The sequence below is a fragment of the Microbacterium meiriae genome (assembly GCF_040702565.1).
Lineage (GTDB): Bacteria > Actinomycetota > Actinomycetes > Actinomycetales > Microbacteriaceae > Microbacterium > Microbacterium meiriae.
This window is the reverse complement of the sequence record NZ_JBFBLJ010000001.1, coordinates 1,346,916-1,459,638: the sequence shown is the minus strand read 5'-3', so window position 1 is coordinate 1,459,638 and position 112,723 is coordinate 1,346,916. Positions and strand designations below refer to the sequence as shown.

Here is a 112,723-nt window from a genome sequence, read left to right as displayed (position 1 = left end):
CCCAGCGCCATCCCTGGGCCCGCGTCGAGGGGATCGACCTCGATGGACAGCCGGTGGTGCTCGAGGGGGACGGGCTGCTCGCGCAGGCGCTCCAGCACGAGACCGACCACCTCGACGGCAAGCTCTTCCTCTCCCGGCTCGACCCCGAGACCCGGAAGGTCGCGATGCGCGAGGTTCGCGAGAGCTCCTGGTTCTAGCCGCCGACCCACCCCTTCACGTACGAACCGGCCCCTTGCGCACGAGCGCAAGGGGCCGGTTCGGTCAGAAGGGGGTGGGTCGACGCGCGGGTCAGCCGCCGATGGCGACGTTGGTCGTGGCGACCGGCTCGTCGTAGATCGCGGAGATCTCGTCGGCGAAGTCGTTCATGATGATGTTCCGCTTGATCGACAGCTTCGGGGTGAGGTGGCCGGAGGCCTCCGTCCACTCCGAGTCCAGGATCGTGAACTTGCGGATGGACTCGGCGCGCGACACCCGCTCGTTCGCCGCGTCCACCGCACGCTGCACCTCGGCACGGACCTGCGCGTTCGTCGAAGCCTCCGCGAGGGTCATCTTCTCGTCGAGGCCGTTGTTCGCGAGCCAGGTCGGCAGCATCTCGGGGTCGAGGGTGACGAGGGCCGAGATGAACGGGCGCTGGTCCCCGACGACGACGACCTGCCCGACGATGGGGTTCGCGCGGATCGGGTCCTCGAGTGCGGCCGGAGCGACGTTCTTGCCACCCGCCGTGACGATGATCTCCTTCTTGCGCCCCGTGATCGTGAGGAAGCCGTCGGCGTCGAAGCTGCCGATGTCGCCGGTGTGGAACCAGCCGCCGTCGCTGAACGCCTCGGCGGTGGCCTCCGGGTTGTTCCAGTACTCCTTGAAGACGTTGATGCCGCGCACCTCGATCTCGCCGTCGTCGGCCAGACGCACCCCGACGCCGGGAAGGGCGGGACCGACCGTGCCGATCTTCGACTTCGAGGCGAGGTTCACCGTCGCGGGCGCCGTGGTCTCGGTCAGGCCGTACCCCTCGAGGATCACCACGCCGAGGCTGTGGAAGAAGTGACCGAGGCGCGCGCCGAGGGGAGCGGAGCCCGACACCGCGTAGACGACGTTGCCGCCCATGGCCTCGCGGAGCTTGGAGTAGACGAGCTTGTTGAAGAGCGCGAACTTGAGCTTCGTCCCGAACGGGATCTTCTTGCCCTCCTCGAGCAGCCGGGAGTGCTCGATCGCCACGTCGGCGGCGGCGCGGAAGATCTTGCCCTTGCCGCCCGCCTCGGCCTTCTGCTCGGCGGAGTTGTAGACCTTCTCGAACACGCGGGGGACCGCGAGGAGGAAGGTGGGCTTGAACGAGCCGAGGGCAGGGAGCAGCTGACGCGTGTCGGGCTGGTGGCCGGTGCGCACCCCCGCGTGCACGTTGAGGATGGAGATGAAGCGGGCGAACACGTGCGCGGTCGTGATGAACAGCAGCGTGGACGAGCCGGGCGTCTGCACGACCTCGTCGAGCGCCTTGGCGGAGTTGCGGGACAGCTCGACGAAGTTGCTGTGGGTGAGCACGCAGCCCTTCGGTCGTCCGGTGGAGCCCGAGGTGTAGATGAGGGTCGCGATGTCGGAGCCGACGGCGAGGCCGCGGCGACGCTGGATCTCCTCATCCGAGACGGATGCCCCCTGCGCGGTGAGCGTGTCGATCGCGCCCAGGTGCAGCTGCCAGACCTCTCGGAGGAGCGGAAGGTCGCCGCGCACCTCGTCGACGCGGGCGAAGTGCTCCGGTGACTCGACGAGGAGGGCGATCGCGCCCGAGTCCTCGAGGATCCACTGGATCTGCGACGGCGAGCTCGTCTCGTAGATCGGCACCATCACGGCACCGGCATAGAAGAGCGCGAAGTCGACGAGGCTCCACTCGTACGTGGTGCGGGCGAGGAAGCCCACCTTCTCGCCGGGCTGGATGCCGGCAGCGGCGAACCCCTTTGCCAGCGCGATGACCGCGGTCTCGAAGTCGGCGGCGGTGATGTCGCGCCATCCGTCGCCCTGCGGGACGGAGAACAGCGCCCGGTCGGGAGTCGCCTCCACACGCTTCGCAAGCAGGTCGGCGACGTTCGCGTCGGGATCGGCGGGGACGATCGCGGGGACTTCAAACTGGACCACGGCAGCTCCTTCGGTACCGGTCGGGCACGGGCGTTGGTCCGAGTCTAGGGCATGGCACCCGGTCGCGGTCAGGGTGGAACTCAGTCGCTTTGCGGGTCGCCCGACGAGGAACATGAGGGCGATCCGCGTCGCGGCGCTAGACTTCACCTCGATGTTCTACTGGCTGATGAAGTACGTCGTGATCGGCCCTGTGGTCAAGGCCGTGTTCCGTCCCTGGATCGTGGGGCGGAAGAACGTGCCCGCGACCGGGGCGGCGATCCTCGCCAGCAACCACCTCTCCTTCGCGGACTCGATCTTCCTTCCGCTCGTGATCGATCGGTCGATGTCGTTCCTCGCGAAGAGCGACTACTTCACCGGACGAGGCCTCAAGGGCTGGTCCACCCGCTTCTTCATGAAGGCGACGGGTCAGATCCCCATCGACCGCTCCGGGGGCAAGGCGTCCGAGGCCTCCCTCAACACCGGCCTCCAGGTGCTCGGGGGCGGCGACCTGCTGGGCATCTACCCCGAGGGCACGCGCAGCCCCGACGGCAAGCTCTACCGCGGCCGCACCGGCATCGCCCGGATGGCGCTCGAAGCCAAGGTCCCGGTCATCCCGGTCATCATGGTCGACACCGACACCGCCATGCCCATCGGCCGCCGTATCCCGCGGGTCATGCGGGTCGGGATCGTCATCGGCGAGCCGCTGGACTTCTCCCGCTATGCGGGCATGGAGAACGACCGCTACATCCTCCGGTCCGTCACGGACGAGATCATGGTGGCCCTCCAGCGCCTCGGTCAGCAGGAGTACGAGGACGTCTACGCGTCCACGGTCAAGGACCGTCTTCCGACGCGCGTCACATAGGCCCCCGGCGCGTCTCGGCGGTGGTGCCGCCCACTAGGCTGGACGCATGCTTCCGCACCACATCGACGCCCTTGATGCCTGGCGCTCGCTTCCCATCAAGCAGCAGCCGCAGTGGCCAGACGCCGACCGCGTCGCCGACGTCTCCCGGCAGATCTCGAGCCTTCCGCCGCTGGTCTTCGCCGGTGAGGTCGACAACCTCCGCGACCGTCTCGCCAGGGCGGCCTCCGGGGAGGCCTTCCTGCTGCAGGGCGGCGACTGCGCCGAGACCTTCGCCGGGGCCACGGCCGAGCAGATCCGCAACCGCATCAAGACGGTGCTGCAGATGGCCGTCGTGCTCACCTACGGCGCGTCCATGCCGGTCGTCAAGATGGGGCGCATGGCCGGGCAGTTCGCCAAGCCGCGCTCCAGCGACACCGAGACGCGCGGCGAGGTCACCCTGCCGGCGTACCGCGGCGACATCGTGAACGGCTACGACTTCACCGAGGGCTCCCGTCAGGCCGACCCCGGTCGACTGCTGCAGGGCTACCACACCGCCGCTTCCACGCTGAACCTCATCCGGGCGTTCACGCAGGGTGGCTTCGCGGACCTCCGCGAGGTGCACTCCTGGAACAAGGGCTTCGCGCAGAACCCGGCGAACCAGCGGTACGAGCGCATGGCCGCCGAGATCGATCGTGCGATCAAGTTCATGGAGGCCGCCGGCGCCGACTTCGACGAGCTCAAGCGCGTCGAGTTCTTCACCGGTCACGAGGGTCTGCTCATGGACTACGAGCGCCCGATGACGCGGATCGACTCGCGGACGGACACCCCGTACAACACCTCCGCCCACTTCCTGTGGATCGGGGAGCGCACGCGCGAGCTCGACGGCGCGCACGTCGACTACTTCTCGAAGATCCGGAACCCGATCGGCGTGAAGCTGGGCCCCACCACCACGCCGGAGACGGCACTGGCACTCATCGACAAGCTCGACCCGGAGCGCGAGCCCGGCCGGCTGACCTTCATCACGCGTATGGGCGCCGGCCGCATCCGCGATGCGCTGCCCCCGCTGCTGGAGGCGGTCCGCGAGTCGGGTGCCCAGCCGCTCTGGGTCACCGACCCCATGCACGGCAACGGCATCACGACGCCGACCGGGTACAAGACGCGTCGCTTCGACGACGTCGTCGACGAGGTCCGCGGCTTCTTCGAGGCGCACCGGGCGGTCGGCACGTTCCCCGGCGGCATCCACGTCGAACTGACCGGCGACGACGTCACCGAGTGCCTGGGCGGATCGGAGCAGATCGACGAGGCGGCCCTGGGGACCCGCTACGAGAGCCTGTGCGACCCGCGCCTGAACCACATGCAGTCCCTGGAGCTGGCGTTCCTGGTGGCCGAGGAGCTCGAGAAGCGCTGAGCCACGGGCGGACGCACGAAGGGGCCGGAACGATGTTCCGGCCCCTTCGTCGTGTCGGCGTCAGCCGGCGAAGCTCATGGTGAGCGTGATGCTCGCGCCCTTCCGCTGCGGTTCGGATGGGCTGTACGACTCCACGCGCGTGTTCTCGTTCGCGAGGAGGTCCCACACGGAGTCCGGCAGACCCGTGCTGCTCGTGTAGCTCCAGGTGAATCCGGCGTCTCGCAACGCGCCGGTGGCCTCGTCGCGCGTCATCCCGGAGACATCCGGCACATCGAACAGCGGCGGGCCCTGCGAGACGATCAGCTGGATCGTCTCGCCAGGACGCCAGGATCCTTCCTCGGTGCGGTCCGCGTACCCGATGACCCGGTCCTTGCCGATGGAATCGCTCGGGCGGTAGATGTTCTCCTCCGCCACCTTGAGGCCTTTGCCGGTGAGCGTCTCGGTCGCCTGCTTGACGGTCATGTCCGTGACGTCGGGCACCGGCCCGCGCGACACCTGGATCGTGGCGGTGTCCTTCTCGTGGACGGTGCAGCCCTCATCGCAGCCGAAGGCATCGCCGCCGTCACGGGGAGTGATGCGGACGTTGATGACCGATCCGGCCGCGGCGTCGGTGAAGTACTCCTCGTCGTCCGTGATCTCGAGGTTCGCCGCCTGCAACGCGGCCCGGACGTCCTCGGCAGGCTGTCCGGCCACAGGGGCGAGGTCGTGGGAGGCGGGGCCGGCGGACACGACGACGGCGACGGTGGTGCCCTTGTCGATCCTGGTGCCCTCGCCGGGGTCCGTCTCGATGACGATGCCCTTCTCGACGTCGACGGAGAACTCGTCGCGTTGGGCGGGTTCGAAGCCGGCTTCCGTGAGGTCTGCCGCCGCCTCGTCGTACGTCTGGCCCGCCACGGCGGGCACCGCGATCAGCGAGCCGGGACCGGAGCCGAACCACCAGCCCACGCCGCCGGCGAGGACGGCGAGCAGGAGGACGAGGGAGAGGAGGAACGTGCCACGGGCGCGGCGCTTGGCGGCCCGCCGCCGGAGGATGGTGGCGTTGTCGATCCCGGGGGAGGTGGCCGTCGCCGGTTCCGGCAGGAGCATGGTGCCCGGCATGACCTTGGTGAGGTCGCCGGAGTCGGCCTGATCCCTGGAGGCGCCGGTGGTCCGGGTCACGGCGGGGGCGACACCGATCTCGCGCTCGATCTCCCGCAGGCGCTCCAGCATCTGCTGAGCGTCGTCCGGACGCTCGTCCGGGGACTTCTCGGTGGCCCACAGCACGAGCTCGTCGAGCTGCTCGGGCACCGACGGATTGCGGACGCTGGGTCGGGGGACCGACTCGGTGGCGTGCTGGAACGCGATCTGCATCGGCTGCTCGCCCTTGTAGGGCTGCTCGCCGACGAGCATCTCGTAGAGCATGATGCCGAGCGCGTAGATGTCGCTGCGGGCGTCGGCGGTACCGCGGGTGACGAGCTCCGGCGCGAGGTACGCGATCGTCCCGAGGAGCTGCTGCCCGGTGGCGGTGTTCGCGGTGGTGGCTCTCGCGAGTCCGAAGTCGCCGATCTTGATACGGCCGTCCTCCGCGAGCAGGACGTTCTCCGGCTTGACGTCGCGGTGGACGATGCCCGCGCGATGCGCGGCGGACAGCCCGGCGAGAACGGCATCCATGATCGTGATCGTCTGAGCGACCGTGAGGCGCTTCTGCTCTCGGAGGAGCTCACGCAGAGTGATCCCTGGCAGATACTCCATGACGAGGTAGGCGAGTTCGCCGTCCTGGCCCTGATCGAAGACGTTGACGACGTGCGGGTCGGCGAGGCGGGCCGCGGCGCGGGCCTCCTGGATGAACCGGCTCTGGAACGCGGAGTCGTCACTGAGGTGCGCGTGCATGACCTTCAAGGCGATGCGGCGCTCCAGGCGGAGGTCGGTGGCGACGTAGACCGTGGCCATGCCGCCGCGGGCGATCCGCGCACGCACGCGGTACCGACCGTCGACAAGCCGCCCGATGAGGGGGTCGGCCTGATGATTGGTCGTCACGACAGAAGTCTATGGACGAATGGCTGAAAGCCCGGGGAACGCCTCACCCCTCGGGTCATCCGGATTTCCGGCGGCCTCACCCGTGCTGGGCGAGCCATGCGTACGCCTGGGCCTCCCACTGCCCGTAGCGATCGGGGTAGGCGGAGATCTGCACGGCCTGCGCCGCGTCGGTGAAGGGCAGCGACTCCCAGCCCGCGATGTCGAGCAGTCCGCGGGTGGTGTGCCCGTTCGGGTCGCCCGTGCCGCCGTAGAAGACCCGCGTGCTCCGCTCCGCGTCCATGATCTGTGCCGGGGTGCCCCAGCCGGTGCTCGGGCGCTGCTGGAAGATCCCGAGCGAGTCGCGATCCCCCCAGTCCAGGTTGCGGAGATCCGACTCCACCATGCCGGTGGCGAGGGCGATGGCGATCCCGCGGTCGGAGACTCCGAGTTCGCGGCCCACGCGGATGATGAGCGCGGCGTTGGCAGCCTGCTCGGCCGTCAGGGTGGCATTGCGCTGTCCGGTCGGCGCGGCGGCGGGCTTCGGGGCAGGCGCCTGCACGGCGAGGCGCTGACCCGGGTAGATGATCGACGACGGGCCGAGGCCGTTCCAGGCGAAGAGGGACTGCGTGGTCGTCCCGTACCGCTGAGCGATCGAGAACAGCGTCTCGCCCGCGGCGACGGTGTGGGCGCTGCCGCCGCTCTGCGGGGGCGTCGCGGGTGCCGCCGCGGGTGCGGCCGCGGGTGCCGGAGGGGAAGCGGAAGCCGCGCCTCCGGATACGACGATCTTCTGTCCCGGGTAGATGATGGCGCCGTCGGGAAGGCCGTTGGCGGCGAGGATCGCGCCGACCGAGGTGGCGTACTTCCGGGCGATGCCGAAGACGGTGTCGCCCGCCACGACCGTGTGGGTCTTCGTCGCCGCAGGCACCGACGTGGGCGCCGGCGCGGGTGCCGAGGCCGGGGCGCGCAGATGCAGGGTCTGCCCCGGATAGATGACCGAGCGCCAGGAGAGGCCGTTCCAGCCGAGGACGTCGGCGGTGCGCAGTCCGTGACGACCGGCGATGCCGGCGACCGTGTCCCCCGGCTGCACGACGTGCGAGGGCGGGATGTTCTGCGTCGGTGCGACGCGCACCGGAGCGATCCGATGCCGTTCGTGCGGCGCGACCGGCGGTGCGGGCGCGGCGGCGGGTGTCGCCGTCAGAGTGGCGGCGAGGGCGCCGGCCACGGCTGTCTGGAAGATCACGTCAGCCCCCTTTTCGAGCACTTCACGCTGACACGGATGTATAGAGATGTCAACAGAAGTGACAGGTGTGACGAATGTGACGGAAGTGATGGATATGCGCGTCGGGGGTCGAGGTGAGATAGTGGCAACGTGTCTGAGAACGTCGCTGCAACCCCTGACGCCGCCCTCGAGTGGCTGACCATGCCCGACCTCGTCGAGGTGCTCGGCGAGCCCCTCGGCCGCGTGCGTCGTCTGATCGACGAGCACTACCTCGTCGGCTCGCGGCGCAGCGGCGTCTTCGCCGTTCCTGCGGTGTTCATCGTGGACGGCGAGCCGCTGAGCTCCCTGCGCGGGACGATCATCGTCCTGCAGGATGCCGGCTTCTCCGATGACGAACTGATCGACTGGCTGCTCGCCGAGGACGAGACCCTCGGGCGTTCCCCGATCGCCTCTCTGCTCGCCGGGCACAAGAGCGAGGTCCGTCGGCTCGCGCGCACCCTCGCCTGAGCGACCTGTTCAGGAGGAGCGCACGGTCGCCGCTCGGCCGAGATCGCGGAGCTCGCCGACCGCGGCGTCCTCGAGCCGGGCTCCGGAGAGCGCGCGATCGGCCTCTCCGGCGTAGTCGGCGATCATCGTCTCGACCCGTTCGAGGGCTCCGGTCCCGGCGATCGTCTCCTGCAGGAACGAGACCTGCGACGCCGTCAGGTCGGGGTCTCCGAGCATCTCGTCGAGCACCCGCCGGGCGGGTGTGTCCAGCTTCTCCCTGGTGAGCGCGATGAGGACGGTCCGCTTGCCCTCTCGGAGGTCGTCGCCCGCGGGCTTGCCGGTGACGGCGGCATCGCCGAACACACCGAGCACGTCGTCACGCAACTGGAAGGCGAGGCCGAGAGGGTGACCGAAGCGGCGCAGCGCCTCGGTCTGCCCGACGTCGGCGCCGGCGAGGCTCGCTCCCAGGATGAGCGGCTGCTCGATGCTGTAGCGCGCCGACTTCAGCGAGGCCACGCGCAGCGCGCGCTCCGCATGCTCGCGGTCATCGCTGACGCTCCACGCCGACTCCTCGGCGATGTCGAGGAACTGTCCGGTCGTGACATCGCGACGCATGCGCGCGTACTCGGCGCGCACGGTCCGCGCCGCGCCGTGACCGTCGAGCGCCGACTCCAGGAGGTCGTCGCTCCACGCCACGAGGAGATCGCCGAGCAGCACGGAACCGGCGCGCCCGAAGGCAGCGGCGTCGCCCCACCATCCGGCGGAGCGGTGGGAGGCCTCGAGCGCCCGGTGCGCCGCGGGACGGCCCCGGCGGGTGTCGGAGTTGTCGATCAGGTCGTCGTGCACGAGAGCGGCGGACTGGAAGATCTCCAGCGCCGCGCAGAGGTCCCACAGGGCGTCGTCCTCGACGGCGAGACGGTCACGGAACCGGGAGACGGCGCGCCACCCTGCGTGGCAGAAGCGGGCGCGCAGCCTCTTCCCTCCGGAGAGGGTGTCGGACGCCGCATCGAGGAAGGCAGCGGCGTCGTCGCCGTACCCCGCCGACTCCGCTCGCATGCGGTCGAGGAACAGGTCCAGTCGCGCGGCCACGGCGTCGGCGACGGAGGGGGAGGGGGACGGCACGACTCCCAGCATACGTAAAGGATGAGACGCCCGAACCGCTAGCCCCGGGCGCCGCTCGCGCGTAGACTGGAGGGCACCATACCCGAGGGGGACGAGATGCCACTCTCCGAACAGGAGCAACGTCTGCTCGACGAGATGGAACGCCATCTCCTGCACAATGACGCCGACGTCGTGAGCGCGCCGTCGGGCGATCGCACGCTCAGCTATCGCAATCTCGTCTACGGTGCTCTGCTCCTGCTGGCCGGCGTCGGCGGACTGGTCGTCGGTGTCATCCTCGGAGACATCTGGGGCATTGTCGTCGGGGTCATCGGCTTCGCGGCCATGCTCGGCGGCGTCATGCTGGCCGTCACCCCTGTCCGACGATCCGGACCGGCAGAGCCCCGGACCCGCACCGCTCCGAAGCGGCAGGACTCCTCCTCCTTCATGGACCGCATGAACGATCGATGGGATCGGCGCCAGGACGGCCACTGACCTCCTCCCTTCCTCTCCACCACGAAGCCCGGATGCTGAGCATCCGGGCTTTTTCGTGCCTGCTGGGCATCCGGTCCCCACCGGCCCTCCACCGGCCCTCCACTGGCGTTCCACCTCGCTCCACCGCGGAATGTCGCGGAAGTAGGGCGAGGCCCGCGGAAGCACAGGGACGATACCCTGGATTCGTCGTAGGAATGTGGAGGAAAGTGGAGTAAAGTGGGGCGCACCTCGAGTTGGCCGGACGGAGAGGGGGTGATGGCCGATGCTGCTGGGCACGCACTCACCGAAGCTGGACGACAAGGGACGGGTCATCCTTCCCGCGAAGTTCCGCGAGGACCTGGGCGGCGGCATCGTCGTCACCCGGGGCCAGGAGCGCTGCCTCTACGTCTTCAGCACGGCCGAGTTCGAGGCGATGCACGAGCGGATCCGCCAGGCCCCGCTCGCCAACAAGCAGGCGCGTGACTTCATGCGCATGTTCCTCTCCGGTGCCAGTGCGGAGATGCCCGACAGCCAGAACCGCATCACCATCCCCGCCCACCTGCGTCAGTACGCGGGTCTTCAGAAGGAGCTCATCGTGACCGGAGTCGGCGCCCACGCCGAGATCTGGGACGCGGAGAGCTGGAACGCGTACCTCGCCGCCGGCGAGGAGTCCTACGCCGAGCTGGAGCAGGAGGTGATTCCGGGACTGTTCTGACCACGGCTGTGATGCCCCGCCGCTCCCGCCCCGACACACTTCCCCGGTGCCGGGTCGAGATGCGGAGGGGGATCAGAGCCGAAGGTCGGACCCGAGAGAGATCATGAACCTCCGCGACATCCACACCCCCGTCCTGCTCGACCGCTGCGTCGAGCTCCTCGCACCTGCCCTCCAGGAGGACGGCGCCGTGCTCGTCGATGCCACCCTCGGCATGGGCGGCCATTCCGAAGCGCTACTTGAGCGATTCCCCGGAATCCGCCTCATCGGGCTGGACCGGGACACCGACGCGTTGAAGATCGCGGGGGAGCGGCTCGCTCGGTTCCGCGATCGCGTGACCCTCGTCCACACCGTCTACGACGAGATCGGCCTACACGCCCAGGGCGCCGCCGGGATCCTCTTCGACCTGGGCGTCTCGTCGCTGCAGCTCGATGAGGCCGAACGTGGCTTCGCATACTCCAAGGACGCTCCGCTCGACATGCGGATGGACCAGACGAAGGGCATCACCGCCGCCGAGGTCATCGCCACCTACAGCGAGGGCAACCTGCGGCGCATCTTCGAGCGGTACGGAGAGGAGAAGCTCGCCGGACGGTATGCGCGCTTCATCATCGACGCCCGTCAGAAGCAGCCGATCACGCGATCGGGCGAACTCGTCGACATCCTCGTGGCCGCCACCCCCGCGGCCGCGCAGCGATCCGGGCACCCGGCGAAGCGCGTGTTCCAGGCCCTCCGGATCGAGGTCAACGCCGAGCTGAACGTCCTCGCGGACGCGATCCCCGCCGCGATGGACGCACTCGCGGTCGGAGGCCGCATCGTCGTGATGTCGTACCAGTCCCTCGAGGACCGGCTGGTCAAGCAGGCCTTCGCGGCCGCCTCCTCCTCGACGGCGCCCGCCGGGCTGCCGGTCGAGCTGCCGGAGCACGCCCCCCGATTCCGCATCCTCACCAAGGGCGCGGAACTCGCCGATGACGAAGAGCGCGCACGCAACCCGCGTGCGATACCGGTGCGCCTGCGCGCCGCCGAGAAGGTGCGGGAGAGCGCATGAGCATGAACGCAGTCCGCAAGCCGACCCTGCCGCTGCAGCCGGTCGCTCCGGAGACGACGCCCGAGCGGCGCCTGCGACCGGTGACGGCGCCCGCACGGCGCCGCAAGCCGAAGCTCGCCTACGCGCTCGTCGCGCTGGGCGGCGCCCTGGCCATCGGTGCGGGGCAGGTCGGGCTCTCGCTGGCCATCACACAGGACTCGTTCACCCTCGCCGGGCTCACGTCCCAGCAGCGCGAACTCGACCTCCGGACCGACGCGCTGCAGGAGGAGCTGACGGGGCTGAGTTCCCCGCAGGTGCTCGCGAGCAGCGCCGCCGACCTCGGCATGGTCGTGGCGGGCGCCCCGTCCTACCTCCGTCTCAGCGACGGCGCCGTCTTCGGGACGGGCGCCGGGGCGGAAGGGGTCTCCACGATCGATCCCAACGGGAAGGCGGCCGTCGGCAACGTCCTCGTCACGGAGGAGACCCCGCCGGCGGAGAACGCCGGGGACGACGCGACCGGCGGTACACCGCCCGCGCAGGACCTGCCGCCCGCCATCACCGACGGCCTGCCCAGCCCCACGACGCACTGACCATCCCCGATCGACGGAGAGATCCCATGACGACACGAGCCACGCGCGGACCGCGGCGACGCACCGTCGTCGCACTGGCGGTCATCCTTTCGATCCTGGTGGCGTTCGTCGTCCGCCTGATCGACATCCAGGTGGTGAGCGCCGACGAGCACGTCAACCAATCCCTCGAGCACATCGGCGACGGCTCGACGATCCCCGGACAGCGGGGATCCATCGTCGACGCCGAGGGCACAGTCCTCGCGTCGAGCGTCATGGTCTACGACGCGCAGCTCAGTCCTCAGGTCATCAGGCTCACGGAGGAGAAGGATCCTGCGCTGCCCTGGGCCGAGGCCTCCGAGAAGATCGCCGCGATCACGGGGGTACCGGGAGACGAGATCCGCAAACGCGTCTCCGATGCCCTCGCCGAGAACCCGAACAGCCAGTACGCACCCCTGAAGACGGGGCTCAACACCGAGCAGTTCATCGCGCTCCGCGACCTCGGCCTGGGGTCGTACCTCGCCCTGACGCCGCGCGAGACCCGGGTCTATCCCAACGGCGCGGTCGCCGGGAACGTGCTGGGCTTCCTCGACAACACCGGGGAGGCCAAGGCCGGCGTCGAGCAGCTCGAGGAATCGTGCCTCGCGCCGATCGATGGGGAGAAGACGTATCGCAAGGGCAAGGACGGCGTCGTGATCCCGGGGAGCGAGTCGGTCACCGACGCCGTCGACGGCGGCACCGTGCAGCTCACGATCAACAGCGACCTGCAGTGGTACCTCCAGCAGATGATCGGCGAGGAGGCCCAGAAGCAGGGCGCCAAGGGCGGAACCGTCACGGTCGTCGAGGTGGGCACCGGCAAGATCCGCGCCGCGGCCGAATGGCCGGCCATGGACCCGAACGACCTGGACTCCTCGACTCCGGAGACGCGATACAGCCAGATCTTCCACCGCGACTTCGAGCCCGGTTCGACGTTCAAGGCGATCACCGCGGCGGCGGCGATGGAGGGTGCGGGCCTCACCCCGCTCAGCACCGTGACGGCCTCCTCGCGCGAGACCTTCCCGAACGGCGCCGTGGTCAACGACGCGTTCAGCCACCCGGCCTACAACTACACGCTCGCGGGCGGACTGATCGACTCCTCCAACACCGCGCTGTCGAAGTTCGGCACGATGGTCGCCCCCGAGGTCCGCTACGACTACCTGCAGCGTTTCGGGGTCGGGCAGAAGACCCTGGACTTCCCCTCCGAAGTGGGAGGCATCCTGCACCCGGTGAGCGACTGGGACAGCCAGTCCCTCTACACGACGACGTTCGGCCAGTACTTCACGGTGACGGCCCCGCAGCTCGCCGGCGCGTACCAGGCCATCGCCAACGGCGGGGAGAAGATCGACCTGTCGATGGTGGAGTCCTGCACGGCGCCCGACGGGACGGTCACGGAGACGCCGAAGCCGAAGCACGAGCAGATCGTCAAGGAGCAGACCGCCGCCGATCTGACCCGCATGCTCGAGAACGTCGCCGTGCAGGGCGGGAACGCCGATCGCATCCAGGTTCCCGGATACCGCGTGACCAGCAAGACCGGTACCGCGCAGGTCTCGGACGGCAAGGGCGGCTACAAGGCAGGCGTGTACTACACGAGCATGGTGGGCTTCGCGCCCGTCGACGACCCGCAGTACGTCGTCGTGGTCACCCTCGACGAGCCGACTAAGGTTGTATCGTCCGCGGCCACCGCTTCCGCCTTCCAGAAGGCGATGACGCAGGTGATGAAGACCTATCGCGTGATGCCGTCCTCTGTCCCGATGGACGCGCTCCTCCCCAAGTTCGGATAGCCGGCGAGAGCCGCGCATGGAGATGACATGATCGCCCTGACGCTCGCTGAGATCGCCGCCGCCATCGGTGGTGAACTGCGCGTGGCCGGAGAGCACACGCCGGAGACGGTGGTCGACGGGATCGTCGACACCGATTCGCGCACCATGGAGGCCGGGTCGATCTTCGTCGCCAAGCCCGGCGCCGAGACCGACGGGCACCGCTTCGTCGGTGCCGCCGCCGAAGCCGGTGCGGTCCTGGCGATCGTCGAGCACCCCGTCGACGTCGATGTCTCGCAGATCGTCGTGTCCGATGCCGTGGTCGCCCTCGGCGAGCTGGCGCGCGAGGTCGTGGCGCGCGTGCGCGCCGGGGGGAACCTGCGCATCGTCGGCATCACCGGCTCGAACGGCAAGACGACCACCAAGAACTTCCTCGCCCGCATCCTCGAGGACGAGGGCGAGACCGTCGCCCCGGTGAAGTCCTTCAACAACGAGGTCGGCGCCCCGGTGACGATGCTCCGCGTCACGCACGACACCCGATTCCTGGTGAGCGAGTTCGGGGCCGCCGCGCCGGGCAGCATCGCGCGGCTCGCCGGTCTCGTCGAGCCGGACCTGGTGGTCGTGCTGATGGTCGGCATGGCGCACGCGGGCGGCTTCGGCGGCATCGAGGCCACGGCGAAGGCCAAGTCCGAGCTCGTCGCCGCGGCCCGCGTGCCCGGCATCGCCGTGCTCAACGCGGACGACGCCCGGGTGTGGGCGATGCGCGAGCTCGCGGAGAGCCGCGGCCTCCGGGTCGTCGGCTTCGGCCAGTCGGCTGCGGCTGTCGTGCACGCGCGGGAGATCGAGGTCTCGGCCTCCGGCACGCAGTGCGTGATCGAGGTCGCAGGGGAGCGGCTGCCACTGCGCCTGCGCGTCCTCGGCGCCCACCACGTCAGCAACGCCCTCGCCGCGATCACCGCCGCCGTCGAGCTCGGCGTGGCCCCGGCCGATGCCGTCTCCCGGTTGGAGACCGTCGAGATCGCCGAGCGGTGGCGCATGCAGCCGCTGGGCAACGACCGCGTCCGCATCATCAACGACGCGTACAACGCCAGTCCCGACTCGATGGCGGCCGCCCTGCGGACCCTCGCCCAGATCACCGGCCCCGACGAGCGCACGGTCGCCGTCCTCGGCGCGATGAGCGAGCTCGGCGAGAGCGCAGGGGAGGAGCACGATCGCATCGGCCTCCTCGCCGTGCGTCTCAACATCCGACGCATCGTCGTCGTCGGCCCGGAGGCACGGCGGCTCTACCTCGCCGCCGTCGGCGAGGGGTCATGGGACAGCGAAGCCGTGCATCTGCCGGACCAGGACGCTGCGTTCGAGTACCTCCGTACCGAGCTGCGTGACGGAGACCGGGTCCTGGTGAAGTCGTCCAACTCCGTGGGCCTCCGGCATCTCGGCGATCGTCTGGGAGAATTGTTCTCGTGAGGTCCCTCATCATGGCGGCGGCCATCTCGCTCGCCTTCACTCTCTTCCTGACTCCCGTCTTCCTCCGGCTCTTCCGCAAGTGGGGCTGGGGGCAGGTCATCCGTACCCCGGAGGCTGCGGGCAACCCGAGCCACGAGGCGAAGCGCGGCACCCCGACCATGGGTGGTGTCATCTTCATCCTCGGCTCGATCGTGGGCTACTTCACCGGGGTCCTCGTCAGCGGCGAGACGCCGGCGCTGTCCGCCATCCTGGTGATCTGGCTCATGGTCGGCTTCGGTGTGGTCGGATTCATCGACGACTACATGAAGGTGCGCAGCCAGCGCAGCCTCGGGCTGTCAGGGTGGCGGAAGGTGATCGGTCAGCTCATCGTCGTGATCCCCTTCGGCATCGTGGCACTGAACTTCCCGAACAAGTGGGGGCAGACGCCGGCCAGTGCGTCGATCTCCCTCTTCCGGGACATCACCTGGCTGAACCTCTTCGCGTTCGGCGTCATCCTGGGCTGGATCCTCTACCTCGCCTGGATCTCGATCATCGGGGTCGCGACCTCCAACAGCGTCAACCTCACCGACGGCCTCGACGGCCTCGCCGCCGGCGCGGGCGTGATCGTCGTCGGCGCCTACAGCCTCATCGCGTTCTGGCAGTTCAAGCAGCCCTGCATCGGCGGTGATCCGGGCTCGCTCGGCGGCTGTTACGAGGTGCGCGACCCGTTCAACCTCGCCATCATCTCGGCCTCTTTCGCCGCCAGCCTCATCGGGTTCCTGTGGTGGAACGCGCCCAAGGCGAAGGTGTTCATGGGAGACGTGGGCTCGATGGCCATCGGTGGCGTCATCACCGCGATGGCGGTCATGACCCGCACCGAACTGCTGCTCCTCATCATCGCCGGCGTCTTCGTGCTTGCCTCCGGATCCGTGATCCTGCAGCGCGCCTACTTCAAGATCACCCGCGGCAAGCGGCTGTTCCTGATGAGCCCGTTCCACCACCACCTCGAGATGCGGGGCTGGTCGGAGGTCACCATCGTGGTGCGCATGTGGATCATCGCGGGTCTTCTCGCGGTGTCGGCCGTCGGGCTCTTCTACGTCGAATGGCTGACCCGTGTCGGCTGAGCGTCTGGCCGGGCTGACGAGCTGGCACGCCGACTGGAGCGGCCTGCGCGTCGCCGTCCTCGGCCTCTCCATGACCGGCTTCTCCGTGGCCGACACCCTCGCCGAGCTCGGTGCCGACGTCCTCGTGCTCAGCGAGTCCGCGGAGGAGGAGTACGCCCGCCTGCTCCCCGTCATCGGTGCCCGGTTGGAGCTCGGTCGGCTGGACGCCGTGCCCGAGGCGCTGAGGGCGTTCGGGCCCGAGGTCGTCATCGCGTCCCCTGGCTTCGCCCCGGCGCACCCGGTCATCCGTTGGGTTCAGGACGAGGGCATCGCGCTCTGGGGTGACGTCGAGCTCGCCTGGCGGGTGCGCGACAAGGTCCTCCGCGCGGACGGCACGCCGGCGGACTGGGTGCTCATCACCGGGACCAACGGCAAGACGACGACGACCCAGCTCACGGCGACGCTGCTCGTCGCCGGTGGCCTGCGCGCCGCACCGTGCGGCAACATCGGCGTCCCCGTGCTCGACGCGGTCCGCGACCCCGCCGGCTTCGACGTGCTCGTCGTCGAGCTCTCCAGCCACCAGCTCTGGTACCTCGGACTGTCGCGTTCGGAGGGGGAGCTGTTCCCGCACGCCGCAGTCTGCCTGAACCTCGCCGACGATCATCTCGTCTGGCACGGCAGCGCTCAGGCTTACCGGGACGCGAAGGCGCTGGTGTACCGCAACACGCGGGTCGCCTGCGTCTACAACAAGGCCGACGAGGCGACGCGCCGGATGGTCGAGGAGGCCGACGTCGTCGAGGGCGCCCGCGCCATCGGCTTCGATCTCGGCATCCCCGGCCCGAGCGATCTCGGCGTCGTGGAGGGGCTGCTCGTCGACCGGGCGTTCCTCGACGATCGAGCCCGCAGCGCCCTGGAACTGACCACGGTCGCCGACCTGGAGGCCGCAGGGCTGTCGGCACCGCACATCGTTCAGAACATCCTGGCCGCCAGTGCCCTCGCCCGTTCTCTCGGGGTCGAGCCCGAGGCCATCCACGGGGCGCTGCAGACCTTCCGCCTGGACGCGCACCGCATCGAGGTGGTCGCGCGCCACGCCGGCATCACCTGGGTCGACGACTCCAAGGCGACGAACCCGCACGCGGCCGCGTCGTCACTGCGCGCGTACCCCGGTGCGGTGTGGGTCGTCGGCGGTGATCTCAAGGGCGTCGACATCGCCGATCTCGTTGCGGACGCGGGCTCCACCGCGCGCGCGGCGGTCGTCATCGGAGCGGACCGCACAGCCGTCGTCGCGGCATTCGAGCGACACGCGCCGACGGTGCCGGTCTTCGAGGTCGAAGCTGGCGACACTGGACAGGTCATGAACCGCGTCGTGGAGATCGCGGCGGGGATCGTCGACGGGGAGGGCACTGTGCTCCTCGCTCCCGCCGCCGCGTCCTTCGACCAGTTCTCCAGCTATGCGGATCGCGGCCACCGCTTCGCCGAAGCGGTGCGGGAGTGGATCGATCGGGGGAGCGCCGATGACGCAGGTGGCTCGCCCTCCGCGGTCTGAGTCGGGTGGCCTCGCCGCGCGGGTCTCGCTCGGACGCCGGTTCACCCCGGTGTCGACCGAGTTCCTGCTGATCGCGTCGACCGCCCTGCTCCTGACGATCTTCGGTCTCGTGATGGTGCTGTCCGCGACGAGCGCGACGGCGGTGGCCAAGGCGCAGAACCCGTTGGACGGCGCTCTCCGGCAAGGTGTGTTCGCCCTGCTCGGTATCCCGATGATGTTCCTCATCAGCCGCTTCCCTGTGGCGTTCCTCAAGCGAATGGCCTGGCCGGCGCTGTTCGGAGCCATCGCCCTCCAGCTCCTCGTGTTCACACCGCTCGGCATCGCCGACGGCGGAAACCGGAACTGGATCCAGGTGGCGGGTTTCCAGATGCAGCCGTCCGAGTTCCTCAAGCTGGCCCTCGCCCTGTGGATCGCCGCGGTCCTGCTGCGCAAGCAGACCATGCTCGGGACCTGGCATCACGTCTTCATCCCCGTGATCCCGGTCGGGGCGCTGGCCATCGGCACCGTCCTCGCCGGCAAGGACCTCGGGACCGCGATGGTGATGGTCCTCATCCTGCTCGGCTGTCTCTTCTTCTCGGGCGTGAAGCTGCGCCTCTTCATCATCCCGATGATCCTGGGCGTGGTCGCGGTGCTCGCCTACGCGCTCTCCAGCGAGGACCGCATGCGTCGCATCACCGCGACGTGCGATGACATGGCGCTGTACTACACCGACTGCTACCAGTCGATCCATGGCATCTGGGGCATGGCCTCCGGCGGGATCTTCGGACTCGGCCTCGGCAACTCCCAGGAGAAGTACGGCTGGCTCCCCGCCGCGGGCAACGACTTCATCTTCGCGATCGTCGGCGAGGAGCTCGGGCTGATCGGCTGCATCGTCGTCCTCGCCCTGTTCACGTTCTTCACGGTCGGTGCGTTCCATGTGATCCGTAAGACGTCGGATCCCTTCATCCGCGTCGCCGCGGGGGGGATCACGGTCTGGATCGTCGGTCAGGCCGTCCTGAACGTCGGCGTCGTCATCGGCGTGTTCCCAGTGATGGGTGTGCCCCTGCCGTTCATGTCCCAGGGGGGAACGGCACTCTTCGCCGTGCTCGTCGCCTGCGGCGTCCTGCTGGCCTTCGCGCGGACCATCCCGGTCGCCGAGAAGCAGTCAGCCGAGCGGGGTAGGGTCGCGAGGTGACTTCGTACCTCCTCGCCGGCGGTGGCACCGCCGGCCATGTCAATCCGTTGCTCGCGGTCGCCGATGCGCTGCGTGAGCGTGACCCGTCGGCGACGATCCTCGTGCTCGGCACGGCGGAGGGCCTGGAGTCCCGTCTCGTCCCCGAGCGTGGTTACGAGCTGCTCATCGTCGACAAGGTGCCGTTCCCGCGGCGCCCGAACGCGCAGGCCGCCGCGTTCCCCGCGCGGTTCCGCCGGGCGATCGCCCAGGTGCGTGCGCACATCCGGCAGCACGGGATCGACATCGTGGTGGGCTTCGGCGGCTACGCCTCCGCACCCGCCTACGTCGCCGCGCGTCGCGAGCGCGTGCCCTTCGTCGTCCACGAGGCCAATGCGAAGCCCGGGCTGGCGAACGTGCTCGGTGCCCGTGCGGCCGCGGGTGTGGGAGTCGCGTTCGCCGGGACGCCGCTCCGCGGGAGCGAGGTGGTCGGCATGCCGCTGCGGCGCGAGGTCATCACGCTCGACCGGGCGGCTCGACGCGCCGAGGCCGCCGAGTACTTCGGGCTCGACGCCGATCGTCCTGTCCTTCTCGTCTTCGGCGGCTCGCTCGGAGCGCAGCGGTTGAACGACGCCCTGGCGGACTCCTGGCGCGACATCCTCGCCGCCGGTTGGCAGCTGCTGCATGTCACCGGGGAGCGCAGCGACCTGCCGGATCCCGGAGTGCCCGGGTACGCCCTCCGCCGGTACATCGACCGCATGGACCTCGCGTTCGCGCTGGCCGATCTCATCGTGTCGCGTTCGGGGTCGGCCACCGTGAGCGAGATCAGCGCGCTCGGGATTCCCGCGCTGTACGTGCCGTACTCGGTGGGCAACGGAGAGCAGCGGTTGAACGCAGGATCCGCCGTGGCCGCCGGTGCCGCTCAGCTCCTCGATGACGCGACCTTCGACGGCGATGCGGTCCGACGTATCGTGGTGCCGCTGCTCGGCGACCGTGACCGCATCCGGCGGATGGCGGAGGCGGCGGAGACCGCGGGCACCCGCACCGGCACCGAGAACGTCGTCGCGATGATCGACCGTGCCCTCGGTGCGGCATGACGCCGCCGTCCGGACGAGAACGAAAAGTAGACTGAAGCGGACATGATCAGACCCGACCTCTCCCTCCCCATCCCCGACACGATCACCTCCGCGCACTTCATCGGCATCGGTGGATCCGGGATGAGCGGACTCGCGAAGATGTTCCTCGACGCGGGCATCCGCGTCTCCGGCAGCGACCGCGCCGACAGCGACAACCTACGGGCGCTGGCCGCCGCGGGGGCGACCGTCCACGTCGGTCATGACGCCGCCCACCTCGGCGACGCCGACACGGTCGTGCACACCGGTGCCATCTGGCCGGAGAACCCCGAGTTCGTCACCGCCAAGGAGCGCGGCCTCCACGTCATCCACCGCTCTCAGGCCCTGCACTGGCTGATCGGCACCCGACGCCTCGTCTCGGTGGCCGGCGCCCACGGCAAGACCACCTCGACGGGCATGATCGTCACGGCTCTGCGCGCGCTCGGCGCCGATCCGCACTTCGTCAACGGCGGCGTGATCGAGCAGCTCGGCACCTCCAGCGCGACCGGGAACGGCGACCTCTTCGTCATCGAGGCCGACGAGTCGGACGGGACCTTCCTCCTCTACGACACCGCGGTCGCGCTCATCACGAACGTCGACCCCGATCATCTCGATCACTACGGCTCCGATGAGGCCTTCCACGACGCCTTCGTGCGTTTCGCGGACGCGGCATCCGAGGCGGTCGTCATCTCCAGCGACGACCCCGGCGCGCTCCGCGTGCTGGCCGGGTTGTCGCACCCGCGCATCCTCACGTTCGGGCAGGGCGAGGACGCCGACGTCCGCGTCAGCGAGATCGTCACTTCGGGCCCCGTCGCCGCCGCCGTCTCGCACGGCGGCGAGACCGAGCGCATGCAGCTCGCGGTCCCCGGCGTGCACAACGCGATCAACGCGACCGGCGCCGTCGCCGTCCTCCTCGCGCTCGGCTATTCGCTCCGCGACGCCGTACGTGCCGTCGAGGGCTTCGCGGGGACGATCCGTCGTCTCGAGCGCCACGGCGAGGAGCGCGGGGTCACCGTCTACGACGACTACTCGCACCACCCGACCGAGGTGCGTGCGGCGCTCGAGGCCATGCGCAGCATCGCCGGGTCCGGCCGGCTGATCGCCATCCAGCAGCCGCACACGTATTCGCGGACGCAGCACATGTACCAGGAGTTCGCAGACGTCCTGGAGGAGCTCGCCGACCACACCGTGATGCTGGACGTCTACGGTGCCAGGGAGGACCCGGTGCCCGGCGTGACCGGCGAGCTGGTGAGCGGGGCGTTCGACGACCCGTCCCGAGTGCACTTCGTCGCCGACTGGCAGGAAGCGGCCGACTACACGGCGTCTGTCGCGAAGGACGGCGACTTCGTCGTGACTCTCGGCTGCGGCAACGTCTACCAGATCATCCCGCAGGTGCTGGAGTCGCTGCGCCGGACCCACGGGGCGTAGCCCATGCGCCGGCCGCCCCCGCTCCCGAGCGCTCCGGACACTCCGGGGGAGACGGACGTCGCCTCCGAGCGGATCCTCCGCCGGCGTCCCGCGCCTCAGGCGGCTCCGGACGAGGGTGCCGTCGCCGCGCCCGTCGAGCCCGACGACGCGGAGACGGAGGAGGAAGCGGGCCCCCGTTCCTCGATGGACGTCTGGCGCGCGGCACGCGCCCGCCGCAAGGCGCTCAGGGCGGAGATCCGTCGGTTCACCCACCGATCGCGGCGGCGCCGCATCGTCTGGCTGAGCGCTGTGGGGGCCGTCGTGCTGCTGATCGGGGGGAGTGTCGCTGCCGCTTACAGCCCGCTCTTCGCCGTGCAGCGCATCACGGTCACCGGCACCACGACGATCGATCCCGCGGTGATCGAGGGGGCCCTGGCGGATCAGCTCGGGACGCCCCTCGCCCTGGTCGACACGAGCGAGGTCAAGGCGGCGCTGCTGACGTTCCCGCTCATCGAGACCTATGCCCTGGAGGCTCGACCGCCGCACGATCTGACCGTGCGCATCGTGGAGCGCACGCCGATCGGGGTCGTCGAGTCGGGTGCCGGCTTCACTCTCGTGGATGCCGCAGGTGTCGCCCTATCGACGACGGCGGAACGCCCGGCAGGGCAGCCGCTGGTGGAGGTCGAGGGGGGAATGGACTCGCCGGCGTTCCGCAGCGCGGGACTCGTGGTCCGCGCTCTCCCTGCCGACATCCGCAGTGCGCTCACCGGCGTCCGCGCCTCGACGGCGGACGACGTGACCTTGACGCTCGACTCGGGCCTCACGGTCGTGTGGGGGAGCCAGGAGGACTCCGGGTTGAAGGCGCTCGCGCTCTCCGCCGCGCTCGTGAAGAACCCCGATGCCTCGTCGATCGACGTCACCTCACCCGACGTCGCGGTGGTCGGCTGATCTGTTTCGACGGGAATGGCGCGACACGCCCATGTCGCTGCGCGCGCAGGGGCAGGCGGCGCTTACCTTCGATCTGAGAGAACGCAATACCGGGAAATACTTTACACCTCTAGTTGAGGTTTAAGGTTCACCCCTTCCAGGCTCTACTAATCGGAGGCCGGCCATGAGCCAGAACCAGAACTACCTCGCCGTGATCAAGGTCGTCGGCGTCGGCGGTGGCGGCGTCAACGCCGTCAACCGCATGATCGAGCTCGGTCTCCGCGGAGTCGAGTTCATCGCCGTCAACACCGACGCCCAGGCGCTGCTCATGAGCGACGCCGACGTCAAGCTCGACGTGGGCCGTGAGCTCACCCGCGGGCTCGGCGCCGGAGCGGACCCGGAGGTGGGCCGCCGCGCGGCCGAGGACCACGCGGAGGAGATCGAGCAGGCGCTGACCGGCGCCGACATGGTCTTCGTCACCGCGGGTGAGGGCGGCGGCACGGGAACCGGCGGTGCCCCGGTGGTCGCCCGTATCGCGAAGTCGATCGGTGCCCTGACCATCGGTGTCGTCACGAAGCCGTTCTCCTTCGAAGGTCGCCGCCGCCAGAGCCAGGCCGAGGCAGGCGTCGCGAAGCTGAAGGAAGAGGTCGACACCCTCATCGTCGTCCCGAACGACCGTCTGCTCGAGATCAGCGACCGCGGCATCTCGATGATCGAGGCGTTCGCGACCGCCGACCAGGTGCTCCTCGCCGGTGTGCAGGGCATCACGGACCTCATCACGACCCCTGGCCTCATCAACCTCGACTTCGCCGACGTGAAGTCGGTCATGCAGGGAGCAGGGTCCGCGCTGATGGGCATCGGGTCGGCGCGCGGCGCCGACCGCGCGATCAAGGCCGCCGAGCTCGCCGTCGAGTCACCACTGCTCGAGGCCTCGATCGAGGGTGCGCACGGTGTGCTGCTGTCGATCCAGGGTGGCTCGAACCTCGGCATCTTCGAGATCCACGATGCAGCTGACCTCGTCAAGGAGGCTGCGCACCCGGAGGCCAACATCATCTTCGGTACCGTGATCGACGACACGCTGGGCGACGAGGTCCGAGTGACGGTCATCGCCGCCGGCTTCGATGGCGGCGAGCCCTCGCTGCGGCTGGACCCGATGGTCGTCTCGCGTCCTTCGACCGCGTCGCTTCCCGAGGTGGCGCTGTCGGAGACCACCGAGCCCGCGACGGAGAAGAGCGCGCCGGAGCCCTCCGCGGCGCCGTCGGCGCCTCGCACCCCCGCGACGAGCATCGAGCCGGCCTTCGCCGACGACGACATCGACATCCCCGAATTCCTGAAGTGACGATGCCGGTCGGCGCTTCGGCGCCATCGGACCTGGCCGCGCGGCTGTCGGCGATCGACGAGAGGATCGCCGACGCCGCGCGTGCCGCCGGTCGTTCGCCGGCGGAGATCACCCGGGTCGTCGTCACGAAGTTCCACCCCGCCTCCCTGGTGCGCGATCTGCACGCCCTCGGAGTGCACGCGGTGGGGGAGAACCGACAGCAGGAGCTCACCGCCAAGGAGACCGAGCTCGCCGGTCTCGACCTCGAGTGGCACTTCATCGGACAGGGCCAGACGAACAAGGCCTCCGCGATCAGGCGGAGTGCCGACGTGGTCCACTCCGTCGACCGTGACCGCTTCGCCGACGCCCTCCACCGAGCCGCCGTGGACGACGACGTGCTCGACGTGCTCGTGCAGGTGAATCTGACGGAGGACGAAGGGCGCGGAGGCGTCGCCCCGTCCTCCACGGTGGCGTTGGCCGAGCACGTGCTCACCCTGCCCTCACTGCGCCTCCGCGGCGTCATGGCGGTGGCTCCTCTCGATGAGGAGCCCACGGCCGCCTTCGACCGCCTGCGGCGGATCGCCGACGACGTGCGATCGGTCGCCCCCGAGGCGACCTGGATCTCCGCCGGGATGACCGGCGATTTCGCCGAGGCGATCGCCGCCGGCGCGACACACCTGCGGATCGGTTCCGCAATCACGGGCCCGCGCCCCGCCCGGGGCTAACCTGTGACAAGACCAGCCCGAAACGTTCGAACCGGAGGACACGATGGGTAACCCGCTGAAGAAGACCATGGTGTATCTCGGCCTCGCCGATGAGGAAGAGGTCTACGAGGAGGAGACGCCGGCGCCCGCCCGTGCCCAGCGCGAGCGTGAGCGTGACCGCGAAGAGCCGGCTCCGGCTCCCGTCACGCCGCTCCGTCGTCCCGTCGCCGTCCGCCAGCCCGCAGCAGGAGCCGTGAACGAGATCCTCACCGTCCACCCGAAGCAGTACCGCGACGCCCAGCTGATCGCGGAGAGCTTCCGCGAGGGCGTCCCGGTCATCATCAACCTCTCCCAGATGAGCGACGCCGATGCGCGCCGCCTCATCGACTTCGCGAGCGGTCTCTCCCTCGGCCTCTACGGTCGCATCGAGCGGGTGACCTCGAAGGTCTTCCTGCTGTCGCCGGAGAACATCGCGGTGTCGGGTCACGGGGGCATCGCGCACGCAGACGCCGAGTCTGCGGGCTTCGACCACTCCTAGACCGTGCAGCTGGTCTCGGTCCTCGCCAGCATCGTCCATCTGATGCTGTTGGTGTACATCCTCGTGCTCTTCGCGCGGCTCATCCTCGACTACATCCCGATGTTCAATCGGGAGTGGCGTCCGAAGGGTTTCGGCCTCGTGGCCGCTGAAGCGGTCTACACCGTCACGGATCCGCCCATCCGGTTCTTCCGGCGGATCATCCCTCCGCTGCGCATCGGCCAGCTGTCGCTGGATTTCGGCTTCGCGCTGACCCTGCTGGTCGTGCTGATCCTGATGAACATCGTCCGGTTGTTCATCCGCTGACCACCCCGCGTGTCGCGCCCGGGAACCGCCGCGAGTTGTCCGAGCCTGGGTGTCGTGGCATCGCGACGCCAAGGCTCGGGGGCTATGCTGGCACCCAGGTGCGCGCCCCGGGTTCGCGCCACATCACGAACACGCCATACATCGGTACTGGCAATCGAACTCATCGAAAGAGGAGCCACCCATGGCACTTACCCCGGATGACGTCGTCACCAAGCAGTTCCAGCACGTCCGCTTCAAGGACGGCTTCGACCCGGACGAGGTCGACGACTTCCTCGACGAGATCGTCATCGAGTGGCGCAAGGCCCTCGAGGAGAACGCCGAGCTGAAGGCGAAGCTCGCCGCGTACGAGTCGGGTTCCACCCCTGCTCCCGCCGCTGCCGAGCCGGCTGCCGCCACTCCCGCTCCGGCCCCCGCGGTCGAGGCACCCGCCGCCGACGCCGCACCGACCGGCTCCGCGACCGCCACCGCCGGCATCATCGAGCTCGCGCAGCGTCTGCACGACGAGCACGTCGCCGAGGGTGAGGCGAAGCGCAACCAGCTCATCTCCGAGGCCGAGGCCGAGGTCGCCCGCATCCGCACGGAGGCCGAGGCGAAGCAGCGCGAGGAGACCGCACGTCTCGAGCGCGAGCGCAACACGCTGGAGGCCCGCATCACCGAGCTGCGCAACTTCGAGCGCGACTACCGCTCGCAGCTCCGCGGCTACATCGAGGGCCAGCTCCGCGAGCTCGACGAGAAGTCGGCGTCCACGGACTCCACCCCGGTCTCCGCGATCGGCCTGTAGGGCGTCCTCTTGTCAGGACGTCGTCCCCTTCGTCGGTCGGCGGCCGGTGCGATCGTTGCGATTCTCGCAGCGGTCGTGCTGGCCGCCGATCAGTTTGTGAAGTACCTCACGATCGAGAACCTGCCGCTGCACGAGGCGGTCCCGGTTCTCGGAGAGTTCCTGCAGCTCTACTACGTGCGCAATCCCGGCGCGGCGTTCTCCCTCGGCTCCGGCGTGACCTGGATCTTCACTATCGCTCTCGCGGTGGTGGCGGGTGTCATCGTCTGGAAGGCGTTCGGGCTGCGTTCGCGCCTCTGGGCGGTCGTCCTCGGCTGCCTGCTCGGCGGCGTGCTGGGCAATCTGTCGGACCGACTGTTCCGCGAGCCCGGTTTCCCCGTCGGCCACGTGGTCGACATGATCTCGATGCCGTGGATGATGCCGGCCATCTTCAACGTCGCCGACATCTTCATCGTCACCGGGATGATCTCGGTCGCCTTGCTCGTCGTGTTCGGACTGCGCTTCGACGGCACGCGGGAGAAGGACCACGCCCCGGTCGAGACCGACGAGGACGCCGAGGCGGCCGCCGCGTCCGAGGGGCGCTGAGCGTGGAGTCCCGGTCGCTGCCCGTCCCGGACGGGCTCGACGGCACGCGCGTCGACGCCGCCCTCGCCAAGCTCCTCGGGTTCTCGCGGACCTTCGCGGCCGAGGTGGCCGGGTCGGGCGGCGTCCGCCTGGACGGCGTCACCCTCGACAAGTCGGACCGCCTGCGTGGCGGTGCCTGGCTCGACGTCGAGTGGGAGCCGAAGGAAGGGCCGAAGATCGTCCCGATCGCGGTGCCCGAGCTCGGCATCGTGTACGACGACGACGACATCGTCGTCGTCGACAAGCCGACCGGCGTCGCCGCCCATCCCTCGCTCGGGTGGGAGGGCCCCACGGTCGTCGGTGCTCTCGCCGCCGCCGGGTTCCGCGTCGCCACGAGCGGCGCGCCGGAGCGTCAAGGCGTCGTGCACCGGCTGGACGTGGGGACGAGCGGGCTCATGGTCGTCGCCAAGAGCGAGGCCGCCTACACCGCGCTGAAGAGGGCGTTCAAGGAGCGCACGGTCGAGAAGATCTATCACGCGGTGGTGCAGGGGCATCCGGACCCGCTCGTGGGTACGATCGACGCCCCGATCGGTCGGCACCCGAATCACTCCTGGAAGTTCGCGGTCGTCCCGGACGGCAAGCCCTCCGTGACGCACTACGAGACCCTCGAGGCGTTCCCCGGTGCCTCCCTGCTCGAGATCCACCTGGAGACGGGCCGCACCCACCAGATCCGCGTGCACATGGCCGCGCACCGCCACCCGTGTGTCGGCGATCCGCTGTACGGTGCCGACCCGACGCTGTCCGCCCGGCTCGGTCTCACCCGGCAGTGGCTGCACGCGCATCAGCTCGCCTTCGCGCATCCGACGACGGGGGACTGGGTGCAGTTCACCTCGCCCTATCCGGACGACTTCCAGCACGCACTGGACGTGCTCCGCGGAGAATAGGTCCCGCGGAGCGTCGCTTCCGCGGTGTCGGTGGTCTCCGCCACACTGACCGCATGAGCATCGTGGTGCGTCCGGCGACGGTCTTCGATGACGTCGCGGCGGTGGTGGGACCGAAGAAGCCGACGTCGAACGTCTGCTTCTGTCTGAGCTACCGGATCGGCAACAAGGAGAACGTCTCCCTGCGCGGTCCCGCGCGTGCCGACCGGGTGCGCGAGCTCTGCCACCAGGATCCCCCTCCCGGTGTGCTCGCCTACCTCGACGACGAGCCGGTCGGCTGGGCGGCGCTGCACCCTCGACGCGACACGAGCTTCGCGCGCAACCGCCTCATCCCGCACCTCGACGACCTCGACGTGTGGTCGCTGTGGTGCTTCCGAGTCCGGCCGGGGCACCGCAAGCAGGGCGTGTCGCATGCGCTCATCGAGGGAGCCGTCGCCTACGCCAGAGAGCGCGGCGCCCCCGCCGTCGAGGGGTATCCGGTCGACAACGCCGGGGCGAAGGTGAACCTGACGATGGCGTACGTGGGCACGCGGCGTCTCTTCGAGAGCGCGGGATTCCGCAAGGTCGCGGACACGGGCTCGGTGCTCGACGGGTTCCCCCGCGTGCTCATGCGGCTGGACCTCCGCGAGGACGCGTGAACCGGGTTCCGCGGCGCGCTCGCTGGGGGAGCGCGACGCATGCCGGTGTCCGGGGCCGAACGTAGACTCGAAGCATGGCATCCGACTCCTTCGTCCACCTGCACGTGCACAGCGAGTACTCGATGCTCGACGGGGCCGCGAAGATCAACGCGATGACCCAGGCGGCCGCCGATTACGGCATGCCGGCGATCGCGGTGACGGACCACGGGAACACCTTCGCGGCGTTCGAGTTCTACAACGCCGCACGCAACGCCGGCATCAAACCCATCGTCGGTCTCGAGGCCTACGTCACCCCGGGCACGCACCGCAGCGACAAGACCCGGGTGCAGTGGGGCTCGGCGGACCAGCGCAGCGACGACGTCTCGGGTTCGGGCGCCTACACCCACATGACCATGTGGAGCCAGAGCACCGAGGGCATGCACAACCTCTTCCGGCTGAGCTCGCTGTCGAGCATGGAGGGCTACTACTTCAAGCCCCGCATGGACCGCGAGCTGCTCCAGACGTACGGCAAGGGTCTCATCGCCACGACGGGGTGCCCGTCGGGGGAGGTGCAGACCCGGCTCCGGCTCGGCCAGTACGACGCCGCCAGGGCCGCGGCGGCGGAGTTCCAGGACATCTTCGGCAAGGAGAACTACTTCGCCGAGATCATGGACCACGGTCTCTCCATCGAGCGCCGTGTCATGACCGACCTGCTGCGGCTCGCGAAAGACCTCGGCATCCCGCTCGTGGCCACCAACGACTCGCACTACACCCACCAGCACGAGGCCGACGCCCACGCCGCCCTGCTGTGCGTGCAGTCCGGCTCCACGCTCGACGACCCGAACCGCTTCAAGTTCGACGGCGACGGCTACTACATCAAGACCGCCGCCGAGATGCGGCAGCTCTTCCGGGACCACCCGGAGGCCTGCGACAACACGCTCCTGATCGCCGAGCGCTGCGAGGTCGAGTTCAACACCTCGGCGAACTACATGCCGCGGTTCCCGGTCCCGGACGGCGAGACCGAGGACAGCTGGCTGATCAAGGAGGTCGAGAAGGGCCTCCACTACCGGTACCCCAGCGGCATCCCGGACAAGGTGCGCAAGCAGGCCGAGTACGAGACCGGGATCATCCTGCAGATGGGCTTCCCCGGCTACTTCCTCGTCGTCGCCGACTTCATCAACTGGGCGAAGGACAACGGCATCCGCGTCGGCCCGGGTCGTGGCTCCGGTGCCGGCTCGATGGTCGCCTACGCGATGAAGATCACGGATCTCGATCCCCTCGAGCACGGTCTGATCTTCGAGCGCTTCCTCAACCCCGACCGCGTCTCGATGCCCGACTTCGACGTCGACTTCGACGATCGTCGCCGCGGCGAGGTCATCGAGTACGTGACCCGGAAGTACGGCTCCGAGCGCGTCGCGCAGATCGTCACCTACGGCACGATCAAGTCGAAGCAGGCCCTCAAGGACGCCGGTCGCGTGCTCGGGTTCCCGTTCAGCATGGGGGAGCGGCTCACCAAGGCGATGCCCCCGGCGGTGATGGGCAAGGACATGCCGCTGGACGGCATGTTCGATTCCGCGCACCCCCGCTACAAGGAGGCCAGCGAGTTCCGCGCCCTCATCGAGACCGATCCGGAGGCGAAGACCGTCTTCGACCGGGCTCTCGGGCTCGAGGGGTTGAAGCGGCAGTGGGGCGTGCATGCCGCCGGCGTCATCATGTCGTCCGAGCCCCTGCTCGACATCATCCCGATCATGCGCCGGGAGCAGGACGGCCAGATCGTCACGCAGTTCGACTACCCGTCGTGCGAGTCCCTCGGCCTCATCAAGATGGACTTCCTGGGCCTCCGGAACCTGACGATCATCTCGGACGCGCTGGACAACATCCGGATGAACCGCGGCGAGGAGCTCGATCTGGAGCACCTCGGGCTCGATGACCCCGCCGTCTACGAACTGCTGGCCCGTGGCGACACCCTCGGCGTGTTCCAGCTCGACAGCCCGCCGCTGCGCTCGCTCATGCGACTCATGAAGCCGGACAACTTCGGCGACATCTCGGCCCTCATCGCGCTGTACCGTCCTGGACCGATGGGAGCGAACTCCCACACCAACTACGCGCTGCGCAAGAACGGTCAGCAGGAGATCTCCCCGATCCATCCCGAACTGGCGGAACCGCTCGCGGAGATCCTGGAGGAGTCCTACGGACTCATCATCTACCAGGAGCAGGTCATGGCGATCGCGCAGAAGGTCGCCGGATTCAGCCTCGGTCAAGCCGACATCCTGCGCCGCGCGATGGGCAAGAAGAAGAAGTCCGAGCTGGACAAGCAGTACGCGGGGTTCGCGGCCGGAATGACCGAACGCGGCTTCGGCGAGGGGGCGGTCAAGGCGCTCTGGGACATCCTCCTGCCGTTCTCCGACTACGCCTTCAACAAAGCGCACTCCGCTGCGTACGGTCTCGTGTCGTACTGGACCGCGTACCTCAAGGCGCACTACCCGGCCGAGTACATGGCCGCGCTCCTGACGAGCGTCGGCGACTCGAAGGACAAGATGGCGCTCTACCTGAACGAGTGCCGCCGGATGGGCATCAAGGTGCTGCCGCCGGACGTCTCCGAGTCGATCAACTTCTTCGCGGCCGTCGGCGACGACATCCGCTTCGGTCTCGGCGCGGTCCGCAACGTCGGCACGAACGTCGTCGACGGCATCGTGCAGTCCCGCAAGGACGAGCGGTTCACGTCCTTCCATCACTTCCTCGACAAGGTTCCCCTGCACGTCGCCAACAAGCGCACGGTCGAATCGCTCATCAAGGCCGGTGCCTTCGACTCGATGGGGGACACCCGCCGGGCGCTCCTCGAGATCCATGAAGACGCCGTGGAGGCGGCGGTCGACAGGAAGCGGAACGAGGCGCAGGGCGCCATCGGCTTCGATTTCGACAGTCTCTACGACGGGATGGAGGAGGCGGCGCCCGCGAAGGTGCCCCCACGTCCGGAATGGATCAAGAAGGACAAGCTCGCGTTCGAGCGCGAGATGCTCGGCCTCTACGTCTCGGATCATCCGCTCGCCGGTCTCGAGGTGCCGCTCGCGAAGCACGCCTCGATCTCCATCCACGACCTCAACAACTCCGAGGATCTGCAGGACGGCGATCAGGTCACCGTGGCGGGCCTCGTCACCAGCGTGCAGCATCGTGTGGCGAAGGCGAGTGGGAACCCGTACGGCATGATCACCGTGGAGGACTTCAACGGTGAGGTCACCGTGATGTTCATGGGCAAGACCTACCTCGAGTTCCAGCACACCCTGCAGCAGGACGCCATCCTCGCGGTGCGTGGACGGGTCTCACGCCGTGACGACGGGCTGAACCTGCATGCGCAGTCCGCGTTCGCACCCGACGTCGGCTCCTTCGACGCTGCAGGCCCGCTGTCGCTCGTCCTCGCCGAGCAGCGCGCCACCGAGCGGGTCATGACGGAGCTGGCCGAGGTCCTCCGGCGGCACAGCGGGGACACCGAGGTGCTGCTCCGCGTGCACCGCGCGGGCACGGCGAAGGTGTTCGAGGTGCCCATGCCGGTGAAGGTCTCGGCCGACCTCTTCGGTGACCTCAAGTCTCTGCTCGGACCAACCTGTCTGGGGTGAGCGGGTAGGATCGGGAGCCGTCGAGAGCACCGGAAAGTCGTGGTGCGCCGATGAGGAAAGGACGACTATGAGCACGGATCTTCCCGAGCCGGACGCCGAAGCGGTGTTCAGCGATGAGGACGGCGTCCTCTACGACGACGAGGTCACGCCGGAGTACGGCATCCTCGGCTTCACGCTGCGCGAGCTGCTGATCGTGGGCGTCTGGCTGGTCTCCTTCCTCGTCTCCTTCTTCCCGCTCAGCGGCGGCATCTCCCTGTGGGGCATCGGCATCCAGTGGATCCTGCCGATCGGCGTGCCCACGGTGGCCGTCTTCCTCCTCGTCCTCCGGCGCTTCTCGCCGGACGGCATCCGTCGCGTCGGTTCGCTGGGCATCGACCAGTTCGCCTCCGTGGCGTTCTCGGTCGCGGCCTGCGTGTGGGCCGGCAACCTGTGGCTCGCCCTCTCGGCGGTCATCTCCACGGGGAGCTGGGGGCTGCCCTGGAACGCGGTCGTGCAGGTCATCACCTCCACCGCCCTCGTCGTCCTCACCGTCTTCGCGCCTCTCATCCCGGGGCTCAAGGAGGATTTCCAGGGGCGGCTCGTCACGCTCGCCCACCGCAACGCGAACCCCGTGCGCCCGGTGATCGCACGCCCGCGTCCCGAGGCGACGCCGAGTGGATCGGCGGCCGAGGCGTCTGCGGACGCCGTCCTCCCGAGCTATCCTGCCGCGGATGAGACGGCCGTGATCGCCGATGCCGACCTCGAGCCGACCCCCGAGGACCAGGACGACGCCGTCGACGTCCGTGAGACGGCCACCGCCGACCGCGGCGCCTCCGTGGACGACGCGGATCGCGTTCCGCTCACCGCACACGCCTCGGGTGGGGGGACCGGAACCGTCCCTGTCACCTCGGAACCCGAGTACACCCCGGTCTACTCGCGGCGTTCCCGCGGGGAGCAGCCCGAGATCGTGTCCGACACCGGCAGCATCGAGTCGCTGCTCGGCGCCAAGGCACTCTCCGAGGAGGAGCTCGCCGCCGCCCAGGAGCCGACACCGGACGACGCGACCGCTGTGCACCCGGTGATCAGCGACCACGCCGATCCGCAGGCTGCCGCTCCGCGACAGAGTGCTGTTGAGGCGCAGCCCTTCTGGATCCTCGCCCCGACGGAGCGCGACGTGCACGACGAACGCGGAGAGCCGATCTTCCGCATCGGCCCGACCGCCTGGGCACTCGTGATCGAGGACCGGGGCGGCGCCTTCGTCGTGCGTCACGACGACGGCCGTATCGGCTACCTCCACGACATCGCCGGCATCACGAAGGGCTGACATGCGCACGATCGATCTGCGGGGGCGCGAGCTCTCGCCCGCTGACATGCTCGCCGCCGTCCCGCGCGCGACCCAGGCTCGGGCCGAGGCGCTCGACACCGCGGCGCGCCTCGTGGACGACGTGCGGGAACGCGGCGAGGACGCGCTGCGGGAGCAGGCGGAGCGCTTCGACCGCGTCGTCGGTCACGCGGTTCGTGTTCCGGAGGCCCACCTCGCGGAAGCCCTGTCGGATCTCACTCCCACGGTCCGCGCAGCGCTCGAGGAGGCCATCCGCCGTGTGCGTCTCGCCTCGGCCGCGCAGGTCCCCGCCCCGCAGGTGACGCGGATCGGCGAGGGAGCGACCATCACGCAGAGGTGGCAGCCGGTGTCTCGCGTCGGGGTGTACATCCCCGGGGGCAAAGCCGTCTACCCGTCCAGCGTGGTCATGAACGTCGTCCCCGCGCAGGTCGCCGGGGTGCAGCAGATCGCCCTCGCCTCGCCGCCGCAGGCGGATCAGGACGGCCGTGTGCACCCGACGATCCTCGCCGCGGCGGCGCTGCTCGGCGTCTCCGAGGTCTATGCGATGGGCGGGGCCGGAGCCATCGGAGCACTCGCCCACGGCGTCGCGAGCCTGGGACTCGATCCGGTCGACGTGGTATCCGGACCGGGCAACAACTACGTCGCGTCGGCGAAGCGTGCCGTGGCCGGGGTCGTCGGCACGGACTCCGAGGCCGGCGCGACCGAGATCCTCGTCGTCGCGGACGCCGCGTCCGACCCCCGTCTCATCGCCGCCGACCTCGTCAGCCAGGCCGAGCACGACGAGCAGGCCTCGGCCGTCCTCGTGACCGACGCGGTGGAGATCGCCGAGCAGGTCAGGGCCGAGGTCGAACGGCAGGCTGCGCGCACCCGGCACAGCGAGCGCGTCGCGGCGGCGTTGTCCGGGCCGCAGTCGGCGATCGTGCTCGTGGACGACAGGGCGGCGGCGATCGCGTTCAGCAATGCCTACGCCCCGGAGCACCTGGAACTGCACCTCGCCGACGCGGAGGAGGCGGCCGCCGTCTTCACGAGCGCGGGTGCCGTGTTCGTCGGCGATCAGACGCCGGTCAGTCTCGGCGACTACATGGCCGGCAGCAACCACGTTCTGCCGACGGGCGGTCAGGCGCGCTACGCCCCGGGCCTCGGTGCGTACACGTTCCTCCGCCCGCAGCAGGTCGTGTCGTACGACCGCGACGCCCTCGCCGCCGTCCGGGACGGCGTCGTCGCGCTGGCCGACACCGAGGTGCTCCCCGCCCACGGCGAGGCGATCGAGGCCCGTTTCACCGCGTAGGATCTGTCAGATGCACTGCCCCTTCTGCCGTCACCCCGATTCCCGGGTCATCGACTCGCGCACCAGCGACGACGGGCTCTCCATCCGTCGTCGTCGCCAGTGTCCGGAATGCGGGGGACGCTTCTCGACGACGGAGACCGCGAGCCTGAACGTCATCAAGCGCTCGGGCGTCATGGAGCCGTTCAGCAGGGAGAAGGTCATCTCCGGAGTGCGGAAGGCCTGTCAGGGGCGCCCAGTGACCGAGGCAGACCTCGCGATCCTCGCGCAGCGCGTGGAGGAGGCGGTCCGGCAGACCGGTGTCTCCCAGCTCGACACGAACGAGATCGGCCTCGCGATCCTCGGACCGCTCCGGGAGCTCGACGAGGTCGCGTTCCTCCGCTTCGCGAGCGTCTATCAGGCGTTCGACTCGCTCGAGGACTTCGAGTCCGCCATCGGCGACCTCCGGGCCGACCACGCCAAGGCGGAGGCGGCGGACCGGTAATCTGGCAGGGATGTATCCGCTGCTCTTCCGCGCCGTCCTCTCGCGCTTCGATCCCGAGTTCGCCCACCACGCCGGTATGGCGGTGATCCGCGTGCTCGGTGTGCCGCCGTTCTCGTGGGCCACGCGCGCGATGACCCGGCCCGACCCCTCCCTGCGGGTCGAGGCGCTGGGGCTGACGTTCCCTTCGCCGTTCGGCGTTGCGGCCGGGTTCGACAAGAACGCCGTCGGCGTCCGTGGCCTGGCAGCCCTCGGCTTCGGGCACGTCGAGGTCGGAACGGTCACGGCCGTCCCGCAGGAGGGCAATCCGAAGCCCCGGCTGTTCCGACTGGTCGAGGACCGCGCGGTGATCAACCGCATGGGCTTCAACAACCGTGGTGCGGATGCCGCAGCCCGTCGTCTCGCACGGCTTCGTCGTGGCGCGCCCGACACGGTGATCGGCGTCAACATCGGCAAGAGCCGTGTGGTGGACGTCGAGGACGCCGTGGCGGACTATGTCGCGTCGGCCACCCGACTGGCCCCGCTCGCCGACTACCTCGCCGTCAACGTCTCGTCGCCGAACACCCCTGGACTTCGCGGTCTGCAGGCCGTCGAGACGCTGGCGCCGTTGCTGCGGGCCGTCCGCGAGGCAGCCGGGGCGACCCCGCTGCTCGTGAAGATCGCCCCCGATCTGCCGGATGACGAGATCGCCGCGATCGCGCGCCTCGCCGTCGAGGAGGGGCTCGCGGGCATCATCGCGCACAACACGACGATCAGCCGGGACGGGCTCCGCACCGATGCGGCCGCTGTCGAGGCGGCCGGCGCGGGCGGTCTCTCCGGTGCTCCGCTCAAGAAGCGGTCGCTCGAGGTCCTCCGGGTCGTCCGCACCGCGGTCCCCGAGGACTTCTGCGTGATCGCGGTGGGCGGTGTCGAGACGGCGGCGGATGTGCAGGAGCGTCTGGATGCCGGGGCCACCCTGGTCCAGGGCTACACGGCGTTCCTCTACCGCGGACCGTTCTGGGGCCGCGAGATCAACCGGGGACTGGTCAGTCCGGGTACTGCCCGCGCTTGACCTGCGGCTTCGGCAGGCGCATGAAGCGCATCTGCAGGGCGCGCATACCCGCGTACCAGCCTAGGCCCTTCTCGACGCGGTCGTTGCCGAACTTCGCGGCCGCCTTGCGCTTGACCCGCATGCCGAGGAGGATCATGCCGCCGATCGCGATGACGAGGTACGCCATCATGAACAGGTACGCGTAGAACGAGATCATCATGTTCGTCGGCAGCAGCGAGGCCAGGATGACGAGCACCATGACCCCCATGACGAACTCGGCGGGGTGCCAGCCGGCGTCCACGTAGTCGCGCACCCACCGACGCTGCGGGCCCTTGTCGCGCGCGGGGAGGTACTTCTCCTCGCCTGCGGCCATGCCCGCCTGCGCCTTCGCGCGGCGCTCGTTGAGCTCGGCGCGGGCCGCGGCCTTGGCCTCCTTGGTGTTCGCCACGAGGGGGCGGCGACGGGCGGCCTCCTGCTCGGCGCGGGTCGGCGTCGCGCGTCCCTTGCCGACGGCAGGCGTCTGGGGGGCGTCGTCGTTCGTCGAAGGGGAGGCGGGGGTAGTGGCCACGAGGTTCCTCGGTTCGCTGGGGTGGGTCGCCTTAAGATTACTCGCATGACCTCACCTGCTCTTCCCAGCGAGTCCGACGCCGCCGTCCTCGAAGCCGTCGCCACCGGTATCCCCTCCGCGCTGTCGGACCTCGGGAACCTCGTGCGCATCCCCGGCATGGCCTGGCCTGCCTTCGATCAGACGCAGCTGGAGCGCAGCGCCGACGCCGTCGCCACCCTCGCGCGTGGCACCGGCGTCTTCGACGAGGTGACCGTGCTCCGTGCCGACATCCCCGGCACCGACGAGCAGGGTCAGCCCGCGGTGCTCGCGACGCGCGCGGCCCGGAATGGCAAGCCGACGATCCTCCTCTACGCCCACCACGACGTGCAGCCTCCGGGGGACGACGCCCTGTGGGAGACGCCGCCGTTCGAGCCCACCGTGCGGGACGGCCGCCTGTACGGCCGCGGCGCCGCAGACGACAAGGCGGGGATCATGGCGCACATCGGGGCGATCCGCGCGGTCGCGGAGGTGCTCGGCGACGACCTCGACCTCGGCATCGCGATGTTCGTCGAGGGGGAGGAGGAGTACGGTTCGCGGTCCTTCGCCCAGTTCCTCTCCGACAACAAGGACGCCCTCCGCGCCGACGCGATCGTGGTCGCGGACTCCGGCAACTGGGACTCGGTCACGCCCGGCCTGACCGTCTCGCTCCGTGGCAACGCGCGCTTCACCATGAAGGTGCGCACGCTCGACCACGCCTCGCACTCCGGGATGTTCGGCGGAGCGGTGCCCGATGCCATGATGGCGACCGTGCGGCTCCTCGCCACACTGTGGCACGAGGACGGCTCCGTCGCCGTCGAGGGGATGACGGCGCGGGACGCCGAGACCCCCGAGTACACCGAGGAGACGCTGCGCGACGAGGCCGGGCTCCTGCCGGAGACCACGCCCATCGGTGACGGCACGATCCTCAGCCGCATCTGGAACAAGCCCTCCGTCACGGTCATCGGCATCGATGCGACGAGCGTCGCCGCGGCTTCGAACACCCTGCTCCCTGAGGTGACCGTGGTCATCAGCGCGCGTGTGGCCCCCGGACAGTCCGGCCAGGACGCGTACGAGGCTCTCGAGCGTCACCTCCGCGCACACGCGCCCTTCGGTGCCGAGCTGACCTTCTCCGACGTGGACCTCGGCAACCCTTTCCTCGTGGACACGAGCGGGTGGGCCGTCGCGCTCACCAGGGATGCCATGCGGGACGGGTACGGTGTGCCCCCGGTGGATCTCGGTGTCGGCGGGTCGATCCCGTTCATCGCGGATCTCGTGCGGGAGTTCCCCGAGGCGCAGATCCTCGTCACCGGCGTGGAGGATCCGCACTCCCGCGCGCACAGCCCCAACGAGTCGCTGCATCTGGACACCTTCCGGCACGCCGTGGCGACCGAGGCGCTGCTGCTCGCCCGTATGAACGCGCGTGAGATCTGAGCCTTCCGTCCCCACCGGCGGTAGAATCGTCGAAGAGCCCGTACCCGGCCCGTCATGAGGAGCGACATGAGCGACACCATCCTGTCCGCAGAGACCACCAGCGCACACGGCGTCAAGCTGACGGACGCCGCCGCTACGAAGGTGAAGAACCTCCTGGAGCAGGAGGGCCGCGACGACCTGCGTCTGCGCGTCGCCGTGCAGCCCGGCGGCTGCTCGGGCCTGATCTACCAGCTCTACTTCGACGAGCGTTTCCTCGAGGGGGACGAGACGGTCGACTTCGACGGCGTCGAGGTCATCGTCGACAACATGAGCGTTCCCTACCTCGACGGCGCCTCGATCGACTTCAAGGACACCATCTCGGAGCAGGGCTTCACGATCGACAACCCGAACGCGGCGGGCAGCTGCGCCTGCGGCGACAGCTTCCACTGACAGGTTCTTCCCGCGAACGGCCGTCGTCACCTCGCGTGACGGCGGCCGTTCCGCTTCTCAACCTGCATGGTTGGCATGAATCAGGTGTGAGGTTGCTCTAGACTTGAACATGCCTTGTCCGCGATCTGAAAGGTGCATCGTGCCCTCGAAACGCCGCCTTCGTTGGGCCGCACTCCCTGTGGGAGTTGTGGCAGCTGTGGCTCTGGCGGGATGTACTCCCACCGAGCTGAACGGCTTTCTTCCGGGCTTCGTGGACGGTGGTCCGGCAGCAACCAACCAGACGGAGCGCGTCTCGTCCCTCTGGGTGAACTCCTGGATCGTTCTCCTCGCGGTCGGCGTCGTCACCTGGAGCCTCATGGCCTGGGCTGCGATCGCGTACCGCCGGCGCAAGGGCCAGACCGGCCTCCCGGTGCAGATGCGCTACAACATGCCGATCGAGATCTTCTACACGATCGTGCCGCTCATCCTCGTGCTCGGCATGTTCTTCTTCACGGCTCGCGATCAGACCGAGATCGAGACGAAGTGGGATGACCCCGACGTCGAGATCACCGCGATCGCCAAGCAGTGGGCGTGGGACTTCCAGTACAACGGTGAGACCGAAGAGGACACCGTCTGGACGATGGGCATCCAGGCCCAGCCGGACGCCGCAGGCAACATCGACCAGTCCGAGCTGCCGACGCTGGTGCTCCCGGTCGACCAGAAGGTCACGATCAACCTCCAGTCGCGCGATGTCATCCACTCCTTCTGGATCATCGACTTCCTCTACAAGAAGGACATGTTCATCGGGAAGGACAACTCCTGGTCCTTCATCCCCACCCGCGAGGGCGAGTACGCCGGCAAGTGCGCCGAGCTCTGCGGCGAGTACCACTCGATGATGCTCTTCAACGTGAAGGTCGTCTCGCAGGACGAGTACGACGCCTACCTCGAGTCCCTCGAGGAAGAGGGCAACACCGGGGACATCACCGACGCGTACGACCGTCTCTCGAACCTCCCCGGCACCTCCGGGAAGACCGAAACCGAGGAAGGAGAGGAGTAAGCCATGTCGACCACTGAAGCTCCTCGCACCGACGAGGCACCCCGCTCCCGTCCCACCACCTTGCCCGCGCGTCAGGCCGCTCTGATGAGCTCCTCGCGCGTGGAGCAGAAGGGCAACATCGTCGTCAAGTGGATCACCTCCACTGACCACAAGACGATCGGGTACATGTACCTCATCGCCTCGGTGATGTTCTTCCTCCTCGGTGGCGTGATGGCGCTTGTCATCCGTGCTGAGCTGTTCGCTCCGGGGATGCAGATCGTCCCGACGAAGGAGCAGTACAACCAGCTGTTCACGATGCACGGCACGATCATGCTGCTGATGTTCGCGACGCCGCTGTTCGCCGGCTTCGCCAACGCGATCCTGCCGCTGCAGATCGGTGCTCCGGACGTCGCCTTCCCGCGTCTGAACGCCTTCGCGTTCTGGCTGTTCCTGTTCGGCTCGACCATCGCGGTCGCCGGCTTCCTCACCCCGCAGGGTGCGGCCTCGTTCGGGTGGTTCGCCTATCAGCCGTTGGCCAACGCGTCGTTCTCGCCAGGAGCGGGCGGAAACCTGTGGATGCTCGGTCTCGGCATCTCGGGCTTCGGCACGATCCTCGGTGCAGTGAACTTCATCACGACGATCATCACGATGCGCGCGCCCGGCATGACGATGTGGCGCATGCCGATCTTCAGCTGGAACACGCTCATCACCAGCCTGCTGATCCTGATGGCCTTCCCGGTCCTGGCCGCGGCGATCTTCGCCGCCGCCGCCGACCGTGTGCTCGGTGCCCACATCTACGATCCGCAGAACGGCGGAGTCCTGCTCTGGCAGCACCTGTTCTGGTTCTTCGGCCACCCCGAGGTCTACATCATCGCGCTGCCGTTCTTCGGCATCGTCTCGGAGATCTTCCCGGTGTTCAGCCGGAAGCCGATCTTCGGATACAAGACCCTCGTCTACGCGACGATCGCCATCGCCGCGCTGTCCGTGGCCGTGTGGGCGCACCACATGTACGTCACCGGCTCGGTGCTCCTGCCGTTCTTCGCCCTGATGACGATGCTCATCGCGGTGCCGACGGGTGTGAAGATCTTCAACTGGATCGGCACGCTCTGGCGAGGTTCGGTGACTTTCGAGACGCCGATGGTGTTCGCACTGGGCTTCCTCGTCTCGTTCGTCTTCGGTGGTCTCACCGGTGTGATCCTCGCGGCCCCGCCGCTGGACTTCCACCTCAGCGACTCGTACTTCGTCGTGGCGCACTTCCACTACGTGGTGTTCGGCACGGTGGTGTTCGCCATGTTCGCCGGCTTCTACTTCTGGTGGCCGAAGTGGACGGGCCGCATGCTCAACGAGCGCCTCGGCTACGTGCACTTCTGGATGCTGTTCGTGGGCTTCCACATGACCTTCCTCATCCAGCACTGGCTCGGTGTCGACGGCATGGTCCGGCGCTACGCGGATTACTCCGCGGCGGACGGTTGGACCTGGCAGAACCAGGTCTCCACGATCGGCGCGATCATCCTCGGTGCCTCGATGCTGCCGTTCTTCCTGAACGTCTGGATCACGGCACGCAAGGCGCCCAAGGTCACGGTGAACGACCCGTGGGGTTACGGCGCCTCGCTCGAGTGGGCCACCTCGTGCCCGCCGCCGCGGCACAACTTCACGTCGATCCCGCGCATCCGTAGCGAGCGTCCGGCCTTCGACCTGAACCACCCGGAGGCCGCGGAGTTCGCGACCACCGCACCCGGCGAGCGAGAGGGCCACTGAGTCATGCGCGACAACGTCATCATCTGGTGGGTCCTGACCGCGTTCTTCGCCCTCGTCGGCGTCGTCTACACCGGCTGGAACATCCTGGCTCACCCCGGCCTTCCGCTCGTGAACCAGATCGAGTGGGTCGGCACGGTCGCCCTGTTCTTCTCGGCCTTCATGGGCGCCATGGTCGCGTTCTACCTGGACCGGACGCACAAGGCGCAGAACGGCGAGCTGCCTGAGGACATCCTCACGTCGGACATCGACGACGGCGACCCCGAGCTCGGCGAGTTCAGCCCGTGGTCCTGGTGGCCGCTGGTCCTCGCGGCATCGGCCGGCGTGTTCGTCGTGGGCCTCGCGGTCGGGCACTTCCTCCTCCCGATCGGTCTGGCCATCTTCGTGGTCGCCATCGTCGGCTGGGTCTACGAGTACTACCGCGGTAACTTCGCCCGCTGAGTCCCCGCACACGAGGAAGGCCCCCGGATCACTCCGGGGGCCTTCCTCGTTTGGGCGCCGTGGTCAAGCCCGGGTACGGATCCGGGGGATGCCGGTGAGCGGGTCGATCGGGCGATGGTGCACGCCGTCGGCGTCTTCGACGGGGTACCCCTCGCGGACCCAGTACTCGAAGCCGCCGATCATCTCGCGCACGCGATAGCCGAGGCGCGCGAACTCGAGCGCACCGCGCACACCACCGTTGCACCCCGGGCTCCAGCAGTACACGACCACGTCGGCGTCGCGGGGGATCTCTCGCGGCGCCCTGTCCGCGATCTCGCTGTGGTGCATGTGGACGGCTCCGGCGACGCGCCCTTGAGCCCATGCTTCGGTCGAGCGCACGTCGACCACGACGAGGGGGCGGCCAGCGGCGCGATCAGCATGGACGTCGCTCGGGTCGGTCTCATAGGCGAGGCGGGCAGCGAAGTAGTCGGCACGGTCGATCATGAGTTCAGATTACGGAACGTGGGCGCCGCACGGATGAGTGTTCCCGTCGCGCATCGCACGAATCCTGCCGATCCTCCTCAGAGCGGTGCGGTCATCTGGATCCGTCGGCCGTGGACGGAGAGGTTCAGCCGTTCTTCGACGCCGACGAGCGCGCGCAGGAAGTCGGTGTCCGGCGCGGACTCCTCGAAGCCGCACCGGGCGTAGAAGGGGGCGTTCCACGGCACGTCCGCGTAGGTGCGCAAGGTGAGGCGCCGATGGCCTCGACGTCGCGCCTCCTCCTGCGCGGCCACCACCAGCGCGCGTCCGACGCCGCGGCGGGCGTGCTCCGGGCGCACGGAGAGCTGCTCCAGGTGCGCCTCCCCGTCCACCTCGAGGACGTGCGCGAAGCCGACGGGCGTCGCGGGATCGCCGGCATGCTCGTCGGCGGGGGAGGGGAGAGCCGCCACCAGGACGAACCCCGGGGCATCCTGGCGTTCCTCGTTCGAGGTGGGGGGTGGCCACGACCGCGCCCCGAAACGCTCGATCAGGATGAGGTCGGCGGCGCGCTCGAGCTCTTCGAGAACGACGTGGTCGGCGGCGGTCGCGAACCGGATGAGTGGCCTCATCGGGCGGTGACGAGCTCGCGCTGCGCGGAAGAGGCCACCAGGACCCGCGTACTGATGACATCCATCAGGGTGGCGCCGGCGGCCTGGAGAGCCTGCTCCACGGTCTCCACGCACCCCGCGGCCCGCGCTGCGTCGTCGCCCGGAGCCGTGGCCGTGCCGTCATCCTCGAGGGGGCAGGCTCCGGCGAGGAAGACGAGACGGGCGTCCGCGGGTGCGGTGGCTGCATAGGCGTCGGGGGCATCGGCGAGCTGGGGTGCGTGGAGGAGACGGACGACGGATGACATGATTCGATCCTCTCATCGGGGCGAAGACGACGAAGGCCCCGTCCGAGCGGACGGGGCCTTCACGAGGGGGGGTGACGATTACTCGTCGTCCTCCGACTTCTTCTTCCGAGGCTTCTTGACCGGCTCGGTGGAGATCACCGTGCTGGGCGTGTTCGGAGTCTCATCGACGTGCGTCTCGTCGACAGTGAGCGGGGCGTCGGGGAAGCCGGCACGCTCATGAGCGCCCTGGATCTCTGCGACCTCCGCCGCCTCGTTGCCCTCGGTGACGTGGTGCTGGTGAGCGTCCGCGGCATCGATCTCGGCCTGCGTGAGCGGGGCGAGGCGATCCTCGAAGAACCAACGCGACATCGCCGAGCGGAGGTTCTCCGTCCACGGGATGCGGCCCTTCGCGTTCGGACGGACGACGAGCGGCTCGTAACCGTCGATGTCGATGAGCTTCCAGCGGTCGTACTTGTCGACCGGCTGGTGCACCTCGATGAACTCGCCGCCGGGGAGACGCACGATGCGGCCCGACTCGAAGCCGTGCAGGACGATCTCGCGGTCCTTCTTCTGGAGCGCGATGCAGATGCGCTTCGTGACGAAGTAGCCGATGATCGGGCCGAGGAACAGCAGCGCCTGCAGCGTGTGGATCACACCCTCCATGGTGAGCATGAAGTGCGTCGCGATGAGGTCGGACGAGGCCGCCGCCCACAGGACCGCGTAGAAGATGACGCCGGCGACGCCGATCGCGGTGCGGGTGGCCGCGTTGCGCGGGCGCTGGGCGATGTGGTGCTCACGCTTGTCACCGGTGACCCACGCCTCGATGAAGGGGTAGATCGCGACGATGACGATGAACAGGCCGAGCACGGCGACCGGGGCCAGGATGCCGAACGACCAGGTGTGGTCGAGGAACACGATGTCCCAGTTCGACGGCGCCAGACGGAGCGCGCCGTCCGCGAAGCCGATGTACCAGTCGGGCTGCGTACCCGCCGAGACGGGGGAGGGGTCGTACGGTCCGTAGTTCCAGATCGGGTTGATCTGGAAGAACGTCGCGATCAGCACGATGGTGCCGAAGACGATGAACAGGTAGCCGCCCATCTTGGACATGTAGACCGGCATCATCGGGTAGCCCACGACGTTGTCGTTCGTCCGGCCGGGGCCGGCGAACTGCGTGTGCTTGTTGATGATCATGAGCATCAGGTGCACGGCGATGAAGGCGATGACCAGCATCGGCAGCAGCAGGATGTGCAGGGTGTACAGGCGTCCGACGATGTCGGTACCGGGGAACTCGCCGCCGAAGAGGAGGAACGAGGTCCAGGTGCCGATCAGCGGGAGACCCTTGATCATGCCGTCGATGATCCGGAGGCCGTTACCCGAGAGCAGGTCGTCGGGGAGCGAGTAGCCGGTGAAGCCCTCCGCCATCGCGAGGATGAACAGCACGAAGCCGATCACCCAGTTGAGCTCGCGCGGCTTGCGGAACGCACCCGTGAAGAACACGCGGAGCATGTGCACACCGATTCCGGCGATGAACACCAGCGCGGCCCAGTGGTGGATCTGGCGGACCAGCAGACCGCCGCGGAGGTCGAACGAGATGTGCAGCGTCGACTCGAGGGCCGACGACATCGCGATGCCGCGCATGGGGGCGTATGCGCCGGTGTAGTGGGTCTCCACCATGGAGGCCTGGAAGAAGAACGTCAGGAAGGTTCCGGAGAGGAACACGACGACGAAGCTCCAGAGCGCGATCTCACCGAGCATGAACGACCAGTGGTCGGGGAAGATCTTGCGACCGAGCTCCTTGACGAAGCCCGAGAGGCTGGTGCGCTCATCGATGTAGTTCGACGCGGCGCCGACGAAACGGCCGCCGAGAGGCGCCTTGGTGTCCTTCTCGTCCTTGGACAGCGTTGCGGTGCTCAATGGCGCTCCCAGAAGCTCGGGCCGACGGGTTCGGTGAAGTCGCTGCGTGCGATGAGGTAGCCCTCGTCGTCCACGGTGATGGGCAGCTGGGGCAGCGGCCGGGCGGCCGGGCCGAAGATGACCTTCGCGTGGTCCGTGACGTCGAACTGCGACTGGTGGCACGGGCACAGCAGGTGGTGGGTCTGCTGCTCGTACAGCGCGACGGGGCAGCCGACGTGCGTGCAGACCTTGGAGTAGGCGACGATGCCGTCGTAGGACCAGTCCTTGCGGTCCTCGGCCTCAGTGAGCTGCTCGGGGCGGAGGCGCATCATCAGCACGATGGCCTTGGCCTTCTCCTCGAGGTAGCCCTCGTCGTGCCCGAGCTCCGCGAGGTCCTCGGGGATGACGTGGAAGGCGGAGCCGAGCGTCACGTCCGCTGCGCGGATGGGGGTGCCGTCCGGGTCGCGCACCAGGCGCATGCCCTCGTCCCACATCGTGTGCTTCAGCAGCGCGACCGGGTCGCCCGCGGTGGGGTCGTCCGGCGTCGAGTGCGGAGCGAGGCCGCGGAACAGCGTCACGCCGGGGATGATCGACGCCACGATCGCGGCGAACAGCGAGTTGCGGATCATCGTGCGGCGTCCGAACCCGGACTCCTCGTTCGCGTCGGAGAACGCCTTGATGGCGGCCTCACGCGTGGAGTCCTTGCCCCGGGTGGGGTGGCGGTGCTCGATGAACTCCTTGTCGGACATCAGCGCCTTGGACCAGTGGATGGCACCGATTCCGAGGGCCAGCAGCGCGAGCGCGATGCCGAGACCGATGAAGAGGTTGTTCTGACGGATGTCGATGAGCGCGCCGCTCTCGATCGGGAACAGCATGTAGGCGGCGACCGCCCAGATGCTCCCGGCGAGGGACAGGTAGAACAGCGTGTAGACGGTGCGGACCGCGGTCTTCTCGGCGCGCGGGTCCTTGTCGGTCATCCGCTCGCGGTGCGGCGGAAGACCGGGGTTCTGCACGGGATCGCTGACTGCGACACCCAGCCCCGGAGAGGGCTGGTAGGCCCTGTCAAGAGCCTGCGAGTCGTCGTCGTGTGCCATGGTGCTCCTCGTACGTTCCTCTTCGATGAATAAGCGTCAGTTGGACTTCGCCGTGATCCACACGGTGATGGCGACCAGAGCGCCGATACCGAAGATCCACACGAACAGGCCCTCGGAGACCGGTCCGAGCGAGCCGAGGGAGAAGCCGCCGATCTGGACGGACTGCTGCTGGAAGAGCAGAGCCGAGATGATGTCGCGCTTGTCCTCGTCGGACAGGTTCATGTCGCCGAAGACCGGCATGTTCTGCGGGCCGGTGACCATGGCGGCGTAGATGTGCAGCGCGCTGGTCTCGGTGATCGCCGGAGCGTACTTGCCCTCGGTCAGTGCGCCACCGGCGGCGGCCACGTTGTGGCACATCGCGCAGTTGACGCGGAAGAGCTCGGCGCCGTGCGCCACGTCGCCCTCGCCGTCGAGGATCTTCTCGGAGGGGAACTCCGGTCCGGGGGCCTCGGACTGCACGTAGGCCGCCATCGCGAGGATCTGCTCCTCGGTGAACTGCGGCTCCTTCTGCGGGGCCTGCGGTCCCTGCATCTGCAGCGGCATGCGGCCGGTCGACACCTGGAACTCCACCGCGAGCTCGCCGACGCCGTAGAGGCTCGGGCCGTTGGGGGTGCCCTCCAGGTCGAGGCCGTGGCAGGTAGCGCAGTTGGCCGTGAACAGCTTCTCGCCGTCCTCGACCGTCAGCTGCGTCGATGCCGTGGGCGCGTCGTTGGCGGCGAATGCCGCGGTCGCACCCGCGTACACAGCGCCGGTGATCATGAGGCCTGCTCCGATGAGCGCGGCCGCCGCCAGTGGGCTGCGACGACCGCTCGAACGGCGCTTCTTCTCTCGTACCATCTCGGGGATCAGCTCCGCTCTTATTTCAGGAAGTAGATAACGAAGAACAGCACGATCCAGACGACGTCGACGAAGTGCCAGTAGTAGGACACCACGATCGAGGAGGTCGCCTCCTTGTGCCGGAAGTTCTTGACGGCGTACGCGCGGCCGATCACCAGGAGGAACGCGACGAGTCCGCCGGTGACGTGGAGGGCGTGGAAGCCGGTGGTCAGGTAGAAGGCCGAGGCGTAGGCGTCAGCCTGGATGGGCATGCCCTCCGCGACCAGCTGTGCGTACTCCCAGACCTGGCCGGAGACGAAGATCGCGCCCAGGGCGAAGGTGAGGAAGAACCACTCGACCATGCCCCAGCCGAACAGGCGACGGCGGCCGGCGCCGTTCTTCTGTCCCTTGCCGATCTTGTACGGCTGCAGGTCCTCCGCCGCGAACACACCCATCTGGCAGGTGAACGAGGAGAGCACGAGGATCGCCGTGTTCACTGCCGCGAAGGGGACGTTCAGGAGCTCGGTACGGTCGGCCCACAGCTCGGGTGAGGTGCTGCGGAGGGTGAAGTAGATCGCGAAGAGTCCCGCGAAGAACATCACCTCGCTGCCGAGCCACACAATGGTGCCGACAGCTACCGGGTTGGGCCGCTTGATGGTTCTCGCCGCCGGGGCATACGTCGCTGAGGTCGTCACCCTTCCATTATGGCCGATCCGCGAGCGTGATTCTTGCACCCCCGGCCCTCGATTCGCCCGTCGGTGACTTAGGGGACCCTAAGAAAACACTGCGAATACCCGGTGAATACGCGGGAAACGCCGCACGTTCGGTGTCTGCGCGCCCGCTCGGATCGCACTGCACGTTTTCTCCGCGCCGATAGGATCGCACACATGGCTGATTCCCTGACCTGGTCCGACGTGCTCACCTCTCTCCTGGAGCGTCGCGACCTCAGCGTCTGGGAGTCCACCTGGGCCATGCGGCAGATCATGCAGGGTGGGGTCTCCGAGGCGCAGCTCGCGGGGTTCCTCGTGGCGCTGCGCGCGAAGGGCGAGACGATCGATGAGATCGTCGGCTTCCGTGACGCCATCCTCGAAGCGGCCGTGCCGCTTCCGGTCTCCCCGAATGTGCTGGACATCGTCGGCACGGGTGGGGACCGCGTGGGTACGGTGAACGTCTCGACGACGGCGGCCGTGATCATCGGCGCGACAGGCATCCCGGTGGTCAAGCACGGGAATCGGGCGGCGAGTTCCGCGTCCGGCTCCTCCGACGTCCTCGGTGCGCTCGGCCTCGAGCTCTCGCTCGACCCGGCGGCCGTCGCCTCGATCCTCGACCGGACAGGCATCACCTTCGCCTGGGCCGGGGCCTTCCATCCCGGGTTCAAGCACGCGGGTGCCGTCCGGTCGCAGCTCGGCGTGCCGACCGTGTTCAACATGCTCGGTCCGCTGTGCAACCCGGCGCGCGCGGAGGCGAACGCGGTCGGCGTGGCACAGATGGAGCGGGTGCCGCTGATCACCGGCGTTTTCCGCACGCGGGGGGCCACGGCGCTGGTGTTCCGCGGCGACGACGGCCTGGACGAGCTGACGACCACAGGGCACAGCAGGATCTGGGAGGTCACCCGCGGGGACATCCATGAACACGATCTCGACCCGCGCGACCTGGGCATCCCCCTCGCCGACCTGTCCGACCTCATCGGCGGGTCTCCCGCCCACAACGCGGACGTGCTCCGGCGGACGCTCGCGGGGGAGCAGGGGCCCGTCCGGGACATCGTGCTCCTGAACGCCGCCGCCGGGATCGTCGCCTTCGAGCTCTCCCAGGACGCGACCCAGGTGCAGCGGCCGATCCTCGAGCGCCTCCGCGACGGGCTCGCCCGTGCATCCGCTGCCGTGGACGACGGGAGTGCACTGGCCAAGCTCGACCAGTGGATCGGCGTGAGCCGCGAGCTGGCGGCCCCTCAGGAGTGACCATGGATCCGGTCGACGCGCTGCTCGAGATCGCCTCGCTGCTGGAGCGGGAGCGGGCGTCGCGCTACCGGGCCAAGGCCTTCCGTCAGGCGGCCGCGACATTCCAGGACCTCCCTGCCGATGTGCAGGACGACCCGACGCGTCTTCGGGCGGCCAAGGGCATCGGCGAGTCGACCTTCGCCGTCATCCGGCAGGCTCAGGCCGGCGACGTGCCGGAGTATCTGATCGAACTGCGCGGGGACGTCGAGCCTGAGCGGGTGTCTGCGCTCCGTGGAAAGCTGCGCGGGGACCTGCACGCTCACACCGAGTGGTCGGACGGGACGACCTCCATCGAGGTGATGGCCGCCGCAGCCCGCGCGCAGGGGCACGAGTACCAGGCCATCACGGATCATTCGCCGCGCCTCCGCGTGGCCCGAGGTCTCTCGGTGGAACGGCTGCGTGAGCAGATCCCGCAGGTGCGGGCGCAGTCGGGGGACGAATTCACGTTGCTCGCCGGCATCGAGGTGGACATCCTCGAAGACGGCGCCCTCGATCAGGACGACGCCGTGCTCGCTGAGCTGGATGTGGTCGTCGCCTCCGTGCACTCGAAGCTGCGCATGGACGGCCGGGCGATGACGAAGCGGATGATCGCCGCGGTGTCGCATCCGCGGGTGAACGTCCTCGGGCATTGCACGGGTCGTCTCGTGCAGGGGGACCGTGGCACGCGCCCGCCTTCGGCCTTCGACGCCGCCGCCGTCTTCGCGGCCTGTGCGGAGAACGGGGTCGCCGTGGAGATCAACTCCCGTCCCGAGCGTCAGGATCCGCCGGACGAGCTCATCGCGATCGCGCTCGACGCCGGTTGCCTGTTCTCCATCGATTCCGACGCACACGCCCCCGGCCAGTTGTCGCTCCTGGACCACGGAGCCGAGCGGGCGGAGCGTGCCGGGGTGCCGGCATCACGCATCGTCACCACGTGGGGCCTGTCGCGTCTGCTCGCCTGGGCGGAGTGACGGGCGCCCTCGTCAGGCGTCCGCGATCGCCTTCGCCGCCTCGGTGACCGCGGTGACGGCGCGGGCCATGGAGCTGCCGAGGTTCCAGCGCTCGGCGAGGGCCGTGGCCGCCTCGGCCTCGTCCGGCGTGAGGGCATGCAGGGCGACACCCGGGGCGGTGATCGGGAGCGACGTGGCGACGGCGACGACGGTCGGAGCGACGTCCAGGTAGGCCTGCGCGTCGAGGATCTTCGCGCGGATGCCCGCGCTCATGCCCTCACCCGCGTCCGCGGCCTCGCGGATACCGAGCAGATCGCCGTGCTTCTGCAGGAGCGTGGCGGCCGTCTTCTCGCCGATGCCGGCGACACCGGGGAGCCCATCCGACGCGTCCCCGCGCATCGTCGCGAAGTCCGCGTACTGCGTCGGCAGGACACCGTACTTCGTGACGACCGTCGCGTCCGTGACGAGTTCGAGATTGCTCATGCCGCGGGCCGTGTAGATCACCCGGACGTCCCGGGCGTCGTCGACGAGCTGGAAGAGGTCGCGATCGCCGGTCACGATGTCGACAGGCATCGTCGCGTTCGTCGCGAGGGTGCCGATCACATCGTCCGCCTCATGCTCGGCGACGCCGACGATGGGGATGCCGATGGCGGCGAGCGTCTCCCGGATCAAGGGGATCTGCGCCTCCAGCGGGTCGGGGACCTCCTCGACGTCCGGCGCGCCGGCCACGACCTCGACCACGCGGTGCGTCTTGTAGCTGGGGATGAGGTCGACCCTCCACTGCGGACGCCAGTCGTCATCCCAGCACGCCACGACGTGGGTCGGCTGGTAGGTCGTCACCAGCTTGGCGATCATGTCCAGCAGGCCGCGTGCGGCGTTGATCGGGGACCCGTCCGGGGCTGTGACCTTGTCGGGCACCCCGTAGAACGCGCGGAAGTAGAGGCTGGCGGTGTCGAGCAGCATGAGGCGTTCGGCGCGGGTCATGGATTCAGGGTAGAGCGTGTCCCATCGGGCGCTCAGCAGCCGACCGCCGCGGGTCGTTCCTCACACGTCCGCGCCACGAGCGCGGTGGTCGCCTCGTAGATGCGGATGTCCCGGGACGCTCCGTCTATCGACAGCTCACCGGGAACCGCGAACCAGCCGCCGCCGACGTCGACCTGCGCCGTGTACGCGACCGTGGTCCTCGTCGAATAGGTGCCCCGTCGCGTATAGGTATGGCTCGTCTCGGTGGGCGTGAACGGCGCCTGCCCGAGCGTCGACCAGGTGCGACCGCCGTCGGGCGTCACCGCCGTCGTGCCGTCGCCGTGGTCGAAGACGACGCGAACGGGCGTGAAACGCACCGTCACGGGCCGGTCGAGGAGTGTGCCGGTCGCCGTGTGTGCGGCGACGGTCGCCACGAAGTTGGTCGGCATCCCCACGACGCCCACGTTGCCCGGCTCGGCCGTCGTGGTCACGGGGGCGGGTGCGAACTGCGCGACATCCTCGATCGTGAGCGGCGTCCCGGACTCCTCCGTCACCCGCACCGCGTACATCCCGCACGACCGGCTCAGCACCGTGTCGGTCCGGCACGCCTCGTGCTCCTGCTCCGGTGCGGGCAAGGTCTGACGGTCCGTCGGGACTGAACTGGAGGGGCCGGGCTGTTCCTGCTGAGCCCGGATAGCAAGAGCGCCATTGCGGGATGCCGTCCAAGTACTGTCAAAGCCGGCCTGCGGGGGCGGGTCGTTGGAGAGTCCGCGAAACATCGGTATCACTATCAGAAGAGCTGAGATGACTGCAGCGCTCATCAGTCGCATTGGAACGTCTCCGATCCGACTACCGAAGAGATTGCTAGCCCTGTGTCTGTCGCAGCGGCGACGAAAACGACGTTCACGGGCTGGCGCGGTGGCCGGTCAGCTGGGACGGCTGATGTGCCGTCAGGTCGGACCAAGGCCACCTTGGAGACGTCCAGGCATAGATGAGCCATCACCTGGCCAGCTTTGTACTCCTGCAGTGTCATTCGGTCGAAAGCGGAGTCGCCTGAGCGGGTGATGCCTTCTGCCTGAAGCCGGCTGTAGTTCTCCCTGGCTGAGGTCGCCGCATCACCGGTTAGCCAGATGTAGACGTCTTCGAAAGTGGCCGGTTCTTGCAGGTCGGTCCTGTTGGTGGCGGCGGTGTATTCGGAGAAGGTGGCCTCGGCGGCGGCGAAGGCCTCTTCTTCGGACGAGAACGCGGGGGAGGGAGTCGGCGTGGGCTCCGGAGTGGGGGTACACCCGGAGAGCATCGAGACGCCGACTGCCAGCGTGGCGAGCAGGCGGAAAGCGGTGGGCGAGATCACCGGGCCACCGTATGCGGAATGCCGAGCTCGCTGCCGACGTTATCCACAGAGCGGCTGCGAGGAATCGGCTCCTTCATAGGGCGGCAACTTCTGGTAGCCTGAACTGTCACTCGTGGCGTGTACACGCATGCCCAGGTGACGAACACACCACAATCCACCTGCTGCGAAGCACATCCCGACCGTGCGCGGTCATGCTCCGCAGCCCGAGTATCCATTCACAAGGACAACCCACTACATGACTACCGCAACGACCGCCCCGGCCACCAAGCAGGTCGCCATCAACGACATCGGATCTGCTGAGGACTTCCTGGCCGCGGTCGAGAAGACCCTGAAGTTCTTCAACGACGGCGACATCATCGAAGGCACGATCGTCAAGATCGACCGCGATGAGGTCCTGCTCGATGTCGGCTACAAGACCGAGGGTGTCATCCCCTCGCGCGAGCTCTCGATCAAGCACGACGTCGACCCCAACGAGGTCGTCAAGGTCGGCGACGAGGTCGAGGCCCTCGTCCTCCAGAAGGAGGACAAGGAAGGCCGCCTGATCCTCTCCAAGAAGCGTGCGCAGTACGAGCGCGCCTGGGGAGACGTCGAGAAGATCAAGGAGAACGACGGCGTCGTCACCGGTACGGTCATCGAGGTCGTCAAGGGTGGACTCATCGTCGACATCGGCCTCCGTGGCTTCCTCCCGGCCTCGCTCATCGAGCTGCGCCGCGTCCGCGACCTCACGCCGTACCTCGGCCAGGAGATCGAGGCGAAGATCCTCGAGCTCGACAAGAACCGCAACAACGTCGTCCTCAGCCGCCGTGCGCTCCTCGAGCAGACGCAGTCGGAGTCGCGCACCACGTTCCTGAACAACCTGCACAAGGGTCAGGTCCGCAAGGGTGTCGTGTCGTCGATCGTCAACTTCGGTGCGTTCGTCGACCTGGGCGGCGTGGACGGCCTCGTGCACGTCTCCGAGCTGTCCTGGAAGCACATCGAGCACGCCTCCGAGGTCGTCGAGGTGGGCCAGGAGGTCACCGTCGAGATCCTCGAGGTCGACCTCGACCGCGAGCGCGTCTCCCTGTCGCTGAAGGCGACGCAGGAGGACCCGTGGCAGGTCTTCGCCCGCACCCACGCGATCGGTCAGGTCACGCCGGGTAAGGTCACCAAGCTTGTTCCGTTCGGTGCGTTCGTCCGCGTCGCAGACGGCATCGAGGGCCTCGTCCACATCTCCGAGCTCTCCAGCAAGCACGTCGAGCTGGCCGAGCAGGTCGTTTCCGTCGGCGAAGAGGTCTTCGTCAAGGTCATCGACATCGACCTCGAGCGTCGTCGCATCTCGCTGTCGCTGAAGCAGGCCAACGAGTCGGTCGACCCCAACGGCACCGAGTTCGACCCGGCCCTGTACGGCATGCTCGCCGAGTACGACGAGAACGGCGAGTACAAGTACCCGGAGGGCTTCGACGCCGAGACCGGTGCGTGGAAGGAAGGCTTCGACGCCCAGCGCGAGGCATGGGAGCAGGAGTACGCTGCGGCCCAGGCTCGCTGGGAGGCGCACAAGGCTCAGGTCGCGAAGGCGGCCGAGGCCGAGGCTGCGGCCGGCGACGACTTCGGCGGCCAGTCCTTCTCGAGCGAGACGGCCGGCGCCGGCACGCTCGCCGACGACGAGGCTCTCGCGGCTCTGCGCGAGAAGCTCTCGGGCGGCAACTCCTAAGTAACACTCCGAAAAGGGTCGTCACCCCGCTTCACGGCGGGTGTGACGGCCCTTTTCGCATGCCCGGAACCCCCGGAAATCGCTGCGTGACGCAACGTTACGGCCGCATTCGTAACAATCCAGCGCCTCCGACACGATGGGGACATGACCGTCCTCCTGCCCGCTGCGTCGCGCACTGCCGAGGCCCCGAAGGTGTCGGGTTCCGCGCAGCCCGTCCGCCTCGACGGCATCGCGCGCTCGTTCCCGCTCGCGCAGGGCCGGCGAGAGGTGCTCCGCGGCATCGACCTCGACATCGCCGCCGGGGAGATCGTCGCCGTCGTCGGCCCGTCAGGGTGTGGGAAGTCCACGTTGCTGCGCCTCATCGGCGGCCTCGACGCTCCCACCACGGGCACGATCCGGCTCGACGGTTCGGGCGTCGCCGACGTGGACGAGCGCACCGCTGTCGCGTTCCAGGAGCCGCGGCTGCTTCCATGGCGCACGCTCGCCCAGAATGTCGAACTGGGACTGCCGCGCGGCACCGGCCGGGTCGCCGGACGGACACGTGTGCGTGAGCTGCTGCAACTCGTCGGACTGGAGCATGCCGCCGACCAGCGCCCTCGTGAGGTCTCCGGCGGCATGGCCCAGCGCGCCTCGCTCGCCCGCGCTCTCGCCCGCAACCCCGGGGTTCTGCTGCTGGACGAGCCGTTCGGCGCGCTCGACGCCCTCACCCGTCTGCGCATGCACGACCTGCTGCTCAAGATCCACGCCGCCGAGCCCACCACGGTGCTGCTCGTGACCCACGACGTGGAGGAGGCCCTCTACCTCGCCGACCGCGTGCTGCTGCTGCGCACCGTCGGCGCGGGAGACGACGAGTCGTCCGTCGCGCGGACGGTCGACGTCCCCGGCATCCGCCCCCGAGACCGCGCCGACCGCGGCCTCGCCGACCTGCGCGCCGAGCTCCTCGAAGGGCTCGGCGTCGACACGCACCACCACACCCCCGAGGAGAACCGATGAGCACCATCACCCGCCGCATCATCCCTGCGATCGCCGTCGCCGGGACGATGATGCTCGTCGCCACCGGCTGCGTCGCCGGCGAGAACGCGACGGCCGACGCCGAGTCCACGCCCGCCGGGAGCGGCGAGTGGTCCGCCGACACGCTGTCCATCGACTTCGCTACCTACAACCCGCTCAGTCTCGTGATCCGCGACCAGGGCATCCTCGAGGACATCCTCGGCGACGACGTGACCGTCGAATGGGTGCAGTCCGCCGGGTCCAACAAGGCCAACGAGCTGCTGCGTTCCGGCTCGGTCGACGTGGGTTCGACGGCGGGCTCGGCCGCGCTGCTCGCTCGCGCCAACGGTTCCCCCATCCAGGTCATCGACATCTACTCCCAGCCCGAGTGGTCGGCCATCGTCGTCGGTCCCGACAGCGACATCACGTCGGTGGAGGATCTCAAGGGCGCGTCCGTCGCGGCCACCAAGGGCACCGACCCGTACTTCTTCCTCCTCCAGGCGCTGGAGGAGGGTGGGCTGTCGCTCGCGGACGTCGAGGTGCAGAACCTCCAGCACGCGGACGGGCGGGCCGCGCTCGACGGCGGGTCCGTCGACGCGTGGGCGGGTCTCGACCCCATCATGGCCGCTGCGGAGCAGGAGTCGGGCGACACGCTCATCTACCGCAACGTCGACTTCAACACCTACGGTTTCCTCAACGCGACCGAGGACTTCATCGACAACCACCCGGATCTCGCACAGGCCGTCGTCGACGCCTACGAGGAGGCGCGCGTCTGGGCGATCGAGCACCCGGAGGAGACGGCCGCCCTGCTCGCCGACGTCGCGGGCATCGACCTCGAGGTCGCGACAACGGTGATCCAGGAGCGGTCGAACCTCGACGTGAGCGGCGTCCCCGGTGACGACCAGCTCGCCGTTCTCGAGAAGATCGCGCCGGTGCTCGTCGAGTCCGGCGATGTGCAGGGCGGTCAGGCATCGGTCGACAAGGCGCTCTCCAGCATCATCAACGACACCTTCGCGACGAAGGCGGGCGCAAGCGAGTGACCGGTTTCGAGGAGCGGGTGGTCGTCCCGGCGGAATCGCGGGACGCGCTCGAGTTCGCGAAGGGTGCTCCCCGCGGGAGGCCCGGGGGAGTACGGCGTGGCCTGCCGCCTGTCGTGCGGATCCTCGGGGGCTTCCTGCTCCCCGCCGTGATCCTCATCGCCTGGCAGGTGGTCACGACGGCGGGGCTCATCGAGCCGTACCGACTCCCGACGCCCGGATCGGTCTTCCAGGCCGGAGCGGAACTCGCCGAGACCGGACAGCTCTGGACCCACATCGCCATCTCGGTCCAGCGGGTGCTGCTCGGATTCGCGATCGGCTCGGTCATCGGGCTCGCCGCGGCCGGCATCGTCGGACTCTCGCGGTGGGGTGACGTTCTGCTCAGTCCCACCCTCGCCGCCGTTCGCGCCGTCCCGTCGCTCGCCTGGGTGCCGCTGCTGATCCTGTGGATGCAGATCGGCGAGGAGTCCAAGGTGACCCTCATCGCGATCGGCGCGTTCTTCCCGGTCTACACGACGGTCGCCTCGGCACTGCGTCACGTGGACCCGCAGCTCGTCGAGGCGGGACGCTCGTTCAGCCTGCACGGCTGGTCGCTGTTCCGCACGGTCCAGCTCCCGGCCGTCGTGCCCTCCGTCGTCGCGGGGCTGCGTCTCGCGCTCGCGCAGGCATGGCTGTTCCTCGTGGCCGCCGAGCTCATCGCGTCGTCCATGGGGCTCGGGTTCCTGTTGACGGACTCGCAGAGCACCGGGCGTGTCGACCGCATCCTGCTCTCCATCGTGCTGCTGGCGCTGCTCGGCACGATCACCAACGGCGTGCTCGCACTGCTGGAGAAGTACCTGTTGCGGCGATGGACGTGACGATGACCGAGGCCCGGCTGCAGGAGGAACGGGTCTATCCTCCGTCGCCCGCGTTCCTCGATGCCAACGTGACCGCAGAAGCCTATGCCCGCGCGGCCGCTGATCCTCTGGCCTTCTGGGAAGATGCGGCCCGCCGGCTGGACTGGGTCGAGCCGTGGGGCCGCGTGCACGAGTGGGAGCCGCCTCTCGACGGTGCGGTCCCCGCGGCGCGATGGTTTCTCGGCGGGCGGCTCAACGTCGCGGTGAACTGCGTCGATCGGCATGTCGATGCCGGACGCGGAGACAAGGTCGCCCTCCACTTCGAGGGGGAGCCGGGCGACCGGATCTCGGTGACCTACGCCGACCTGCAGCGTCGTGTGGCCCAGGCGGCGCACGCGCTGGAAGACCTCGGGATCCGACCGGGCGATCGCGTGGTGATCTACCTCCCCGTGCTCGTGGAGACCGTGGTCGTCACGCTCGCGTGCGCGCGGATCGGAGCCGTCCACTCGCTCGTCTTCGGAGGGTTCTCCGCGGAGGCCGTGCGGTTCCGGCTCGAGGACACCGGGGCGAAGCTGCTCGTGACCAGCGACGGCCAGTTCCGGCGGGGGACGGCGACCGAGGTCAAGTCCGCCGCCGACGCCGCCGCTGCGGGACTGCCGGACCTCGAACACGTCCTCGTGCTCCGTCGTACCGGACAGGTCGTCCCGTGGACCGACGGCCGTGACGTGTGGTGGCACGACGTCGTCGACACGGCACCGAGCGAGCACCAGGCTGAGGCCTTCGATGCCGAGCACCCGCTGTTCATCATCTACACCTCCGGCACGACAGGGAAGCCGAAGGGCCTCGTGCACACCTCCGGTGGCTACCTGACGCACGCGAGCTGGGCGCATTGGGCGCACTTCGACGCCAAACCGGATGACGTTCACTGGTGCACGGCCGACCTCGCCTGGGTCACCGCGCACACGTACGAGATCTACGGACCGCTGTCGAACGGGCTCACCCAGGTCATCTACGAGGGCACGCCGGACACTCCGCGTCGCGAGCGGCACCTGGAGATCATCGAGCGCTACGGCGTGACGGTCTACTACACGGCGCCGACGCTCATCCGGACGTTCATGACCTGGTTCGGCGACGAACTGCCGGGCGGACACGACCTGTCGAGCTTGCGGCTGCTCGGCACGGTGGGTGAGGCGATCAACCCGGAGGCCTGGGTGTGGTTCCGCCGGAACTTCGGGCGGAATGAGCTCCCCGTCATCGACACATGGTGGCAGTCGGAGACCGGTGCCGCGATGATCGCCCCCTTGCCCGGCATCACGCCCCTGAAGCCCGGCTCCGCGTCGGTCCCGCTTCCGGGCATCGACGTCGCCGTGGTCGACGAGAACGGTGACGAGGTGGCGCCGGGCCGATCCGGGACCCTGGTCGTCCGGCGCCCGTGGCCGGGGATGGCGCGGACCGTCTGGGGGAACCCGGAGCGCTACCGCGACGCGTACTGGTCCGCGTACGCCGGAGTGGGGGCGCACGGCGGCTACTACGTTGCGGGAGACGGGGCGACCCGCGACGCCGATGGCTTCATCTGGATCCTGGGGCGGCTCGACGACGTCGTGAACGTCTCCGGTCATCGCCTCTCGACGATCGAGATCGAGTCGGCGCTCGTGGCGCACGAGACGGTCGGCGAAGCCGGGTCCGCCGGTGTGGCGGACCCGGTCACCGGGCAGGCGGTCGTGGCGTTCGTCACCCCGTCCGGCCGGGCGGAGATCGACGCGCACGCGCTGCGCGCTGAGGTCGCCCGCTCGATCGGTCCGGTCGCGAAGCCGAAGCACGTCGTCGTCGTGCCCGATCTGCCCAAGACGCGCTCGGGGAAGATCATGCGCCGCCTCCTCGCGCAGCTCTGGGACGCGGAACAGGATCGGCGGGCGGGACGGACCCCGCAGGCGCTCGGCGACACGACGTCACTGCAGAACCCCTGGGCCGTCGACGACATCGCCGGCGCTCTCGCCGCAGAATCGAGGACATCATGACCGACGACCATCGTTTCGGGTTCCGCACCCGCGCCCTTCACGCCGGGGGCACCCCGGACGCCGCCACCGGGGCGAGGGCGGTGCCGATCTATCAGACGACGTCGTTCGTCTTCGACGATGCGGCCGACGCCGGAAACCTCTTCGCGCTGCAGAAGTACGGCAACATCTACTCGCGTATCGGCAACCCCACGGTCGCCGCCCTGGAGGAGCGCCTGGCTTCGCTGGAGGGCGGAATCGGTGCGGTCGCGACCGCCTCCGGCATGAGCGCGGAGTTCATCACGTTCGCCGCCCTCGTGGGCGCGGGTGATCACGTCGTCGCCGCGGCGCAGCTCTACGGGGGCACGGTCACGCAGCTCGACGTGACACTGCGTCGCTTCGGCGTGGAGACGACCTTCGTCAGCTCCTCCGACCCGGCTGACTTCGCCGCGGCCGTCCGTCCCGAGACCAAGGTCGTCTACGTCGAGATGATCGGAAACCCCTCGGGCGAGATCGCCGACATCGAGGGTCTCGCCGCTGTCGCCCACGAGGCAGGCGTGCCGCTCGTCGTGGACGCCACCCTGGCCACCCCGTACCTCGCGCGTCCGCTGGAGCACGGGGCGGACATCGTCATCCACTCGGTCACGAAGTTCCTCGGCGGTCACGGGACGACCCTCGGCGGCGTGGTCATCGAGAAGGGCACCTTCGACTGGGGCAACGGCAAGTTCCCCCAGATGACCGAACCGGTGGCCTCCTACGGCGGCATCTCCTGGTGGGGCAACTTCGGGGAGTACGGGTTCCTCACCAAGCTGCGCTCCGAGCAGCTGCGCGACATCGGCCCGGCGCTGAGCCCGCAGTCGGCGTTCACGCTCCTGCAGGGCGTGGAGACGCTGCCCCAGCGCATCGACGCTCACCTCGCCAACGCCCGGGTCGTCGCCGAGTGGCTGGCGGCAGACCCCCGCGTGTCCTACGTCACCTGGGCAGGGCTCGAAGGCCATCCGCATCATGAGCGTGCCGCCCGGTACCTGCCGCTGGGACCGGGATCCGTGTTCGCGTTCGGGGTCGCCGCCGAGGACGGCCGCGCTGCGGGGGAGGCGTTCATCGAGAACCTGCAGCTCGCGTCCCATCTCGCCAACATCGGCGATGCCCGCACCCTGGTCATCCACCCGGCCTCCACGACGCATCGCCAGCTCACCGAGGAACAGCTCGTCGCCGCCGGCGTGCGCCCCGACCTGATCCGCATCTCCGTCGGCCTGGAGGACGCGGAGGACATCATCTGGGACCTCGATCAGGCCCTCACCCTCGCGACGGGAGCCCACCGATGAGCACGACCTCCGCCGGCGACGCCTGCACCCTTCCTGCGACCACGGACGCGACCAGCTGCGCGCTTCCCGTCACCGTCGAACCGGGCCGCACGTGGACCGGACCCTCGCAGCCGCAGCGGTTCGGGCTGCTGCGCCGGGCACGATCCATCGCGATCGTCGGTGCCTCCGGGAATCCGTCACGGGCCTCGTACTTCGTCGCGACCTACCTGCTGTCCAGCACGGACTACGACGTCTATCTCGTGAACCCGAGGGAGACCGAGATCCTCGGACAGCCGGTCTACCCGTCGTTGAGCGCCCTGCCCGTGCAGCCTGACATCGTGGACGTGTTCCGTCGTCACGACGACCTCCCGGGGGTCGCGCAGGAGGCCATCGACAGCGGGGCGAAGACCCTGTGGCTCCAGCTCGGCTCCTGGAACGAGGAGGCCGCTGCGCTCGCCGAGGCGGCGGGCCTCTCGGTCGTCATGGACCGCTGCATCAAGATCGAGCACGCCCGCTTCCACGGCGGACTGCATCTCGCCGGCTTCGACACCGGCGTGATCAGCTCCCGACGGCAGCTGCTCGCGCGCTGAGGGGGCTGCGCCGCGCCCAGGAGGCTCAGGTGCAGATCGTGTCCGCCGTGGTGCGGTGCAGCGTCACGGGAACCTGAAGGTCGGTGAGGTGCCAGTCGAGGCTGCGTCCGGTGAGCCGGGGCAACGAGGAGCACGTCCACGCGGGGTCCGGCGTGACGTGACTGCCCGGGAGCACCCCCGCAGCGTTCCACGAGGTCCACGTCCGGGGAAGGCCCGTCGCCTTCTTCAGATCCACGTCGACGTCGACGTGGTGCGACCCGCCCGGGGCGTTCGTGCTGATGTAGAAGTGGCCGGAGGTGTCGCTGATCTCCTCGTAGCGGATCGCCGTGATCGCGCAGGTGGTGGGGGCGGCCGTGGGGCTGCTGTACGCCTTGCACGTGTTCCCCGTGAACGGGGACAACCAGGCGGATGCCGCCGTCACCGTTCCCTTGACGACCGCGCGGTCCGTCCACGCCGCGCTGGTGGTGGGAACGCTCGCCTGTGCGAGCGACACGAAGACGACCACCACCGCGAAGGCGAAGCCGGCCAGCGGGACCACCAGTCGTCGCGCCGGGGTCACGTCGTCAGGGGCTTCCGCGCCGGGTGCTCCACGGGGCTCATCATGCTGAGACCGAGCAGCCCCAGGAGCCCGAGGAGCAACGGGAGGGCGACAGCGGGCGTCGTCATCCGCATGATCGCGGTTCCCCACCCGGGAAGCTGCACCGCCGGCTTCCACACGTCGCCGCTCACCGGATAGTCGAGAGCGTCGGAGAACTCGTTGGCGTCGCCCTTCATGGTGATGGTGCGCGCGCCATCGGCGGCTTCGATGGCGGTGATGCGATGGGTGACCAGGGAGTCGGTCAGCGCGCTCGGCAGGCTGACGACGTCACCCACCTCCAGAGAGTCGGCGGGGACCTTCGTGGCGATGAGGAGATCGCCCGTCATGATCTCGGGCTCCATCGAGCCCGAGATCACGACGAGCGGCTGGAGGACTCCGATGGCCGTGGCGCCCCAGACGACGCCGCAGCCCACCCCCATGACGGCCAGCGTCCAGAGAACGGGCAGGGCGAGCCGGCGGAGGAGCTGCACCACGATTCGTCCTTCGTCTCGGCTGCGGCGGTGGGTGGTCAGTTGGTCGCGGTCGCGGAGACCGTGACGAGGATCGTGCCGGTCTTGCCCTGGTTGCTGGTCGCCCAGTCCGCCGGAGTGGTGACGACGAGCTCGAACTCATCGGCGGCGGTGGACCCCGAGGAGGTCAGCGACGCCGCGAGTCCGGTGATCGTGGCGGTCGGCTTGACCGTGAAGTCGGTCGCCGTGGTGCCGGGGGCGTACTCGACGGTGGAGGTGAGCGCGGCGTTGACGGAACTGACGTTCTTCACCCAGAGCTTGATGGTGCGGGTCTCGCCGGGAAGCAGGTTCGCCAGCTTCTCGGCGGGGACGACGAGCTCGATGCTGTTCTTGGCCGCCGACTCCTTCCAGGTGGTTCCGTCGACGGAACCCTGGAGGTTGAAGGTGGCTCCCGCGGCGGGGGCGCTGAAGAAGGTGTTGTCCGTCCACGCGGCGCTGGTGAGCGCCGCGCCGATGCCGCCGGTCGCGAGCACGGCCAGCGCGAACGCCATGATCGGGCGTCGCCGGGAGCGTCGCTCGGTGCGGTGAGGGCGTGTGGAGGCATCCGTGTTCGTCATGGTTTCGACGTTACGCAGCACACCTCAGGGGACTGTCAAGTCTTCCTCAAGAGGGGCCGAAGCTTTCCCGATTGTTCCGTTTCCGCGTCGTGCGGCCCCGGGCCCGGAGCGTGGCAGGATGGTCGGATGCCGCTCATCGCTCTCACCGGAGGCATCGCGTCGGGGAAGTCCACCATCGCGAACCGGCTCACCGAGCTCGGCGCGGTCGTCGTCGACGCGGATCAGATCGTGCGCGAGGTCCAAGCTCCGGGATCCGAGGTGCTCCGCACGATCGCGCGGACGTTCGGAGACACCGTCATCGCCGAGGACGGATCCCTCGACCGGGCTGCCCTCGGGTCGACCGTGTTCGCCGACCCGGACCGGCTCGCTCAGTTGAACGCCATCGTGCACCCTGCGGTGCGGGCAGAGTCCCAGCGCCGTTTCGACGCGGCGTTCGCCGCCGACCCGGAGGCTGTCGTCGTGTACGACGTTCCGCTCCTGGTGGAGGCTCGTGTCGATGACCCCTGGGATGAGATCGTCGTCGCGCATGCGCCGGAGGACGTCCGTCTCGAGAGGCTCGTCGGCCTGCGCGGAATGACTCCCGAGGCCGCGCGCGACCGGATCGCCGCCCAGGTCTCCGACGAACGGCGGCTCGCGATCGCCGACGTCGTGATCGACACCTCGGGGTCGATCGAGCACACCCTGGATCAGACCGACGCGCTCTGGGACCGGCTCCGCGCGCGCTGAAGGACAGCCGCCCGCCGGAGGCTTCCGACCCGGCCGGCCCCGATGTCGGAGGGGCGGCATACGCTTGATGTATGCAGCCCACCCGCAGTGTCCGCCCTTTCGAGGTCATCAGCGAGTACGCCCCTGCCGGTGATCAGCCGCAGGCGATCGCCGATCTGGCTTCCCGCATCAATGCGGGCGAGACCGACATCGTGCTGCTCGGCGCCACCGGAACAGGCAAGTCCGCGACCACGGCCTGGCTCGTCGAGCAGGTGCAGCGCCCCACACTCGTGCTGGCGCACAACAAGACCCTCGCCGCCCAGCTCGCCAACGAGTTCCGTGAGCTCATGCCGAACAACGCCGTCGAGTACTTCGTCTCCTACTACGACTACTACCAGCCCGAGGCCTACGTCCCGCAGACGGACACCTTCATCGAGAAGGACTCCTCGATCAACGCGGAGGTCGAGCGCCTTCGTCACTCGACGACGAACTCCCTGCTGAGCCGCCGCGATGTGGTCGTGGTGTCGACCGTGTCCTGCATCTACGGCCTGGGCGCGCCGGAGGAGTATCTGCGCGCCATGGTCGCGCTCCAGGTGGGGGAGCGGTACGACCGCGACGCCCTGATCCGTCAGTTCATCGCGATGCAGTACAACCGCAACGACGTCGACTTCTCGCGCGGCAACTTCCGGGTCCGCGGCGACACCATCGAGATCATCCCCGTGTACGAGGAGCACGCCATCCGCATCGAGCTCTTCGGCGACGAGATCGAGGCGCTGTACTCGTTGCATCCGCTGACGGGCGAGGTCATCGAGAAGCTCGACGCCGTGCCGATCTTCCCCGCCTCGCACTATGTCGCGGGCACCGACGTCATCCAGCGCTCGATCGGCACGATCGAGCACGAGCTGGAGGAGCGGCTGAAGGAGTTCGAGCGGCAGGGCAAGCTCCTCGAGGCGCAGCGCCTCCGGATGCGGACGACGTTCGACCTGGAGATGCTGCAGCAGCTCGGCTTCTGCTCCGGTATCGAGAACTACTCGCGCCACATGGACGGGCGCATGCCGGGGGAGCCCCCGCACACGCTCCTGGACTTCTTCCCCGACGACTTCCTGCTCGTCATCGACGAGTCGCACGTGACGGTGCCGCAGATCGGTGCCATGTACGAGGGTGACGCCTCCCGCAAGCGCACGCTCGTCGACCACGGCTTCCGCCTGCCGAGCGCGATGGACAACCGACCGCTGCGCTGGGACGAGTTCAAGAACCGCGTGGGGCAGACCGTCTACCTGTCGGCGACCCCGGGCAAGTACGAGATGGGCATCGCCGACGGTGTGGTGGAGCAGATCATCCGCCCGACGGGACTGGTCGACCCGGAGATCATCGTCAAGCCGTCGAAGGGACAGATCGACGATCTGCTCGAGGAGATCAGGCTTCGCGTGGAGCGGGACGAGCGCGTCCTCGTCACGACCCTCACGAAGAAGATGGCCGAGGAGTTGACCGACTTCCTCGGGGAACACGGCGTGCGGGTGCGCTACCTGCATTCCGACGTCGACACCCTGCGCCGCGTCGAACTGCTCAGCGAGCTGCGCGCCGGTGTGTACGACGTCCTGGTGGGCATCAACCTGCTGCGAGAGGGACTCGACCTCCCGGAGGTGTCGCTCGTCGCGATCCTCGACGCCGACAAGGAAGGGTTCCTCCGCTCCGGGACGTCACTCATCCAGACCATCGGCCGGGCAGCGCGTAACGTCTCGGGCGAAGTGCACATGTACGCGGACAACATGACCGACTCCATGGCCAAAGCCATCGAGGAGACCGACCGTCGGCGCGAGAAGCAGATCGCGTACAACAAAGAGCACGGGATCGATCCGCAGCCGCTGCGCAAGCGCATCGCCGACATCACCGAGGTGCTGGCGCGCGAGGGGCAGGACACGGCGGAGCTGATGTCCGGGCGAGGCCGTGCGTCGGGCAAGGGCAAGTCGCCCACGCCGAACCTGCGGCGCACCGGCATCGCTGCCGAGGGAGCGCAGCAGCTGGAAGCCACGATCCAGGACCTCACCGATCAGATGCTCGCCGCTGCCGCGGAGCTGAAGTTCGAGCTCGCCGGGCGCCTGCGTGACGAGGTGCAGGATATGAAGAAGGAGCTCCGCTCGATGGAGCGGGCCGGGCACGCGTAGACGGAGACCAGATGGACGCGGCAGGAGAGGAACTCGCGGACCGAGTCCGGGCGCTGCTCGGCGCTGACCCCTCGATCGAGGAGAGGCGGATGTTCGGAACCAGGGCATTCCTCGACGAGGGCCGCATCCTCGTCGGAGCACGGAAGGACGGCACGCTCCTCGTCCGCGTGGATGAGGAGAACGGGGCCGTCGCCGTGACCCAGCCGGGAGCTTCTCGGGCCGTGATGGGGTCGCGCACCATGGGGTCGGGCTGGATCGACGTCGCCGCGTCCGCGATCACCGATGATGCGGCGCTGATGATGTGGATCGACATGGCCCGAGAGTCAGTGGGGGCCGCCACCGCGGACGGCGACTGACCCGAGCGGTTTACGGGCAGTGCACCAGGGTCTTCGGCCCGGAACGGTCGATCTCGTGTTCCGTCATCGGTGCTCCGCAGAGCGGGCAGGCGCGTTCGGCGCGTTCCGCGGCGCTCGGCGGCGGCGTCTTCTCGTAGGGCCCGACGGAGGCCGGGCCCGCAAGACGCACGAGGTTGGTGTTCACCCAGGCATAGAGGCCCCCCGCTTCGCGGATGCGGGTGCGAAGAGGGGGCCGGCTGGAGTCGCGTGACATGTTGATTAGTGTACTAATGATTCGTGCAGATGTATAGTCGGGATCGTGACCGACACCGATGATCTGCTCCGCCTCGAGAACCAGCTCTGCTTCGCCGTGGTCACGGCGGCGCGGAACGTGGTGGCGATCTACCGGCCGATCCTCGAGCCGCTCGGGCTGACCCATCCGCAGTACCTGGTGATGCTCGCCCTCTGGGAGCGGGCTCCGCGAACCCTCAACGACCTCGCCGCCGACCTCGCGCTGGAGCCCGCGACGGCGTCGCCCCTCGTCAAGCGGCTCGAAGCCGACGGCCTGGTGGCCCGCCAGCGCAGCAGCGAGGACGAACGCCGACTCGAGATCACGCTCACGGACGCCGGTGCCGCCCTGCGTGCCAGGGCGGTGGACGTGCCGCGGCAGGTGATGGCCGCCGTGGGGATGGACATCGACGAGGTGGCAGCACTGCGGGACGGACTGGGCGCCTTCGCGGGGCCCCGCCCCGCCCACCCCTGACCGTTCCGCGGCATCCCGATATGAAGCGCGGGTGCTCGCCTGCGCACCCCTAGGGTGGGAGGCATGTCGCGCCCCGAGCCTCCGGTCCCCGCGCCGGAGCGCGTGCGTCGACCGGGGCCGCCGATGCTCCTCGGCCTCGCCGCCGTCGCCGGACTGTTCGGTCTCCTCATGTTCGCCGCGGCCGTGCAGGGCACCCCGCAGTTCGCGTCGACGGAGGCCGAGAGCACATCGCCGCCCCAGGAGAACGTCGTGCTCCCCGCCCCGACGGCGACGGAGACACCGCTGCCTCCGGAATCGTGGGGGGATCCGGTTCTCGCGCAGGTGCTCGGCATGGTCTTCGGTCTCGTGCTGGGGCTGGCCGTCCTCGCGCTCGTCGTCGTGGTCGTTCGCCAGCTCCTCCGATTCCTCGTGCGGCTGTGGCGGGACCGTCCGCTCGCACGCCGCGATGCCGCGGCTGCCGGGCCGGGTGCCAGCCCCACGTCGCCGGATATCCTCCCTGACGAGGTGACCATCCGCCGCGGGGTCTCCGATGCGCTTCGCACGGTCAGCGAACGACCAGTACCCGGTGACGCGATCGTCGCGGCGTGGATCGGCTTGGAGGAATCCGCCGCGGACGCCGGTCAGGGGCGCGCTCCGACGGAGACGCCGGCAGAATTCACCGCCAGGGTGATCGGCGGGCGCCACGGCATCGCCGCGGACGTCGCGGTCCTGCAACGCCTCTATGAGCGGGTGCGCTTCGGCGGGCTGATCGCAGACGAAGGCGACCGGCTGAGCGCCGCCGACGCGCTTCGCGGCATCAAGGCGGGGTGGCGATGAGAGGGAGGATCGACCTGGCTCTCCTCAGCGCCCTCATCGCCGCTGGTCTTCTCGTCGTGATGCTCACCTTCGGAGTGCCCGCCCCCTTCGCCGTCGCATGGACCCTCATCCTGCTCGCGATCGTCGCGGCCACCCGCCAGGCCTTCGTCGACGAGGTGGTCGTGTGGCCGCCGGAGGCGCCACGAGCGGAGGGCCGTGGCTCGGAGGTGTCGCGGTTGGCGTGGGCGATCAACACCCGCACCGGCGTCGCGGGCCATGTCGTCGTCCGACGCGTGCAGGGCGTGGTCCGTCGGCGCCTCGCGCATCTCAGCCTCGACCTCGATGACCCTCAGGACCACCCGCGTATCGACGCGGTGCTGGGAGACGGTGTCCGCGCCTCCCTGCATGCGCGAGAAGTGCAGCGCGTGGACATCGAGCGCGTCCTCGACGCCCTGGACCGCATCCCCATCGACACGGAGGAGACAACATGACCACCGACGAAACCACGCAGATCGCCGATGTCGGACGCCGCGTGCTCGCGGGCGTCAAGACGGCCGTCGTCGGGATGGACGAGCCCCTGACGATCGCGCTGGCCGCGATCCTGGCGGGCGGCCACGTGCTCTTCGAGGACGTTCCCGGCCTCGGCAAGACGCTCGCCGCGCGCAGCCTCGCGGGTGCGCTCGGGTTGGACTTCCGGCGGCTGCAGTGCACACCCGACATGTTGCCGGGCGATGTCACCGGGTCGTACGTCTACGCGCCTTCCACCGGGGACTTCGCCTTCCGCCCCGGTCCGATCTTCACAGGGCTGCTGCTTGCGGATGAGATCAACCGGACGACGCCGAAGACACAGTCGGCGATGCTCGAGGCGATGGCCGAGCACCAGGTGACGGTGGAGGGCAACAGGTTTCGGCTCCCGCGTCCGTTCCACGTGATCGCCACATCGAACCCGATCGAGTACGAGGGGACGTACGCGTTGCCGGAGGCGCAGCTCGATCGCTTCATGGTGCGGCTCGCGGTGGGGTACCCGCAGCCGGAGGAGGAAGCGCGGATCATCCTCGACCGTGTGGAGCGGCAGAGCCCGGATGTCGAGGTCGAGCCCGTGGTGGACGCCGACGGCCTGCGGTGGATCCAAGCAGCGGTCGAGGGCATCCACGTCGACCGCGATGTCGTGCGATACGGCGTCGAGCTCACGCGGGCGACACGCGAGGCGGCGGCGGTGGCCGTCGGCGCCTCCCCGCGTGGTTCGCAGGCGCTCATCCTCCTCGGACGCGCGCTCGCCGCGCTGGACGGGCGGGCATATGTACGGCCGGACGACCTCAAGCGCGTCGCGGTGCCGGTCCTCGCGCATCGATTGACCCTGACGCCGCAGGCCTGGGCACAGGGAGTGGACCCGCGGACGGTCGTCGACGCGGCCTTGGCGCGGACGGCCGTGCCTCCGACCGTCGCGGCGGCCCCGTGACGGACGAGGCGGCAGTGCAGACGGCGACCGCGGTCGCCTGGCGGCGGACGCCGGTCATCGCTCTCGGCATCGGCGGCGCGGCGATCATCGCCTCGGTGGGGCTCGCCTTCTCCCGTCCGGATATCGTCGCCATCGGCCTGCCGCTGGCGCTGGCCGCCGCGTGGGCGCTCCTCCGCCGCCCGAGCCCCGGAGAAGCGCGAATCGCTCTGCGCGCGCACGCCGCCGGCAGCGTCGATCGCCCGGAAGTGCAGACCGCCGCGGATGTGGTGCTGGCGGCGGATGCGGTGCAGATCGCCGTGGATCAGGACGGGCGGCGAACCGGTCTCGTGGATGTCCGACCGGGAACGGCCTGTCTCACGGCGCGCGGCGTGCTGCAGCATTCGGGTCCGAGTGAGCCGCTCGCCGTGACCCTGCGGGGGTCGAGTCTCGACGGCGCGTGGGTCTCCGATATCGTCCCTCGGACGGCGCTCGCCTGGAACGCGCCGCCGCGCGCGGTGCGGATCGGCAGCCTCCCGGTGGCGCCGCGGCTCACCGGACTGCACGGGTCGCATCCGGGTTCCCGCCCGGGGCAGGGTGGCGACTTCCGGGATATCCAGCCCTTCGTCCCCGGAGACGAGCTCCGTCGGGTCGACTGGCGCGCGACCGCCCGCGCCGCACGTCGACCAGGAGATCTCCTGGTGCGCAGGGACGACGCGCTGAGCGACTCGTCGGTCGTGCTCGCGATCGACACCGCCGAAGATATCGGTGCCGCCGTGGCCGCGTGGGGGAGCGGCGACCCCGATCGCTCCGGAGTGACCTCACTCGATCTCGCGCGGGAAACGGCCCTCGCCATCGCCACCGCGGCGATCGGCGTGGGCGACCGCGTGGCCTATCACGCGCTCTCTCCGGACGGCCTCTCGCTGCCCTCCGGCGGTGGCGCCCGGCACCTCGCCCGTGTGCGCCGCGCGATCGCCGCGACCGGCATCGGCACCGATCCGTCCTATCGGCGGTCCCCGGCCGTGCCGCCAGGGTCGATCGTCTTCGTGCTCTCGACGTTCGTCGACGGGGTGGCGGCACGGCTGGCGACCAGCTGGCGCGCCGCCGGCCACGCCGTCATCGCCGTCGATGTGCTTCCGACTCCCGAGGAGAGCCGCCTCAGTCGCGAGCAGCGGATCGCCCTGCGCACTCTGCTCGCCGAGCGCACCGACGTCCTGGCCGAGCTGAGACATGCCGGCATCGAGGTGGTGCCGTGGTCCGGTGGTCTCGATGCCGCGATGCGCCGTGCCGCCCGCCGTCTTGCGCGTCGCGGGAAGGGGCGCCGATGACTCGCGCCGTCCGCTCTTTCCGCGCCGGTGTCGCGGTCCCGGGGGCCGTCCTCCGGCTGGCAGTGGTCGCCCTGGCCGCCGGGGGAGCACTGCTCCTGATCCCCTTCCCGCTGTGGCAGGGCATCGCGGTGCTCGCCGCTGCCGTCGCCGTCGCGATCCCCCGCAGTCTCGCCGCCTGGGTGGCGCTGGCCTGCCTCCCGTTCGGCGTGATCCTCTCGGAACCGGATCCCTCCCGGACCGCGCTGGCTCTGCTGTTCGTGCACGCCCTGCATGTCTGCGCGTCGCTGAGCCTCGTGGTGCCGCTCTCCTCGCGCGTGGCCCTGTCCGTCCTGCTTCCGAGTGCCGGCCGCTTCCTCGCCGTTCAGCTGATCGCGCAGCCGCTGGCGTTCGGCGTCTGGCTGCTCGCCGAGCGGCCGGACACCCCCGAGGTCGTGATCCTGGCTCCGTTCGCCGCGGCGGCGCTGCTCGGCGGGATCCTGGTCGCCCTCCGTGCGGCGAGACGGGCGGGCGCGGCGGCGTCCGCACCAGGCGCGTACGGCGTTCTCGGAGCCGATGTCCGTGGCCCCTCGTAGACTTGATCGGTGCCCATCGTCCCCGTTGCTTCCCCAGGAAAACTCAGTGTCCGCGGCGCCCGCGTACACAATCTCAAGAACGTCGACATCGACATCCCCCGCGACTCGCTGGTGGTCTTCACCGGCCTCTCCGGATCGGGGAAGTCCAGCCTCGCCTTCGACACGATCTTCGCCGAGGGGCAGCGCCGGTACGTCGAGTCGTTGAGCGCCTACGCCCGGCAGTTCCTCGGCCAGGTCGACCGGCCGGACGTCGACTTCATCGAGGGGCTGAGCCCGGCGGTGTCGATCGATCAGAAGTCGACGAACCGCAACCCGCGGTCGACGGTCGGCACCATCACCGAGATCTACGACTACATGCGCCTGCTCTGGGCGCGTATCGGCGTGCCGCACTGCCCGGTCTGCGGCGAGAAGATCCAGCGCCAGACGGTGCAGCAGATCGCCGACCAGCTCATGGAGCTTCCGGAGCGCACCCGGTACCAGGTCGTGGCGCCGATCGTCTCGCAGAAGAAGGGCGAGTTCGTCGACCTCTTCCGCGAGCTGGGGGCGAAGGGCTACTCGCGCGCGATCGTCGACGGCGAGCTCATCCAGCTGGCCGAGCCGCCGACGCTCAAGAAGAGCTACAAGCACGACATCGCCGTGGTCGTCGACCGTCTCGTCGCCTCGCCGGACATCCTCGGGCGCGTCACCGACTCCGTGGAGACCGCCCTCGGGCTCGCCGGCGGCGTCGTGCAGATCAATTACGTGGACGGCGAGGGCGACGACGCGTGGCAGACCTTCTCGGAGAAGCTGGCGTGCCCCAACGGACACGCGCTCACCCTCACCGAGATCGAGCCGCGCACGTTCTCCTTCAACGCGCCGTTCGGCGCCTGCCCCGCATGCTCGGGCCTCGGCACGCGCATGTCCGTCGACGTGGACCTGATGCTCGGTGACGAGGACCTCTCGATCCGCGAAGGCGTCATCATCCCCTGGACCACCCAGGGCAAGGGGCTCTTCCAGTACTACGAGCGGCTGCTCGAGGGACTCTCGCGAGACCTCGACTTCTCCCTCGACACCCCGTGGCGGGACCTGCACTCCGACGTCAAGGAAGCGGTGCTGCGCGGAGAGAACTACAAGGTCACCGTCAAGTGGAAGAACCGCTACGGCCGTGAGATGAGGTACGCGTCCGGCTTCGAGGGCGTGGTGCCCTACATCGAGCGCCAGTACCTGCAGGCCGAATCCGACACGCAGCGCAGCCGGTGGGGCGAGTACCTCCGCGAGGTTCCGTGTCCGGTGTGCAACGGCGACCGCCTGAAGCCCGAGGTGCTGGCCGTGCAGGTGCACGGTCACTCCATCGCCGAGGTCTCGCACCTCAGTCTCGCGGACGCCCGGGCGTTCATGGAGAAGCTGCAGCTCACCGAGCGCGAAGCCAAGATCGCCGCCCAGGTGCTCCGTGAGATCCGCCTGCGTCTCGACTTCCTCCTCCAGGTGGGGCTGTCGTACCTCAACCTGAGCCGCTCCGCAGGCTCCCTGTCGGGTGGTGAGGCGCAGCGCATCCGGCTCGCGACGCAGATCGGCTCCGGCCTGACCGGGGTGCTCTACGTGCTGGACGAGCCCTCCATCGGCCTTCATCAGCGCGACAACCGTCGACTCATCGAGACACTGCTCACGCTGCGCGACCTGGGGAACACCCTGATCGTCGTCGAGCACGACGAGGAGACGATCGAGGCGGCGGACTGGGTGGTCGACATCGGTCCGGGCGCCGGCGTGAACGGCGGCGCCGTGGTCCACTCCGGGCCCTACTCCGCGCTGCTCGCCGACACCGACTCCATGACCGGCGACTACCTCTCCGGCCGTCGGGAGATCCCGATGCCGGCGAAGCGCCGGAAGATCGACAAGAAGCGCATGCTGAGCGTCGTGGGCGCACGCGCCAACAACCTCCGCAACGTCACGGCCGACTTCCCGCTCGGCGTGCTCACGGCGGTCACGGGCGTCAGCGGATCCGGGAAGTCGTCCCTCGTGAACGACATCCTGTACCAGGTGCTCGCCTCGCGACTCAACGGGGCGCGGACGGTGCCGGGCAAGCACACGCGCGTGACCGGGCTCGACAACCTCGACAAGGTCGTGCACGTCGACCAGGCGCCGATCGGCCGCACCCCGCGATCTAACCCGGCGACCTACACCGGCGTCTTCGATCGCATCCGCACGCTCTTCAGCGAGACGCCCGAGGCGAAGGTCCGCGGCTACCAGCCCGGGCGCTTCAGCTTCAACGTCAAGGGCGGACGCTGTGAGGCCTGCTCCGGTGACGGCACGATCAAGATCGAGATGAACTTCCTCCCGGACGTGTACGTGGACTGCGAGGTGTGTCACGGCAAGAGGTACAACCGCGACACCCTTGCTGTGCACTACAAGGGCAAGAACATCGCCGAGGTGCTGGAGATGCCGATCGAGGAGGCGGCCGAGTTCTTCGAGCCGATCCAGGCCATCCACCGCTACATGAAGACCCTGGTCGATGTGGGGCTGGGATATGTCCGCCTCGGGCAGTCGGCGACCACGCTCTCCGGCGGTGAGGCGCAGCGCGTGAAGCTCGCGACCGAGCTCCAGCGCCGCAGCAACGGTCGGAGCATCTACGTGCTCGACGAGCCGACGACGGGTCTGCACTTCGAAGACGTGCGCAAGCTCCTCGAGGTGCTGAACGGTCTGGTCGACAAGGGCAACACGGTCATCGTGATCGAGCACAACCTCGACGTGATCAAGTCGGCCGACTGGGTGATCGACCTCGGTCCCGAGGGCGGCTCCGGCGGCGGCACGATCCTCGCCACCGGCACGCCGGAGCAGATCGCGCGGGTCGAGGAGAGCCACACCGGCCAGTTCCTCGCCGAGATCCTGGGTGAGGGGCGCTCTGCGCGGAAGGCCAGCTGATGGCCGACGTCCTGCCGTACAAACCCCGGGCCGGCGAGATACCGACCGACCCGGGGGTGTACCGGTTCCGTGACGCCAACGGTCGCGTGCTGTACGTCGGCAAGGCGAAGAACCTCCGTCAGCGGCTGTCGAACTACTTCGCTCCGCTGCGGACGCTGCACGAGCGCACGCGCCGGATGGTGACGACCGCGGCGTCGGTGGAGTGGACGGTCGTGCCCACGGACGTCGACTCGCTGCAGCTCGAGTACATGTGGATCAAGGAGTTCGATCCGCCGTTCAACGTCAAGTACCGGGACGACAAGTCGTACCCGTTCATGGCCGTGACGATGGGGGACGAGGCGCCGCGCGTGCTCGTGACCCGGAACCGGAAGATCCCCGGCGCCCGCTACTTCGGCCCGTACCCGAAGGTCTGGGCGGTGCACGAGACCATCGACCTGATGATCAAGGCGTTCCCGATCCGCACGTGCAGCGACGCGAGCTACAAGCGGGCGATGCAGACGGGACGCCCGTGCTTCCCGGGGCAGATCGGCAAGTGCGGCGGGCCGTGTTCGATGACGGTGTCGATCGAGGAGCACCGGGCCATGGTCGACGACTTCGTCGCCTTCATGGCGGGTGGCGACGAGCGGTTCACCCGGGAACTCACCCAGCGCATGCTCGCCGCGTCGGCCGCCATGGACTACGAGGCGGCGGCGAAGTACCGCGACAAGCTCTCGGCGATCGAGGCCGTGCTCGGCAAGAGCGCTCTCGTGCTGCCCGCGGACGAGGACGCGGACCTGTTCGGTATCGCCGAGGACGAACTCGCGGCCGCCGTGCAGCATTTCGTCATCCGCGGAGGTCGTGTCCGCGGCGTGCGTGCTCTGACGATCGAGAAGGAGATCGACATCACGGGCGGAGAGCTCGTGGAGCAGGTTCTCCAGCAGGCGTACGGGGAAGCTCAGGACGTGCCGCGTCGCATCCTGGTGCCCGTGCTCCCCGACGATGCGTCCGAGCTCGAGGTGTGGCTGCGGGAACGCCGAGGCCGGAAGGTCGAGATCGCGGTGGCGCATCGTGGTCAGCGTGCTGATCTCATGCGCACGGCCACGCTGAACGCCCAGCAGGCGCTGATCCGGCACAAGACCCGGCGTACCAGCGACTACGTCGCCCGTACCCAGGCGCTCACCGATCTGCAGGAGGCGCTGGGTATGGAGGAGGCGCCGCTCCGGATCGAGTGCTTCGACATCTCGCACCTCGGCGGCACGAATGTCGTGGCGTCCATGGTCGTGTTCGAAGATGGTCTTCCGCGGAAGGACCAGTACCGCACCTTCAACATCGCGGAGACGACCGACGACACCGACTCCATGTACCAGGTGCTGCGTCGTCGGCTCGCCTACCTCGACCGCCCGGAGGAGCAGGAGACCGTCGATCCCACCACCGACGAGGTGGTCGCGGAAGACGTCGGCGAGGCGGGGGTGCGCCGCAAGCCTCGCTTCGCCTATCCGCCGCAGCTGCTGCTCGTGGACGGCGGGCAGCCCCAGGTCGAGGCCGCCGCTCGGGCCCTCCGCGACGCCGGGCACACCGAGATCGCCGTGTGCGGCATCGCCAAGCGCCTGGAGGAGATCTGGCTCCCCGGCGACGACTTCCCCGTCATCCTTCCGCGGACCAGCGAATCGCTCTACCTGCTTCAGCGGCTTCGTGACGAGGCCCACCGCTTCGCCATCGTTCATCAGCGGAAGAAGCGCAAGAAGGACATCACGACGGTGCTCGCCGAGGTCCCCGGTCTCGGGGCCTCACGGATCAAGGTCCTCCTCAAGCACTTCGGCTCGGTCACCGCGCTGCGCGCCGCCGAACCCCACCAGATCCAGGAGGTCCAGGGGATCGGCCCGGTGCTGGCTCAGAACATCCATACGCACCTGTCCACTCGCTAGGCTGGGAGGCCGAGGGGGAGAAGGAGCAGTGAGTCATGTCTGACGGGGAGAAGGGCGAGTTCCTCATCGTCACCGGGATGTCCGGCGCCGGTCGCACCACGGTCGCGAACGCGCTGGAGGACCTCGGCTGGTACGTCGTGGACAACCTGCCGCCGCAGATCCTCCGACCGCTGCTCGACCTCACCGGCATGGGCGGGGATTCACTGCCGAAGGTCGCCGCGGTCGTCGATGTCCGCGGTCGCAACCTCTTCGACGACTTCCCCGGCGTGGCGCGAGTGCTGCGCACCCGTGGATCGATCCGCGTGCTCTTCCTCGACGCCTCCGACGACGTGCTCGTCCGACGCTTCGAGGCGGTGCGTCGTCCGCACCCCCTGCAGGGCGACGGGACGCTTCTCGACGGCATCCGCATCGAGCGCACCCGGCTGGCGCCGATCCGCGAGGCGGCAGACCTCGTGATCGACACGACGGCGTTGAACATCCACCAGCTGGCGACGAAGGTGTCCGACATCTTCTCGGAGGAGGGCGAGGCCCGGCACCGCGTCACGCTTCTCAGCTTCGGGTTCAAATACGGGCTTCCCACCGATGTGGACGTCGTGGCGGACATGCGCTTCCTGCCGAATCCGTACTGGAATGAAGACCTGCGCGGTCTCACCGGACAGGATGAGACGGTGCGGGAGTACGTGCTCTCCCGCGACGGCGCGGAGGAGTTCCTCGACGCCTACGCGAAGGCTCTCGTGCCGGTCCTCGAGGGGTATCAGCGCGAGAACAAGAGCCACTCCACGATCGCCATCGGGTGCACGGGCGGCAAGCACCGTTCGGTCGCCATGTCCGAGGAGCTCGCCCGCCGACTGGCGGGAATCCCGGGCGTCGCGGTCAACGTCCGCCACCGTGACCTCGGCAGGGAATAGGCCCCCGACCGAGTAAGCTGGAGGTTTGCGTCGCGACCCGGCGCGTGAACGTGAAGGAGTCTCGTGGCACTAACCACCGACGTCAAGGCTGAGCTCGTCAGCATCCGCAACGCACCCCCCACGGTGCGCGTCGCTGAGGTGACGGCCATCCTCCGGTTCGCCGGTGGCCTGCACTCCATCGCCGGCCGGGTGGCGGTGGAGGCGGAGGTGGATGCCGAGACCCTCGCCCGTCGTGTGGCCCGAGACCTCGCCGAGATCTACGGCGTCCGTCCGGAGATCGCCCAGGTGCAGTCGAGCACCGCCAACGACGGCGCCCGGTGGGCCGTCCGCGTCATCGCGCAGGGGGAGACGCTGGCCCGCCAGACGGGGCTTCTCGACCAGCGACGCCGCCCGGTCCGCGGGCTCCCGAACCGCCTCACCACGGGTTCCCGCGCCGAGGTCGCCGGACTCTGGCGCGGTGCCTTCCTCGCCGCCGGCTCGCTCAGCGAGCCGGGCCGCTCCGCCATGCTCGAGGTCGCCTGCCCGTCGTCCGAGGCGGCCATGGCACTCGTGGGCGCGGCCCACCGCCTCGGTGTCGCCGCGAAGGCGCGTGAGGTCCGAGGGCTTCCTCGCGTCGTCGTGCGCGAGGGGGAGGCCATCCGCACCATCCTCAGCGAGATGGGTGCCCAGCGCACCGCTCTCGCGTGGGAGGAGCTGCGGCAGCGCCGTGAGGTGCGCGCCGGTGTGAACCGTCTCGTCAACTTCGATGACGCGAACCTCCGCCGTTCCGCGCAGGCCGCCGTGGCGGCATGCGCCCGGGTCGAGCGCGCCCTCGAGATCCTGGCGGATGAGGTGCCCGATCACCTCCGCGTGGCCGGCGAGCTCCGCCTCGCGCACCGCGACGCCAGCCTCGACGAGCTCGGCCACCACGCCGACCCTCCGCTCACGAAGGACGCCGTGGCCGGCCGCATCCGCCGCCTGCTGGCGATGGCCGACAAGCGCGCGCAGCAGGAGGGCATCCCGGGGACCGAGGCCGCCGTCCCCGCGGGGCTCGACGTCTGACCCGGCTGCCACCGTCTCCCGGACGGCGTGTCAACCCCCGGAAGGATCCGGACACCCGGTGCGTTGTCGTCAGTAGGATGAAAGTCGTCCGCTCTCCGTCGCACATCGGCGACGCGGAGCATCGGCAAGCGCCGCGGCGCGGCGCGGATTGGATGAATGCGATATGGCAACCTACACGCTCCCCGACCTTCCCTACGACTTCGCCGCTCTCGAGCCGCACATCAGCGGCAAGATCATGGAGCTGCATCACGACAAGCACCACGCGACCTACGTCGCGGGCGCCAACACGGCCCTGGAGCAGCTCGCCGAGGCCCGCGAGAGCGGCAACCTCGCGAACGTGAACAAGCTCGAGAAGGACCTCGCCTTCAACCTCGGCGGGCACGTCAACCACTCGATCTTCTGGACCAACCTCTCGCCGAACGGCGGCGGCCAGCCCGAGGGTGAGCTCAAGGCCGCCATCGACGAGTACTTCGGCTCCTTCGAGAAGTTCCAGGCGCACTTCACCGCCGCCGCCACCGGCATCCAGGGTTCCGGCTGGGCAGTGCTGAGCTGGGACTCGATCGGCTCGCGCCTGATCATCCAGCAGCTGTTCGACCAGCAGTCGAACACCGCGCAGGGCACCATCCCGCTGTTCCAGCTGGACATGTGGGAGCACGCCTTCTACCTCGACTACCTCAACGTGAAGGCCGACTACGTCAAGGCCGCGTGGAACATCGCCAACTGGGAGAACGTCGCCCAGCGCCTCGAGGTCGCCCGTCAGCAGACGAACGGCCTGCTGGTACTGTCGTAATCGGGTCGCGTCCCGGCGGGCCCACGGCTCGTCGGGGCGCCATCTCAGCCAAAAAACCCGCGCATGGCGCACGCTCGACGGCGGCGCTCGGCGCATGAGAAACAGGGAGACCTGAGTGTCTGTCAAGATCGGTATCAACGGCTTCGGCCGCATCGGACGCAACTACTTCCGCGCAGCTCTCGCGCAGGGAGCAGACCTTGAGATCGTCGCGGTCAACGACCTCACCGACAACAAGACCCTGGCGCACCTGCTGAAGTACGACTCGGTCAGCGGCGTCCTCGACGCCGAGATCACGTACGACGACGACAGCATCACCGTCGACGGCAAGGAGATCAAGGCTTTCGCAGAGCGCGACCCCGCCAACCTCCCGTGGGGCGAGCTGGGCGTGGACATCGTCATCGAGTCGACCGGCTTCTTCACCAACGCCGACGCCGCGCGCAAGCACATCGACGCCGGTGCGAAGAAGGTCCTCATCTCGGCTCCGGCCACTGGTGACGACCGCACCATCGTCATGGGCGTGAACGAGGAGACGTACAACCCGGAGACGGACCACATCATCTCCAACGCCTCCTGCACCACGAACTGCCTCGCGCCGCTGGCCAAGGTGTTCAACGACGCCTTCGGCATCGACCGCGGCTTCATGATGACGGCGCACGCGTACACCGCGGACCAGAACCTGCAGGACGGCCCGCACAAGGACCTCCGCCGCGCCCGCGCCGCCGCGATCAACATCACGCCGGCCTCGACGGGGGCTGCGAAGGCCATCGGCCTCGTGCTGCCCGAGCTGAACGGCAAGCTCAGCGGCTCGTCCTACCGCGTGCCGGTCCCCACGGGCTCGATCGTCGACCTGACGCTCATCACGGACCGCGAGAACCTGACGGTGGACGAGGTCAACGAGGCCTACAAGAAGGCCGCGGCCGAGGGTCGTCTGGCCGGGTACCTGCAGTACAACGAGGACCCGATCGTGTCGAGCGACATCGTGCACAACCCGCACTCGTCGATCTTCGACTCCACGCTCACCAACGTCAGCGGCAACCTGATCAAGGTGTCGAGCTGGTACGACAACGAGTGGGGCTACTCCAACCGTCTCGTCGACCTGACCGAGTACGTCGCCGAGCGCATCTGAGCTCCGACACATGACTCTGCGCACCCTGGACTCACTGGGTTCGCTCGAGGGCAAGCGCGTCATCGTCCGTTGTGATCTGAACGTCCCCCTGCGGGACGGGATCATCACGGACGATGGCCGTGTCCGCGCCTCGCTGCCGACCCTGAAGACCCTCATCGACGCGGGCGCCCGCGTCGTCGTCTGCTCGCACCTGGGACGCCCCGACGGCGCACCCGATCCGCAGTTCAGCCTGGAGCCGGTCGCGCAGCGACTGTCCGAGATGCTCGGCGCACCGGTCGCCTTCGCGGGCGACACGGTCGGCGAAGCCGCGAAGGACGCCGTGGCGTCCCTCGAGAACGGCCAGGTCGTCGTGATCGAGAACCTCCGTTTCAACCCGGGGGAGACCTCGAAGGACGAGGCCGAGCGTGGTGCCTTCGCGGCCCAGCTCGCGGAGCTGGGCGACGTGCTCGTGTCCGACGGCTTCGGCGTCGTGCACCGCAAGCAGGCGAGCGTCTACGACCTCGCGAAGCTGCTGCCCTCGGCGGCCGGCCTCCTGATCGCGACCGAGCTCGACGTGCTCGACCGCTTGACGGAGAATCCGGAGCGGCCGTACGCGGTGGTGCTCGGCGGGTCCAAGGTGAGCGACAAGCTCGGAGTCATCTCGCACCTGCTCCCGCGGGTCGACCGCATCCTGGTCGGCGGCGGCATGCTCTTCACCTTCCTGAAGGCGCAGGGGCATGCCGTCGCGTCGAGCCTCCTCGAGGAGGACCAGCTCGAGACCGTGCGCGGATACATCGCCGAGGCGGCCGAGCGCGGCGTGGAGCTCGTGCTCCCCACCGACGTGGTCGTCGCCGCGTCCTTCGGTGCCGACGCGGACCACGAGGTGGCCCCCGCGGACGCGATCGAGGAGACGGCGTTCGGTTCGTCGGGCATCGGCCTCGACATCGGGCCGGACACCGCGGCGCGCTTCGCCGAGGTCATCCGCGGATCGAAGACCGTGTTCTGGAACGGCCCGATGGGCGTGTTCGAGTTCCCGGCCTTCGCCGCAGGGACGAAGGCGGTCGCGCAGGCGCTGACCGAGGTCGACGGCCTCAGCGTGGTCGGTGGCGGCGACTCCGCCGCAGCCGTCCGTCAGCTCGGATTCACCGACGACCAGTTCGGGCACATCTCGACCGGCGGCGGCGCGAGCCTCGAATTCCTCGAGGGCAAGAAACTACCTGGGCTGGAGGTCCTCGGATGGGCGTGAGCTCCCGTACCCCGCTGATCGCGGGCAACTGGAAGATGAACCTGGATCACCTGCAGGCGGTGGCGTTCGTGCAGAAGCTGCACTGGACGCTGAAGGACGCCAAGCACGAGGACGGATCCGTGGAGGTGGCGGTCTTCCCGCCCTTCACCGACATCCGCAGCGTGCAGACGCTGATCGACGCGGACAAGATCCCGTTCGCGTTCGGTGCGCAGGACGTCTCGGCGCACGACTCCGGGGCGTACACCGGCGAGATCTCCGGCGCGTTCCTGGCGAAGCTCGACGCGAAGTACGTCATCATCGGGCACTCCGAGCGTCGCGAGTACCACGCCGAGTCCGACGAGATCGTGGCCGGCAAGGTGAAGGCTGCTCTCAAGCACGGCCTCTCCCCGGTGATCTGCGTCGGCGAGACGGCGGAGGACCTGGAGAAGTTCGGCGCCAGCGCGGTTCCGGCCGGACAGCTCGAGGCCGCGCTGCAGGGCGTCTCGCCCTCGGCCGACATCGTCGTCGCGTATGAGCCGGTCTGGGCCATCGGGTCGGGTCAGGCGGCCACGCCGCAGCAGGCGCAGGATGTGTGCGCCGCACTCCGCGGCGTGATCGCGAAGGTCCTCGGCGACGAGGCGGCTGCGCGCACCCGCATCCTGTACGGCGGCTCCGTCAAGGCGGCGAACATCGCCAGCTTCATGCGCGAGCCCGACGTGGACGGCGCTCTGGTCGGCGGCGCGAGCCTCGTCGTCGACGAGTTCGCGGCGATCATCCGTTTCGAGAAGCACGTCGGCGTGTGAGTGCGGCGGGGCTCCGGCCCCGCTGCACCGTATACTTGACCGTTACGGGGGCGCTCCGGCCCCAGCGAAAGGCTCTTTCCGTGGCAATTCTCGAGTTCGTCCTGCAGGTCGTGCTGGGCATCACCAGCGTCCTGCTGACTCTCCTCATCCTCTTGCACAAGGGTCGCGGTGGCGGCCTGTCCGACATGTTCGGCGGCGGCATGACCACTGCGGTCGGCTCCTCCGGTCTCGCGGAGCGGAACCTGAACCGCTTCACCGTCGTCCTGGCGCTCACGTGGTTCATCGCCATCGTGGCGCTCGGCCTCATCACGAAGTTCGAGGTGATCTGATGGCTACCGGTGGAAACGCGATCCGCGGTACCCGTGTCGGTTCCGGTCCCATGGGGGAGCAGGACCACGGCTATCACGCCGACCGCATCGCGGTGTCGTACTGGGACGGCCTCGGCAACGAGACGGTGCGCTACTTCGCCGCCGGCCTCCCCGAGGAGGAGATCCCGGAGATCATCGACCACCCGCAGTCGGGTCTCCCGGCCGGGCGCGACAAGGAGAACCCTCCCGCCGTCGCGAAGGCCGAGCCGTACAAGACGCACCTCGCTTACGTGAAGGAGCGCCGGACGGACGAAGAGGCCGTCCAGCTCCTGGAGGACGCCCTCACTCAGCTGCGCGAGCGTCGGGGTCAGTGACCGCCGACTGAGCGAGAGGAGAAGCCGCCGTGATGATCACGGCGGCTTCTTCCGTCTCAGCGGCAGCCGGCCGCGGCGTCGATGTAGTTCTGCGGGGGATACCCGTAGGCCCATACGCCGTTGGCGTCGTCCGTGAAGCCCATGCTGATGGCCCAGGCCGTCGCCCACTTCTCGATGCTGTCCTGCGTGGACGAGTCGTACATGTCCTGACACTTCACGCTGATCGCATGACCCACCTCGTGGGCGACGAGTGCCCTGCTGCGCTCTGCGGGCCACTGCTCCGCGACCGAGTTCGACAGCTCGATGACCGCGCGTCCCGGCTCGTCCCACCACCAGGTGGTGTAGCCGCCCATGCTGCCGTTGTACCCGGCGCCGTTGACGACGGGTGCCCAGTCGAACTCCAACAGGACGCCGGGCGCGAGCGAGCGGGCGAAGGCCTCGATCTCGAGCCGGGCGTTCCGCAGTGGGCCCGCCTTCTCCGCGAGCTCCGCGTCCTCGGCCGCGACGACATCGGTGGCCGCCTTCTGCAGGGCGACGTAGGCGGCCGCAGCCGCGTCGTCGACCTCAGTGACGGCGAGAGCATCCGCGGCGGCTCCGCGCAGAGCGATCACGGCGGCGTTGCGGGTCGACGGATGCGCGCTCTCGAAGGCGCCGGCGGCCTCGGCCGCGGTGGTGAGCACGGCCACGCCGTTCGTCCGGACCGCGTCCACGCTCGCGGCGGCGGACGTGGAGGCGCTGTCCATCGACTCGGCGACGTCGCGCAGGATGCTCTGGTCCTCGGCGAGACGGCTCGTCGCGGCGAAGAGGTCCCAGAACCAGCCGGGTTTCGTCTCGTCGGCCGGGAGCGGCGTCGCGAGGACGTCCTCGGCCTCGCCGCCCGTGGTCTCGCCCTCCGCCACGGCGGAGTCCAGGGCCGCCCAGAGGTCCTCGGGAACGGCGAGGGCGGGCGCGCCGGTGTCGATGATGACATGCCCGGCGTCCGTCGCCGCGATCAGATCGGCGGTCCGCTGTCGGAGTTCCGTCTGCTGGGCGGTCACCGATCGGGTGGCGTCCTCGACCCCGCTGGCGGCCTCGTCGTATCCCTGGTTCGCCACGAGTTGCGTGATGCCGAGACCGGTCAACACCACGACCGTGCCGATGGCGCCGGCGAGGATGCCCTTCAGCCTTCGCCGGTCGCGCGGCGGCCGGGGGACGCCGGACGCGGAGGAGAGGACGGGCGGGAGACGATGCCCACCCGGAGCCGGCCCCGTGGCGGTCGCGGCAACCGACGGCGGAGGGGCGGTCACGAGGCGCTCATCTCGGCAGGCCTTCCGGTCGGGAGCTGATCCTGTCAGCGTATTCGACCGAGGTGACGACGTGGAGGGGGTGACGGGAATCGAACCCGCGCAATCAGTTTGGAAGACTGAGACTCTACCATTGAGCTACACCCCCGGAACCGGAGTCCGGACTCCATCGATCATAGCGGACGGTCGGGCGTGCTCCTGTCCGTTAGACTCGATGGGGCTGAATCTGCGTGCGGATTCCCCGGGGCGTAGCTCAGCTTGGTAGAGCGCCCGCTTTGGGAGCGGGAGGTCGCAGGTTCAACTCCTGTCGCCCCGACTCGACCCCACGACCTTCCAGCCGCGTTCTGCGCGGAAACCACAAGGAGAACACACCAGCATGGCGAACAGCACCGTCGAGAAGCTGACCCCGACCCGGGTCAAGCTCACCATCACGGTCACCCCGGACGACCTCAAGCCGAGCATCACGCACGCCTACGAGCACATCGCGCAGGACGTCCAGATCCCCGGCTTCCGCAAGGGCAAGGTGCCGGCTCCGATCATCGACCAGCGCATCGGCCGCGGCGCCGTCATCGAGCACGCCGTCAACGAGGGCCTGGACAAGTTCTTCCGCGAGGCGACCGCCGAGCACAAGCTCCGCATCGTCGGTCGTCCGTCGGCCGAGATCACGCAGTGGCCCAACGAGAAGGACTTCTCGGGCGACCTGCTCGTCGACGTCGAGGTCGACGTGCGCCCGGAGATCGAGCTCCCCGACTACGCGGGCATCACCCTCGAGGTCGACGCCGTGGAGGCCGACGAGGCCGCCCTCGACGCCGAGCTGGAGAACATGCGCGCCCGCTTCGGCACGCTCATCCCCGTCGACCGCCCCGCAGCCAAGGGCGACTTCGTCGAGCTGGACCTCGTCGCGACGATCGACGGCAGCGAGATCGACCGCGCCGAGGGCGTCTCCTACGAGATCGGCTCCGGCGAGCTCCTCGAGGGCATCGACGACGCGATCGAGTCGCTCACCGCCGGTGAGGACACCACCTTCCGCTCCGCCCTCGTCGGTGGCGACCACGCCGGCAAGGAGGCGGAGGTCTCCGTCACCGTCAAGGCCGTCAAGGAGCGCGAGCTTCCCGAGGCCGACGACGAGTTCGCGCAGATCGCGAGCGAGTTCGACACCATCGCGGAGCTGCGCGACAGCCTGCGCGAGCGCGTCGAGCAGCAGGGCGTCTTCACGCAGGGCTCTGCCGCGCGCGACAAGCTCGTCGAGACGCTGCTCGAGCAGATCGAGATCCCGGTCCCGCCGCAGCTCATCGAGGACGAGGTGCACAACCACCTCGAGGGCGAGGGTCGTCTCGAGGACGACGTGCACCGCGCCGAGGTGACCGAGGCCAGCGAGAAGCAGTTCCGCACGCAGGTGCTGCTCGACACGATCGCCGAGCAGGCCGACGTGCAGGTCTCGCAGGAGGAGCTCTCGCAGTACCTCATCCAGTCCGCCGCGCAGTACGGCATGGCGCCGCAGGAGTTCGTCGAGGCGCTGCAGTCCTCGAACCAGCTCCCCGCTCTGGTCGGCGAGGTCGCCCGGAACAAGGCGCTCGCGATCGCGCTGGGCAAGGTCAAGGTCGTGGACACCAACGGCAAGGCCGTCGACCTCTCCGACTTCGTCGTGACCGACGACGAGGCCGAGTCCGAGGACGAGAAGCCCGCCGAGGCCGAGGAGAAGCCGGCCGCGAAGAAGAAGGCTCCGGCCAAGAAGGCGGCCGCCAAGAAGGATGCCGACGCGGACGAGAAGCCCGCCGCGGAGAAGAAGCCTGCCGCCAAGAAGCCGGCGGCGAAGAAGGCTCCGGCCAAGAAGGACGCCGACACCGCCGAGTGATCGGCACGGTCGAGTGAAGAGGGCGGGTGCTGCGGCATCCGCCCTCTTTCTCATCGAGGGAAGGATGACGGGATGACGAGCTGGGACGACCGCATCGAGCAGGTGTGGGCGGAGGCCTCCGGAGAGGAGGTCGGCGACGAGACGATCGCCCGCATCGATGCCCTCGCCGCCGAACGGGGTGCGGACGACGCCAGGGCCGAGTTCGAGCGCGCCGGAGCTCGCGATTCCGCCGGCCGCCCGGCGGAGGCCGTGGAGCTGTACCGCCGCGCCCTGGCGCTCGGCCTCGACGAGGAGCATCGCCCGCAGTGCGTGATCCAGCTCGCGAGCTCGCTGCGCAACCTGGGGGACTACGACGAGGCGCTGCGAGTTATCCGCGCCGAGGAGGATCTCGCGGCGGACGGCCCGTGTCGCGACGCGGTCGCAGTGGTGCACGCCCTCATCCTCGCGAGTGCCGGCCGGCCCGCGCAGGGCCTGTCGGTGGCCATCCTCGCCCTCGTCCCGCACCTGCCGCGCTACCACCGGTCGATGACGGCGTACGCGCACGAGATCGCCGGCAGCGACACCTGATATGCCGACGGCGAACACGACCTAGGGGCTGTGCGCGCGCCGGTAGATTCGAATCACTGAAACACGGAAGCAGGAGCTGACATGGCTGAACCCCTCGTCGCGACAAGCGTCTTCGACAGGTTGCTGAAGGACCGCATCATCTGGCTCGGCTCGGAGGTGCGAGACGACAACGCCAACGAGATCTGCGCGAAGATCCTCCTTCTCGCCGCCGAAGACTCCGAGAAGGACATCTACCTCTACATCAACTCGCCCGGCGGCTCGATCACCGCGGGCATGGCGATCTACGACACGATGCAGTTCGTGCCGAACGACATCGTCACGGTCGGCATCGGCATGGCCGCGTCCATGGGCCAGCTGCTGCTGACGAGCGGCACCAAGGGCAAGCGCTACATCACGCCGAACGCCCGCGTGCTGCTGCACCAGCCGCACGGCGGCTTCGGCGGCACCGCGAGCGACATCCAGACCCAGGCGCAGCTCATCCTGTCGATGAAGAAGCGCCTCGCCGAGATCACCGCGTCGCAGACCGGCAAGCCCGTCGAGCAGATCAACGCCGACGGCGACCGCGACCGCTGGTTCACGGCGGAGGAGGCCCTCGAGTACGGCTTCGTCGACCACATCCGCGAGCACGCCAGCGACGTCACCGGCGGCGGCGGCACGGGCGTCGAGTAAGGATTCGAGAGGACACCATGTACACACCCACGTTCCAGTCCGCCGGAAACCTGCCCTCCAGCCGCTATGTGCTGCCGCAGTTCGAAGAGCGCACCGCCTACGGCTTCAAGCGCCAGGACCCGTACAACAAGCTGTTCGAAGACCGCGTGATCTTCCTCGGCGTGCAGGTCGACGACGCGTCGGCCGACGACGTCATGGCGCAGCTCCTCGTCCTGGAGAGCCAGGACTCCGAGCGCGACATCACCATGTACATCAATTCGCCCGGTGGCTCCTTCACCGCGATGACGGCGATCTACGACACGATGCAGTACGTCGCGCCGCAGATCCAGACCGTCGTGCTCGGCCAGGCGGCCTCGGCCGCCTCCGTGCTGCTCGCGGCGGGCGCTCCCGGCAAGCGTCTCGCGCTGCCGAACGCCCGCGTGCTGATGCACCAGCCCGCGATGGGGGAGGCCGGACACGGTCAGGCCTCCGACATCGAGATCCAGGCGGCGGAGATCCTCCGCATGCGTACCTGGCTCGAGGAGACCATGGCCCGTCACACCGGCAAGCCGGTCGAGCAGGTCAACCGCGACATCGATCGCGACAAGATCCTCTCGGCCAACGAGGCGCTGGAGTACGGCATCGTCGACCAGGTGCTCACCTCGCGCAAGCGCGCGTAGTCCGCACCCGCAGAAGAGGACGCCCGTCGGTCGACGGGCGTCCTCTTCGCGTCTCCCGCGGATGCGCGCGGGAGGATGGCGCAGATGCGCATATGAGCAGATGGGTGCGCGAACGCTGAATCCGGCCTACCCTGGAGGAGGAAGGAGGACACCGTGGAAGAAGATCTGCTCATGGTCCGGGTCGCCGAGCTGTACTACGACGAGGACAAGACGCAGGACGAGATCGGTGGTCTCCTGAAGATCTCCCGGTGGAAGGTCGGGCGCCTCCTCACGCAGGCGCGGCAGCGCGGCATCGTCCGCATCGAGATCGTCCACCCGCGCGCCCGTCGGCTCGGCCTCGAGCGCGAGCTCGTGGAGCGCTTCGGCCTCACCGATGCCGTGGTCGTCCCCTCACCCGAGGGCGACGAGGGCACTCTGGAGCGCGTCGCCCAGGCGGCCGCCGACTTCCTGACCGCCCTCCGCCCTGTTCCGCGCACCCTCGGGGTGAGCTGGGGCAAGACGCTCCGCGCCGTGGCCGAGGCCCTGCCCGACGGCTGGGCGAACGGCGTCACCGTCGTGCAGCTCAACGGCGGCGTCAGCCTCAACCGGCGCTCGGGCGGGGCCGCGGGACTCGCGGTGACCATCGCCCAGCGTGCCTCCGGCCAGGTCTCGCTGCTGCCGAGCCCCGCGATCCTGGAGCACGTCGAGACGAAGCAGGCCATCGAAGGGGACCGCACCGTCGCGGCCGTGTTGGAGGAGGCCGCGGACGCCCAGGCGTTCCTCTTCACCGCCGGACCTTGCGATGCGACCTCCGCCCACGTCGAGAACGGCTATCTCACCGCCGACGATGTGGAGGAGCTCGCGCGCCGCGGCGCCGTCGGCGACGTCCTCGGGCGCTATGTCGACGCCGAGGGCAACATCGTCGACCCGCGGCTGGACGCCCGTACGGTCGGCGTCTCGCTCGACCGCCTGCGCGGCGCCGCGCGGGCCATCTTCGTGACGGCGGGCCCCGCCAAGCACGACATCGCGCGCACGGTCGTGACCAGCGGCCTGTGCGGGGTCCTGGTGACCGATGAGACCACAGCACGAGCATTGTTGGAGGAACAGTGACGACGACAGAACTCAGCCGCAGGACGGCGGTGGACGTCCTCGGTGGTGAGCCGGACGACGCGACCCTCCGTCGCTTCCTGCACGGCCTCCCCGGCGTGGACGCCGTCGGGCTGGAGCAGCGCGCTGCCGGCCTCGGCACCCGCTCCATCAAGACGACGTCGAAGGCGTGGGCGCTGGACACGATCATCAAGCTGATCGACCTGACCACCCTGGAGGGTGCGGACACTCCCGGCAAGGTACGGTCCCTCGTCGCCAAGGCGAAGAACCCCGACGCCGCTGACCCCTCGACGCCCCGCGTCGCCGCGGTCTGCTTCTACGGTGACATGGTCGCCGGCGCGGTCGAGGCCCTCGGCAGCCTGCACGGCGACCCCGACGACGGCCTCATCTCGGTCGCCGCCGTGGCCACCGCCTTCCCGAGCGGCCGGTCCTCCCTCGCGATCAAGCTCGCCGACACCGCGGAGGCGGTCGCGGCCGGTGCGGACGAGATCGACATGGTCATCGACCGGGGCGCGTTCCTGTCCGGCCGCTACGGGCTGGTGTTCGACCAGATCGCCCAGGTCAAGGAGGCGTGCCGCCGCGAGGACGGCTCGTACGCCTCGCTCAAGGTGATCCTCGAGACCGGCGAGCTGAACACGTACGACAACATCAAGCGCGCCTCCTGGCTCGGCATCCTCGCCGGCGGCGACTTCATCAAGACCTCGACGGGCAAGGTGCAGCCGGCGGCGACGCTGCCGACCACGCTGCTGATGCTGGAGACGGTGCGCGACTGGTACCGCGGCACGGGGGAGCGCATCGGCGTGAAGCCCGCGGGCGGCATCCGCTCGTCCAAGGACGCGGTCAAGTACCTGGTGACCGTCGCCGAGACCGTGGGGGAGGAGTGGCTCCAGCCGCACCTGTTCCGCTTCGGCGCCTCGAGCCTGCTCAACGACGTGCTCCTGCAGCGTCAGAAGCTCGCCACCGGCCACTACTCCGGCCCCGACTACGTCACGATCGACTGACTTCTTCGGCCGGTCCCTGAGCCGGTCGAAGGGCAGCAACCCAAGGGATTGAAATGAACTTCCTGGAATACGCTCCGGCTCCGGAGTCCACGGCGGTGCTGAACCTCAAGGACAGCTACGGGCTGTTCATCGACGGCGAGTTCGTCGACGGCTCCGGCACCCCCTTCCGCACCATCTCCCCGGCGACGGAGAAGGAGATCGCCGAGATCGCCTCCGCCGACGACGCGGACATCGACCGCGCCGTCGCCGCGGCACGTCGCGCCTACGACAAGGTCTGGTCGCGGATGAGCGGCCGCGACAGGGGCAAGTACCTGTTCCGCATCGCCCGCCTCGTGCAGGAGCGTGCCCGTGAGCTGGCCGTCGCCGAGAGCCTCGACAACGGCAAGCCCATCAAGGAGAGCCGCGACGTGGACGTGCCCCTCGTGGCGTCCTGGTTCTTCTACTACGCGGGGTGGGCCGACAAGCTCGACTACGCCGGTCTCGGCGCGAACCCGCGCGCCCTGGGCGTCGCCGGGCAGGTCATCCCCTGGAACTTCCCGCTGCTGATGCTCGCGTGGAAGCTGGCGCCCGCGCTGGCGGCAGGGAACACGGTCGTGCTCAAGCCGGCAGAGACCACGCCGCTGACGGCACTGATCTTCGCCGAGATCCTGCAGCAGGCCGATCTCCCCGCCGGTGTCGTGAACATCGTCACGGGGGCCGGCTCGACCGGGGCCGCCCTGGTCCGTCACCCGGACGTCGACAAGGTCGCGTTCACCGGCTCGACGGGTGTCGGTCGCGACATCGCCCGGGCTGTCGCGGGGACGAACAAGAAGCTGACGCTGGAGCTGGGCGGCAAGGCCGCGAACATCGTGTTCGACGACGCGCCGATCGATCAGGCTGTCGAGGGCATCGTCAACGGCATCTTCTTCAACCAGGGCCACGTGTGCTGCGCCGGGAGTCGTCTGCTCGTGCAGGAGTCGATCCACGACGAGGTCGTCGACCGGCTGAAGAACCGGCTGTCGACGCTGCGTCTCGGCGACCCGCTCGACAAGAACACGGACATCGGCGCGATTAACTCGGCAGCGCAGCTCGCCCGCATCCGCGAGCTGAGCGACATCGGCGAGGCCGAGGGCGCGGAGCGCTGGACCGCCGACTGCGCGATCCCGGAGCAGGGCTTCTGGTTCGCTCCGACGATCTTCACCGGCGTCGAGGCCTCGCACCGCATCGCCCGAGACGAGGTGTTCGGCCCGGTGCTGTCGGTCCTCACCTTCCGGACGCCCGCCGAGGCGATCGCGAAGGCCAACAACACGCCGTACGGCCTCTCGGCGGGCATCTGGTCGGACAAGGGCTCGCGCATCCTCGCAGTCGCGGATCGGCTGCGTGCGGGCGTCGTGTGGGCCAACACGTTCAACCGTTTCGACCCGTCGAGCCCGTTCGGCGGCTACAAGGAGTCCGGATTCGGCCGCGAGGGCGGTCGCCAGGGGCTCACCGCCTACCTCAAGGGAGCCGCAGCATGAGCAAGCGACTGACCGTTCCGAAGACCTACAAGCTCGCCATCGGCGGGGCCTTCCCCCGCAGCGAGTCCGGACGCACGTACGAGGTCGTCTCCCGCAAGGGCGCCTTCCTCGCCAACGCCGCCAAGGCCTCCCGCAAGGACGCCCGTGATGCGGTCGTCGCCGCGCGCGCCGCCGTCAAGGGCTGGTCGGGGGCGACGGCCTACAACCGCGGCCAGGTGCTCTACCGCGTTGCCGAGGTGCTCGAGGGACGTCGCGCACAGTTCGTCGACGAGATCGTGGCGCAGGAGGGCATCTCGTCCTCGGCGGCCACGGCGCAGGTCGACGAGGCGATCGATCTCTGGGTCTGGTACGCCGGGTGGTGCGACAAGTACGCCCAGGTGGCGGGCAACGCGAACCCCGTCTCCGGCCCGTACTTCAACATCTCGGTGCCAGAGCCCACCGGTGTGGTCGCGATCGTGGCGCCGCAGGACTCCGCGCTGCTCGGCCTGGTCTCTGTCATCGCCCCCGCCCTCGTCGCCGGGAACACCGTCGTCGTGGTCGCGAGCGAGCAGTACCCGCTCTCCGCGATCAGTCTCGCCGAGGTGCTCGCGACCAGCGACGTCCCCGGCGGCGCGGTGAACGTGCTCACCGGTTCGCCGGCCGAGATCGCCCCCTGGCTCGCCTCACACCAGGACGTGAACGCCCTCGACCTCGCCGGCGCCGGTGCGCTGGAGTGGGTCGACATGCAGATCGCCGCAGCGGACACGCTGAAGCGCGTGCTCGCCCCGGGCGACGTGGTCGCGTCGCCGGAGCGGATCGCCGCCTTCACCGAGGTCAAGACGGTCTGGCACACGAAGAGCATGGTCTGACTTCCAGTCAGGATGACCGAAGGCCCTGTCGCGTGCCGCGCGGCGGGGCCCTCGTCGTTCGAGCAGCGTGCGCGTGACGCCGGTGCTGTGGTTTCATGGCGGCATGATGGCGACCTCCGGCGTCCGCGCCCGCCCCGGGCGAGTGACGCTCGTGCTGGCGGCGATCCTGCTTCTCGGGGGATGCGCTCCGACACCCGCGGCCGTCGGCACCGGCACGCCGACGCCGACCGTGACCCCGACCGTCGCCTGTCCGCAGGTGGACGGCGCCGAGCTTCCGCCGGAGTGTGCGCCGTACGACCCGGAACACGCGATGGAACAGAACGACCGGCATCGTGAGCGGATGGAGACGTCGGCCGAGGCGCGGGCGGCCGCCGAGCAGCCGGTGGCGGACCTCCGCGTGCGTCTCGAAGCACTGCGCACGGAGAGCACGATCTCTGTGACCTCCGTCGAGGACGCCTTGCGCGAGGTCGGCCTCGTCCATCACGTCGCCCGGGGAGATGCGCGCGCGGTGGCGTTCGGTGCCGACGGTCCCGAGGGCGGCTGCGTCTTCGGGGAGGTGCGTCCGGACGAGGTGCGGATCGATGTCGGGGGATACATCATGGACGGCGGCTGCCTCCCCGCGGAATGACGGCGGAGACACCGTCATCCGCCGGACCCGCCGAACGACTCGTCGCCAATGCGGCCCGGTGTCGTATGCAGCGGTTAGGCTCGAAGAACGATCCTGATCCCCCCGAGGAGGACGCGCATGGCCCGCATCGGTGAAAGCGCTGACCTGTTCAAGTGCTCGTTCTGCGGAAAGAGCCAGAAGCAGGTGCAGCAGCTCATCGCCGGACCCGGCGTGTACATCTGCGACGAGTGCGTCGAGCTCTGCAACGAGATCATCGAAGAGCGCATGGCGGAGTCGTCCGCTGAGGGCGTCGCCGAGTTCGAGCTTCCGAAGCCTCGCGAGATCTTCACGTTCCTCGAGGAGTACGTCGTCGGACAGGAGCCCGCGAAGCGCGCCCTCTCCGTCGCCGTCTACAACCACTACAAGCGCGTCCGCGCCCACGGCACGCTGCAGCCGGCCGAGCAGAAGGCCGAAGAGATCGAGATCGCGAAGAGCAACATCCTGCTCATCGGCCCGACGGGCTGCGGTAAGACCTATCTGGCGCAGACGCTCGCCAAGCGCCTCAACGTGCCGTTCGCCGTCGCCGACGCGACCGCGCTGACGGAGGCCGGCTACGTCGGCGAAGACGTCGAGAACATCCTCCTCAAGCTCATCCAGGCCGCGGACTATGACGTGAAGCGCGCCGAGCAGGGCATCATCTACATCGACGAGGTCGACAAGATCGCCCGCAAGGCCGAGAACCCGTCGATCACCCGCGATGTGTCGGGCGAGGGTGTGCAGCAGGCGCTGCTGAAGATCATCGAGGGCACGGTCGCCTCGGTGCCGCCGCAGGGCGGTCGCAAGCACCCGCACCAGGAGTTCCTGCAGATCGACACCTCGAACGTGCTCTTCATCGTGGCCGGTGCCTTCGCCGGGCTGGAGGACATCGTCTCGGCGCGCGTCGGCAAGCACGGCGTCGGCTTCGGCGCTCCGCTGCACGACAAGGGCAAGGACCTCGATCTCTTCAGCGAGGTGCTCCCGGAAGACCTCCACAAGTTCGGGCTCATCCCGGAGTTCATCGGTCGCCTGCCCGTCGTCACCAACGTGTCGCCACTCGACCAGGCCGCGCTCATCGACATCCTCACGGGGCCGCGCAACGCGCTCGTGAAGCAGTATCAGCGCATGTTCGAGCTCGACGGTGTCCAGCTGGAGTTCGAGGAGGACGCGCTGCGGTCGATCGCGGATCTGGCGGTCGAGCGCAAGACGGGTGCTCGTGGTCTCCGTGCCATCCTGGAGGACGTGCTCGGTCCGGTGATGTTCGAGATCCCGTCTGCGGAGGACGTCGCGAAGGTGATCATCACCCGTGCCGCCGTCGACGAGGGGGCCCCGCCCACCATCGTGATGGAGCGCAAGCGCAAGAGCGCCTGAGCGCCGGGTCCCGGCGGGTCAGACACCCTCCCGCGGACGCGGTGAGCAGCTCGCAGGCGTGCCTGCTCACGCCACCGGCATGAGCAGGTCCGTGCGGAGCTCGTCCGGATCGATGCCGGGGTCCGAGACGTACACCTCGATCCAGAGGCCGCGTGGGTGCAGCCCGGCCTCCGCCGCGCGTGCGACCAGCCCGGCCCATCCGGTGCCGAGACCGTCGTAGGAGCCGAAGACGGTGGTCGCGACGGCCTGCCCGGTCGGCAGGGCCGACGCCACGATGGCGGTTCCGTCGCCGGTGGCGATCGGGTCGGACGGCGGTGCCTGCACCGGGAAGCCGAGCTCCAGATCGAACACGCCCATCGGATCGCCGTGATAGATCGCGAGCGCCGGGCCGGTGGGGATCAGCCTGCCGGCGGCGAAGGCCGCGGCGATCGCCCCGTAGCCGGTGTCGAAAGCGTCACGGAGGTCGGCGAGGCGGATACCCTTGTGCTGGATGACGGCGAGGGGAACGGCGTCCAGCTCCAGGCTGTCCGCCGGGCCGAAGGGAGCGTCGGGGAATGCGTCCATGCGCTCAGGGTCTCACGACTCAGGAATCCAGTCCACGGCGTTTCAGGAGCGGCTCGATGTCGGCGTCCCGCCCGCGGAAGTCGCGGTAGGCGGCCAGCGGGTCCTTCGAGCCGCCGACCCCGAGCAGCCGGTCGCGGAAACGGTCCCCATTGGCCCTGGTGAGCCCGCCGTTCTCTCGGAACCACTCGACGGTGTCGGCGTCGAGCACCTCGCTCCAGATGTACGAGTAATACCCCGCGCTGTAACCGCCGGAGAAGACGTGCGCGAAGTACGTGGAGGAATACCGGGTCGGCACGGCGGGGTCATCCAGCCCGATGTCGGCCAGCGCTGCGGCCTCGAACGCGGCGGCATCCTCCACCGTGTCCTCGGTGGAGAGCCGGTGCCACGCCTGATCCAGCCACGCTGCGGCGAGGTACTCGCTGGTCGCGTGCCCTTGATCGAACGTCGCAGTCGCCCGCAGCCGCTGCACGATGGCGGGATCCAGCGGCTCGCCGGTCTCGTGGTGCCGGGCATAGTGGTCCAGGACCTCCGGCCAGAGGATCCACATCTCGTTCACCTGACTGGGGAACTCGACGAAGTCGCGGAACACGTTGGTCCCGGCGAAGTGCGGGTAGGTGACCGTGGCGAACAGGCCGTGCAGGGCGTGCCCGAACTCGTGGAACAGCGTCGTCACCTCGTCGAGCGTCAGCAGCGTGGGCTCGCGGTCCCCGGGCTGCGGGACGTTGAGGTTGTTCACCGCGACCGGGGCGCTGCCCCGCAGCCGGGACTGGCTGACGATCGCGTTCATCCATGCCCCGCCGCGCTTGGAGTCGCGGGTGTAGAGATCGAGCACGTAGAGGCCCAGGGGAGAGTCGTCGGCGTTGCGCACCTCGAACACGCGGGCCTGCGGGTGATAGGCCGCGAGGTCCTGCCGCTCGTGGAACGTCACCCCGTACAGGCGGGTCGCCGCGAAGAACACGCCGTCCTGCAGCACCCGCTCCGCCTCGAACCAGGGGCGCAGGGCGGCGGTGTCGATGTCGTAGCGGGCAGTGCGCACGCGCTCGGTGTAGAACGCCCAGTCGTGGGCCTCCACGGGGAAGGGCTCCGGCTCGGTCTCGTCGACGATCGCCTGGAGCGCGTCCCGTTCGGCGCGGGCGTTCCGGGCGGACGGCGCAGCCAGCCGGCGCAGCATCCGCTCGACGGCCTCGGGGGAGCCCGCCGTCTCGTCGGCGGTGATGTACGCGGCATGCGACGGATATCCGAGGAGGCGCGCGCGCTCGGCGCGGAGGCGCACGATCTCGCGCAGCACCGGGCGGTTGTCGTTGCCGTTGTCGCGCGAGCCCCGCGCGCGCGACGCCGCCATGATCCGGCGACGGGATTCCCGCACCGCGAGCCGGGCGAGGGCCGGATGGCCGGTGAACAGCGGCAGGGTGAGGAGGTAGCGGCCGTCGAGCCCACGGTCGGCCGCGGCGCGCGCCGCGGACGAGAGCTCGCCCGCACTCAGGCCCTCCAGCTCGGCGGCGGAGTCGAAGACCACGGCGAGGTCGTTCGTATCGCTCAGCAGGTTCCGCTCGAACGTGTTCGTGAGCACGGACAGCTTCTGGTTCAGACCCGTGAGCTGCGCCTTCGCGTCGTCGTCGAGCCCGGCGCCGGCATGCGTCATCTCGCGGTGGTAGCGCTCCACGAGATACCGCTGCTCGGAATCGGGGCCGAGCGCCTCACGCTGGTCGTACACGTGGGCCACGCGGGCGTAGAGCGCCGCATCCAGCGTGATCGCGTCCTCATGGGCGGCCATGAGCGGAGCGAGCTCTTCATCGATCGCCTGGATCTCCGGCGTGGCGTCGGCGGAGCTCACGGTGTAGAAGGCGTGCGCCACCCGGTCGAGGAGCTCGCCCGACCGCTCCAGCGCCTCGAGCGTGTTCTCGAACGTCGGCATCGACCGCACGCGGGTGATGTTCGCGACCTCCGCGAGCTGCTCCGCGAAACCGGCTCGGAAGGCGGGGAGATAGTGCTCCGGGCGGATGGCCTGATAGTCCGGGAGCCCGAAGGGAAGGGTCGACGGCTGCAGCAGCGGATTCGTGGCGTCGCTCATCCTCCGAGCCTAGCCAGCGCCATCCCCGGAACGTTCCGTGCTCAGACGGGTCATCACCTCTCGCAGGGCGTCGACGACGACACGGACCGAGCGGCGGCGCAGGTTCTCCGGGCGCGCGAGGACGTCGATCATGCGGTGCGTGCTCACGCCGCGCAGGGGGATGCGTACGATGTCGCGATCGTCGACGCTGCGCGAGGTGAACCGGGGGAGCATTCCCAGGACGCCGCCGGCCGCGACAACCGCCGACACCGCGCCGTAGTCGTTGATGCGGTGGCGGACCTCGACCGGGCGGCGGGCGACGGCGGCGACGGCACGGAGCACGTCGTCGGGGGAGTACCCCACGCGGCTCGTCACCCAGTGCTCGTCGGCGACCTCGTCCGGCGAGAGGGTGCGGCGACCGGCGAGAGGATGTGCGGCGGCGACCGCGACGTCCAGCGGCTCGCGGACGAGACCCACGGCGCGGACGCCCTCGGTCGGCCACGGTGCGGAGTGCTCCATCCGATGGGCGAGGACGAGGTCGTACCGCGCGGTGAGCCCGGGGAACTCGCTCTGCGCGACATCCTCGTCCGTGAGACGCACGGTCGGGGCGTGCTCCTTCCCTGACAGCTCCCGCACGAGCGGGCCGAAGAGCGCCTGACCGACGCTGTGGAAGCCGCTGACGCTCACCTCTCCCGTCGCGGCGCCCTCGAAGTCGTCCAGTGCGTGCCGCGCTGCGGCCATGGCATCGATGGCCTCGGCGCCGGCCGCCGCGAGGACCTCGCCGGCAGAGGTCAGCACGAGCGTGCGGCCCTGGCGACGGGTGAGCGGGGCGGGGAAGGAGCGCTGCAGCGCGGCGAGCTGCTGGGAGACGGCGGACGGGGTGACCCGGAGCGTATCGGCGACAGCCGTCACGCTGCCCAAGGCTCCGAGTTCGCGGAGGATCTGGAGCTGATGGAGTTCCACGTCGATAGTTTAGACCTGGCTATAGAGACGTTGCAGAAGGTGCCGATTGTTCTACAGCGACGTATGCGATGAGATCGGAGCATGAAGGCTCTGTTCAAGGAGGAACCCGGCGCCGGCCTCGCGCTCGTGGAGCGACCCGATCCCACCGCCGGCCCCGGCGAGGTCGTCATCCGCGTCCTCCGCACCGGCATCTGCGGGACCGATCTGCACATCCGGCGATGGGACGACTGGGCGGCCTCCGCGATCTCCGCGCAGCTCATCCCGGGACATGAGTTCTACGGCGAGGTCGTCGAGATCGGATCGCTCGTCCATGACATCGCCGTCGGCGACCGGGTCTCCGGCGAAGGACACATCGTCTGCGGCACCTGCCGGAACTGTCGTGCCGGACGGCGGCAGATGTGCATCCGCACCATCGGGCTCGGTCTGCAACGCGACGGTGCCTTCGCCGAGTACCTCTCGCTGCCGGCGACCAACGTGTGGGTCCACCACGCCGAGGTCGCTCCGGAGCTCGGCGCGATCTTCGACCCGCTCGGCAACGCCGTGCACACCGCCCTCCGCTTCCCTCTGGTCGGCGAGGACGTCCTCGTCACCGGCTGCGGCCCGATCGGCCTGATGGCGATCGCCGTCGCCCGGCATGCCGGTGCCCGCTTCATCGTGGGGACCGACGTGAGCGGCCCGCGCCTGGAGATGGCGCGAGGGATGGGAGCAGACGACGTCGTCGACGTCTCCCGCCAGGAGATCCGCGACGCGCAGCGGGCGCTCGGCATGCGCGAGGGGTTCGACATCGGCTTCGAGATGAGCGGCGCGGCATCGGCGCTCCCGGCGATGATCGACAACATGAACCACGGCGGACGGATCGCCATGCTTGGGCTGCCGTCGACGGGGTTCGACATCGATTGGGGCAAGCTCGTCACGCATATGCTCACCATCACCGGCATCTATGGTCGCGAGATGTTCGAGACCTGGAACGCCATGGGGGCGATGCTGCATACGAGTGCGACACTGCGGGCGGCCATCGGTCGCGTGATCGCCGAGGTCGTGCCGGCGCGCGACTGGGAGCGCGGATTCGCGGCGGCGGAGTCCGCCGGCACGGGCAAGATCATCCTCGACTGGACGGAGCTGTGATGTACGCGACCTTCAAGGACCATGTGGCGCAGGAGCTGGCGGGGATCGAGGAGGCCGGGCTCACCAAGCACGAGCGCGGCATCCGCGGACCGCAGCGGGCGGAGATCACGGCCGACGGCGCCGAGGTGCTCAACTTCTGCGCGAACAACTATCTCGGGCTCGCCGACGACCCCCGCATCCTCGCTGCGGCCCGGACGGCCCTGGACGAGTGGGGGTACGGGCTCGCGAGCGTGCGCTTCATCTGCGGCACGCAGGAGCAGCACCTCGAACTCGAGCGTCGGCTGGCGGACTTCCTCGGCACCGACGACGCGATCCTCTACTCGTCCTGCTTCGACGCCAACGGCGGTGTCTTCGAGACGCTGTTCTCCGCGGAGGACGCGATCATCTCGGACGAGTTGAACCACGCGTCCATCATCGACGGCATCCGCCTGTCGAAGGCGCGCCGACTCCGGTACCGCAACCGCGACATGGCGGATCTGGAGGAGCAGTTGCGGGCAGCCGCCGATGCCCGGTTCCGCGTGATCGTGACCGACGGCGTCTTCTCGATGGACGGCTACATCGCCCCGCTCGCTGAGATCTGCGACCTCGCCGAGCGGTACGACGCCCTCGTCTTCGTGGACGACTCGCACGCGGTCGGCTTCGTCGGGGAGAACGGGCGGGGGACGCCGGAGCTGTGCGGCGTCGCAGATCGTGTCGACATCTACACCGGCACCTTCGGCAAGGCGTTGGGCGGCGCCTCCGGGGGGTACGTCGCCTCCCACGCGGAGATCGTCGCGCTGCTGCGTCAGCGTTCCCGTCCGTACCTGTTCTCGAACACCCTCGCTCCGGCCATCGTGGCCGGTACCCTGACCGCACTCGACCTCGTCGAGGGATCGGCGGACCTGCGGGCGCGGCTGCGGGACAACGCAGCCCTGTTCCGCACCCGGATGGCGGAGGAAGCCTTCGATCTGCTTCCCGGAGAGCACCCGATCGTGCCGGTCATGTTCGGTGATGCCGCGCTCACAGCCCGGATCGCCGCGGCGATGCAGGACCAGGGCGTCTACGTGACGGCGTTCAGCTTCCCGGTGGTGCCGCGGGGGAAGGCGCGCATCCGGGTGCAGCTCTCCGCCGCGCACTCCGCCGAGCAGGTCGAGCGCTGTGTAACGGCCTTCGTCGCGGCGCGGGATGCGGTGAGCTGACCGCGTTGCAAAGAAAAGCTTGCAAAGAGTTGTTTGCAAGCGTACCTTTGCATGCATGACGAACGAGACGCAGGTACGGACGCTGGATGCGGGAGCGCTCAAGGCGCTGGCGCATCCGCTGCGGGTCAAGATCTTCGATCTGCTCGCCTCTCGTGGTCCTCAGACGGCCAGCTCTCTCGCGGCCCTCGTCGGGGAGACCTCGGGATCCACCAGCTACCACCTCCGCGCCCTCGCCGCCCACGATCTCATCCGCGAAGTGGAAGGTCGTGGCACGGCGCGGGAGCGGTGGTGGGAGCGCCCGAAGGGCCGCATCGACGTGCCGGGACCGGACGAGCAGATGTCGCCGGCCAACCGTGCCGCGGCCCAGATCGTGACATCGGAGTTCTTCCGGCTCCGGCACGAGACGCTGATGCAGTACCTCAACCGCTCGGATGCCGACATCCCCGAGGGGTGGCGTGACGTGGGTCTGACCATCACCACGCACCTCGACATGACCGCGGAGCAGGCGATGTCGCTGCGGGCGGAACTGGAGGCCGTCGTGGAGAAGGCGATCGCGCAGTACCGCGGTCAGGAGGGTCCGGACGTGCGCCGTGTCTCCCTCCGTGCCGAGATCTTCGACCTCCCCACGCCTGGCGGCGCCGCCACGGCCGAGACGACGGACGCATCATGACCGCCGCCACCCTGCACCTCGTCAGTCCCACGCGGACGGAGCGCGGCCTGCTGCACCTCGCCGACCGGGTCACCGCAATGATCGAGCACCGGATCGAGCGTCGCGCACAGCGGCGGGTCCTCGCCCTCGACCTCCTCCGCGAACAGCAGGCCCGCCGGCATGACCCGCACGCCGTCGACCATCTCCTCGCGCAGCTCGGAGCCCCGCGCCGCTGACGCCGAGACCCCGGTTACGCGTCGAGACCCCCTCCTATCCGCGCGGAGAGGAGGGGGTCTCGACGATGAAGCGGGGTCTCGGCGATCAGAAGGGGCGGGCGATGACCTCGCCGGAGGGGGTCTGGAGGACCTCCCAGCCGGCGTCGAGCTCCGCGATCGCGCGGCCCTCGAGCCAGGTGAGGGTCCAGTGGCCGGTGAGGCCCTGGGACTCGACCTCGGCGATCGCGGGGCGCAACGCCTCGGGGACGGACGCGGGGGGCTGCGCCCCCGTGGCCCAGCGCGTGCCGAGCTGCATCAGGAAGCCTCGACCGGGGCGAGCTCGATCGCGGTGACCGCGAACTCCTCCGCCTCGGAGATCTCGAGCTCGGCGATGCGGCCGACAGCGCGGAGGTCGTCCGCCGCGGCGCGCAAGGCCTCGACCTTCGCGGCGGGTGCGGCGATGGCGGCACGGGAGACCGGGGTCTTCTGCGACGCCTTCGCCTCGGTCTTCGCGCGCCGGATGCCGATGAGCGCCTCGCTGGCGGCGGCCAGCACGGCCGGGTCGCCCTCGATGCCGAGCTTCTCGGGCCACGCTGCGGTGTGCACGGAGCCCTCCTCGAACCACGACCAGGCCTCCTCCGTGGCGAAGGAGAGCACCGGTGCGAGCAGGCGGAGCAGCGTGGACAGCGCCAGACGCAGCGCAAGGGCGGCCGAGGCCTGGCCCACGTCGTTCTGGTTGTAGGCGCGCTCCTTCACGAGCTCCAGGTAGTCGTCGCAGAACGTCCAGAAGAACGCCTCGGTCAGCTCGAGCGCCCTGGCCGCGTCATACCGGTCGAAGGCCGCGGTCGCCTCGGCCACCACCGCGTCGAGCGCCGTGAGCATCGAGGCGTCGAGCGCGTGTGTCACCTGAGCGCCCGCGGGCACCGGGAACGACAGCACGAACTTCGCGGCGTTGAGCACCTTGATCGCCAGACGCCGACCGATCTTCACCTGGGTCGGGTTCTGCGGGTCGAAGGCCGCGTCCATGCCGAGGCGGCTGGAAGCCGCCCAGTACCGCACCGCGTCCGAGCCGTGGGCGTCGAGCACGTCGGCAGGGGTGACCACGTTGCCCTTCGACTTCGACATCTTCTTGCGGTCGGGGTCGACGATGAAGCCGGAGATGGCGGCGTTCTTCCACGGGGCGCGGCCGTCTTCGAGCGTGGAGCGCAGCATGGTCGAGAAGAGCCAGGTGCGGATGATGTCCTGTCCCTGCGGGCGCAGATCGAACGGAGCGGTGAGCTGCCACAGCTCCTCGTCGCGCTGCCAGCCGCCCGCGAGCTGCGGGGTCAGCGACGAGGTCGCCCACGTGTCGAGGATGTCGGCCTCGGCGTCGAACCCGCCCGGCACGCCGCGCTGGGCCTCGGTGTAGCCCGCGGGGACGTCCGTGGTCGGGTCGATGGGCAGCGCGGCCGCGTCCGGGGTGAGCACGCGGTCGTAGTCGCGCTCGCCGTTCTCGTCCAGCGCGTACCAGAGCGGGATCGGCACACCGAAGAACCGCTGCCGGGACACGAGCCAGTCGCCGGTGAGGCCGCCGACCCAGTTCTCGTAGCGGACCCGCATGAAGTCGGGGTGCCACGCCAGCTCGGTGCCGTGCGCGAGGAGCTGCTCGCGCAGCTCGCCGTCGCGGGCGCCGTTGCGGATGTACCACTGCCGGGTCGAGACGATCTCGAGCGGGCGGTCACCCTTCTCGAAGAACTTCACGGCGTGCTGGAAGGGCTTGCCGACGGCGGTCATGTCGCCGGTCTCCTGCAGCTTCTCGACGATCGCCTTGCGGGCGCTGAAGACGGTCTTGCCGGCCACGTTCTCCGCGTACCAGGCGCGGGCGTCGGCGTCGGCCACGATCGACGGGGCCTCGGGGAGGAAACGGCCGTCGAGACCGATCGTCGTCATGTTCGGCAGGGACTCGCCGGCAGCGGTGCGCAGCTCGCGCCACCAGATGATGTCGGTCACGTCGCCGAAGGTGCAGACCATGGCGGCGCCGGTGCCCTTGTCGGGCTGGGCGAGGTGGTGGCCGTGGATCTCGATCTCGGCGCCGAAGTAGGGCGTACGGACCTTCGTGCCGATGAGGTGCTTGTGCGGTCCCTCGGGGTGGGTAACGATCGCGATGCACGCGGGGAGGAGCTCCGGGCGCGTGGTGTCGATCGCGATGGAACCGGAACCGTCCGCGAAGGGGAACTCGATCGTGTGGTACGCCGCCTGCTGGTCGCGGTCCTCGAGTTCGGCCTGCGCGATCGCGGAGCGGAAGTCGATGTCCCACAGCGTCGGTGCCAGGGCTTGATACGCCTCGCCGCGCTCGATGTTGCGGAGGAAGGCGAGCTGGCTCTGCCGGATCGTGTCGTCGGAGATGGTGCGGTAGGTCTGCGTCCAGTCCACGCTCAGCCCGAGCTGACGGAACAGCGCCTCGAACTGCTTCTCGTCCTCGATCGTGAGGCGCTCGCACAGCTCGATGAAGTTGCGACGGCTGATCGGCTGCTGGTCGGCGGCGCGGCTCGACTTGTTGTCGCCGCCCTCGAACGGCGGGGTGAAGTCGGCGTCGTAGGGGAGCGACGGGTCGCAGCGCACACCGTAGTAGTTCTGCACACGGCGCTCGGTGGGCAGGCCGTTGTCGTCCCAGCCCATCGGGTAGAACACGGTCTTGCCGCGCATGCGCTCGTACCGCGCCTTGACGTCGGTGTGCGTGTAGGAGAACACGTGACCGATGTGGAGGCTGCCGGAGGCGGTGGGCGGCGGGGTGTCGATCGAGTAGACGCCCTCACGGCCGAGCTCGGCGGCGCGCAGACGGTCGAACAGGTACGTACCCTGCTCCGCCCAGGCGGCGTCCCACTTCGCTTCGAGACCTTCGAGTGCGGGCTTGTCGGGAATGGCGGACATGGAGGTCTCCTCGAGCGATGTATGCGGCACTGTGTGAGCGTGCCTGAGTGTGGGTGGTGCCGCCCAGTCTACCGAGCGCACGGGACGGGCGCTCGACCCGGGGGAGCGTCCGGCGCGGCACTGCGGCCGGCCCCTCCGACGCTGGGAGGATCGGAGCATGACACCGCCGTCGTCCTCGTCCTCCCGTCCCCGTCTCGCCGACCTCGGGGTCCCGTCCGGCGCCTTCGCGCGCGGCCCGGCGAACGCCATCACCGATGTCCCCGGCGTGCGGGTGGGGCACGCCACGCTGCACGGCGACGGTCTGCACACGGGAGTGACGGCCATCGTCCCCGACGCCCTCACCGCCGAGCGCCGCAGCCTTCCCGCGAACCTCTCGGTCGGCAATGGCTACGGCAAGCTCGTGGGTGCCACGCAGCTCCGCGAGCTCGGGGCTCTGGAGACGCCGGTCCTACTGACCTCGACCCTGTCCGTGTTCCGCGTCGCGGATGCGCTGCTCGGGCACCTGCTGGCGACGCCGGCGCATGCGCGGACGACCACGTTGAACCCGGTGGTGGGCGAGACGAATGACGGGTTCCTCTCCGACATCCGCCGGCGGGCCGTGGGCGAGGAGCAGGTGACGGCGGCACTGGCTGCGGCGGCAGCGGGTCCGGTCGCGGAGGGGTGCGTCGGTGCCGGTGCCGGAACCGTCGCCCTCGGGTACAAGGGCGGCATCGGCACGGCGTCCCGTCTGGTCGATGTCGCGGGGAGCGCGTCCACGGTCGGGGCTCTCGTGCAGACGAATTTCAGCGGCACGTTGCGGATCGCGGGGGTGCCGCTGCCCGCGGAGGAGCTGCTCGCCGAGGAGCCGGCACAGCCCGTCGGCAACTCGTGCATGATCGTCGTCGCGACGGATGCGCCCGTCGACGGCCGTCAGCTCGGCCGGGTGGCCCACCGCGCCGTGTTCGCGATGCGGGGCGTGGGCGCCGACTACGCACAGGGCAGCGGCGACTACGCGATCGCCTTTTCCGTGCACGACCCGGCGTCGGGCGGTCCTGCGGCGGATGACGACCTCTCGCCGCTCTTCGCCGCGACGATGGACGCTGTCGAGGAGGCGCTGATCAACTCGGTGCTCGCCGCGGAGACCACCGTGGGCCCCGAGGGGCGGACGGCGCACGCGGTGCCGATCGACCGGGTGCGGGAGCGTCTGGCTCGTGCCGGAGCCGTCTGACCCGCGTTCACAACTCAGGAGAAACCGGGTCGGCGGTGCCGCGGGTGCGGCGCGTCGTACCGACTGACACCGGATGTCCTGAGTTGTGAACCGTGGTCAGTCGGCGAGCGCGGCCTGGATGCCCTCGCCGATGCGACGCATCGCGGCCAGCACCGGACCGCGTCCGTCGGCTCCTCTGTCCCAGTTGGCCAGCACGGCGTAGGCGATCCGGCGGCTGGGGGACATCGCGATCCCGGTGTCGGCGCGGACGCGGGAGATCGTGCCGGTCTTGTTCAGCAGCCAGACGCCGCGGTCGAAGCCCCAGTGCGCGAGCGGGTCGAGGTCGAACGCCGAGGCGACCATCGACAGGTCCATGCCCGCGCCCAGCCAGCGGCGCAGCGTGTCGGCCGAGGCGGGGGAGAGGTCGGTGCCGTCGGCGAGCCGCGACATGAAGCGCACGAGTTCCGCGGCGTTCGCGTGCGACAGCGTGCGGGGTGCGCCGGGCGGGATCGGCCACCGCACGATGTCGTCGAGGGCGGAGGCGGTGTAGCCGAGCGCGCGGGTGTGCTCCTGCACGGTCGGGATGCCGATGACGCGACCCAGCGTGTTGGTCGCGGCGTTGTCGCTCACCGCTCCGATGAGAGCGGCCACGTCGTACAGCGACAGCTCGGATGCCTGGAGCAGGTACCAGAGACCGGAGTCCTCGATGGCCTCGACCGGCCGCCGGGTGACCCGGTCCTCGAGGGTGCGCGTGCCCGCGTCGACCTCGGTGAGGAGCCGGTGCAGGAGGAAGATCTTGCCCACGCTCGCGGTGTCCTGCACCGTCTCCGGGTCATGGCGCAGCAGCACCTCGCCCGAGTCGATGTCCTGGACGAGCACCGACCACACGGTGCCGTTCTCGTCGGGGAGCTCCACGTCGATAGCGCTCATGCGTCCTCCTCGTCCCGTGCACGCCCGGTCACGTGCGCACGGATGAGTTCGCCGACGGCGCGCATGTCGTCGAGCACGGGCGCCCGGAGGTCGGCCGCGGAGTCCTTCCAGTTCGCCGCCACCGCATAGGCGACAGCGGCCTCCGGTCCCCGCAGCAGCCCGACGTCGACGCGGGCGAAGCTCACGCTGCCGGTCTTGTGGCGCAGCACCATGCCCTGATACTCGGCCTCGACGTGGGCGAGGGGGTCGAGGAGGAAGGCGTCGGCGGTCATCGACGTGTCGGTGTCGGCGGCGAGCCAGTCCAGCACCCGGGCGCTCACCGCGGGCGAGAACGCCTCGCCGGCACCGAGACGGCGCATCACGTCGGACAGCTCGGCCGCGGTGCCGAACGACGGCGTCCAGGGCAGGTCGGGCGTGCGCTCGTTGCGGATGTAGTCGTGCAGCGCGGTGTCGCGGTACCCGAGGGTCGGAGCGACGGCCCGCACCTCCTCCAGGCCGCTGAGATGGATTAGCGCGTTCGTGGCGAGGTTGTCGCTCACCGCACCGACGAGGAGCGCCGCGTCGTGCACCGTGATGCGCTGATCGTGCATGCGGTACAGCAGTCCGGAGTCCTCGACGCGGTGCTCGTCCGGGATCTCGATCCGGTCGTCCTCGGCGAGCGTGCCCGCCTCCAGCCGGCGCGCGACCTCGAGGAGCAGGAAGATCTTGCCGATGCTCGCGGTCTCGCACTGCCTGTGCGGCTCGTGCTCGGCCAGGGTCTCCCCGCTGCCGGCGTCGACGAGCCGGATCGACCAGGTGACACGGGGGTCGAGGGGAGGAAGCGCGATCATGGCCGTCCCACCGTGAGGCGCGGCTCGTCGCCGGTCGCGTCCAGCACCCCATCCACACCGAGCGGGATGGTGAGGGCGTGCAGGTCGTGGCCGAAGCCCTGCTCCCACAGCACGGGGACGCCGGCGTCCTGGAACTCGTCCCGCATGAGCGCGTGGACCAGGTCGAGGTCGCCGCACTCATGCCAGGAGCCGAGCACGATGCCCGTCGCCTGCGCCAGACGGCCTGCCCGACGCAGCTGCGTCACGAAGCCGTCGAGGCGGTACGGCTCCTCGGTGATGTCCTCCAGGAAAAGGATGCCAGGGGCTGGGACGTCCGCCTCCGGGGCGCCGAGTCCGGCGGCGAGCAGACTGAGGTTGCCGCCCGTGAAGCGCCCCTCGGCGCGACCCGGCGTCATGATCTCGGTCTTCGGGCCGATGAGCTCCCGCCCCCGCCAGGGTTCGAAGAGCCAGCGCTGCACGTCGTCGCGCACCTGCTCGGAATCGCGGAAGACGTTGTTGCCCGCCATCGGGCAGAAGAGCGTCGCGACGTCGAGATGCGCGCGCCACGTCTCGTGCAGGGCGGTCACATCGGACGAGCCCGTGAGGAGCTTCGGTCGTCCGTCCTTGCGCAGCGCGCCTCGGCGCATGTCGGCCCAGTCGATGCCGTCGAGGAGGCGCAGGGCCCCGTAGCCGCCTCGGGCCGTGACGACGGCGTCCACCTCGGGGTCGAGCCAGGCGCCGACGAGGTCGGCGCGGCGGAGGTCGTCGGGCCCCGCGAGGTACGACGCGCGCGGGTGCGGCGTGAGGACATGCTCTCCCACCCGGACCTTCAGACCCCAGGACTCGTAGTAGCCGACGGCGCGCTGGGTGTTCTCCTCGTTACCGGGACCGGAGGGCGAGACGATCGCCACGGTGTCGCCGGGCTGCAGGGGCGCTGTGTCGAGATAGGGCGACACCGCCGCCTCCGTCGTGACGCTCATGCCGTCTTCTCCTCGATGCGCGGCGCCGCGGACAGCAGGTGCCTGGTGTACTCGTGCTGCGGGTTCAGCAGCACCTCTTCGGTGGGGCCGTGCTCGACGATCTGCCCGTGGTACATCACCGCGACGGTGTGGGCGATGTTCCAGGCGAGACCGAGGTCGTGCGTGATGACGAGGGCGGAGAGCCCGAGGCGGCGGCGCAGCTCCAGCAGGAGTCCGAGGATCTCCCCGCGCACGGACGCGTCGAGCGAGGCGACGGGCTCGTCCGCGATGAGCATCTGCGGCTGCACGGCGAGGGCCCCCGCGATGACGACGCGCTGCCTCTGCCCGCCGCTGAGCTCCTGCGGGATGGCGCCGAAGTAGCGCTCCGGCGGGGTGAGTTCCGCGTCCGCGAGGCTCTGCGCCACGCGTTCGCGCTCGTCGCCGGGGAAGCGCTGCACCCGCAGCCCCTCGGCCACGGACTCGTACACGCTGTGCTTCGGGTTCAGCGCGGCCCACGGGTCCTGCAGCACGAGCTGCACCTGCGAGCGGAATCGCGCGAGGTCGCGTCCCTTCGACGGAAGGGTTGCGCCGTCGAAGCGGATCTGCGACCCGGGGTCGGCAGGCTGCAAGCCCATCAGCGCGCGGGCGAGGGTCGACTTGCCCGAGCCGGACTGGCCGACGAGCGCCACGATCTCGCCTGTGCGCACGGAGAGGTCGACGTCGCGGACCGCGTGCACGGGGCGCCCGCCGGAGCGATAGGTGACGTTGACGCCGCGCGCCTCCAGCAGCACCTCGTCGCCGTGCGTGATCTCCGGCACCTCGTCCGCGCCACGACCGTGCCGGGTCACCGGGGCCATCCGCGAGGCCGGGTCGCCGATCGTGGGAAAGGCGTCGGCGAGCTGACGCGTGTACGCCTCCTGCGGGCTGGTGCAGACCGCGTAGCTCTCGCCGACCTCGACGAGCTCCCCGTCGCGCATGATGGCGATCCGGTCGCAGGCCGTGGCGAGCACCGACAGGTCGTGGCTGATCATGAGCATCGAGATGCCGCGCTCCGCCACGAGCCGGGAGATCATGTCGAGGATCTGCTTCTGCACGATCACGTCGAGCGCGGTGGTCGGCTCGTCCGCGATGATGACCTCGGGATCGCAGGCGAGGGCCATAGCGATCATCACGCGCTGCTTCTGGCCGCCGGAGAGCTCATGCGGGTACGACTCGCTCTTCTGCTGCGGCAGGTCGACGATGTCGAGCAGTTCGCGCACGCGTTCTCTGCGTGCCTTCTCGCCCTTCCAACGCTCCGAGGCGTGCAGCTCGAGCGCCTCCAGGAGCTGCCAGCCGACGGTGCGCACCGGGTTGAGCGAGTGCATCGCGCCCTGGAACACGATGGACGTCTGCGCCCAGCGCACGGCGCGCAGCTGCCCGAAGGACAACGAGGCGACATCCTCGTCGCCCAGCAGCACACGGCCGCTGAGACGTGCGTTGCGCGGCAGGAGCCGGAGCACGCTCATGGCGAGCGTGGACTTGCCGGAGCCTGACTCGCCGGCGATGCCGAGGGTCTGCCCTGCCGGGAGGGTGAGCGAGACGTTGCGCACGGCCGCCACCTCGTCCCGACCGGACCGCCCGGAGGTGCGGTACGTGATGGAGACGTCGTCGAAGATCAGGTCGGGCATCTCAGCGGCTCCTCAGCGTCGGGTTGGTGATGTTCTCGACGGCACGGCCCATCAGGGTGAACGACAGCACGACGAGGACGATGGCGATGCCGGGCACGAGCACGTACCACCAGTAGCCGCTGGTCGCCGCGGAGACGTCCATCGCGTTCTTCAGGATCGAGCCCCAGGACTGCAGCGTGGTGTCGCCGAGGCCGAGGAACGCCAGGGTGGATTCGGAGATGATCGCCGAGCCGACCGTGAGCGTCGTGTTGGCGAGCACGAGCGGCAGCACCCCGGGGAGGAGGTGCTTCATGATGATGTGCCAGTGCCCGGCGCCGAGGGCCCGCGAGCGTTCGATGTAGTCGCGCGACTCCACGGAGAGGGTCTGCGCGCGGACGACGCGGGCGGTACCGGCCCACGAGGTCAGGCCGATCGCGATGATGATGGTCCAGACGCCGCGGCTCAGCACCGACGACAGCACGATCGCGAGGATCAGCGACGGCAGCACGAGGAAGAAGTCGATGATGCGCATCATCAGCCCGCCGAAGAAGCCGGTGAAGTGGCCCGCCGAGAGGCCGACGAGAGTGCCGATGATCATCGACATCGCCGTGGCGGCGAGGCCGACGAGCAGGGACACCCTGGCGCCCCACACCATGCGGACCCAGATCTCGCGACCCTGATGATCGGTGCCGAGGGGATGCTCCCAGGACGGCGGGGCGAAGCGCTGCACGTCGACGAGTTTCGTGACGTCGAGCATGCTGGCGGGGGCGATCACGGGGGCGAAGATCGCGATGAGCGCTACGATCACGAGGAAGACGAGGCCCACCATGCCCGCCCGGTGCTGGGCGAACTGCCGGCAGAAGTCGACGAACGCGGTGCCGCGGCGGTGCCACGCCAGAGCACGGGGTGAACGGATGGTCGGGGATGCCGTGGTCATGCGCGCCTCACCCTCGGGTCGAGCTGACGATAGATGAGGTCCGCGATGAGGTTCATCGCGATGATGATCGTGGAGAACACCACGAAGGTGCCCTGCAGGAGCGGAAGGTCGGGTCCGGAGATGGCCTCGAAGGTCAGCTTCCCGAGCCCGGGCCAGGAGAACACCGTCTCCACCGTGACCGCCCCGGCGATGAGGCCGCCGATGTGCATGAAGACGAGCGTCACGGTCGGCAGCAGGGCGTTGGGGACGGCGTGCCGACGGCGGACGAGGTCTTCCCTGAGGCCCTTGGCCCGCGCGGTCGTGAGGTAGTCGGCGCCCATCTCCTCGAGGAGCGAGCTGCGCATCACCATCAGGTACTGCGCGTAGACGACCGCGACCATCGTGATGACCGGGAGCACCATGTGCGAGATCACGTCCAAGACCGCGCCGACCGGATCGGTGGGCGGGTTGGGGGAGACCATGCCTCCGGTCGGGAACCAGTGCAGCGTGCCGCCGAAGATCATCAGGAGCAGCAGCGCCAGCCAGAAGGTCGGAACCGACCAGAACACGAGCGAGGTGCCGGAGACGATGCGGTCGAAGGTGGAGCCGTGCTTCCAGGCCGCCTTCTGCCCGAGCCAGAGACCGAGCGCGATCGCGATGATCGCCGCCGTGCCGGTGAGGAGGATCGTGTTCCAGAAGTACTGGCCGATGAGCTCGGACACGGAGGTGCGGTAGACGTAGCTCGTGCCGAAGTTCAGGGTGAACACGTTGCCGAGGTAGTCGACGAACTGCTGCCACAGGGGCTTGTTCAGGCCGAGCTGCTCGCGTAGCTGGTCGGCCTGCTCGGCGCTCATGCCGCGCTCACGGGCGATCGAGGCGACCGGATCGCCCGGCAGGATCTTGAAGGCGAAGAATCCGAGGAGGATCACCATCGCCAGGCTGATGGCCGCGCCGCCGAGCTTGACCAGGAAGTAGCGGAGGGCGCCGACGCCCTTCGGCTGCTCCTCGGCCGCGGCGCTCGTCGCGATGGCGGAGGTGGACGGGGGAACCGCGTTGGACATGGGGGTCTCCTTACAGCGGACCGGGAGACGCCGCGGGGGCGGAAGCCCGCCACCCGCGGCGTCTCGCCGGACTCATTCGACGTCGGCGATGTTGCGGCGACGGATCAGGAAGAAGATGAGTCCTCCGATCAGGACCACCCCCACCACGACGCCTCCGATGATGAGTCCGGTGTTCGTGCCGGTGCCGCCGGCGGTCGCCCCCTCGACGGGCTCGACGGTCAGGTAGCCCCAGTAGCCGGCCTGGTTGGCGATGATGCCGCCGTCCTTCGGCTGCAGGGTGAAGCCCGTGAAGCGGTCGGAGCGGTAGGCCTCCAGCGAGTTGGCGTACCAGGTCGCGACCTGCGCGGTGTCGGTGTAGTTCAGCGCGAGCATGTCGTGCACGATCTCCTGGCGCTTCTCCGGGTCGATCTCGGAGCGCTGCGCGGCGTACATCTCGTCGAACTCCGGGTTGCAGTACCCGTCCTGCGTGGTGCCGCCGGTGCCGTCGGTCGCGGTCGGCAGATTCATGCAGGTGTTGATGCCCAGCTGGTAGTCGGGGTCGGGATTGACCGACCAGCCGCTGAAGTACAGGTCGTAGTCGCCGGACGTGGCCTTCGCGCTGATCGTGTCGGAGTCGGTGGACTCGACCGTGATCTCGATCCCGATGTCCTTCATCCACGGGACGAAGAAGTCGGAGATGGACTGCTCGTTGGCATCGTCCGCATCCGTCAGCAGGCGCAGGCTCAGGCGCTGACCGTCCTTCTCGCGGATGCCGTCCGCGCCGGGAACCCAGCCGGCCTCGTCGAGCTTCGCCTGTGCGGCCTCGGGGTCGAAGCCGACGATCACGTCGTCGTCGTCGGAGAGGTGCCACTTCGGGAAGGACGCCGGGATGAAGCTCGTGGCGAGCGTGCCCTCGCCGTCCAGCACCTTGTCGAGCAGGGTGGCCGTGTCGGTGCCGAGGCGGATGGCCTGGCGGACCTCGAGCTCCTTCAGCGCGGCGTTGCCGGTGCCGTAGGGCACGTTGTCGCGCGTCTGCTGACCGACGTTGATGCTGATCGAGTGGTAGCGGCGGCCCTCGCCGGAGTGCGTGGTGACGCCGTCGACGCCGTCGAGCGCCGAGAACTGCGTCGGGGTGAGGCCGGTGACGAGGTCGACGTCGCCCGCCTTGAGCGCCTGCACCTGGGCGTCGGAGTTCGTGTAGTACACGTACTGGATCGCGTCGATCTTGGGGGCGCCGCGCCAGAAGTTCTCATTCGCCTTCAGCACGATGGACTGGTTGGCCGAGTAGCTGTCGAGGACGAACGGACCGGAGCCGACGACGTCGGCGTCGTTGGTGAAGGTGGTGGGGTCGTCGACCGCCTCCCAGATGTGCTTCGGGACGATCGGGATCTCCGAGCCGGGGTTCGGGGCCTGCGGCGTCTTCAGGGTGATCACGACGGTCTTGTCGTCGGGGGTCTCGACGGTGTCGAAGTTCGAGACGAGGTTGCCGTTGGCGGTGCCGAGGGCGGGGACCGTCATCATCTGGTCGTACGTGTACTTCACATCGGCGGAGGTGATGGGCTCACCGTCCGACCAGACGAGGTCGTCCTGGAGGGTGAAGGTCCACGTCTGGCCGCCGTCCGTCGCCTCCCAGCTGTCAGCGAGGCCCTTCGTGGGGGAGCCGTCCTCGGCGTCGTTCTGCACGAGCGACTCGTAGACGTACCGGATGATGTTCGTCGGCGTCAGATAGATCGAGATGAACGGGTTGAACGTGTCCACGAATCCGGAGGTGGCGATCCGGAGCGTCGTCTCGGACGCCGGGGACTCGGTGGCCGCGCTGACGGACTGCGCCTGGGCGGCACCGACCGGAGCGGCGATGAGGAGCGCGGAGGCGATCGCGGCGGCGGTCAGACTTCGCACGGTTCTGGAGCGGGGGGCAAGACGCATGGAAGGTCCCTTCGGGCGCCGCCCGGATCCACAGTGAAGCCGGGTCGGTGCTGACCATGCAAGCGGAAGACGGCCGCGCGGTCAAGACATTCGATGCGTATCGCGGAAGAAAAGTGCCGACACCCGGAAAGATCGCCGGCCGTCGAGGGGGTGTAACACGGCGGAAACACGCGGATGCCAGGATGCGCCGGGAGAGATCGCCGAGGCGGACGGTGGTCACACGTCCCAGACATCCGGAACGTATCCCGGGTCGGTTCCGCTCGGGCGCGGGAACCGGAATCGTATCGTCACTCCGTCGGGATGGTGAGCACGGCGCGCAGGAGCGCGATGCGTTCGTGCAGGGAGGAACGCAGGAAGTGCTCGTCCACCGCGTGCGCGCCGCCACCCCGCGGGCCGAAGCCGTCGACCGTCGGGAGCCCGCGGCCGCCGAGGAGGTTGGTGTCGCCCGCGCCGGCCGCGGGGCGGCCGTCGACGTGCTGGCCGAGCGCGGCCCCTTCCTCGGCGATCCGCGCGAGGAAGGTGGCGTCCGCCGCGGAGGCACGCCAGGCGGGTCGGGCGCTGAGCACGGCGACCTCGACGTCGGCGCCAGGGCGCACGGGGGTCAGACCGCGGAGAGCGGCGAGGACGCGCTCCTCGGAGTCCGGGTCGAGGAAGCGGAGTCCTATCTC

110 protein-coding genes and 2 tRNA genes (2 of these 112 only partly in view) are annotated in these 112,723 nt (G+C 69.2%); 78 read left to right on the top strand and 34 right to left on the bottom strand.

Annotation, left to right across the window (positions count from 1 at the left end):
- Positions 1-197, top strand: the final stretch of a protein-coding gene (def, locus tag AB0310_RS07080) for a peptide deformylase (protein ID WP_187661806.1). The gene continues 295 nt to the left of window position 1, outside the view; 197 of the gene's 492 nt are visible here — the last part of the coding sequence; its start codon lies beyond the left edge, outside the window; its stop codon occupies positions 195-197.
- 91 nt (positions 198-288) lie between these two features.
- On the opposite strand, the gene AB0310_RS07075 is transcribed toward def, so the two are convergent.
- A complete protein-coding gene (locus AB0310_RS07075; RefSeq protein WP_187661805.1) occupies positions 289-2,121 on the bottom strand; it encodes an AMP-dependent synthetase/ligase in 1,833 nt (610 codons plus the stop codon).
- Between the two features lie 151 nt (positions 2,122-2,272).
- Between AB0310_RS07075 and AB0310_RS07070 the strand changes: the two genes are divergently transcribed.
- Entirely contained in the window at positions 2,273-2,962 is a 690-nt protein-coding gene (locus AB0310_RS07070; protein ID WP_187664181.1) for a lysophospholipid acyltransferase family protein, read from the top strand.
- Positions 2,963-3,008: 46 nt separating this feature from the next.
- The gene (locus AB0310_RS07065) at positions 3,009-4,349 is read left to right on the top strand and encodes a class II 3-deoxy-7-phosphoheptulonate synthase (protein WP_187661804.1); all 1,341 of its coding nucleotides are present in this window, start codon (positions 3,009-3,011) and stop codon (positions 4,347-4,349) included.
- 60 nt (positions 4,350-4,409) lie between these two features.
- Here AB0310_RS07065 and pknB read toward each other — a convergent pair whose 3' ends face one another.
- Positions 4,410-6,365: a Stk1 family PASTA domain-containing Ser/Thr kinase gene (pknB, locus tag AB0310_RS07060; protein ID WP_187661803.1), complete on the bottom strand. Its 1,956-nt coding sequence runs from the start codon at positions 6,363-6,365 to the stop codon at positions 4,410-4,412.
- Between the two features lie 76 nt (positions 6,366-6,441).
- Positions 6,442-7,584, bottom strand: a complete 1,143-nt coding sequence (locus AB0310_RS07055) for a LysM peptidoglycan-binding domain-containing protein (RefSeq protein WP_366236861.1) — start codon at positions 7,582-7,584, stop codon at positions 6,442-6,444.
- A 129-nt stretch (positions 7,585-7,713) separates the two neighbouring features.
- Here AB0310_RS07055 and AB0310_RS07050 point away from each other — a divergent pair, with 129 nt between their 5' ends.
- Positions 7,714-8,070: an Rv2175c family DNA-binding protein gene (locus AB0310_RS07050; RefSeq protein ID WP_327036728.1), complete on the top strand. Its 357-nt coding sequence runs from the start codon at positions 7,714-7,716 to the stop codon at positions 8,068-8,070.
- 9 nt (positions 8,071-8,079) lie between these two features.
- Here the strand turns inward: AB0310_RS07050 and AB0310_RS07045 are convergent, their stop codons facing one another.
- Positions 8,080-9,105: a polyprenyl synthetase family protein gene (locus AB0310_RS07045; RefSeq protein ID WP_259955158.1), complete on the bottom strand. Its 1,026-nt coding sequence runs from the start codon at positions 9,103-9,105 to the stop codon at positions 8,080-8,082.
- Positions 9,106-9,267: 162 nt separating this feature from the next.
- On the opposite strand from AB0310_RS07045, the gene AB0310_RS07040 reads away from it, so the two are divergent.
- The 25 genes from AB0310_RS07040 to AB0310_RS06920 all read left to right on the top strand — a co-directional run bounded on the left by AB0310_RS07040 (position 9,268) and on the right by AB0310_RS06920 (position 35,922).
- Positions 9,268-9,642 carry an SCO2097 family morphological protein gene (locus tag AB0310_RS07040; protein WP_187661800.1) on the top strand — a complete coding sequence of 125 codons (375 nt, stop codon included), beginning with the start codon at positions 9,268-9,270 and terminating at the stop codon, positions 9,640-9,642.
- 262 nt (positions 9,643-9,904) lie between these two features.
- Positions 9,905-10,336 (top strand): division/cell wall cluster transcriptional repressor MraZ, encoded by a 432-nt coding sequence (mraZ, locus tag AB0310_RS07035; RefSeq protein WP_025105095.1) that lies wholly within the window; start codon positions 9,905-9,907, stop codon positions 10,334-10,336.
- Positions 10,337-10,439: 103 nt separating this feature from the next.
- A complete protein-coding gene (gene rsmH, locus AB0310_RS07030) occupies positions 10,440-11,378 on the top strand; it encodes a 16S rRNA (cytosine(1402)-N(4))-methyltransferase RsmH (RefSeq protein WP_071329847.1) in 939 nt (312 codons plus the stop codon).
- Positions 11,375-11,947, top strand: a complete 573-nt coding sequence (gene ftsL / locus AB0310_RS07025; protein ID WP_187661799.1) for a cell division protein FtsL — start codon at positions 11,375-11,377, stop codon at positions 11,945-11,947. The genes rsmH and ftsL overlap by 4 nt, the downstream gene beginning before the upstream one ends.
- A gap of 26 nt (positions 11,948-11,973) precedes the next feature.
- Entirely contained in the window at positions 11,974-13,743 is a 1,770-nt protein-coding gene (locus AB0310_RS07020; RefSeq protein ID WP_259955145.1) for a peptidoglycan D,D-transpeptidase FtsI family protein, read from the top strand.
- A gap of 27 nt (positions 13,744-13,770) precedes the next feature.
- Positions 13,771-15,183, top strand: a complete 1,413-nt coding sequence (locus AB0310_RS07015; protein WP_187661797.1) for a UDP-N-acetylmuramoyl-tripeptide--D-alanyl-D-alanine ligase — start codon at positions 13,771-13,773, stop codon at positions 15,181-15,183.
- Entirely contained in the window at positions 15,180-16,286 is a 1,107-nt protein-coding gene (gene mraY, locus AB0310_RS07010) for a phospho-N-acetylmuramoyl-pentapeptide-transferase (RefSeq protein ID WP_025105090.1), read from the top strand. The genes AB0310_RS07015 and mraY overlap by 4 nt, the downstream gene beginning before the upstream one ends.
- Positions 16,276-17,811 carry a UDP-N-acetylmuramoyl-L-alanine--D-glutamate ligase gene (murD, locus tag AB0310_RS07005; RefSeq protein ID WP_366236860.1) on the top strand — a complete coding sequence of 512 codons (1,536 nt, stop codon included), beginning with the start codon at positions 16,276-16,278 and terminating at the stop codon, positions 17,809-17,811. Before mraY ends, murD begins: the two co-directional genes overlap by 11 nt.
- Positions 17,780-18,985, top strand: coding sequence for a putative lipid II flippase FtsW (ftsW, locus tag AB0310_RS07000; protein ID WP_187661795.1), 1,206 nt, complete (start codon positions 17,780-17,782; stop codon positions 18,983-18,985). Before murD ends, ftsW begins: the two co-directional genes overlap by 32 nt.
- Positions 18,982-20,058: a UDP-N-acetylglucosamine--N-acetylmuramyl-(pentapeptide) pyrophosphoryl-undecaprenol N-acetylglucosamine transferase gene (locus AB0310_RS06995; RefSeq protein WP_187661794.1), complete on the top strand. Its 1,077-nt coding sequence runs from the start codon at positions 18,982-18,984 to the stop codon at positions 20,056-20,058. Before ftsW ends, AB0310_RS06995 begins: the two co-directional genes overlap by 4 nt.
- A gap of 42 nt (positions 20,059-20,100) precedes the next feature.
- Positions 20,101-21,501, top strand: a complete 1,401-nt coding sequence (gene murC / locus AB0310_RS06990; RefSeq protein ID WP_366236859.1) for a UDP-N-acetylmuramate--L-alanine ligase — start codon at positions 20,101-20,103, stop codon at positions 21,499-21,501.
- A gap of 3 nt (positions 21,502-21,504) precedes the next feature.
- Entirely contained in the window at positions 21,505-22,428 is a 924-nt protein-coding gene (locus AB0310_RS06985; protein WP_187661792.1) for a cell division protein FtsQ/DivIB, read from the top strand.
- Positions 22,429-22,591: 163 nt separating this feature from the next.
- Positions 22,592-23,746 carry a cell division protein FtsZ gene (gene ftsZ / locus AB0310_RS06980; RefSeq protein WP_366236858.1) on the top strand — a complete coding sequence of 385 codons (1,155 nt, stop codon included), beginning with the start codon at positions 22,592-22,594 and terminating at the stop codon, positions 23,744-23,746.
- 2 nt (positions 23,747-23,748) lie between these two features.
- Positions 23,749-24,450, top strand: coding sequence for a YggS family pyridoxal phosphate-dependent enzyme (locus tag AB0310_RS06975; protein ID WP_366236929.1), 702 nt, complete (start codon positions 23,749-23,751; stop codon positions 24,448-24,450).
- A gap of 43 nt (positions 24,451-24,493) precedes the next feature.
- On the top strand, positions 24,494-24,967 hold the full coding sequence (locus AB0310_RS06970; RefSeq protein WP_187661790.1) for a cell division protein SepF: 474 nt from the start codon (positions 24,494-24,496) through the stop codon (positions 24,965-24,967).
- Positions 24,968-24,970: 3 nt separating this feature from the next.
- Entirely contained in the window at positions 24,971-25,270 is a 300-nt protein-coding gene (locus AB0310_RS06965) for a YggT family protein (protein WP_187661789.1), read from the top strand.
- A gap of 181 nt (positions 25,271-25,451) precedes the next feature.
- Positions 25,452-26,051 carry a DivIVA domain-containing protein gene (locus tag AB0310_RS06960; RefSeq protein ID WP_187661788.1) on the top strand — a complete coding sequence of 200 codons (600 nt, stop codon included), beginning with the start codon at positions 25,452-25,454 and terminating at the stop codon, positions 26,049-26,051.
- Between the two features lie 9 nt (positions 26,052-26,060).
- Positions 26,061-26,633: a signal peptidase II gene (gene lspA / locus AB0310_RS06955; protein WP_283398736.1), complete on the top strand. Its 573-nt coding sequence runs from the start codon at positions 26,061-26,063 to the stop codon at positions 26,631-26,633.
- 2 nt (positions 26,634-26,635) lie between these two features.
- Positions 26,636-27,556 (top strand): RluA family pseudouridine synthase, encoded by a 921-nt coding sequence (locus AB0310_RS06950; RefSeq protein ID WP_187661787.1) that lies wholly within the window; start codon positions 26,636-26,638, stop codon positions 27,554-27,556.
- Between the two features lie 53 nt (positions 27,557-27,609).
- A complete protein-coding gene (locus tag AB0310_RS06945; protein WP_187661786.1) occupies positions 27,610-28,191 on the top strand; it encodes a GNAT family N-acetyltransferase in 582 nt (193 codons plus the stop codon).
- 74 nt (positions 28,192-28,265) lie between these two features.
- On the top strand, positions 28,266-31,784 hold the full coding sequence (dnaE, locus tag AB0310_RS06940) for a DNA polymerase III subunit alpha (protein WP_187661785.1): 3,519 nt from the start codon (positions 28,266-28,268) through the stop codon (positions 31,782-31,784).
- A gap of 67 nt (positions 31,785-31,851) precedes the next feature.
- On the top strand, positions 31,852-33,087 hold the full coding sequence (locus AB0310_RS06935; RefSeq protein WP_366236857.1) for a hypothetical protein: 1,236 nt from the start codon (positions 31,852-31,854) through the stop codon (positions 33,085-33,087).
- Between the two features lies 1 nt (position 33,088).
- Entirely contained in the window at positions 33,089-34,393 is a 1,305-nt protein-coding gene (hisD, locus tag AB0310_RS06930; RefSeq protein ID WP_366236856.1) for a histidinol dehydrogenase, read from the top strand.
- A gap of 10 nt (positions 34,394-34,403) precedes the next feature.
- On the top strand, positions 34,404-34,874 hold the full coding sequence (nrdR, locus tag AB0310_RS06925; RefSeq protein WP_187661782.1) for a transcriptional regulator NrdR: 471 nt from the start codon (positions 34,404-34,406) through the stop codon (positions 34,872-34,874).
- Between the two features lie 10 nt (positions 34,875-34,884).
- On the top strand, positions 34,885-35,922 hold the full coding sequence (locus tag AB0310_RS06920; RefSeq protein WP_259954722.1) for a quinone-dependent dihydroorotate dehydrogenase: 1,038 nt from the start codon (positions 34,885-34,887) through the stop codon (positions 35,920-35,922).
- Here AB0310_RS06920 and AB0310_RS06915 read toward each other — a convergent pair.
- Positions 35,897-36,469 carry a DUF3043 domain-containing protein gene (locus AB0310_RS06915; protein ID WP_259954721.1) on the bottom strand — a complete coding sequence of 191 codons (573 nt, stop codon included), beginning with the start codon at positions 36,467-36,469 and terminating at the stop codon, positions 35,897-35,899. The genes AB0310_RS06920 and AB0310_RS06915 overlap by 26 nt on opposite strands.
- 45 nt (positions 36,470-36,514) lie before the next feature.
- Between AB0310_RS06915 and AB0310_RS06910 the strand changes: the two genes are divergently transcribed.
- The 5 genes from AB0310_RS06910 to AB0310_RS06890 all read left to right on the top strand — a co-directional run bounded on the left by AB0310_RS06910 (position 36,515) and on the right by AB0310_RS06890 (position 41,558).
- The gene (locus AB0310_RS06910) at positions 36,515-37,918 is read left to right on the top strand and encodes a dipeptidase (protein WP_366236855.1); all 1,404 of its coding nucleotides are present in this window, start codon (positions 36,515-36,517) and stop codon (positions 37,916-37,918) included.
- Between the two features lie 66 nt (positions 37,919-37,984).
- The gene (gene erpA, locus AB0310_RS06905) at positions 37,985-38,347 is read left to right on the top strand and encodes an iron-sulfur cluster insertion protein ErpA (RefSeq protein ID WP_187661779.1); all 363 of its coding nucleotides are present in this window, start codon (positions 37,985-37,987) and stop codon (positions 38,345-38,347) included.
- A gap of 139 nt (positions 38,348-38,486) precedes the next feature.
- Positions 38,487-39,383: an aa3-type cytochrome oxidase subunit II gene (gene ctaC / locus AB0310_RS06900; protein WP_187661778.1), complete on the top strand. Its 897-nt coding sequence runs from the start codon at positions 38,487-38,489 to the stop codon at positions 39,381-39,383.
- A gap of 3 nt (positions 39,384-39,386) precedes the next feature.
- Positions 39,387-41,120 (top strand): aa3-type cytochrome oxidase subunit I, encoded by a 1,734-nt coding sequence (gene ctaD, locus AB0310_RS06895; protein WP_187661777.1) that lies wholly within the window; start codon positions 39,387-39,389, stop codon positions 41,118-41,120.
- Positions 41,121-41,123: 3 nt separating this feature from the next.
- Entirely contained in the window at positions 41,124-41,558 is a 435-nt protein-coding gene (locus AB0310_RS06890) for a cytochrome c oxidase subunit 4 (RefSeq protein ID WP_025105064.1), read from the top strand.
- Between the two features lie 63 nt (positions 41,559-41,621).
- Here AB0310_RS06890 and AB0310_RS06885 read toward each other — a convergent pair whose 3' ends face one another.
- The 7 genes from AB0310_RS06885 to ctaE form a co-directional block, all read right to left on the bottom strand.
- A complete protein-coding gene (locus AB0310_RS06885; RefSeq protein ID WP_187661776.1) occupies positions 41,622-42,041 on the bottom strand; it encodes a rhodanese-like domain-containing protein in 420 nt (139 codons plus the stop codon).
- A gap of 77 nt (positions 42,042-42,118) precedes the next feature.
- Positions 42,119-42,646, bottom strand: coding sequence for a GNAT family N-acetyltransferase (locus AB0310_RS06880; RefSeq protein ID WP_259954720.1), 528 nt, complete (start codon positions 42,644-42,646; stop codon positions 42,119-42,121).
- Positions 42,643-42,930: a Rid family hydrolase gene (locus AB0310_RS06875; RefSeq protein WP_259954718.1), complete on the bottom strand. Its 288-nt coding sequence runs from the start codon at positions 42,928-42,930 to the stop codon at positions 42,643-42,645. Before AB0310_RS06875 ends, AB0310_RS06880 begins: the two co-directional genes overlap by 4 nt.
- 78 nt (positions 42,931-43,008) lie before the next feature.
- Entirely contained in the window at positions 43,009-44,823 is a 1,815-nt protein-coding gene (gene qcrB / locus AB0310_RS06870) for a cytochrome bc1 complex cytochrome b subunit (protein ID WP_187661773.1), read from the bottom strand.
- The gene (qcrA, locus tag AB0310_RS06865) at positions 44,820-45,896 is read right to left on the bottom strand and encodes a cytochrome bc1 complex Rieske iron-sulfur subunit (RefSeq protein WP_187661772.1); all 1,077 of its coding nucleotides are present in this window, start codon (positions 45,894-45,896) and stop codon (positions 44,820-44,822) included. The genes qcrB and qcrA overlap by 4 nt, the downstream gene beginning before the upstream one ends.
- 36 nt (positions 45,897-45,932) lie before the next feature.
- Positions 45,933-46,733 carry a cytochrome bc1 complex diheme cytochrome c subunit gene (gene qcrC, locus AB0310_RS06860; RefSeq protein ID WP_366236854.1) on the bottom strand — a complete coding sequence of 267 codons (801 nt, stop codon included), beginning with the start codon at positions 46,731-46,733 and terminating at the stop codon, positions 45,933-45,935.
- 20 nt (positions 46,734-46,753) lie between these two features.
- Positions 46,754-47,407 carry an aa3-type cytochrome oxidase subunit III gene (gene ctaE, locus AB0310_RS06855; RefSeq protein WP_101845082.1) on the bottom strand — a complete coding sequence of 218 codons (654 nt, stop codon included), beginning with the start codon at positions 47,405-47,407 and terminating at the stop codon, positions 46,754-46,756.
- 192 nt (positions 47,408-47,599) lie between these two features.
- Between ctaE and trpD the strand changes: the two genes are divergently transcribed.
- On the top strand, positions 47,600-48,670 hold the full coding sequence (trpD, locus tag AB0310_RS06850) for an anthranilate phosphoribosyltransferase (RefSeq protein WP_187661770.1): 1,071 nt from the start codon (positions 47,600-47,602) through the stop codon (positions 48,668-48,670).
- A gap of 2 nt (positions 48,671-48,672) precedes the next feature.
- On the top strand, positions 48,673-49,659 hold the full coding sequence (locus tag AB0310_RS06845; RefSeq protein WP_366236853.1) for a PHP domain-containing protein: 987 nt from the start codon (positions 48,673-48,675) through the stop codon (positions 49,657-49,659).
- A gap of 12 nt (positions 49,660-49,671) precedes the next feature.
- On the opposite strand, the gene AB0310_RS06840 is transcribed toward AB0310_RS06845, so the two are convergent.
- The 3 genes from AB0310_RS06840 to AB0310_RS06830 form a co-directional block, all read right to left on the bottom strand.
- Positions 49,672-50,622, bottom strand: a complete 951-nt coding sequence (locus tag AB0310_RS06840; RefSeq protein WP_366236852.1) for a 5'-3' exonuclease — start codon at positions 50,620-50,622, stop codon at positions 49,672-49,674.
- 32 nt (positions 50,623-50,654) lie between these two features.
- The gene (locus tag AB0310_RS06835; RefSeq protein WP_366236851.1) at positions 50,655-51,236 is read right to left on the bottom strand and encodes a hypothetical protein; all 582 of its coding nucleotides are present in this window, start codon (positions 51,234-51,236) and stop codon (positions 50,655-50,657) included.
- 185 nt (positions 51,237-51,421) lie between these two features.
- On the bottom strand, positions 51,422-51,952 hold the full coding sequence (locus tag AB0310_RS06830) for a hypothetical protein (RefSeq protein ID WP_363447330.1): 531 nt from the start codon (positions 51,950-51,952) through the stop codon (positions 51,422-51,424).
- A gap of 235 nt (positions 51,953-52,187) precedes the next feature.
- Between AB0310_RS06830 and rpsA the strand changes: the two genes are divergently transcribed.
- The 7 genes from rpsA to AB0310_RS06795 all read left to right on the top strand — a co-directional run bounded on the left by rpsA (position 52,188) and on the right by AB0310_RS06795 (position 60,393).
- A complete protein-coding gene (gene rpsA / locus AB0310_RS06825) occupies positions 52,188-53,642 on the top strand; it encodes a 30S ribosomal protein S1 (protein ID WP_187661766.1) in 1,455 nt (484 codons plus the stop codon).
- A 144-nt stretch (positions 53,643-53,786) separates the two neighbouring features.
- Positions 53,787-54,635, top strand: a complete 849-nt coding sequence (locus AB0310_RS06820) for an ABC transporter ATP-binding protein (RefSeq protein ID WP_268777365.1) — start codon at positions 53,787-53,789, stop codon at positions 54,633-54,635.
- Positions 54,632-55,672 (top strand): aliphatic sulfonate ABC transporter substrate-binding protein, encoded by a 1,041-nt coding sequence (locus tag AB0310_RS06815; RefSeq protein ID WP_366236850.1) that lies wholly within the window; start codon positions 54,632-54,634, stop codon positions 55,670-55,672. The genes AB0310_RS06820 and AB0310_RS06815 overlap by 4 nt, the downstream gene beginning before the upstream one ends.
- The gene (locus AB0310_RS06810) at positions 55,669-56,526 is read left to right on the top strand and encodes an ABC transporter permease (RefSeq protein ID WP_366236849.1); all 858 of its coding nucleotides are present in this window, start codon (positions 55,669-55,671) and stop codon (positions 56,524-56,526) included. Before AB0310_RS06815 ends, AB0310_RS06810 begins: the two co-directional genes overlap by 4 nt.
- On the top strand, positions 56,517-58,523 hold the full coding sequence (gene acs / locus AB0310_RS06805) for an acetate--CoA ligase (RefSeq protein ID WP_522727328.1): 2,007 nt from the start codon (positions 56,517-56,519) through the stop codon (positions 58,521-58,523). Before AB0310_RS06810 ends, acs begins: the two co-directional genes overlap by 10 nt.
- Entirely contained in the window at positions 58,520-59,824 is a 1,305-nt protein-coding gene (locus AB0310_RS06800; protein ID WP_259954704.1) for an O-acetylhomoserine aminocarboxypropyltransferase/cysteine synthase family protein, read from the top strand. Before acs ends, AB0310_RS06800 begins: the two co-directional genes overlap by 4 nt.
- The gene (locus AB0310_RS06795) at positions 59,821-60,393 is read left to right on the top strand and encodes a CoA-binding protein (RefSeq protein ID WP_259954702.1); all 573 of its coding nucleotides are present in this window, start codon (positions 59,821-59,823) and stop codon (positions 60,391-60,393) included. The genes AB0310_RS06800 and AB0310_RS06795 overlap by 4 nt, the downstream gene beginning before the upstream one ends.
- Before the next feature lie 25 nt (positions 60,394-60,418).
- Here AB0310_RS06795 and AB0310_RS06790 read toward each other — a convergent pair whose 3' ends face one another.
- Genes AB0310_RS06790 through AB0310_RS06780 form a run of 3 tightly spaced genes read right to left on the bottom strand, consistent with a single transcriptional unit; the run spans position 60,419 to position 62,057 of the window.
- Complete coding sequence (locus AB0310_RS06790) at positions 60,419-60,952, bottom strand: hypothetical protein (RefSeq protein ID WP_187661759.1); 534 nt, start codon at positions 60,950-60,952, stop codon at positions 60,419-60,421.
- Complete coding sequence (locus AB0310_RS06785; protein WP_187661758.1) at positions 60,949-61,464, bottom strand: signal peptidase I; 516 nt, start codon at positions 61,462-61,464, stop codon at positions 60,949-60,951. The genes AB0310_RS06790 and AB0310_RS06785 overlap by 4 nt, the downstream gene beginning before the upstream one ends.
- Before the next feature lie 35 nt (positions 61,465-61,499).
- The gene (locus tag AB0310_RS06780; protein ID WP_187661757.1) at positions 61,500-62,057 is read right to left on the bottom strand and encodes a hypothetical protein; all 558 of its coding nucleotides are present in this window, start codon (positions 62,055-62,057) and stop codon (positions 61,500-61,502) included.
- A 126-nt stretch (positions 62,058-62,183) separates the two neighbouring features.
- Here AB0310_RS06780 and coaE point away from each other — a divergent pair, with 126 nt between their 5' ends.
- The 3 genes from coaE (at position 62,184) to AB0310_RS06765 (ending at position 65,283) form a co-directional block, all read left to right on the top strand.
- Complete coding sequence (gene coaE / locus AB0310_RS06775) at positions 62,184-62,783, top strand: dephospho-CoA kinase (RefSeq protein WP_259954699.1); 600 nt, start codon at positions 62,184-62,186, stop codon at positions 62,781-62,783.
- A gap of 71 nt (positions 62,784-62,854) precedes the next feature.
- Complete coding sequence (gene uvrB / locus AB0310_RS06770) at positions 62,855-64,927, top strand: excinuclease ABC subunit UvrB (RefSeq protein WP_187661755.1); 2,073 nt, start codon at positions 62,855-62,857, stop codon at positions 64,925-64,927.
- Between the two features lie 11 nt (positions 64,928-64,938).
- Positions 64,939-65,283, top strand: coding sequence for a TfoX/Sxy family protein (locus AB0310_RS06765; protein WP_187661754.1), 345 nt, complete (start codon positions 64,939-64,941; stop codon positions 65,281-65,283).
- Positions 65,284-65,293: 10 nt separating this feature from the next.
- On the opposite strand, the gene AB0310_RS06760 is transcribed toward AB0310_RS06765, so the two are convergent.
- Complete coding sequence (locus tag AB0310_RS06760) at positions 65,294-65,536, bottom strand: hypothetical protein (protein WP_187661753.1); 243 nt, start codon at positions 65,534-65,536, stop codon at positions 65,294-65,296.
- Positions 65,537-65,581: 45 nt separating this feature from the next.
- Between AB0310_RS06760 and AB0310_RS06755 the strand changes: the two genes are divergently transcribed.
- The 16 genes from AB0310_RS06755 (at position 65,582) to AB0310_RS06680 (ending at position 81,511) form a co-directional block, all read left to right on the top strand.
- Positions 65,582-66,025 carry a MarR family winged helix-turn-helix transcriptional regulator gene (locus AB0310_RS06755; protein ID WP_187661752.1) on the top strand — a complete coding sequence of 148 codons (444 nt, stop codon included), beginning with the start codon at positions 65,582-65,584 and terminating at the stop codon, positions 66,023-66,025.
- 63 nt (positions 66,026-66,088) lie between these two features.
- Complete coding sequence (locus AB0310_RS06750) at positions 66,089-66,841, top strand: DUF4129 domain-containing protein (RefSeq protein ID WP_366236848.1); 753 nt, start codon at positions 66,089-66,091, stop codon at positions 66,839-66,841.
- The gene (locus tag AB0310_RS06745) at positions 66,838-67,311 is read left to right on the top strand and encodes a hypothetical protein (RefSeq protein ID WP_366236847.1); all 474 of its coding nucleotides are present in this window, start codon (positions 66,838-66,840) and stop codon (positions 67,309-67,311) included. The genes AB0310_RS06750 and AB0310_RS06745 overlap by 4 nt, the downstream gene beginning before the upstream one ends.
- Positions 67,308-68,279: an AAA family ATPase gene (locus AB0310_RS06740; protein ID WP_268777370.1), complete on the top strand. Its 972-nt coding sequence runs from the start codon at positions 67,308-67,310 to the stop codon at positions 68,277-68,279. Before AB0310_RS06745 ends, AB0310_RS06740 begins: the two co-directional genes overlap by 4 nt.
- 14 nt (positions 68,280-68,293) lie before the next feature.
- On the top strand, positions 68,294-69,583 hold the full coding sequence (locus AB0310_RS06735; protein ID WP_366236846.1) for a DUF58 domain-containing protein: 1,290 nt from the start codon (positions 68,294-68,296) through the stop codon (positions 69,581-69,583).
- Positions 69,580-70,155, top strand: a complete 576-nt coding sequence (locus AB0310_RS06730; RefSeq protein ID WP_187661748.1) for a hypothetical protein — start codon at positions 69,580-69,582, stop codon at positions 70,153-70,155. The genes AB0310_RS06735 and AB0310_RS06730 overlap by 4 nt, the downstream gene beginning before the upstream one ends.
- 9 nt (positions 70,156-70,164) lie before the next feature.
- Positions 70,165-73,053, top strand: coding sequence for an excinuclease ABC subunit UvrA (gene uvrA, locus AB0310_RS06725; RefSeq protein WP_187661747.1), 2,889 nt, complete (start codon positions 70,165-70,167; stop codon positions 73,051-73,053).
- A complete protein-coding gene (gene uvrC, locus AB0310_RS06720; protein ID WP_187661746.1) occupies positions 73,053-74,957 on the top strand; it encodes an excinuclease ABC subunit UvrC in 1,905 nt (634 codons plus the stop codon). Before uvrA ends, uvrC begins: the two co-directional genes overlap by 1 nt.
- A gap of 35 nt (positions 74,958-74,992) precedes the next feature.
- Positions 74,993-75,865: an RNase adapter RapZ gene (rapZ, locus tag AB0310_RS06715; protein ID WP_187661745.1), complete on the top strand. Its 873-nt coding sequence runs from the start codon at positions 74,993-74,995 to the stop codon at positions 75,863-75,865.
- A 63-nt stretch (positions 75,866-75,928) separates the two neighbouring features.
- The gene (gene whiA / locus AB0310_RS06710; RefSeq protein ID WP_187661744.1) at positions 75,929-76,906 is read left to right on the top strand and encodes a DNA-binding protein WhiA; all 978 of its coding nucleotides are present in this window, start codon (positions 75,929-75,931) and stop codon (positions 76,904-76,906) included.
- Positions 76,907-77,069: 163 nt separating this feature from the next.
- The gene (locus tag AB0310_RS06705; RefSeq protein ID WP_025105027.1) at positions 77,070-77,696 is read left to right on the top strand and encodes a superoxide dismutase; all 627 of its coding nucleotides are present in this window, start codon (positions 77,070-77,072) and stop codon (positions 77,694-77,696) included.
- A gap of 115 nt (positions 77,697-77,811) precedes the next feature.
- Complete coding sequence (gene gap, locus AB0310_RS06700) at positions 77,812-78,822, top strand: type I glyceraldehyde-3-phosphate dehydrogenase (protein WP_025105026.1); 1,011 nt, start codon at positions 77,812-77,814, stop codon at positions 78,820-78,822.
- A 10-nt stretch (positions 78,823-78,832) separates the two neighbouring features.
- Positions 78,833-80,047, top strand: a complete 1,215-nt coding sequence (locus tag AB0310_RS06695) for a phosphoglycerate kinase (protein WP_366236845.1) — start codon at positions 78,833-78,835, stop codon at positions 80,045-80,047.
- A complete protein-coding gene (tpiA, locus tag AB0310_RS06690; RefSeq protein WP_025105024.1) occupies positions 80,038-80,829 on the top strand; it encodes a triose-phosphate isomerase in 792 nt (263 codons plus the stop codon). Before AB0310_RS06695 ends, tpiA begins: the two co-directional genes overlap by 10 nt.
- 80 nt (positions 80,830-80,909) lie before the next feature.
- Positions 80,910-81,158, top strand: a complete 249-nt coding sequence (gene secG, locus AB0310_RS06685; RefSeq protein ID WP_025105023.1) for a preprotein translocase subunit SecG — start codon at positions 80,910-80,912, stop codon at positions 81,156-81,158.
- Positions 81,158-81,511 (top strand): RNA polymerase-binding protein RbpA, encoded by a 354-nt coding sequence (locus AB0310_RS06680; protein ID WP_025105022.1) that lies wholly within the window; start codon positions 81,158-81,160, stop codon positions 81,509-81,511. The genes secG and AB0310_RS06680 overlap by 1 nt, the downstream gene beginning before the upstream one ends.
- 56 nt (positions 81,512-81,567) lie before the next feature.
- Here the strand turns inward: AB0310_RS06680 and AB0310_RS06675 are convergent, their stop codons facing one another.
- Together AB0310_RS06675 and AB0310_RS06670 are read right to left on the bottom strand one after the other, a co-directional pair.
- The gene (locus AB0310_RS06675) at positions 81,568-82,797 is read right to left on the bottom strand and encodes a hypothetical protein (protein ID WP_366236844.1); all 1,230 of its coding nucleotides are present in this window, start codon (positions 82,795-82,797) and stop codon (positions 81,568-81,570) included.
- Positions 82,798-82,868: 71 nt separating this feature from the next.
- A tRNA-Gly gene (locus AB0310_RS06670) sits at positions 82,869-82,942 on the bottom strand.
- 94 nt (positions 82,943-83,036) lie between these two features.
- Between AB0310_RS06670 and AB0310_RS06665 the strand changes: the two genes are divergently transcribed.
- The 11 genes from AB0310_RS06665 (at position 83,037) to clpX (ending at position 92,989) form a co-directional block, all read left to right on the top strand.
- Positions 83,037-83,110 (top strand) — tRNA-Pro (locus tag AB0310_RS06665).
- Between the two features lie 60 nt (positions 83,111-83,170).
- Positions 83,171-84,649 carry a trigger factor gene (gene tig, locus AB0310_RS06660; RefSeq protein WP_366236843.1) on the top strand — a complete coding sequence of 493 codons (1,479 nt, stop codon included), beginning with the start codon at positions 83,171-83,173 and terminating at the stop codon, positions 84,647-84,649.
- Between the two features lie 72 nt (positions 84,650-84,721).
- Positions 84,722-85,216 carry a tetratricopeptide repeat protein gene (locus AB0310_RS06655; RefSeq protein WP_366236842.1) on the top strand — a complete coding sequence of 165 codons (495 nt, stop codon included), beginning with the start codon at positions 84,722-84,724 and terminating at the stop codon, positions 85,214-85,216.
- Between the two features lie 81 nt (positions 85,217-85,297).
- Positions 85,298-85,885, top strand: a complete 588-nt coding sequence (locus AB0310_RS06650) for an ATP-dependent Clp protease proteolytic subunit (RefSeq protein WP_025105018.1) — start codon at positions 85,298-85,300, stop codon at positions 85,883-85,885.
- Positions 85,886-85,902: 17 nt separating this feature from the next.
- Positions 85,903-86,544 (top strand): ATP-dependent Clp protease proteolytic subunit, encoded by a 642-nt coding sequence (locus AB0310_RS06645; protein ID WP_025105017.1) that lies wholly within the window; start codon positions 85,903-85,905, stop codon positions 86,542-86,544.
- Between the two features lie 153 nt (positions 86,545-86,697).
- The gene (locus AB0310_RS06640) at positions 86,698-87,633 is read left to right on the top strand and encodes a sugar-binding transcriptional regulator (RefSeq protein ID WP_366236841.1); all 936 of its coding nucleotides are present in this window, start codon (positions 86,698-86,700) and stop codon (positions 87,631-87,633) included.
- Positions 87,630-88,631, top strand: a complete 1,002-nt coding sequence (gene deoC / locus AB0310_RS06635) for a deoxyribose-phosphate aldolase (RefSeq protein WP_366236840.1) — start codon at positions 87,630-87,632, stop codon at positions 88,629-88,631. The genes AB0310_RS06640 and deoC overlap by 4 nt, the downstream gene beginning before the upstream one ends.
- Positions 88,632-88,684: 53 nt before the next feature.
- Positions 88,685-90,127, top strand: coding sequence for an aldehyde dehydrogenase family protein (locus tag AB0310_RS06630; protein ID WP_280564067.1), 1,443 nt, complete (start codon positions 88,685-88,687; stop codon positions 90,125-90,127).
- Entirely contained in the window at positions 90,124-90,975 is an 852-nt protein-coding gene (locus AB0310_RS06625) for an aldehyde dehydrogenase family protein (protein WP_366236839.1), read from the top strand. The genes AB0310_RS06630 and AB0310_RS06625 overlap by 4 nt, the downstream gene beginning before the upstream one ends.
- A gap of 103 nt (positions 90,976-91,078) precedes the next feature.
- A complete protein-coding gene (locus AB0310_RS06620) occupies positions 91,079-91,603 on the top strand; it encodes a hypothetical protein (RefSeq protein ID WP_280564061.1) in 525 nt (174 codons plus the stop codon).
- Positions 91,604-91,720: 117 nt separating this feature from the next.
- On the top strand, positions 91,721-92,989 hold the full coding sequence (gene clpX, locus AB0310_RS06615) for an ATP-dependent Clp protease ATP-binding subunit ClpX (protein WP_187661733.1): 1,269 nt from the start codon (positions 91,721-91,723) through the stop codon (positions 92,987-92,989).
- Positions 92,990-93,055: 66 nt separating this feature from the next.
- Here the strand turns inward: clpX and AB0310_RS06610 are convergent, their stop codons facing one another.
- The 3 genes from AB0310_RS06610 to AB0310_RS06600 are packed head-to-tail and all read right to left on the bottom strand — an operon-like array spanning position 93,056 to position 96,566.
- Positions 93,056-93,553 carry a GyrI-like domain-containing protein gene (locus AB0310_RS06610; protein ID WP_366236838.1) on the bottom strand — a complete coding sequence of 166 codons (498 nt, stop codon included), beginning with the start codon at positions 93,551-93,553 and terminating at the stop codon, positions 93,056-93,058.
- A 19-nt stretch (positions 93,554-93,572) separates the two neighbouring features.
- The gene (locus tag AB0310_RS06605; protein ID WP_366236837.1) at positions 93,573-95,624 is read right to left on the bottom strand and encodes a M3 family metallopeptidase; all 2,052 of its coding nucleotides are present in this window, start codon (positions 95,622-95,624) and stop codon (positions 93,573-93,575) included.
- Positions 95,625-95,633: 9 nt separating this feature from the next.
- The gene (locus AB0310_RS06600; protein ID WP_366236836.1) at positions 95,634-96,566 is read right to left on the bottom strand and encodes a LysR family transcriptional regulator; all 933 of its coding nucleotides are present in this window, start codon (positions 96,564-96,566) and stop codon (positions 95,634-95,636) included.
- Between the two features lie 81 nt (positions 96,567-96,647).
- Between AB0310_RS06600 and tdh the strand changes: the two genes are divergently transcribed.
- From tdh to AB0310_RS06580, 4 genes are read left to right on the top strand one after another with little or no spacing between them, the layout of a single operon-like run.
- Entirely contained in the window at positions 96,648-97,691 is a 1,044-nt protein-coding gene (gene tdh, locus AB0310_RS06595) for an L-threonine 3-dehydrogenase (RefSeq protein ID WP_366236835.1), read from the top strand.
- Complete coding sequence (locus AB0310_RS06590) at positions 97,691-98,869, top strand: glycine C-acetyltransferase (RefSeq protein ID WP_280564051.1); 1,179 nt, start codon at positions 97,691-97,693, stop codon at positions 98,867-98,869. Before tdh ends, AB0310_RS06590 begins: the two co-directional genes overlap by 1 nt.
- Before the next feature lie 55 nt (positions 98,870-98,924).
- A complete protein-coding gene (locus tag AB0310_RS06585; protein WP_187661728.1) occupies positions 98,925-99,539 on the top strand; it encodes an ArsR/SmtB family transcription factor in 615 nt (204 codons plus the stop codon).
- Positions 99,536-99,754, top strand: a complete 219-nt coding sequence (locus AB0310_RS06580) for a hypothetical protein (protein WP_187661727.1) — start codon at positions 99,536-99,538, stop codon at positions 99,752-99,754. The genes AB0310_RS06585 and AB0310_RS06580 overlap by 4 nt, the downstream gene beginning before the upstream one ends.
- Positions 99,755-99,839: 85 nt before the next feature.
- On the opposite strand, the gene AB0310_RS06575 is transcribed toward AB0310_RS06580, so the two are convergent.
- Together AB0310_RS06575 and valS are read right to left on the bottom strand one after the other, a co-directional pair.
- Positions 99,840-100,049 (bottom strand): hypothetical protein, encoded by a 210-nt coding sequence (locus AB0310_RS06575; RefSeq protein ID WP_025105004.1) that lies wholly within the window; start codon positions 100,047-100,049, stop codon positions 99,840-99,842.
- Complete coding sequence (valS, locus tag AB0310_RS06570) at positions 100,049-102,643, bottom strand: valine--tRNA ligase (protein WP_187661726.1); 2,595 nt, start codon at positions 102,641-102,643, stop codon at positions 100,049-100,051. Before valS ends, AB0310_RS06575 begins: the two co-directional genes overlap by 1 nt.
- A 157-nt stretch (positions 102,644-102,800) precedes the next feature.
- Between valS and AB0310_RS06565 the strand changes: the two genes are divergently transcribed.
- Positions 102,801-103,850, top strand: a complete 1,050-nt coding sequence (locus tag AB0310_RS06565) for a P1 family peptidase (RefSeq protein ID WP_366236834.1) — start codon at positions 102,801-102,803, stop codon at positions 103,848-103,850.
- Between the two features lie 96 nt (positions 103,851-103,946).
- On the opposite strand, the gene AB0310_RS06560 is transcribed toward AB0310_RS06565, so the two are convergent.
- The 8 genes from AB0310_RS06560 to AB0310_RS06525 form a co-directional block, all read right to left on the bottom strand.
- Positions 103,947-104,759, bottom strand: a complete 813-nt coding sequence (locus AB0310_RS06560; protein WP_366236833.1) for a serine hydrolase — start codon at positions 104,757-104,759, stop codon at positions 103,947-103,949.
- A complete protein-coding gene (locus AB0310_RS06555) occupies positions 104,756-105,589 on the bottom strand; it encodes a serine hydrolase (RefSeq protein ID WP_366236832.1) in 834 nt (277 codons plus the stop codon). Before AB0310_RS06555 ends, AB0310_RS06560 begins: the two co-directional genes overlap by 4 nt.
- Positions 105,586-106,548, bottom strand: coding sequence for a S66 peptidase family protein (locus AB0310_RS06550; RefSeq protein WP_366236831.1), 963 nt, complete (start codon positions 106,546-106,548; stop codon positions 105,586-105,588). Before AB0310_RS06550 ends, AB0310_RS06555 begins: the two co-directional genes overlap by 4 nt.
- Positions 106,545-108,194 (bottom strand): ATP-binding cassette domain-containing protein, encoded by a 1,650-nt coding sequence (locus tag AB0310_RS06545; protein WP_366236830.1) that lies wholly within the window; start codon positions 108,192-108,194, stop codon positions 106,545-106,547. The genes AB0310_RS06550 and AB0310_RS06545 overlap by 4 nt, the downstream gene beginning before the upstream one ends.
- Position 108,195: 1 nt before the next feature.
- A complete protein-coding gene (locus tag AB0310_RS06540) occupies positions 108,196-109,110 on the bottom strand; it encodes an ABC transporter permease (RefSeq protein WP_082758500.1) in 915 nt (304 codons plus the stop codon).
- Positions 109,107-110,150 (bottom strand): ABC transporter permease, encoded by a 1,044-nt coding sequence (locus tag AB0310_RS06535; RefSeq protein WP_101845193.1) that lies wholly within the window; start codon positions 110,148-110,150, stop codon positions 109,107-109,109. The genes AB0310_RS06540 and AB0310_RS06535 overlap by 4 nt, the downstream gene beginning before the upstream one ends.
- Positions 110,151-110,222: 72 nt before the next feature.
- Positions 110,223-112,055 (bottom strand): ABC transporter substrate-binding protein, encoded by a 1,833-nt coding sequence (locus tag AB0310_RS06530; RefSeq protein WP_315714110.1) that lies wholly within the window; start codon positions 112,053-112,055, stop codon positions 110,223-110,225.
- A gap of 287 nt (positions 112,056-112,342) precedes the next feature.
- Positions 112,343-112,723 carry the final stretch of a M20 family metallopeptidase gene (locus tag AB0310_RS06525; protein WP_366236829.1) on the bottom strand. The gene runs 768 nt beyond the window's last position, so 381 of the gene's 1,149 nt are visible here — the last part of the coding sequence; its start codon lies beyond the right edge, outside the window; its stop codon occupies positions 112,343-112,345.

What these genes read in the sequence shown, in the direction of transcription:
- AB0310_RS06680 (WP_025105022.1), top strand. Translation starts at nt 81,158, where the DNA reads ATGGCTACCGGTGGAAACGCGATCCGCGGTACCCGTGTCGGTTCCGGT.
- AB0310_RS06655 (WP_366236842.1), top strand. Translation starts at nt 84,722, where the DNA reads ATGACGAGCTGGGACGACCGCATCGAGCAGGTGTGGGCGGAGGCCTCC.
- trpD (WP_187661770.1), top strand. Translation starts at nt 47,600, where the DNA reads ATGGCTGATTCCCTGACCTGGTCCGACGTGCTCACCTCTCTCCTGGAG.
- rpsA (WP_187661766.1), top strand. Translation starts at nt 52,188, where the DNA reads ATGACTACCGCAACGACCGCCCCGGCCACCAAGCAGGTCGCCATCAAC.
- rapZ (WP_187661745.1), top strand. Translation starts at nt 74,993, where the DNA reads ATGTCTGACGGGGAGAAGGGCGAGTTCCTCATCGTCACCGGGATGTCC.
- ctaD (WP_187661777.1), top strand. Translation starts at nt 39,387, where the DNA reads ATGTCGACCACTGAAGCTCCTCGCACCGACGAGGCACCCCGCTCCCGT.
- AB0310_RS06550 (WP_366236831.1), bottom strand. Translation starts at nt 106,548, where the DNA reads ATGAGCGTCACGACGGAGGCGGCGGTGTCGCCCTATCTCGACACAGCG.
- AB0310_RS06605 (WP_366236837.1), bottom strand. Translation starts at nt 95,624, where the DNA reads ATGAGCGACGCCACGAATCCGCTGCTGCAGCCGTCGACCCTTCCCTTC.
- AB0310_RS06580 (WP_187661727.1), top strand. Translation starts at nt 99,536, where the DNA reads ATGACCGCCGCCACCCTGCACCTCGTCAGTCCCACGCGGACGGAGCGC.
- AB0310_RS06960 (WP_187661788.1), top strand. Translation starts at nt 25,452, where the DNA reads ATGGCACTTACCCCGGATGACGTCGTCACCAAGCAGTTCCAGCACGTC.
- AB0310_RS07015 (WP_187661797.1), top strand. Translation starts at nt 13,771, where the DNA reads ATGATCGCCCTGACGCTCGCTGAGATCGCCGCCGCCATCGGTGGTGAA.
- mraZ (WP_025105095.1), top strand. Translation starts at nt 9,905, where the DNA reads ATGCTGCTGGGCACGCACTCACCGAAGCTGGACGACAAGGGACGGGTC.
- valS (WP_187661726.1), bottom strand. Translation starts at nt 102,643, where the DNA reads ATGTCCGCCATTCCCGACAAGCCCGCACTCGAAGGTCTCGAAGCGAAG.
- AB0310_RS06935 (WP_366236857.1), top strand. Translation starts at nt 31,852, where the DNA reads ATGAGCACGGATCTTCCCGAGCCGGACGCCGAAGCGGTGTTCAGCGAT.
- AB0310_RS06590 (WP_280564051.1), top strand. Translation starts at nt 97,691, where the DNA reads ATGTACGCGACCTTCAAGGACCATGTGGCGCAGGAGCTGGCGGGGATC.
- AB0310_RS07065 (WP_187661804.1), top strand. Translation starts at nt 3,009, where the DNA reads ATGCTTCCGCACCACATCGACGCCCTTGATGCCTGGCGCTCGCTTCCC.
- AB0310_RS06890 (WP_025105064.1), top strand. Translation starts at nt 41,124, where the DNA reads ATGCGCGACAACGTCATCATCTGGTGGGTCCTGACCGCGTTCTTCGCC.
- AB0310_RS06530 (WP_315714110.1), bottom strand. Translation starts at nt 112,055, where the DNA reads ATGCGTCTTGCCCCCCGCTCCAGAACCGTGCGAAGTCTGACCGCCGCC.
- AB0310_RS06730 (WP_187661748.1), top strand. Translation starts at nt 69,580, where the DNA reads ATGACTCGCGCCGTCCGCTCTTTCCGCGCCGGTGTCGCGGTCCCGGGG.
- AB0310_RS06845 (WP_366236853.1), top strand. Translation starts at nt 48,673, where the DNA reads ATGGATCCGGTCGACGCGCTGCTCGAGATCGCCTCGCTGCTGGAGCGG.
- tig (WP_366236843.1), top strand. Translation starts at nt 83,171, where the DNA reads ATGGCGAACAGCACCGTCGAGAAGCTGACCCCGACCCGGGTCAAGCTC.
- AB0310_RS06575 (WP_025105004.1), bottom strand. Translation starts at nt 100,049, where the DNA reads ATGCAGCTCGGCACGCGCTGGGCCACGGGGGCGCAGCCCCCCGCGTCC.
- AB0310_RS06545 (WP_366236830.1), bottom strand. Translation starts at nt 108,194, where the DNA reads ATGCCCGACCTGATCTTCGACGACGTCTCCATCACGTACCGCACCTCC.
- AB0310_RS06820 (WP_268777365.1), top strand. Translation starts at nt 53,787, where the DNA reads ATGACCGTCCTCCTGCCCGCTGCGTCGCGCACTGCCGAGGCCCCGAAG.
- AB0310_RS06540 (WP_082758500.1), bottom strand. Translation starts at nt 109,110, where the DNA reads ATGACCACGGCATCCCCGACCATCCGTTCACCCCGTGCTCTGGCGTGG.
- AB0310_RS07020 (WP_259955145.1), top strand. Translation starts at nt 11,974, where the DNA reads ATGACGACACGAGCCACGCGCGGACCGCGGCGACGCACCGTCGTCGCA.
- AB0310_RS06795 (WP_259954702.1), top strand. Translation starts at nt 59,821, where the DNA reads ATGAGCACGACCTCCGCCGGCGACGCCTGCACCCTTCCTGCGACCACG.
- ftsW (WP_187661795.1), top strand. Translation starts at nt 17,780, where the DNA reads ATGACGCAGGTGGCTCGCCCTCCGCGGTCTGAGTCGGGTGGCCTCGCC.
- AB0310_RS06765 (WP_187661754.1), top strand. Translation starts at nt 64,939, where the DNA reads ATGGACGCGGCAGGAGAGGAACTCGCGGACCGAGTCCGGGCGCTGCTC.
- AB0310_RS06975 (WP_366236929.1), top strand. Translation starts at nt 23,749, where the DNA reads ATGCCGGTCGGCGCTTCGGCGCCATCGGACCTGGCCGCGCGGCTGTCG.
- AB0310_RS06880 (WP_259954720.1), bottom strand. Translation starts at nt 42,646, where the DNA reads ATGAGGCCACTCATCCGGTTCGCGACCGCCGCCGACCACGTCGTTCTC.
- murC (WP_366236859.1), top strand. Translation starts at nt 20,101, where the DNA reads ATGATCAGACCCGACCTCTCCCTCCCCATCCCCGACACGATCACCTCC.
- AB0310_RS06740 (WP_268777370.1), top strand. Translation starts at nt 67,308, where the DNA reads ATGACCACCGACGAAACCACGCAGATCGCCGATGTCGGACGCCGCGTG.
- AB0310_RS06750 (WP_366236848.1), top strand. Translation starts at nt 66,089, where the DNA reads ATGTCGCGCCCCGAGCCTCCGGTCCCCGCGCCGGAGCGCGTGCGTCGA.
- qcrA (WP_187661772.1), bottom strand. Translation starts at nt 45,896, where the DNA reads ATGGCACACGACGACGACTCGCAGGCTCTTGACAGGGCCTACCAGCCC.
- qcrC (WP_366236854.1), bottom strand. Translation starts at nt 46,733, where the DNA reads ATGGTACGAGAGAAGAAGCGCCGTTCGAGCGGTCGTCGCAGCCCACTG.
- AB0310_RS06535 (WP_101845193.1), bottom strand. Translation starts at nt 110,150, where the DNA reads ATGTCCAACGCGGTTCCCCCGTCCACCTCCGCCATCGCGACGAGCGCC.
- ftsL (WP_187661799.1), top strand. Translation starts at nt 11,375, where the DNA reads ATGAGCATGAACGCAGTCCGCAAGCCGACCCTGCCGCTGCAGCCGGTC.
- AB0310_RS06625 (WP_366236839.1), top strand. Translation starts at nt 90,124, where the DNA reads ATGAGCAAGCGACTGACCGTTCCGAAGACCTACAAGCTCGCCATCGGC.
- acs (WP_522727328.1), top strand. Translation starts at nt 56,517, where the DNA reads ATGGACGTGACGATGACCGAGGCCCGGCTGCAGGAGGAACGGGTCTAT.
- AB0310_RS07070 (WP_187664181.1), top strand. Translation starts at nt 2,273, where the DNA reads ATGTTCTACTGGCTGATGAAGTACGTCGTGATCGGCCCTGTGGTCAAG.
- AB0310_RS06815 (WP_366236850.1), top strand. Translation starts at nt 54,632, where the DNA reads ATGAGCACCATCACCCGCCGCATCATCCCTGCGATCGCCGTCGCCGGG.
- AB0310_RS06555 (WP_366236832.1), bottom strand. Translation starts at nt 105,589, where the DNA reads ATGATCGCGCTTCCTCCCCTCGACCCCCGTGTCACCTGGTCGATCCGG.
- AB0310_RS06645 (WP_025105017.1), top strand. Translation starts at nt 85,903, where the DNA reads ATGTACACACCCACGTTCCAGTCCGCCGGAAACCTGCCCTCCAGCCGC.
- AB0310_RS06705 (WP_025105027.1), top strand. Translation starts at nt 77,070, where the DNA reads ATGGCAACCTACACGCTCCCCGACCTTCCCTACGACTTCGCCGCTCTC.
- AB0310_RS06945 (WP_187661786.1), top strand. Translation starts at nt 27,610, where the DNA reads ATGAGCATCGTGGTGCGTCCGGCGACGGTCTTCGATGACGTCGCGGCG.
- AB0310_RS06745 (WP_366236847.1), top strand. Translation starts at nt 66,838, where the DNA reads ATGAGAGGGAGGATCGACCTGGCTCTCCTCAGCGCCCTCATCGCCGCT.
- AB0310_RS06585 (WP_187661728.1), top strand. Translation starts at nt 98,925, where the DNA reads ATGACGAACGAGACGCAGGTACGGACGCTGGATGCGGGAGCGCTCAAG.
- AB0310_RS06650 (WP_025105018.1), top strand. Translation starts at nt 85,298, where the DNA reads ATGGCTGAACCCCTCGTCGCGACAAGCGTCTTCGACAGGTTGCTGAAG.
- AB0310_RS07040 (WP_187661800.1), top strand. Translation starts at nt 9,268, where the DNA reads ATGCCACTCTCCGAACAGGAGCAACGTCTGCTCGACGAGATGGAACGC.
- AB0310_RS06760 (WP_187661753.1), bottom strand. Translation starts at nt 65,536, where the DNA reads ATGTCACGCGACTCCAGCCGGCCCCCTCTTCGCACCCGCATCCGCGAA.
- AB0310_RS06875 (WP_259954718.1), bottom strand. Translation starts at nt 42,930, where the DNA reads ATGTCATCCGTCGTCCGTCTCCTCCACGCACCCCAGCTCGCCGATGCC.
- AB0310_RS06565 (WP_366236834.1), top strand. Translation starts at nt 102,801, where the DNA reads ATGACACCGCCGTCGTCCTCGTCCTCCCGTCCCCGTCTCGCCGACCTC.
- nrdR (WP_187661782.1), top strand. Translation starts at nt 34,404, where the DNA reads ATGCACTGCCCCTTCTGCCGTCACCCCGATTCCCGGGTCATCGACTCG.
- hisD (WP_366236856.1), top strand. Translation starts at nt 33,089, where the DNA reads ATGCGCACGATCGATCTGCGGGGGCGCGAGCTCTCGCCCGCTGACATG.
- AB0310_RS06610 (WP_366236838.1), bottom strand. Translation starts at nt 93,553, where the DNA reads ATGGACGCATTCCCCGACGCTCCCTTCGGCCCGGCGGACAGCCTGGAG.
- rsmH (WP_071329847.1), top strand. Translation starts at nt 10,440, where the DNA reads ATGAACCTCCGCGACATCCACACCCCCGTCCTGCTCGACCGCTGCGTC.
- tdh (WP_366236835.1), top strand. Translation starts at nt 96,648, where the DNA reads ATGAAGGCTCTGTTCAAGGAGGAACCCGGCGCCGGCCTCGCGCTCGTG.
- uvrB (WP_187661755.1), top strand. Translation starts at nt 62,855, where the DNA reads ATGCAGCCCACCCGCAGTGTCCGCCCTTTCGAGGTCATCAGCGAGTAC.
- AB0310_RS06780 (WP_187661757.1), bottom strand. Translation starts at nt 62,057, where the DNA reads ATGACGAACACGGATGCCTCCACACGCCCTCACCGCACCGAGCGACGC.
- AB0310_RS06970 (WP_187661790.1), top strand. Translation starts at nt 24,494, where the DNA reads ATGGGTAACCCGCTGAAGAAGACCATGGTGTATCTCGGCCTCGCCGAT.
- ftsZ (WP_366236858.1), top strand. Translation starts at nt 22,592, where the DNA reads ATGAGCCAGAACCAGAACTACCTCGCCGTGATCAAGGTCGTCGGCGTC.
- AB0310_RS06920 (WP_259954722.1), top strand. Translation starts at nt 34,885, where the DNA reads ATGTATCCGCTGCTCTTCCGCGCCGTCCTCTCGCGCTTCGATCCCGAG.
- AB0310_RS06885 (WP_187661776.1), bottom strand. Translation starts at nt 42,041, where the DNA reads ATGATCGACCGTGCCGACTACTTCGCTGCCCGCCTCGCCTATGAGACC.
- AB0310_RS07045 (WP_259955158.1), bottom strand. Translation starts at nt 9,105, where the DNA reads ATGCGAGCGGAGTCGGCGGGGTACGGCGACGACGCCGCTGCCTTCCTC.
- coaE (WP_259954699.1), top strand. Translation starts at nt 62,184, where the DNA reads ATGCCGCTCATCGCTCTCACCGGAGGCATCGCGTCGGGGAAGTCCACC.
- erpA (WP_187661779.1), top strand. Translation starts at nt 37,985, where the DNA reads ATGAGCGACACCATCCTGTCCGCAGAGACCACCAGCGCACACGGCGTC.
- AB0310_RS06560 (WP_366236833.1), bottom strand. Translation starts at nt 104,759, where the DNA reads ATGAGCGCTATCGACGTGGAGCTCCCCGACGAGAACGGCACCGTGTGG.
- AB0310_RS06630 (WP_280564067.1), top strand. Translation starts at nt 88,685, where the DNA reads ATGAACTTCCTGGAATACGCTCCGGCTCCGGAGTCCACGGCGGTGCTG.
- AB0310_RS06840 (WP_366236852.1), bottom strand. Translation starts at nt 50,622, where the DNA reads ATGACCCGCGCCGAACGCCTCATGCTGCTCGACACCGCCAGCCTCTAC.
- uvrC (WP_187661746.1), top strand. Translation starts at nt 73,053, where the DNA reads ATGGCCGACGTCCTGCCGTACAAACCCCGGGCCGGCGAGATACCGACC.
- clpX (WP_187661733.1), top strand. Translation starts at nt 91,721, where the DNA reads ATGGCCCGCATCGGTGAAAGCGCTGACCTGTTCAAGTGCTCGTTCTGC.
- AB0310_RS06985 (WP_187661792.1), top strand. Translation starts at nt 21,505, where the DNA reads ATGCGCCGGCCGCCCCCGCTCCCGAGCGCTCCGGACACTCCGGGGGAG.
- AB0310_RS06910 (WP_366236855.1), top strand. Translation starts at nt 36,515, where the DNA reads ATGACCTCACCTGCTCTTCCCAGCGAGTCCGACGCCGCCGTCCTCGAA.
- dnaE (WP_187661785.1), top strand. Translation starts at nt 28,266, where the DNA reads ATGGCATCCGACTCCTTCGTCCACCTGCACGTGCACAGCGAGTACTCG.
- AB0310_RS06695 (WP_366236845.1), top strand. Translation starts at nt 78,833, where the DNA reads ATGACTCTGCGCACCCTGGACTCACTGGGTTCGCTCGAGGGCAAGCGC.
- AB0310_RS06620 (WP_280564061.1), top strand. Translation starts at nt 91,079, where the DNA reads ATGATGGCGACCTCCGGCGTCCGCGCCCGCCCCGGGCGAGTGACGCTC.
- AB0310_RS06800 (WP_259954704.1), top strand. Translation starts at nt 58,520, where the DNA reads ATGACCGACGACCATCGTTTCGGGTTCCGCACCCGCGCCCTTCACGCC.
- tpiA (WP_025105024.1), top strand. Translation starts at nt 80,038, where the DNA reads ATGGGCGTGAGCTCCCGTACCCCGCTGATCGCGGGCAACTGGAAGATG.